At 63.1% G+C, this 112,760-nt stretch carries 106 protein-coding genes, 1 tRNA gene, 4 pseudogenes and 1 riboswitch (2 of these 112 cut by a window edge); of the genes and pseudogenes, 61 read left to right on the forward strand and 50 right to left on the reverse strand.

Features of this window, described 5'->3' with window-relative positions; all coding sequences use genetic code 11:
* On the forward strand, nt 1-143 hold the 3' portion of the coding sequence (locus tag X735_RS152715; protein WP_023811004.1) for a hypothetical protein. 61 nt of this gene lie to the left of the window's left edge; 143 of the gene's 204 nt are visible here — the last part of the coding sequence; its start codon lies off the left edge, out of view; the stop codon is at nt 141-143.
* A 29-nt stretch (nt 144-172) separates the two neighbouring features.
* On the opposite strand, the gene X735_RS152710 is transcribed toward X735_RS152715, so the two are convergent.
* On the reverse strand, nt 173-1,093 hold the full coding sequence (locus X735_RS152710) for a diacylglycerol kinase family protein (protein WP_023811005.1): 921 nt from the start codon (nt 1,091-1,093) through the stop codon (nt 173-175).
* 254 nt (nt 1,094-1,347) lie between these two features.
* Between X735_RS152710 and X735_RS152705 the strand changes: the two genes are divergently transcribed.
* A complete protein-coding gene (locus X735_RS152705; RefSeq protein ID WP_023811006.1) occupies nt 1,348-2,685 on the forward strand; it encodes a PRC-barrel domain-containing protein in 1,338 nt (445 codons plus the stop codon).
* Between the two features lie 48 nt (nt 2,686-2,733).
* Here the strand turns inward: X735_RS152705 and X735_RS152700 are convergent, their stop codons facing one another.
* Nucleotides 2,734-4,302 carry an alkaline phosphatase family protein gene (locus X735_RS152700; RefSeq protein WP_023811007.1) on the reverse strand — a complete coding sequence of 523 codons (1,569 nt, stop codon included), beginning with the start codon at nt 4,300-4,302 and terminating at the stop codon, nt 2,734-2,736.
* A gap of 227 nt (nt 4,303-4,529) precedes the next feature.
* Between X735_RS152700 and X735_RS152695 the strand changes: the two genes are divergently transcribed.
* From X735_RS152695 to X735_RS152675, 5 genes are all read left to right on the forward strand, one after another.
* Nucleotides 4,530-5,462, forward strand: coding sequence for a VOC family protein (locus tag X735_RS152695; protein ID WP_023811008.1), 933 nt, complete (start codon nt 4,530-4,532; stop codon nt 5,460-5,462).
* A 4-nt stretch (nt 5,463-5,466) separates the two neighbouring features.
* Nucleotides 5,467-6,087, forward strand: coding sequence for an alpha/beta hydrolase (locus tag X735_RS152690; RefSeq protein WP_023811009.1), 621 nt, complete (start codon nt 5,467-5,469; stop codon nt 6,085-6,087).
* Nucleotides 6,088-6,089: 2 nt separating this feature from the next.
* A complete protein-coding gene (locus tag X735_RS152685) occupies nt 6,090-6,389 on the forward strand; it encodes a GNAT family N-acetyltransferase (RefSeq protein WP_023811010.1) in 300 nt (99 codons plus the stop codon).
* Nucleotides 6,390-7,519: 1,130 nt separating this feature from the next.
* A complete protein-coding gene (locus X735_RS152680) occupies nt 7,520-8,830 on the forward strand; it encodes a flavin monoamine oxidase family protein (protein ID WP_023811011.1) in 1,311 nt (436 codons plus the stop codon).
* A 209-nt stretch (nt 8,831-9,039) separates the two neighbouring features.
* Nucleotides 9,040-9,450: a hypothetical protein gene (locus X735_RS152675; protein ID WP_023811012.1), complete on the forward strand. Its 411-nt coding sequence runs from the start codon at nt 9,040-9,042 to the stop codon at nt 9,448-9,450.
* Nucleotides 9,451-9,555: 105 nt separating this feature from the next.
* On the opposite strand, the gene X735_RS152670 is transcribed toward X735_RS152675, so the two are convergent.
* Nucleotides 9,556-11,643, reverse strand: coding sequence for an ATP-binding protein (locus tag X735_RS152670; protein WP_023811013.1), 2,088 nt, complete (start codon nt 11,641-11,643; stop codon nt 9,556-9,558).
* A gap of 84 nt (nt 11,644-11,727) precedes the next feature.
* Nucleotides 11,728-12,501 carry a response regulator transcription factor gene (locus tag X735_RS152665; RefSeq protein WP_196815325.1) on the reverse strand — a complete coding sequence of 258 codons (774 nt, stop codon included), beginning with the start codon at nt 12,499-12,501 and terminating at the stop codon, nt 11,728-11,730.
* Between the two features lie 46 nt (nt 12,502-12,547).
* Here X735_RS152665 and X735_RS152660 point away from each other — a divergent pair, with 46 nt between their 5' ends.
* Nucleotides 12,548-13,249 (forward strand): response regulator transcription factor, encoded by a 702-nt coding sequence (locus X735_RS152660; RefSeq protein ID WP_023811015.1) that lies wholly within the window; start codon nt 12,548-12,550, stop codon nt 13,247-13,249.
* Between the two features lie 72 nt (nt 13,250-13,321).
* On the opposite strand, the gene X735_RS1000000167480 is transcribed toward X735_RS152660, so the two are convergent.
* Both X735_RS1000000167480 and X735_RS152655 read right to left on the reverse strand, forming a co-directional pair.
* Nucleotides 13,322-13,489 (reverse strand): hypothetical protein, encoded by a 168-nt coding sequence (locus tag X735_RS1000000167480; protein WP_023811016.1) that lies wholly within the window; start codon nt 13,487-13,489, stop codon nt 13,322-13,324.
* Nucleotides 13,490-13,545: 56 nt separating this feature from the next.
* Entirely contained in the window at nt 13,546-13,878 is a 333-nt protein-coding gene (locus tag X735_RS152655; protein WP_023811017.1) for a hypothetical protein, read from the reverse strand.
* Nucleotides 13,879-14,233: 355 nt separating this feature from the next.
* On the opposite strand from X735_RS152655, the gene X735_RS152650 reads away from it, so the two are divergent.
* Entirely contained in the window at nt 14,234-14,695 is a 462-nt protein-coding gene (locus tag X735_RS152650; protein WP_023811018.1) for a L,D-transpeptidase, read from the forward strand.
* A gap of 226 nt (nt 14,696-14,921) precedes the next feature.
* Here X735_RS152650 and X735_RS152645 read toward each other — a convergent pair whose 3' ends face one another.
* Complete coding sequence (locus tag X735_RS152645; RefSeq protein ID WP_023811019.1) at nt 14,922-18,005, reverse strand: efflux RND transporter permease subunit; 3,084 nt, start codon at nt 18,003-18,005, stop codon at nt 14,922-14,924.
* Nucleotides 18,002-19,348, reverse strand: coding sequence for an efflux RND transporter periplasmic adaptor subunit (locus X735_RS152640; RefSeq protein ID WP_023811020.1), 1,347 nt, complete (start codon nt 19,346-19,348; stop codon nt 18,002-18,004). The genes X735_RS152645 and X735_RS152640 overlap by 4 nt, the downstream gene beginning before the upstream one ends.
* Nucleotides 19,349-19,494: 146 nt before the next feature.
* On the opposite strand from X735_RS152640, the gene X735_RS152635 reads away from it, so the two are divergent.
* Both X735_RS152635 and X735_RS152630 read left to right on the forward strand, forming a co-directional pair.
* Nucleotides 19,495-20,028 carry a TetR/AcrR family transcriptional regulator gene (locus X735_RS152635; protein ID WP_023811021.1) on the forward strand — a complete coding sequence of 178 codons (534 nt, stop codon included), beginning with the start codon at nt 19,495-19,497 and terminating at the stop codon, nt 20,026-20,028.
* A 122-nt stretch (nt 20,029-20,150) separates the two neighbouring features.
* Nucleotides 20,151-20,336, forward strand: a complete 186-nt coding sequence (locus X735_RS152630) for a hypothetical protein (RefSeq protein WP_127295204.1) — start codon at nt 20,151-20,153, stop codon at nt 20,334-20,336.
* Between the two features lie 41 nt (nt 20,337-20,377).
* On the opposite strand, the gene X735_RS152625 is transcribed toward X735_RS152630, so the two are convergent.
* From X735_RS152625 to X735_RS152600, 6 genes are all read right to left on the reverse strand, one after another.
* Nucleotides 20,378-22,057, reverse strand: coding sequence for an ABC transporter ATP-binding protein (locus X735_RS152625; protein ID WP_023811023.1), 1,680 nt, complete (start codon nt 22,055-22,057; stop codon nt 20,378-20,380).
* Nucleotide 22,058: 1 nt separating this feature from the next.
* On the reverse strand, nt 22,059-22,910 hold the full coding sequence (locus tag X735_RS152620) for an ABC transporter permease (RefSeq protein WP_245273208.1): 852 nt from the start codon (nt 22,908-22,910) through the stop codon (nt 22,059-22,061).
* A complete protein-coding gene (locus X735_RS152615) occupies nt 22,907-23,845 on the reverse strand; it encodes an ABC transporter permease (protein ID WP_023811025.1) in 939 nt (312 codons plus the stop codon). The genes X735_RS152620 and X735_RS152615 overlap by 4 nt, the downstream gene beginning before the upstream one ends.
* Nucleotides 23,846-23,919: 74 nt before the next feature.
* Nucleotides 23,920-25,452 (reverse strand): ABC transporter substrate-binding protein, encoded by a 1,533-nt coding sequence (locus X735_RS152610; RefSeq protein ID WP_050592685.1) that lies wholly within the window; start codon nt 25,450-25,452, stop codon nt 23,920-23,922.
* Nucleotides 25,453-25,526: 74 nt separating this feature from the next.
* Nucleotides 25,527-26,969 (reverse strand): amidase, encoded by a 1,443-nt coding sequence (locus X735_RS152605; RefSeq protein WP_023811027.1) that lies wholly within the window; start codon nt 26,967-26,969, stop codon nt 25,527-25,529.
* A gap of 46 nt (nt 26,970-27,015) precedes the next feature.
* Complete coding sequence (locus X735_RS152600; protein ID WP_023811028.1) at nt 27,016-27,963, reverse strand: MurR/RpiR family transcriptional regulator; 948 nt, start codon at nt 27,961-27,963, stop codon at nt 27,016-27,018.
* Between the two features lie 386 nt (nt 27,964-28,349).
* On the opposite strand from X735_RS152600, the gene X735_RS152595 reads away from it, so the two are divergent.
* The 5 genes from X735_RS152595 (at nt 28,350) to X735_RS152575 (ending at nt 33,570) form a co-directional block, all read left to right on the forward strand.
* The gene (locus tag X735_RS152595) at nt 28,350-29,678 is read left to right on the forward strand and encodes an NAD(P)H-dependent oxidoreductase (RefSeq protein ID WP_023811029.1); all 1,329 of its coding nucleotides are present in this window, start codon (nt 28,350-28,352) and stop codon (nt 29,676-29,678) included.
* 2 nt (nt 29,679-29,680) lie between these two features.
* The gene (locus tag X735_RS152590) at nt 29,681-30,709 is read left to right on the forward strand and encodes a thiamine pyrophosphate-dependent dehydrogenase E1 component subunit alpha (protein ID WP_023811030.1); all 1,029 of its coding nucleotides are present in this window, start codon (nt 29,681-29,683) and stop codon (nt 30,707-30,709) included.
* Entirely contained in the window at nt 30,709-31,707 is a 999-nt protein-coding gene (locus X735_RS152585; protein ID WP_023811031.1) for an alpha-ketoacid dehydrogenase subunit beta, read from the forward strand. The genes X735_RS152590 and X735_RS152585 overlap by 1 nt, the downstream gene beginning before the upstream one ends.
* Before the next feature lie 3 nt (nt 31,708-31,710).
* Nucleotides 31,711-33,087: a pyruvate dehydrogenase complex dihydrolipoamide acetyltransferase gene (locus tag X735_RS152580; RefSeq protein ID WP_023811032.1), complete on the forward strand. Its 1,377-nt coding sequence runs from the start codon at nt 31,711-31,713 to the stop codon at nt 33,085-33,087.
* Between the two features lie 114 nt (nt 33,088-33,201).
* Complete coding sequence (locus X735_RS152575; protein WP_013529317.1) at nt 33,202-33,570, forward strand: hypothetical protein; 369 nt, start codon at nt 33,202-33,204, stop codon at nt 33,568-33,570.
* A 45-nt stretch (nt 33,571-33,615) separates the two neighbouring features.
* Here X735_RS152575 and X735_RS152570 read toward each other — a convergent pair whose 3' ends face one another.
* Nucleotides 33,616-34,587 carry a sugar-binding domain-containing protein gene (locus tag X735_RS152570; RefSeq protein ID WP_023811033.1) on the reverse strand — a complete coding sequence of 324 codons (972 nt, stop codon included), beginning with the start codon at nt 34,585-34,587 and terminating at the stop codon, nt 33,616-33,618.
* Nucleotides 34,588-34,844: 257 nt separating this feature from the next.
* On the opposite strand from X735_RS152570, the pseudogene X735_RS01000000165810 reads away from it, so the two are divergent.
* From X735_RS01000000165810 to X735_RS152545, 6 genes and pseudogenes are all read left to right on the forward strand, one after another.
* Nucleotides 34,845-35,563 (forward strand): annotated as a pseudogene (locus tag X735_RS01000000165810) (extracellular solute-binding protein).
* A gap of 86 nt (nt 35,564-35,649) precedes the next feature.
* Entirely contained in the window at nt 35,650-37,353 is a 1,704-nt protein-coding gene (locus tag X735_RS152565; RefSeq protein ID WP_023811034.1) for an iron ABC transporter permease, read from the forward strand.
* Complete coding sequence (locus X735_RS152560) at nt 37,341-38,420, forward strand: ABC transporter ATP-binding protein (protein WP_023811035.1); 1,080 nt, start codon at nt 37,341-37,343, stop codon at nt 38,418-38,420. The genes X735_RS152565 and X735_RS152560 overlap by 13 nt, the downstream gene beginning before the upstream one ends.
* On the forward strand, nt 38,420-39,586 hold the full coding sequence (locus tag X735_RS152555; RefSeq protein ID WP_023811036.1) for an MBL fold metallo-hydrolase: 1,167 nt from the start codon (nt 38,420-38,422) through the stop codon (nt 39,584-39,586). The genes X735_RS152560 and X735_RS152555 overlap by 1 nt, the downstream gene beginning before the upstream one ends.
* The gene (locus X735_RS152550) at nt 39,583-40,341 is read left to right on the forward strand and encodes a 5'/3'-nucleotidase SurE (protein ID WP_023811037.1); all 759 of its coding nucleotides are present in this window, start codon (nt 39,583-39,585) and stop codon (nt 40,339-40,341) included. The genes X735_RS152555 and X735_RS152550 overlap by 4 nt, the downstream gene beginning before the upstream one ends.
* 108 nt (nt 40,342-40,449) lie before the next feature.
* The gene (locus X735_RS152545) at nt 40,450-41,625 is read left to right on the forward strand and encodes a DUF930 domain-containing protein (protein ID WP_023811038.1); all 1,176 of its coding nucleotides are present in this window, start codon (nt 40,450-40,452) and stop codon (nt 41,623-41,625) included.
* Here the strand turns inward: X735_RS152545 and X735_RS152540 are convergent.
* Together X735_RS152540 and X735_RS152535 are read right to left on the reverse strand one after the other, a co-directional pair.
* On the reverse strand, nt 41,622-42,296 hold the full coding sequence (locus X735_RS152540) for an HAD family phosphatase (protein ID WP_023811039.1): 675 nt from the start codon (nt 42,294-42,296) through the stop codon (nt 41,622-41,624). The genes X735_RS152545 and X735_RS152540 overlap by 4 nt on opposite strands.
* A gap of 93 nt (nt 42,297-42,389) precedes the next feature.
* Nucleotides 42,390-43,031, reverse strand: coding sequence for a hypothetical protein (locus X735_RS152535; protein ID WP_023811040.1), 642 nt, complete (start codon nt 43,029-43,031; stop codon nt 42,390-42,392).
* 195 nt (nt 43,032-43,226) lie between these two features.
* On the opposite strand from X735_RS152535, the gene X735_RS152530 reads away from it, so the two are divergent.
* The 5 genes from X735_RS152530 to ptsP all read left to right on the forward strand — a co-directional run bounded on the left by X735_RS152530 (nt 43,227) and on the right by ptsP (nt 48,056).
* The gene (locus X735_RS152530; protein WP_023811041.1) at nt 43,227-43,664 is read left to right on the forward strand and encodes a transcriptional regulator GutM; all 438 of its coding nucleotides are present in this window, start codon (nt 43,227-43,229) and stop codon (nt 43,662-43,664) included.
* Nucleotides 43,665-43,752: 88 nt separating this feature from the next.
* On the forward strand, nt 43,753-44,514 hold the full coding sequence (locus X735_RS152525; protein ID WP_013529328.1) for a PTS glucitol/sorbitol transporter subunit IIC: 762 nt from the start codon (nt 43,753-43,755) through the stop codon (nt 44,512-44,514).
* Between the two features lie 16 nt (nt 44,515-44,530).
* A complete protein-coding gene (locus X735_RS152520) occupies nt 44,531-45,532 on the forward strand; it encodes a PTS glucitol/sorbitol transporter subunit IIB (protein ID WP_023811043.1) in 1,002 nt (333 codons plus the stop codon).
* A gap of 108 nt (nt 45,533-45,640) precedes the next feature.
* A complete protein-coding gene (locus X735_RS152515) occupies nt 45,641-46,021 on the forward strand; it encodes a PTS glucitol/sorbitol transporter subunit IIA (RefSeq protein ID WP_023811044.1) in 381 nt (126 codons plus the stop codon).
* A 55-nt stretch (nt 46,022-46,076) separates the two neighbouring features.
* A complete protein-coding gene (gene ptsP / locus X735_RS152510; RefSeq protein WP_023811045.1) occupies nt 46,077-48,056 on the forward strand; it encodes a phosphoenolpyruvate--protein phosphotransferase in 1,980 nt (659 codons plus the stop codon).
* A gap of 14 nt (nt 48,057-48,070) precedes the next feature.
* On the opposite strand, the gene X735_RS152505 is transcribed toward ptsP, so the two are convergent.
* Nucleotides 48,071-48,874, reverse strand: a complete 804-nt coding sequence (locus X735_RS152505) for a hypothetical protein (RefSeq protein ID WP_023811046.1) — start codon at nt 48,872-48,874, stop codon at nt 48,071-48,073.
* 159 nt (nt 48,875-49,033) lie between these two features.
* On the opposite strand from X735_RS152505, the gene X735_RS152500 reads away from it, so the two are divergent.
* On the forward strand, nt 49,034-50,044 hold the full coding sequence (locus X735_RS152500) for a sugar-binding transcriptional regulator (protein ID WP_023811047.1): 1,011 nt from the start codon (nt 49,034-49,036) through the stop codon (nt 50,042-50,044).
* Here X735_RS152500 and X735_RS152495 read toward each other — a convergent pair.
* From X735_RS152495 to X735_RS152485, 3 genes are read right to left on the reverse strand one after another with little or no spacing between them, the layout of a single operon-like run.
* Nucleotides 50,031-50,882: a TIGR01459 family HAD-type hydrolase gene (locus X735_RS152495; RefSeq protein WP_023811048.1), complete on the reverse strand. Its 852-nt coding sequence runs from the start codon at nt 50,880-50,882 to the stop codon at nt 50,031-50,033. The genes X735_RS152500 and X735_RS152495 overlap by 14 nt on opposite strands.
* Entirely contained in the window at nt 50,879-52,153 is a 1,275-nt protein-coding gene (locus X735_RS152490) for an FGGY-family carbohydrate kinase (protein ID WP_031213187.1), read from the reverse strand. Before X735_RS152490 ends, X735_RS152495 begins: the two co-directional genes overlap by 4 nt.
* A gap of 7 nt (nt 52,154-52,160) precedes the next feature.
* Nucleotides 52,161-53,204 carry a class II aldolase/adducin family protein gene (locus tag X735_RS152485; protein WP_023811050.1) on the reverse strand — a complete coding sequence of 348 codons (1,044 nt, stop codon included), beginning with the start codon at nt 53,202-53,204 and terminating at the stop codon, nt 52,161-52,163.
* A 192-nt stretch (nt 53,205-53,396) separates the two neighbouring features.
* Between X735_RS152485 and X735_RS152480 the strand changes: the two genes are divergently transcribed.
* The 7 genes and pseudogenes from X735_RS152480 to X735_RS152455 all read left to right on the forward strand — a co-directional run bounded on the left by X735_RS152480 (nt 53,397) and on the right by X735_RS152455 (nt 60,643).
* On the forward strand, nt 53,397-54,173 hold the full coding sequence (locus tag X735_RS152480) for a DeoR/GlpR family DNA-binding transcription regulator (RefSeq protein WP_023811051.1): 777 nt from the start codon (nt 53,397-53,399) through the stop codon (nt 54,171-54,173).
* Nucleotides 54,170-55,549: a carbohydrate kinase gene (locus tag X735_RS152475; RefSeq protein ID WP_023811052.1), complete on the forward strand. Its 1,380-nt coding sequence runs from the start codon at nt 54,170-54,172 to the stop codon at nt 55,547-55,549. Before X735_RS152480 ends, X735_RS152475 begins: the two co-directional genes overlap by 4 nt.
* Nucleotides 55,546-57,090: a sugar ABC transporter ATP-binding protein gene (locus tag X735_RS152470; RefSeq protein ID WP_023811053.1), complete on the forward strand. Its 1,545-nt coding sequence runs from the start codon at nt 55,546-55,548 to the stop codon at nt 57,088-57,090. The genes X735_RS152475 and X735_RS152470 overlap by 4 nt, the downstream gene beginning before the upstream one ends.
* Nucleotides 57,091-57,144: 54 nt before the next feature.
* A pseudogene (locus X735_RS01000000165815) lies at nt 57,145-57,974 on the forward strand (ribose ABC transporter permease); the annotation flags it as partial.
* Nucleotides 57,975-58,051: 77 nt separating this feature from the next.
* Complete coding sequence (locus X735_RS152465; RefSeq protein ID WP_023811054.1) at nt 58,052-58,990, forward strand: ABC transporter substrate-binding protein; 939 nt, start codon at nt 58,052-58,054, stop codon at nt 58,988-58,990.
* Between the two features lie 65 nt (nt 58,991-59,055).
* Nucleotides 59,056-59,949 (forward strand): sugar phosphate isomerase/epimerase, encoded by an 894-nt coding sequence (locus X735_RS152460; RefSeq protein WP_023811055.1) that lies wholly within the window; start codon nt 59,056-59,058, stop codon nt 59,947-59,949.
* Between the two features lie 340 nt (nt 59,950-60,289).
* Entirely contained in the window at nt 60,290-60,643 is a 354-nt protein-coding gene (locus X735_RS152455; RefSeq protein WP_023811056.1) for a cupin domain-containing protein, read from the forward strand.
* A 214-nt stretch (nt 60,644-60,857) separates the two neighbouring features.
* On the opposite strand, the gene X735_RS152450 is transcribed toward X735_RS152455, so the two are convergent.
* From X735_RS152450 to X735_RS152440, 3 genes are all read right to left on the reverse strand, one after another.
* Nucleotides 60,858-61,418: a cytochrome b gene (locus X735_RS152450; protein WP_023811057.1), complete on the reverse strand. Its 561-nt coding sequence runs from the start codon at nt 61,416-61,418 to the stop codon at nt 60,858-60,860.
* A gap of 112 nt (nt 61,419-61,530) precedes the next feature.
* A tRNA-Arg gene (locus X735_RS152445) sits at nt 61,531-61,607 on the reverse strand.
* An 83-nt stretch (nt 61,608-61,690) separates the two neighbouring features.
* Nucleotides 61,691-62,854, reverse strand: coding sequence for a M20 aminoacylase family protein (locus tag X735_RS152440; RefSeq protein WP_023811058.1), 1,164 nt, complete (start codon nt 62,852-62,854; stop codon nt 61,691-61,693).
* 212 nt (nt 62,855-63,066) lie between these two features.
* On the opposite strand from X735_RS152440, the gene X735_RS152435 reads away from it, so the two are divergent.
* Together X735_RS152435 and X735_RS152430 are read left to right on the forward strand one after the other, a co-directional pair.
* Nucleotides 63,067-64,230 (forward strand): D-alanyl-D-alanine carboxypeptidase family protein, encoded by a 1,164-nt coding sequence (locus tag X735_RS152435; protein ID WP_023811059.1) that lies wholly within the window; start codon nt 63,067-63,069, stop codon nt 64,228-64,230.
* Between the two features lie 3 nt (nt 64,231-64,233).
* The gene (locus X735_RS152430) at nt 64,234-65,343 is read left to right on the forward strand and encodes a GTP-binding protein (RefSeq protein WP_023811060.1); all 1,110 of its coding nucleotides are present in this window, start codon (nt 64,234-64,236) and stop codon (nt 65,341-65,343) included.
* Between the two features lie 3 nt (nt 65,344-65,346).
* Here X735_RS152430 and X735_RS152425 read toward each other — a convergent pair whose 3' ends face one another.
* From X735_RS152425 to X735_RS152405, 5 genes are all read right to left on the reverse strand, one after another.
* Entirely contained in the window at nt 65,347-65,589 is a 243-nt protein-coding gene (locus tag X735_RS152425; protein WP_023811061.1) for a sulfurtransferase TusA family protein, read from the reverse strand.
* A gap of 8 nt (nt 65,590-65,597) precedes the next feature.
* Nucleotides 65,598-66,896 (reverse strand): murein L,D-transpeptidase family protein, encoded by a 1,299-nt coding sequence (locus tag X735_RS152420; RefSeq protein WP_023811062.1) that lies wholly within the window; start codon nt 66,894-66,896, stop codon nt 65,598-65,600.
* 217 nt (nt 66,897-67,113) lie between these two features.
* The gene (locus X735_RS152415) at nt 67,114-68,064 is read right to left on the reverse strand and encodes an acetyl-CoA carboxylase carboxyltransferase subunit alpha (protein ID WP_023811063.1); all 951 of its coding nucleotides are present in this window, start codon (nt 68,062-68,064) and stop codon (nt 67,114-67,116) included.
* Between the two features lie 99 nt (nt 68,065-68,163).
* Entirely contained in the window at nt 68,164-69,081 is a 918-nt protein-coding gene (locus tag X735_RS152410) for a site-specific tyrosine recombinase XerD (protein WP_023811064.1), read from the reverse strand.
* 16 nt (nt 69,082-69,097) lie between these two features.
* Nucleotides 69,098-69,250, reverse strand: coding sequence for a hypothetical protein (locus X735_RS152405; protein ID WP_013529356.1), 153 nt, complete (start codon nt 69,248-69,250; stop codon nt 69,098-69,100).
* A gap of 208 nt (nt 69,251-69,458) precedes the next feature.
* Between X735_RS152405 and X735_RS152400 the strand changes: the two genes are divergently transcribed.
* The 3 genes from X735_RS152400 to X735_RS152390 are packed head-to-tail and all read left to right on the forward strand — an operon-like array spanning nt 69,459 to nt 72,102.
* Nucleotides 69,459-70,070 (forward strand): shikimate kinase, encoded by a 612-nt coding sequence (locus X735_RS152400; RefSeq protein ID WP_023811065.1) that lies wholly within the window; start codon nt 69,459-69,461, stop codon nt 70,068-70,070.
* Nucleotides 70,067-71,209 (forward strand): 3-dehydroquinate synthase, encoded by a 1,143-nt coding sequence (gene aroB, locus X735_RS152395; protein WP_023811066.1) that lies wholly within the window; start codon nt 70,067-70,069, stop codon nt 71,207-71,209. The genes X735_RS152400 and aroB overlap by 4 nt, the downstream gene beginning before the upstream one ends.
* On the forward strand, nt 71,206-72,102 hold the full coding sequence (locus tag X735_RS152390; RefSeq protein WP_023811067.1) for an HlyC/CorC family transporter: 897 nt from the start codon (nt 71,206-71,208) through the stop codon (nt 72,100-72,102). The genes aroB and X735_RS152390 overlap by 4 nt, the downstream gene beginning before the upstream one ends.
* A 24-nt stretch (nt 72,103-72,126) precedes the next feature.
* Here the strand turns inward: X735_RS152390 and X735_RS152385 are convergent, their stop codons facing one another.
* Genes X735_RS152385 through X735_RS152375 form a run of 3 tightly spaced genes read right to left on the reverse strand, consistent with a single transcriptional unit; the run spans nt 72,127 to nt 76,955 of the window.
* Nucleotides 72,127-73,668, reverse strand: coding sequence for a SpoVR family protein (locus tag X735_RS152385; protein ID WP_023811068.1), 1,542 nt, complete (start codon nt 73,666-73,668; stop codon nt 72,127-72,129).
* A 9-nt stretch (nt 73,669-73,677) separates the two neighbouring features.
* Nucleotides 73,678-74,988 carry a YeaH/YhbH family protein gene (locus X735_RS152380; RefSeq protein ID WP_023811069.1) on the reverse strand — a complete coding sequence of 437 codons (1,311 nt, stop codon included), beginning with the start codon at nt 74,986-74,988 and terminating at the stop codon, nt 73,678-73,680.
* 17 nt (nt 74,989-75,005) lie between these two features.
* Nucleotides 75,006-76,955, reverse strand: coding sequence for a PrkA family serine protein kinase (locus X735_RS152375; protein ID WP_013529362.1), 1,950 nt, complete (start codon nt 76,953-76,955; stop codon nt 75,006-75,008).
* A 241-nt stretch (nt 76,956-77,196) separates the two neighbouring features.
* Here X735_RS152375 and X735_RS152370 point away from each other — a divergent pair, with 241 nt between their 5' ends.
* Together X735_RS152370 and X735_RS152365 are read left to right on the forward strand one after the other, a co-directional pair.
* Nucleotides 77,197-78,003, forward strand: coding sequence for an alpha/beta hydrolase (locus X735_RS152370; protein WP_023811070.1), 807 nt, complete (start codon nt 77,197-77,199; stop codon nt 78,001-78,003).
* A gap of 100 nt (nt 78,004-78,103) precedes the next feature.
* Entirely contained in the window at nt 78,104-79,657 is a 1,554-nt protein-coding gene (locus X735_RS152365) for an acetolactate synthase large subunit (RefSeq protein ID WP_023811071.1), read from the forward strand.
* A 30-nt stretch (nt 79,658-79,687) separates the two neighbouring features.
* Here the strand turns inward: X735_RS152365 and X735_RS152360 are convergent, their stop codons facing one another.
* Nucleotides 79,688-79,990 carry a BolA family transcriptional regulator gene (locus X735_RS152360; protein WP_013529365.1) on the reverse strand — a complete coding sequence of 101 codons (303 nt, stop codon included), beginning with the start codon at nt 79,988-79,990 and terminating at the stop codon, nt 79,688-79,690.
* 181 nt (nt 79,991-80,171) lie between these two features.
* On the opposite strand from X735_RS152360, the gene X735_RS152355 reads away from it, so the two are divergent.
* The 4 genes from X735_RS152355 to X735_RS152340 all read left to right on the forward strand — a co-directional run bounded on the left by X735_RS152355 (nt 80,172) and on the right by X735_RS152340 (nt 84,846).
* Nucleotides 80,172-80,801 (forward strand): J domain-containing protein, encoded by a 630-nt coding sequence (locus X735_RS152355; RefSeq protein ID WP_032909134.1) that lies wholly within the window; start codon nt 80,172-80,174, stop codon nt 80,799-80,801.
* 123 nt (nt 80,802-80,924) lie between these two features.
* A complete protein-coding gene (gene cobS, locus X735_RS152350) occupies nt 80,925-81,911 on the forward strand; it encodes a cobaltochelatase subunit CobS (RefSeq protein ID WP_023811073.1) in 987 nt (328 codons plus the stop codon).
* An 11-nt stretch (nt 81,912-81,922) separates the two neighbouring features.
* Nucleotides 81,923-83,821 carry a cobaltochelatase subunit CobT gene (gene cobT, locus X735_RS152345; protein ID WP_023811074.1) on the forward strand — a complete coding sequence of 633 codons (1,899 nt, stop codon included), beginning with the start codon at nt 81,923-81,925 and terminating at the stop codon, nt 83,819-83,821.
* Nucleotides 83,818-84,846, forward strand: a complete 1,029-nt coding sequence (locus X735_RS152340) for an esterase-like activity of phytase family protein (protein WP_023811075.1) — start codon at nt 83,818-83,820, stop codon at nt 84,844-84,846. Before cobT ends, X735_RS152340 begins: the two co-directional genes overlap by 4 nt.
* Nucleotides 84,847-84,857: 11 nt before the next feature.
* On the opposite strand, the gene X735_RS152335 is transcribed toward X735_RS152340, so the two are convergent.
* From X735_RS152335 to rpmB, 3 genes are all read right to left on the reverse strand, one after another.
* A complete protein-coding gene (locus X735_RS152335) occupies nt 84,858-85,529 on the reverse strand; it encodes a hypothetical protein (RefSeq protein WP_023811076.1) in 672 nt (223 codons plus the stop codon).
* 59 nt (nt 85,530-85,588) lie between these two features.
* Nucleotides 85,589-86,269, reverse strand: coding sequence for a queuosine precursor transporter (locus tag X735_RS152330; RefSeq protein ID WP_023811077.1), 681 nt, complete (start codon nt 86,267-86,269; stop codon nt 85,589-85,591).
* Nucleotides 86,270-86,451: 182 nt separating this feature from the next.
* Complete coding sequence (rpmB, locus tag X735_RS152325; RefSeq protein WP_013529373.1) at nt 86,452-86,748, reverse strand: 50S ribosomal protein L28; 297 nt, start codon at nt 86,746-86,748, stop codon at nt 86,452-86,454.
* Nucleotides 86,749-87,021: 273 nt separating this feature from the next.
* Between rpmB and X735_RS152320 the strand changes: the two genes are divergently transcribed.
* The 3 genes from X735_RS152320 to X735_RS152310 are packed head-to-tail and all read left to right on the forward strand — an operon-like array spanning nt 87,022 to nt 89,442.
* Complete coding sequence (locus X735_RS152320) at nt 87,022-87,810, forward strand: DUF3108 domain-containing protein (protein ID WP_023811078.1); 789 nt, start codon at nt 87,022-87,024, stop codon at nt 87,808-87,810.
* Between the two features lie 34 nt (nt 87,811-87,844).
* Complete coding sequence (locus X735_RS152315) at nt 87,845-88,759, forward strand: EamA family transporter (RefSeq protein WP_023811079.1); 915 nt, start codon at nt 87,845-87,847, stop codon at nt 88,757-88,759.
* Complete coding sequence (locus X735_RS152310) at nt 88,756-89,442, forward strand: lysoplasmalogenase (protein ID WP_023811080.1); 687 nt, start codon at nt 88,756-88,758, stop codon at nt 89,440-89,442. The genes X735_RS152315 and X735_RS152310 overlap by 4 nt, the downstream gene beginning before the upstream one ends.
* Before the next feature lies 1 nt (nt 89,443).
* Here X735_RS152310 and X735_RS152305 read toward each other — a convergent pair whose 3' ends face one another.
* Entirely contained in the window at nt 89,444-89,872 is a 429-nt protein-coding gene (locus X735_RS152305) for a cupin domain-containing protein (protein WP_023811081.1), read from the reverse strand.
* Between the two features lie 19 nt (nt 89,873-89,891).
* Nucleotides 89,892-90,659: a hydroxyacylglutathione hydrolase gene (gloB, locus tag X735_RS152300; protein WP_023811082.1), complete on the reverse strand. Its 768-nt coding sequence runs from the start codon at nt 90,657-90,659 to the stop codon at nt 89,892-89,894.
* Nucleotides 90,660-90,855: 196 nt separating this feature from the next.
* Between gloB and X735_RS152295 the strand changes: the two genes are divergently transcribed.
* The 3 genes and pseudogenes from X735_RS152295 (at nt 90,856) to X735_RS152290 (ending at nt 94,485) form a co-directional block, all read left to right on the forward strand.
* Complete coding sequence (locus X735_RS152295) at nt 90,856-91,638, forward strand: methyltransferase domain-containing protein (protein ID WP_023811083.1); 783 nt, start codon at nt 90,856-90,858, stop codon at nt 91,636-91,638.
* A gap of 132 nt (nt 91,639-91,770) precedes the next feature.
* A pseudogene (locus tag X735_RS01000000165820) lies at nt 91,771-93,596 on the forward strand (ABC transporter ATP-binding protein/permease).
* A gap of 85 nt (nt 93,597-93,681) precedes the next feature.
* The gene (locus X735_RS152290) at nt 93,682-94,485 is read left to right on the forward strand and encodes a DUF1194 domain-containing protein (RefSeq protein ID WP_023811084.1); all 804 of its coding nucleotides are present in this window, start codon (nt 93,682-93,684) and stop codon (nt 94,483-94,485) included.
* 70 nt (nt 94,486-94,555) lie between these two features.
* On the opposite strand, the gene X735_RS152285 is transcribed toward X735_RS152290, so the two are convergent.
* Complete coding sequence (locus tag X735_RS152285; protein ID WP_023811085.1) at nt 94,556-95,488, reverse strand: glycosyltransferase family 2 protein; 933 nt, start codon at nt 95,486-95,488, stop codon at nt 94,556-94,558.
* 368 nt (nt 95,489-95,856) lie between these two features.
* Here X735_RS152285 and X735_RS152280 point away from each other — a divergent pair, with 368 nt between their 5' ends.
* Nucleotides 95,857-96,207: a DUF1330 domain-containing protein gene (locus X735_RS152280; RefSeq protein WP_023811086.1), complete on the forward strand. Its 351-nt coding sequence runs from the start codon at nt 95,857-95,859 to the stop codon at nt 96,205-96,207.
* 30 nt (nt 96,208-96,237) lie between these two features.
* On the opposite strand, the gene X735_RS152275 is transcribed toward X735_RS152280, so the two are convergent.
* The 4 genes from X735_RS152275 to X735_RS152260 form a co-directional block, all read right to left on the reverse strand.
* Complete coding sequence (locus tag X735_RS152275; protein ID WP_245273210.1) at nt 96,238-97,245, reverse strand: glycosyltransferase family 2 protein; 1,008 nt, start codon at nt 97,243-97,245, stop codon at nt 96,238-96,240.
* A gap of 163 nt (nt 97,246-97,408) precedes the next feature.
* The gene (locus X735_RS152270; protein WP_196815321.1) at nt 97,409-98,263 is read right to left on the reverse strand and encodes a Stf0 family sulfotransferase; all 855 of its coding nucleotides are present in this window, start codon (nt 98,261-98,263) and stop codon (nt 97,409-97,411) included.
* Nucleotides 98,212-98,826: a methionine biosynthesis protein MetW gene (metW, locus tag X735_RS152265; RefSeq protein ID WP_023811089.1), complete on the reverse strand. Its 615-nt coding sequence runs from the start codon at nt 98,824-98,826 to the stop codon at nt 98,212-98,214. The genes X735_RS152270 and metW overlap by 52 nt, the downstream gene beginning before the upstream one ends.
* A gap of 58 nt (nt 98,827-98,884) precedes the next feature.
* Entirely contained in the window at nt 98,885-100,054 is a 1,170-nt protein-coding gene (locus tag X735_RS152260; protein WP_023811090.1) for a homoserine O-acetyltransferase, read from the reverse strand.
* 114 nt (nt 100,055-100,168) lie between these two features.
* A riboswitch (SAM riboswitch) is annotated at nt 100,169-100,246 on the reverse strand.
* Between the two features lie 136 nt (nt 100,247-100,382).
* On the opposite strand from X735_RS152260, the gene hisC reads away from it, so the two are divergent.
* Together hisC and X735_RS152250 are read left to right on the forward strand one after the other, a co-directional pair.
* The gene (hisC, locus tag X735_RS152255; RefSeq protein WP_023811091.1) at nt 100,383-101,492 is read left to right on the forward strand and encodes a histidinol-phosphate transaminase; all 1,110 of its coding nucleotides are present in this window, start codon (nt 100,383-100,385) and stop codon (nt 101,490-101,492) included.
* Nucleotides 101,493-101,498: 6 nt separating this feature from the next.
* Complete coding sequence (locus tag X735_RS152250) at nt 101,499-102,434, forward strand: prephenate/arogenate dehydrogenase family protein (protein ID WP_023811092.1); 936 nt, start codon at nt 101,499-101,501, stop codon at nt 102,432-102,434.
* Between the two features lie 7 nt (nt 102,435-102,441).
* On the opposite strand, the gene X735_RS152245 is transcribed toward X735_RS152250, so the two are convergent.
* Nucleotides 102,442-103,365, reverse strand: coding sequence for a sugar kinase (locus tag X735_RS152245; RefSeq protein WP_023811093.1), 924 nt, complete (start codon nt 103,363-103,365; stop codon nt 102,442-102,444).
* Nucleotides 103,366-103,372: 7 nt separating this feature from the next.
* Nucleotides 103,373-104,371 carry a DUF2125 domain-containing protein gene (locus X735_RS152240; RefSeq protein WP_023811094.1) on the reverse strand — a complete coding sequence of 333 codons (999 nt, stop codon included), beginning with the start codon at nt 104,369-104,371 and terminating at the stop codon, nt 103,373-103,375.
* Nucleotides 104,372-104,512: 141 nt separating this feature from the next.
* Here X735_RS152240 and X735_RS152235 point away from each other — a divergent pair, with 141 nt between their 5' ends.
* The 3 genes from X735_RS152235 to X735_RS152225 all read left to right on the forward strand — a co-directional run bounded on the left by X735_RS152235 (nt 104,513) and on the right by X735_RS152225 (nt 106,820).
* Entirely contained in the window at nt 104,513-105,034 is a 522-nt protein-coding gene (locus tag X735_RS152235; RefSeq protein ID WP_023811095.1) for a gamma-glutamylcyclotransferase, read from the forward strand.
* A gap of 121 nt (nt 105,035-105,155) precedes the next feature.
* Nucleotides 105,156-106,103 (forward strand): aldo/keto reductase, encoded by a 948-nt coding sequence (locus tag X735_RS152230; protein ID WP_023811096.1) that lies wholly within the window; start codon nt 105,156-105,158, stop codon nt 106,101-106,103.
* Between the two features lie 90 nt (nt 106,104-106,193).
* Nucleotides 106,194-106,820: a LysE family translocator gene (locus X735_RS152225; protein WP_023811097.1), complete on the forward strand. Its 627-nt coding sequence runs from the start codon at nt 106,194-106,196 to the stop codon at nt 106,818-106,820.
* 25 nt (nt 106,821-106,845) lie between these two features.
* Here X735_RS152225 and X735_RS152220 read toward each other — a convergent pair whose 3' ends face one another.
* Nucleotides 106,846-107,646, reverse strand: coding sequence for a 1-acyl-sn-glycerol-3-phosphate acyltransferase (locus tag X735_RS152220; RefSeq protein ID WP_023811098.1), 801 nt, complete (start codon nt 107,644-107,646; stop codon nt 106,846-106,848).
* 119 nt (nt 107,647-107,765) lie between these two features.
* Nucleotides 107,766-108,668 carry a LysR family transcriptional regulator gene (locus X735_RS152215; RefSeq protein WP_023811099.1) on the reverse strand — a complete coding sequence of 301 codons (903 nt, stop codon included), beginning with the start codon at nt 108,666-108,668 and terminating at the stop codon, nt 107,766-107,768.
* A 116-nt stretch (nt 108,669-108,784) separates the two neighbouring features.
* Here X735_RS152215 and X735_RS01000000165825 point away from each other — a divergent pair.
* Together X735_RS01000000165825 and X735_RS152210 are read left to right on the forward strand one after the other, a co-directional pair.
* Nucleotides 108,785-109,253 (forward strand): annotated as a pseudogene (locus X735_RS01000000165825) (DUF1348 family protein).
* Nucleotides 109,254-109,277: 24 nt separating this feature from the next.
* The gene (locus tag X735_RS152210) at nt 109,278-109,910 is read left to right on the forward strand and encodes a pyridoxamine 5'-phosphate oxidase family protein (protein WP_023811100.1); all 633 of its coding nucleotides are present in this window, start codon (nt 109,278-109,280) and stop codon (nt 109,908-109,910) included.
* On the opposite strand, the gene X735_RS152205 is transcribed toward X735_RS152210, so the two are convergent.
* The 3 genes from X735_RS152205 to ftsE all read right to left on the reverse strand — a co-directional run bounded on the left by X735_RS152205 (nt 109,911) and on the right by ftsE (nt 112,417).
* Nucleotides 109,911-110,636, reverse strand: coding sequence for a YdcF family protein (locus X735_RS152205; RefSeq protein ID WP_023811101.1), 726 nt, complete (start codon nt 110,634-110,636; stop codon nt 109,911-109,913).
* A 133-nt stretch (nt 110,637-110,769) separates the two neighbouring features.
* Nucleotides 110,770-111,765 (reverse strand): ABC transporter permease, encoded by a 996-nt coding sequence (locus X735_RS152200; protein ID WP_023811102.1) that lies wholly within the window; start codon nt 111,763-111,765, stop codon nt 110,770-110,772.
* Nucleotides 111,758-112,417 (reverse strand): cell division ATP-binding protein FtsE, encoded by a 660-nt coding sequence (gene ftsE, locus X735_RS152195; RefSeq protein ID WP_010911739.1) that lies wholly within the window; start codon nt 112,415-112,417, stop codon nt 111,758-111,760. The genes X735_RS152200 and ftsE overlap by 8 nt, the downstream gene beginning before the upstream one ends.
* 192 nt (nt 112,418-112,609) lie before the next feature.
* Between ftsE and X735_RS152190 the strand changes: the two genes are divergently transcribed.
* Nucleotides 112,610-112,760, forward strand: partial view of a hypothetical protein gene (locus X735_RS152190; RefSeq protein WP_023811103.1) — the start only. 494 nt of this gene lie beyond the right edge of the window; only the first 151 of its 645 coding nucleotides appear in the window; the start codon lies at nt 112,610-112,612; its stop codon lies beyond the right edge, outside the window.

Raw genomic sequence — 112,760 nt, forward strand, 5'->3', positions numbered from 1 at the left:
GAATCCTGATCGCCGCATTGCTTCTGGTGTTTGCCGCGTGGGGCATTGCCGAGATCTATGGAGTGTTGATCAAGACGCCAACCAGCGATGAACAGCATGTCCCCACACCGCCCAACACCACCGAAGAGGCTCCTGCTGGTTAAAGCCGGTTTGTTGGATGCAACGCACCGCATCAGGCGGCTCTCGATTGAGCCGCGCTCGCCGGCACCAGTACATTCAGCGCGCCAGGCTGGATCTCGATTACCGTTTCACGGTCAAGCCTGACCAGTTCGCCGTCCATGACGGCGCGAAACTTGCGGCTGCTCGAATGGATTCTCAGCACCGTTCTGTTCGTCTGGTGGATTTCGACATGTTCGTTGTCGCGCCATTTGCCGCGCGCCACGTTGAAGAAGAACTTGACCAGTTCGGCGCGCTGCTTCGCCACCGTGACATAGACACCAAGCACGCCGCCCGCCGGATTGTCGGTGTAGGGCAAATGGCCTTCGCCGAACAAATTGTTGGTGACGCCAATGCCGGTGATGCGGGCCGCCATTTCGGCCTCGCCGATGCTGAGTGTCACATTCATCGCAGGTGGATTGTTGATCGTCGCCCAAGCCGCCTTGGCCGAGGCGCGGATCTTTCCCAACCGCGAACCGAACTCCATCTTCTGGCGCAGTTGCACCATCTTCGCATGCATGCCGATCGAGAACTGGTGCACGAAAGGTTGGCCATTGGCCGTCGCCACGTCCACTGCGATGATTTCGCCGTCGGCGAAGGATTTCAGCGCGCCGTCGAGCGACTGCGGAATGCCCAGCCCGCGTGCGAACAGGTTCATGGTGCCGGCCGGCAATATGGCTAGCGCCTTCTTCGTGCCCATCAGCCGGGCAGCCGCGGCGGAAATGGTCCCGTCGCCGCCACCCGCCAGCACGATGTCGACCGAGCGACGCGAAGCTGCGCTGTCGAGCGTTTCCACCACGTCCTTGCCGGCGACAATTTCGATGCTGAGCGAGTGACCCGCCGCTTCCAGCGTTTGATGCATCCGGTCGGAGAATGCGGCGAGGTCGGTGGTGCGCAAAGTGCCGCCATCCCGGTTCAGCACCGCTGCGAATTTCATGCCCCGCTCCACCATGTCAGCCGAAAAGTGGCCGGGACACACCCAGCCGATGGCTGAAACGCGGCGGCGACGGAAAGGTTCCCTAGCTACGCGTGGGCTGCCCGGCGGCCCGATATTTCTGTGGTTTCGTTTCCCGGACGGCAGCGGTTTGTCGGAACAACAGACTGGTCACGACGTTGTGAACCTGTAGATGCCGCGTCCGATTTCCCCAGCGAAGACGCGGCGCATGAGATCAGGCACGAGGAGAGACTATCATGATCCGCAATCTTTTAGCCACGACCGCACTCGCAACACTGATCGCCACCGGCGCTTATGCGCAGAGTGCGACGACCCCGACGCCGGCGCAGAGCCCCGCCGTTCAGGAGTCAGGCGCTGCAGCAGTCCGCGCAGAGGGCAGCATCGTCACCAACATCATCGGTGAATCCGTCTACAACGGCACCGGCGATGATGCCGAGAACATCGGCAAGGTCAGCGACGTCGTCTTCGACAAGGATGGGCAGGCGAAATCCGTTGTCATCGACGTCGGCGGTTTTCTGGGCGTCGGCGCCAAAAGCGTTGCCTTCGACTACAGCAAGCTGCAGTGGGCCGAAAAGAATGGTGACCGCTGGCTGGTGGCCCCGACGACCAGGGACGAGCTGACGGCACAGGCAGAATTCGACAGCAAGCCCTACGCGCCGGCCCCGGCGCCTGCCGCATCGACCGACGCGACAGCACCGACGGCACCCGCTACGACGGATACGGCACAAAAGCCGGCCGACATGAACGCCGCACCGGCGGAACCGGTGAAGCGCGCGGATGGTAACCTTGCCACCAACATCATCGGTGAAAACGTCTATAACGGCACCGGCGACGACGCGCAGAATATCGGTGACGTCAATGACATCGTGCTGACTAGGGAAGGCAAGGCCGAGTCCCTTGTCATCGGTGTTGGTGGTTTCCTTGGTCTCGGCGCCAAGAACGTCACCTATGACTTCTCCAAGGCGCAGTGGGCCGAGAAGGATGGCGACCGCTGGCTGGTCGCCCAGACCACCAAGGAAGAGCTGCAGGCGCAGCCGGATTTCGACCGCAAGGCCTATGATCCGGCGCCGGCAACGACGGCTTCCAATGAGCCTGCGGCCACCGCTCCGGCAGCTGTGCCCTCTGACACCACGGCTCCTGCTGTCGCTCCGGCAGACAAGACCGCCGAAGCTCCGGCCGCGACGACCCCTGACGCCTCGGCTCCCGACCAGACACAGACTGCCGCCATCGACAAGTCGACGTTGACCGAGATGCCGGTCGGCGAGATTCGTGCCGATGACCTGAAGGGCACGACTGTCTACGGCGCCAACGACGCCAGGGTCGGCGAGATCGGCGATGTCGTGCTTGCGCCCGACAAGAAGGCCGACGCGGTGATCGTCGACGTCGGCGGCTTCCTCGGCATCGGTGAGAAGGAGGTCGCGGTCGGCATGGATAATCTCAAATTCATGACCGATAAGGACGGCAACAAATATCTTTACACGACCTTCACCAAGGAACAGCTTGAGGCTCAAACCGCCTATGACAAGGGCAGCTATGCCGAACAGCGCGATCAGCAGCGCATGATCGTAAGGTAATTCTGTTCAGCCAAATGAAGCCCGCGCTGGCAACGGCGCGGGCTTTATTTATGTGTGGCCAGGTGGCAGGCCAGCGGCATGGCCGACTAGGCCGTTCTCGGTCAATTCGGCCAGTGCCAACGACTGGTCGAGATGTTCGGCCCGCCAGGCGAGCAGCCGTTCGGCGAATTCCAGGCGCACGGTGAGATGACTGGGGTCGGCCGCGAGATTGTCCAGCTCGCCCGGATCGTTTTCCAGATCGAACAGCAGCGGCGGCAGGTTGCCGCCGAAATGCACATACTTGAAATGTTCCGTGCGGATAACGGCGAGGTTGCATTGACGTGCGGCGATGCCGAAATGGTTTTCGGCCTCGCCCGCGGCAATCGAGCGGAAGTCAAACTCCCAATGCGCGGCATCGCGCCACGCCGCAGGGGTTTCTCCGCTCAGGAACGGCTTCAGCGAGGCGCCGTCGAGATGCGGCGCGGGCTTTTCGCCGAGTAGGTCGAGAAGGGTCGGCAAAATGTCGACCGCTTCGGTGAAGCTGTCGACACGGCCGCCGGCAGCCTTGCCGTGGCGCGGATCGCGGACAATCAGCGGAATGTGGTAGCTGCCGTCGAAATAGCCGCCCTTGCCCAGCATGAAATGGTCGCCCATCATCTCGGCATGGTCCGAGGTGAGCACGATGATGGTGTCGTCCCACGCGCCCGCGGCCTTAAGTGCTTGCCAGACGCGGCCGAGCTGCGCGTCGACCTCGGAAATCATGCCGTAATAGATCGCGCGGATGCGGCGAAAATCGTCTTCGCTCCAGTCGTGCACCTTGTCTCTGGCTTCGGGCCGGAATTTTATCTGTTTCTGCCGGCCGAGATCATAGGCTAGATAGGGATGGTTTTCCGCCTCTTCCTGCCAGCTTGCCGCGCGCCGGAAGGCCGGGCCGTCAGCCGGATCGTACATTGTATTGTAGGGCTCCGGGGCAATGAAGGGCGGGTGCGGGCTGATGAAGGAAAGATGCGCGAACCACGGCGCGGCGTGCTCCTGTTCGCCAAGCCAACGCGTGAATTCGCCGGTCAGGAAGGCCGCCGGGGTTTGTTGCCCGCGGTAGACGGGCGGCGCGTTGCTGATGGTGGTCCCGGCGCCGTCGGCCACCGGACGGTGGATGTCGGGGGAGCCGGCGCTGGCGTCGACACCTTGCAGCTCCAGCCAGGATAGCCATTGCTTCTGGTGCTCCGGCAGCAACTGGCGCACCGTAAAGCCGGGCAGCACGCCTTCATAGCTTTGCAGCCGCGGATCGCCCGGGGCCAGCAGGCGCGGATCGAGCGAGACGTCGGTGTAGCCGAACAGCGTCGGATCATAGCCCAAGGCCCGAGCCGAGAGCGCGATGTTGCCGTGGCGCGCGTCGAGCGGCGTGCCGTTGCGGCAGACGCGGTTGTTCATCTGGTAGAGACCGGTGTAGAGGCAGGCGCGGGCGGGCGAGCAGGGCGCCGCGCCGCCATAGTGCCGCTTGAACAGCACACCCTCCCCGGCCAGTGCGTCGGCGTTCGGCGTCTGCACAACCGGATGACCGGCTGCGGACAGACAATCGCCACGCCACTGATCGCATGTGATCAGGAGAATGTTGGGCCGCCTGGCTTTTCCAGTCACTCACGATACCTTTGTCCCGGAATGTCGAATGCCGTTCATGGAAACGAATTCTGGCCACGGCGCAAGCCCGACTCTGCGAGCCAATTGGTGAACGAACTCTGTTCCATCGTTCACTTTTGCGACACAGTCCATTCTGTGTTTGCCGCCTTTGCGTAAACTGCTCGGGTCCTCATATTGGCATGGACAGCGGCGAGGGCCGCACAAGTACCAAGGGAAGGAGCAAGACAATGCTCGACCAGATCAAGGGCCTGCATCACGTCACGTCGATGGCCAGGGATGCCCGCCAGAACAACGATTTCTTCACCAGGAAACTCGGCCAGCGCCGGGTCAAGAAGACTGTCAATTTCGACGCGCCCGACGTCTATCATCTCTATTATGGCAATGAGACCGGCACGCCGGGTTCGGTGATGACCTATTTCCCTTTCCCCGACATCGGCAAGGGCCGGCATGGCGTCGGCGAAGTCGGAACCACCGTCTACTCGGTGCCGGAAGGCACGCTTGCCTATTGGGAAAAACGTTTTGCCGATGAGGGCGTCACCGGCCTCTCGCGCGAAGAGACCTTCGGCGAGAAGCGCCTGACTTTTGCCGGACCGGATGGTGACGGCTTCGCGCTGGTCGAGGGCAAGGGCGACGGCAGAGCGCCCTGGGCGAAAGGCGGTGTTCCGGTCGACCAGGCGATCCGCGGTTTCCATTCGGTATCGCTCAGGCTGAAGGATGGCGGCGCCACTGAGGAGCTGCTGAAGTTCATGGGCTATGAGGAAGTCGACAAGTCCGGCAATCTCAGGCGGCTGGCGGTGAAGAACGGCAATGGCGCCGATGTTATCGACATCGAATCGCTGCCGAGCACGGCCTTCGCCGATCTCGGTGCCGGCTCCGTCCATCACGTCGCCTTCGCGGTCGAGAACCGCGCCAGGCAGCTCGAGGTGCGCAAGGCGTTGATGGACACGGGCTATGGGGTGACGCCGGTGATCGATCGCGACTACTTCTGGGCGATCTATTTCCGCACACCGGGTGGCGTGCTGTTCGAAGTCGCCACCAACGAGCCGGGTTTCGATCGCGACGAGGATACCGCTCATCTGGGCGAAGCGCTGAAGCTGCCGTCGCAGCATCAGCACCTGCGGCCGTATCTTGAACAGCATCTGCAGAGCCTGGAAGGCTGAGGTCATGAGCAAGGACGCTTACATCCACAAGCTGCTGCCCGGTTCGCCGGGCGGTCCATTGCTGTTCGTCTTCCACGGCACTGGGGCCGATGAGAACCAGCTTCTGTCGCTGGGGCGCGATCTCGCGCCCCAGGCAACCATCATCTCGCCGCGCGGTGATGTGTTGGAACAGGGTGCCGCGCGCTTCTTTCGCCGCACCGGCGAGGGCGTCTACGATATGGACGATCTGGCGCGGGCGACGGATAAGATGGCGGGCTTCGTCAAGGCCCATGTAGAAGCAGCGAAGCCATCGGCCGTGCTGGGTCTCGGCTATTCCAACGGCGCCAATGTCCTGGCCTCGGTGGTGTTCGCGGTTCCGGCGCTGTTCGACGCGTCGGTGCTGATGCATCCGCTGATCCCGTTCGAGCCGCAGGTCAAGGGCAGCCTCGCCGGCCGCCATATCCTGATGACCGCCGGCAAGCGCGACCCGATCTGTCCGCCGAACCTGACCACGCGGCTCGAGGCCTATTTGCGTGCCGACGGCGCCGATGTCACAGTGGAATGGCACGATGGCGGGCACGAGGTGCGGCCAAACGAGATCGAGGCGGCACGGCGGTTCTTTGCCGATGCTGCCCAAGGAGCATAGCGATGCCTGAACAACTGCCTGAGATCGAACTTGAGGATCGCGGTTCCAAGGGCCGCTATGTCCTGCGTGGACCCGATGGCGCCGAGGCCGAGATGACCTTCACCAAGATCGGTGAGCACCAGATCATCATCGACCACACCGAAGTGCCGGACGTCTTTCGCGGCCAGGGTGCCGGGCTTCGGCTCGTCACCCGCGCCGTCGAGGATGCGCGTGCGGCAGGCAAGAAGATCATCCCGCTCTGCCCGTTCGCCAACGCCCAGTTCCGCCGCCATCAGGAATGGGCCGACGTGCTGAAGCGGTAGGGATTTCGTTGCTTGGAAACGGCGCGGCAAGCGGCTGCCATCCTGCCGGGGCGGCTTTGGCATTTGCGCGGGTGGCGCATCCTGCCTAAGTAGATAGGATATATCCTAGCCGCCGCGCCGACAAACGAACCGAATGATCCCCCAATGACCGAAACCGATCTCGTTCCCGTCTTCGACGGCCACAACGATACGTTGCTCAGACTCTATCAGTCGAAAGACACGGACGTCGAAAAACTGTTCATCGAGGGGAAATCGGGCGGCCATATCGACCTGCCACGCGCGAAAGCCGGCGGCTTCGCCGGGGGCATGTTCGCCATCTTTCCGCCGCCTGTCGAGAAATCCAGGCGCGGCGCCGTGCCCCTGGCGCCGAGCGTCGCCGAACCGCTGCCGCCCGAGGTTCCGCGCAATGAGGCGCTGACCTCGACGATCGCCATGGCCTCGATCCTGTTCAGGCTGGAACGGGCCGGAGCGCTCACCGTCTGCCGCAGCGCCGGCGATGTGCGCAATGCCATGGCGCAAGGTTCGATCGCCGCGGTGTTCCACATCGAAGGGGTCGAGGCGATCGATCCCGAGCTCACCCTGCTCGACGTGCTGCATGAAGCCGGCCTGCGCTCGCTCGGCATCGTCTGGAGCCGTCCGAACGCCTTCGGCCACGGCGTGCCGTTCCGCTTCCCGTCCTCGCCCGACACCGGACCCGGCCTGACCGATGCCGGCAAGGCGCTGGTCAAGGCATGCAACCAGTTGAAGATCATGATCGACCTGTCGCATCTCAACGAGAAGGGCTTTCGCGATGTCGCGGCGCTCAGCGATGCGCCGCTGGTCGCNGGAGTTCAGACGTGTGCTCTTCCGATCTGGATGGCGTTGGTCTTGGCTCCGATTTCGACGGCGCCATGATCCCGGCCGTCATCGGGGATGTCGCCGGCCTGCCGAAGCTGATCGATGCATTGGCGGCACGCGGTTTCGGCCGCGCACTGATCGAAAAAATCGCCTATCGCAACTGGCTCAATATGCTCGAGAAAACGATAGGTTAGAGACAAGCCTGCGGCATGGCGTGTGCGGCCCGCCGGCATATGTCGACAAGGACATACTTCGTCTGTGGAAGCCGGATGCGACTGGGTTGATAGCCGGCAATGCTGAAGACCTTCACGGATGAGGGCGGCGAATTCGAGCGAACCGATGTCGTCATCGTCGGTGCGGGTTTCACAGGCCTGTCGGCGGCGCTCGAGATGAAGAAGGCCGGCATCGATTTCATCCTGCTCGAAGCACGCGACCGCGTTGGCGGACGCGTCGAGTCCCGACTGAACGGACTTGGCGAACGGATCGATAGTGGCGGCCAGTTCCTGTGCGAGGACATGCCGGAATTGATGGCCCTGGTCGAAGCACGCGGCAAGACGCTGGTTGAAACCTATGTCGATGGCGATTTCATTACCCAGCCGACGATGTCCGTACAGAGAGCAGAGCGGATCTATGACGCGGCAATGGCAATCCGCGAGCGCATGAACGGGATCGATCCGGACGACGTCTCGATTGCCGGACTGGCCGTTGCCGACTGGCTTGCCCGCCAGCGCGATTCCGCCGATGCCAGGGCCGTCTTCCGTTCGATGATCGAAGGTCTCTGGTGCATGGCGCTGGATCGGATTCCTCTCTGGTATCTGATCGACAATGACCGACGCGTCACCAACGAGGTGCCGGAGCTGCAATATTTCGTGCGCGAAACCATGCATTCACTGGCCGACGATCTGGCCCGCGACCTTGGCGATCGGTTGCGGCTCAGCGAGCCCGTCACGCGCATCGAGCACAGTTCGCAAGGTGTTCTTGTCGTTTCGGCCGGGGGTGCCATCGAGGCGCGCGCGGTTCTGGTTGCCGTCCCCCCGGCGACGGTGACGGAGCTCGCCTTTGTCCCTGCCTTGCCGGCTGGACTACGGCGGGCGCTCGGCGCCTGGAAAAGCGGCGCGGCTATCAAGATCCTGGTGCGCTATGCCAAACCGTTTTGGCGCGGGCGGGATTTGAACGGCATGGTGATGTGGCTCGATCCGCCGGGACTGTTTGCCTGCGACGCCGGCAAGGATGTGGAGCATGCCGCGCTCGTCGTGTTCGTCGGCGGGCCGCTCGCGCTGCGCTGGCGCGACCTCGGCGAGCCGGAACTGCGTGCGGAGGTGACCGGCCGGTTGGAGGCAGCCCTTGGCCCGAGTGCCGGCGACGTCATCGATTTCAGTTTGCGTGACTGGGTAGGAGATCGCTGGAGCGGCGGCGCGTACAGCGATCTTGTTGTCGACGTGACAGCAAGAGATGCCGAGCGAACGATCCTTGCCGGCGCACCCCCGGTGTATCTCGCCTGTTCAGAACTCTCGCCGTCGTTTCCGGGGTATGTCGAGGGCGCTATTATTGCCGGGCGTATCGCCGCGCACAAGATCATTGCCGAGCTTCAAGCTCCGGCCTGAGCCTGGTCTTTTCGAAAAACTGTTTGGCAAGATCGGTCGGGTTGCGCCTCGAGCCCGAGCGCCGTCGAAGCTATGCCCGATTTTGCCCGACTTCGCCCGAATGCTGTTTCGAACTCGTTACAGTGCCAGTCCTTCGCCACCCCATCGTCGTTACAAAGTGCGGATAAGTTCATTTCACCGCCAAAAGAAACTCAGCGAAGGGGAAGGCAATGCATGCGAAAATCCAGACGATCCGCGGCGAGAGCCGCCTTCAGGCTCCAGAACGCAATGACCGCCGTCCGAAACTGGCGCTGCGCCAGCGGGCCAGCGACCACCCCATGGCGATGTTCATGGTGCTGGCTGCTTGCGCCTTCGTCGGCATGGCGTTCACGCCGACAATCGGGCCGGCCTTCGCTTCGTTGAATCCGCCGTCCAATCTCATCGACGGCGCGCAGACGACGACCAGGACCGCGCGTCTGCCGGTGCCGGTGACCGACTTCGCCTGCAAGGGCCAGGCCTGGGGTGCCGAGAGTATCGATTGCCTGCGCGCCATCGCCGAACAGTCCGGAACACACAAGAACCGCGCCATCCGCATGATCGCCTATGCCGCGCCCTTGGCCGACACGCCGAATATTTTCTGATTTTGTCGAAGCATGATCCGAAACCGTTCCCGCTTTGGGATCATGCTCCGGACTCCCCGAGCGCTCCCTCCAGTGCGCTCTTCTTCGGCCCCGGGGGCCTCTTCCTTATCCTTTCAAGACCGCCTGTTCGGCAATGGCGGACAGCACACTGCGCACATCCAGCGTGCTGAACGGCTTTTCCAGGATCTGCGGCCGCTGCTGTGCCGGCAGCGCCTCGATTTCGGCTTTCGCACCGATCAGGTCGCCTGTGACCAGCACGAAACGCCGTGCCAGATCAGGCTTTTCGGCGAGCAACTCGCGATAGATCGATATGCCGCTAACGCCGGGCATGCGCAGGTCCGAAAAGACGATGTCCGGCGGCATGTGGCCGCTCAAAGTGGCGGCGGCCGATTCCCAGACAGGAACGATCCGTGACTTGATGCCCATCAGTTCGAGAATGTCGGAGAGCGAGCCGGCGACATCCGGCTCGTCGTCGATGATCAAGGCATGCCGCAGGCCGCTCGATCGCGGCTGGTTGTCGCCGGCGATGGCGAGGCCGGCCACGATGGCCGGCAGCTGGACGACGAAGCGCGCGCCTCTCGGGAGCACTTCCTCGAACCAGACATTGCCATTGTGCCGCTCGATGATCGATTTCGAGATCGACAGGCCGATGCCGGTGCCGACGCCGACCGGCTTGGTGGTGAAATAGGATTCGAAGATGCGGCTGCGGATCGTTTCCGGCACGCCGGGCCCATTGTCCTCGACCGAGAAGCAGGGATGACCGCGGTCGCTGCGGAACGTCCGCACCTTGATCAGCCGGTCGCCGGCAATGCCGGCCAAAGCGTGCTGGCTGTTGATGAGGAAATTGGCCGCCACCTGCGTCACATGGTCGGCGTCGGCCATGGCCAGCAGCGGGCCGGCGGCGAAATCGGTGTCGATGGTGATGCCGCTCGAGCGCGCGCCATAGGCGGTCACTTCGAGTGCCGACCGGATCACCTGGTTGAGGTCGGTCTCGGCCTGTGCCGCGGGATGGAGGCGGACCATCGACAGGAAGCTCTTGACGATGCGGCCGCAGCGCTCGGCGGCCGCACGGACTTTCTCGGCGCGCACCTTGGTCTGCGGGTCGGAAGCGAATTCGTGCAGCAGCGTCGATTGCGCCACCACCACGGCCAGCGGATTGTTGAGCTCGTGCGAGACGCCGGCCAGCAACGAACCCATCGCCGCCATCTTCTCGTTCTGGTGCAGCTTCTCGCGCTGCCGGCCGATCTCCTCCTCGGCGCGCAATTTGTCGCGCAGGTCGCGGATGGAGCCGAAGATCAGGCGGCGGTCGGCAACCCGCATCTCGGTCGCCGTCAGCTCGATCGGGAACACTTCGCCGGCGGCGTTCTGGGTCACCGTCTCGAGCCGTTGGCCGACCATCGGCGCGCCGCGGCCGGACATGTATTCGGCCCCCGAAGCATAGCCCTTGCGGTAGTAGATCGGCACGATCGTATCGAGCAGGTCCTTTCCGAGGATGTCGCTGCGCTGGAAGCCGAACATCTTCTCGGCAGCCGGATTGAATTCGATGATCGAGCCGGTCTCGTCGATGACGACGATGGCATCGAGCGAGGCCTGCAGCATGGTGCGGCGAATGACCTCGCTGGCGTGGGCGTCCGAGGGCGAGCGCTCGATGGCGTCGCCGATGGCCAGCGCGATGATATGCAGCGTCGCCTCTTCCTCGTCCGTCCATGCACGCTCGTTGACGCAGTCATTGACCGCCAGCGTGCCCCAGAGATGGCCATGCGCGAAGACCGAGACCGAGAGGAACGATTTGATGTCCTGCTTCTCGAAATCGGTCCTCAGGAAGCCTTCGAGGTCGCGCGTATGGCCAGCGAAGATCTTGCCTTGCCGTTCGTCCTCGGCAAGCCGCTCCAGCAGGGGGTCGGAATTGACGATCGATTGCATGATGACGGTTGGCGACGCCAGTTCGCCGCCGAAAAGAGGGTCGATCCAATAGGCGGCGACGGATTGGGCGAAGCCCTGGCCGGGCAGTTCGCGCAAGCGAAACAGGATGCCGCGCTGGCAATCCATGGCCCGGCAGAGCGTTTCCAGTATGCCATCCATCTCGCGCTGCCAGTCGCCGGCCTCGCGAAGCCGGCGAACGACGCGCACGGCCGCCATCGCCGCGCCCTGCCTGAACCCTTGCATATCGGTGCTTGCTGCTTCAGCGATCATCTTGTGCCGTCATTCCGGAGTCGCGCCAATTCGGAGTCGTGCCAATTTCGGCTGGCGAGCAACCGAATCCTTCCGGCTCGGAGCTCAGTTCCCGTCGCCGGCCGGCAGCGAGAAGATATAGCCCTCGCCGCGCACCGTGCGCAGGAATTTCGGATTGGCGGGATCGGCCTCGATCTTCTTGCGTAGCCGCATGATGCGAATGTCGACCGCGCGTGACGATTCCGGATCTTCGGTGAAACCGATCGCCTCGGAGATGGCGGCGCGGGTCAGCAGCCGGTTGGCGCGGGTGAGGAAAATCTCCAGCACGTCGAACTCGCTCTTGGCCATGTCGATCACCGCGCCATTGGCGCCGGTGACCAGCCTGCCGTCGAGATCGGCCTGAAAGGGGCCGAAGGCAACGGAACGGCGATCCGTCCCGGCCTTGTTGTCCTGGAGCTCCTTCGGCTGGGGAACCCGGCGCAACACGCTGCGCACCCTGGCCAGCACTTCGCGCAATTCGTAGGGCTTGACGATGTAGTCGTCGGCACCGAGTTCCAGCCCGACGATGCGGTCGAGCGCAGTGCCGGCCGCGGTGGCATAGATGATGCCGATCGGCAGTTTCGAACGCAGCCAGCGGCCGAGCGAGAGGCCGTCCTCGCCGGGCATGGCGATGTCGAGAATGGCGAGATGAAACGATTGCGTTTCAACGAGGCTGCGCGCCGCGGCAGCACTTTCAGCGGTGGCCACGTCATAGCCGGATGCGCCAAGATATTCGGCGACCGCGTCCCTGAGGTCGGGCTCATCCTCGACGATGACAATTCTTGCCCGCACGATGCTTTCGCTCCCACTTTCAGTGGAAAGTAGATTGGGTATAAACATCATGTCCAGCACTCATATCCGGGTTGCCAGGGAACGGTTGGAAAACATGGCCGCACGATCCGTCATTGCGCTCGTTTCGGTAGCCGAAGTGGTGGCGACCGAACTCGCCGACCATCTCGAGCGGCGCGGCCACGATGTGCATCAGGCACGCCAGCCCTGGGAGGCCGAATCGCTGCTGTCGGGAAAGGGCATCGACGTCGTCGTCGTCGGCGACAGCCACAGCCAGGCGGAGGGGCGGGACCTGCTCAGACGGTATGGCGGCCAAGCAGGAGGCGGCGAGGGCGGACCGGATTTTATCCTCATCTGCCGGCCGGCCGATCTTGTCGACAAGGTGCTGGCGCTGGAGCTTGGTGCGGCCGACGTCGTCGAGAGCCCGCTCAATGTCCGTGAACTGGCCGCCCGTGTCGGCGGCCTGCTTTCGCGCCGCGGCAGGGGTACCCAGGAACTGATCGTGCTGGAGAACGCGACCGTCGATCTGAGATCGGCCATGGTCATGCATCGCTCCGGCTCCGAGGAACAGCTTTCGCCCGGCCAGGTGGCGCTGCTCAGGTTGTTCCTGGCCAGTCCACGCAAGGTGCTGACGCGTGACGATATCATCGCCGCGGCACCGGCCGAAAACGCCGACGCCTTCGATCGTTCGATCGATTCGCGCATCGTGCGGCTGCGCCGCAAGCTCGACACCGACACCATCACCACAATACGTGGCGCCGGCTATCGGTTCGATCCGCCGCGGCAATTCGCCGACTGACTGCCGGGTACTGGCGCAATCCCTTTTTTCGGGCATCGGATTTTCCATCTCTGGGCCCGATGCTCTTTATACTCAGCGTACCAGCAGAAGCGATGGCCCCACCGGCATGTCACTGCCCATGGTGAGTTCGCTTGCATGGGCGCGGTCCCTGAGAAGCATGGTGGCAAGACCGGCAAAGCCGAGCAGGCCTTGGGCGTAAAGCAGTGCGGACAGCACCGAAGCAGCGAATTTCGTTTTCATCGTCGCAGTTCCCCAAAAATGCCAATTCTCTAGAAATGAACCTGTTGCGGGTCGCTTCAGGATACCCCCGAAGTGCCCGCGCCGCCCACGGAGCCCCCCGTCGCGGCGCGGGCCTTCGGTCCTCTCGGCAGCAAGTTGCCGGAGGCGCCGCGCAAACCCGTCAGCCTAAGGCCGACCCGCCAGAGGGCCTTGAGCCGGGCGATGCGCAGGCTGGAAACAATCCAGACCGTGGCGAAAAACAGTGCGGCATGCAGCGTCGAAATCTCGCCTGATGTCATCGCGCCGAGGCTTGTCAGCGGGGTGCCGGCAACCGTGCCGACGCCGCCGATGACCGCTGCCGCGATGCTGATCCTGAGAAGCCAGGACAGCGCGTTCGATTTCGTTCCCATGTTCGTTACCGGCTGTTTTCGTTGCGTCAACTTTGCTCGCGGCCCGTATCCGGATCATGCCGCTAGGGGTCGCGCTTTGTTGCAGGTTGGTTTCGATACCGACGGTTGTTCTTTCACATGACGCCAATTCGCACTTTCGTTTGGGGGCGGATACTCATGTTCCCGACTCTGGGTCTTGGCTGGGCGGGCCTGCCGAGCCTGTTCTAGCTAGGCTTATAAGGAGGCGTTTGTTAACTAGTGGAAACAGATTCGAAACAGAAACGAGTGTTTTGCGAAATCTCCTCGAAACATGACGTTGGGATAAGCGGCCATCGAATTGGAGCCGGCCTAACCGGCAGAGAGAGGGGACTTCATCATGCACACCGCCATTTCCGCCAAGCTCATCAACATCACCGCCGCTGCCTTGACTGGTGCAGCACTGCTGCTCGGCGCCGGCTCGGGTGCGGCGCACGCCGCCAACAAGATCGTGGCGCGCGTTTCGCTTTCGCAGCAGATCATGGAAGTCTCCGTCGACGGCCGGCCGACCTTCGCCTGGAAAGTCTCCACCGGCGACCGGGCCCATGTGACGCCGACCGGCTCGTTCAAGCCGACCCGCATGCATGAAATGTGGTACTCGAAGAAATACGACAACGCCCCGATGCCGCACTCGGTCTTCTTCAGCGGCGGCTATGCGGTGCACGCGACCTACGCGATCAAGCGCCTCGGCCAGCCGGCTTCGCATGGCTGCGTGCGGCTGCACCCCGACAACGCCGCCGATTTCTACCAGCTCGTCGAAACCTTCGGGGCGACCAACACCAGCATCGTCATCGTCAAGTAGCAGGCTGGAAACGGTGGCGTGTCAGCATGCTGTCGCGCCTTGTTCAAGGCTCCCGCCGGAAAACGCTGCGGTATCGAGTACAGCGCAAACCGGCGGTATCGAGCAAAGCTCGAACCGGGGTATCGAGCCCAGCCAAAAAGAAAGAGGCCGGGAAATTCCCGGCCTCTTTTCTTTTGCTTCCATCGATTTGTCCTGCACATTTCCGGGCGGGACTCCCTCGACCGCCCTAGCTCGGCAGTGCCGGCATCAGCTTGGGGTCCGGCTTCTCCGCCAAATGAGGCAGATCCTTGCTGGCGATGAAGGTGTAGAACATGGGCACGACGAAGAGCGTGAACAGGGTGCCGACCAGGATGCCGGTGAAGATGACCAGGCCCATCGAATAGCGGGCCGCGGCACCAGCGCCGCTGGACGTGATCAGCGGCACAACGCCGAGCGCCATCGCCGCTGTCGTCATCAGGATCGGCCGCAGGCGCACCTTGGCCGAGGCGATGATGGCGTCGCGCCGCCGCATGCCATGTTTTTCACGCTGCTGGTTGGCGAACTCGACCAGCAGGATGCCGTGCTTGGTTATCAGACCGATCAGTGTGATCAGGCCGACCTGCGTGTAGATGTTGAGCGTGCCGAGGCCCAGATTGAGCGGCACGATCGCGCCGAAGATCGACAGTGGCACCGCCATCATGATGATCAGCGGGTCGCGGAAGCTTTCAAACTGCGCCGCCAGCACCAGATAGATGACGACCACGGCGGCCGCGAAAGCGATCAGGATGGTGTTGCCCTGTTCCTTTTCCTGCCGCGATTGACCGGAATAGTCGAGGAAGAAGGTGTCGGGCAGGCTCTCCTTGGCAATGTCCTCCAGCGCCTTCAGCCCGTCGCCGGTGGTGACGCCGGGCAGCGGGAGCGCCGAAATCGTCGACGAATTCAGCTGGTTGAACTGCTCGATTGCCGCCGGCGCCGCATTGGTCGAAATCTTGACCACCGCCGATAGCGGCACCATCTCGCCCGTCACGCTGCGCACGAAGTATTCGCCGAGCTTGTCGGGGTTGTCGCGAAACTCTTGCGGCACCTGCGGGATGATGTCGTAGCTGTTGGAGTCGCGGTCGAACTGCGCCACTTCGGCGCCGCCGACCAGCAAGGTCAGCGTGCGGCCGATATCGGCGATCGGCAGGTTCAGCGCCGCGGCGCGGTCGCGGTCGATGGTCACCGTCACCTCCGGCGCGTCATAGGCCATCGAATTCTGCACGACGATGAAGCGGCCGGAGGCCTGCGCCTTGTTCTTGATCTGCTCGGCCACCTCGTACACCTCCGAGGAAGCGCCCGTCGATCGCACCACCATGGAAATGGGCAGGCCGCCGCCGGAGCCCGGCAACGTCGGCGGTGCAAAGACGAAGGCCTCGACACCGGCCACTTTGGCGATACGGGCCGTAATGTCGGCCTGCAGTTCCTTCGAATTGCGCTTGCGTTCCGCCCAGTCCTTGAAGGCATAGCCGACGAAGGCGCTGTTTGTCGTGCCGCCGAAGGCCACGGCCGAGAACTGCGCCCGTGTTTCGGGAATATCCTTCACCAGGCCGAGGATCTGGTTGACGTATGTCTCGGTGTAATCGGAGGTCGCATAACGCGGCCCCGTCACAATCGAGAGCAGAAAGCCCTGGTCTTCTTCCGGCGCCAGTTCGCTCGAGGTCTTGGTGAACATGAAGCCGGTGACGCCGACAAGCGCAAGCACGATGATCAGCGTCAATGGGCGATAGTTCAGTGATCCGGTGACGGCCCGTTCATAGACATGCTCGACGCGCGCGAAGGTGCCGTCGACAATGCGCTGGAAACGGCCCGGCGTGCCGGACTTCAAGAGGCGTGCCGACATCATCGGGGTGATGGTGATGGCAATGACACCCGACAGCACCACCGAGCCGGCGAGCGTGACCGCGAATTCACGGAACAACGCGCCGGTCAGGCCGCCGGTGAAGGCCAGCGGCGCGAACACGGCGGCCAGCGTCATGGTCATGGCAACGATGGCCGACGATATTTCGCGCATACCGCTGAACGCGGCCTGCATCGGCGACATGTGGTCTTCTTCCATATGGCGATGGATGTTCTCCACCACCACGATGGCGTCGTCGACGACCAGGCCGATCGCCAGAACCATGGCCAGCAGCGACAGCAGGTTGATCGAGTAGCCGACCGCAAACAAAAGGAAGCAGACGCCGATCAGCGACAACGGGATGGTGATGATAGGCATCATCACCGACCGGAAGGAGCCAAGGAACAGAAGAATGACGACGATGACGATGGCAACCGCCTCGGCGATGGTCTTGAACACCTCTTCGATCGAGGCGCTGATCTGCCCGGTCGCGTCGTAGACGACCTCGATCGTCATTCCCTTCGGCAGTGTCTCCTGAATCTGTGGCACCAGCTTGGTGAGCGCCGCCGCCGTGGTCAGCGGATTGGCCGCCGGCGTCGGGAAGATGGCGAGGAAGGTGCCGGGCTTGCCGTTGAACGAGACCCTGGTGTCGGTGTTCTCGGCGGCGAGTTCGACGCGGGCCACGTCGCGCAACCGCACCACATTGCCGTCAGTCGAGCGCAGCGGCAGCTCGGCGAAGGCCTCCGGCGTCTGCAATGTCGAGCGCACGGTGATCGAGGAAACGACATACTCGTTCTGGGTGTTGCCGGGCGCCGACAGGAAGTTGGAATTGTTGATCGCCGTCAGCAGTTCTGAGGCCGTCACGCCGCGCGCGGCAAGCTTGACCGGATCGATCCAGACGCGCATCGAGTATTCCTGGGCGCCGAAGATCTGCACGTCGGCGACGCCTTCGACCGTCGACATGCGCGGCCTGATGACGCGCTCGATATACTCCGTAAGCTGCTCCTTCGTCATGTTCGGATTTTGCATCGAGATGTACATCATCGCGAACTGCTGGCCGGTGCCCTTCACGATGACAGGGTCCTTCGATGCGTCCGGCAAGGTGCCGCGCACGCCCTGGACCTTGGACAGAACTTCGGTCAGCGCGACGTCGGGGTTCGAGCCGAGCTTCATCTGCACCGTCACGGTGCTGGAGGACGGGCGGCTGGACGAGGTGACGTAGTCGATGTTTTCGGTCGAGGCGACGGCGCGCGCGATCGGGGCGGAAATGAAGCCCTGGATCAGATCGGCGCTGGCGCCCGGATAGGCCGTGGTGATGGTGATCGCCGTTTCGTCGACCTTCGGATACTGCCGGATCGACAGGTTGAAGATGCCCTGGAAACCCAGAAGCAGGATCATGCAGCCAAGGACCGTCGAAAGAACAGGCCGGCGAATGAAGAGATCGGAGATGCTCATTGCTGGCCGGCCTGCTTGTTTGCCGATTTGGTCGGGTCGATGGTGTTGTCCACAACGACGGACATGCCGTTGAAGAGGCGGTTCTGACCGGCGGTGACGACTTCGTCGCCAGCCTTCAGCCCCTCGACGATCTCGACCATGCCTTGATTGCGGCGGCCGGGCTTGACGAACACCTGCGACAGCACGAGCGCGGGCTTGTCACCTTCCGCCGCCGGCTTGGCCGCATCGGGAGCCTGGTCAGTCGGCTTTGCCGCATCGGCGGCGGGCTTGGCTGCATCAGCCGCCGGCTTCATCGCATCGGCCGGCTTGGTGTCCGCAGGCTTGGTGTTCGCAGGCTTGGCATCAGCCGATTTGTCGGCTGCCGGCGCGGCGGGTTTTTCCTCCGGCTTGGCAGCTGGCGCCGCCTCGGCGGGCTTGGCTGGCTGCACCACGAAGATGTAGTCGCCATAGAGACTTGTCGTCAGCGCCGTCTGCGGCAGGGTCAGCACGTTCTGCTCTTCGGGCAGCTCGACACGCACCTGCACGAACTGGCCGGGGGTCAGCTTGCCATCGGGATTGGCGACTTCCGCCCGGATGTTCACCAGCCGGCTGGACGAGTCGATCTTCGGGTCGATGCCGCGAATGGCGCCTGCGAATGGCCTGTCCTCACCGCCAAAGCCCAATCGAATCGTCTGGCCTATCTTGAGCAGAGCGAGTTGCTGTTCGGGAACCGAGAAATCGACCCGCATCGTGTCGAGATCCTGCAATGTCACCACGGCGGTGCCGGGCGCCAGATACTGGCCGATATCGATCCTCGGAATGCCCACCGTGCCGCCGAAAGGCGCCGTCAACTGCTTCTGCTCGAGCACGGCCTGCAGCTTGGTGACCTGAGACGCCGAGGCCGAGGCCGCCGCACGCGCCGTGTCCAGCGTCGAGTCGGAGCCAACGCCACGCCTGGTCAGTTCGATGGCGCGGGCAAGCGATGTCTGATCGAGCGCGGCCTGCGCCTTCTGTGCGTCGAGATCGGCGCGCTCGACGGCGTCATCGAGCTGCAGCAGAACCGCATTGTCCGCCACCTTCTGGTTGGCATGGAAAAGGATGTCCTTGACGATACCGGTGGTCTCGACCGTCAGGTCGACACCGCGCACGGCCTTGACCGTACCGATCGCCTCGACGCCCGGCGTCCAGGCCGAAGGCTTGGCGATGGTTGTCGAAACGGTTGCCGCCGGCGGCTTCATCGATGCGAAGTACTGCTTGATGCCGTTGTCACGCAGGAAGTTGAAGCCGACGATGCCGCCGACCACGACGACGAGCAGGGCCAGAACCAGAACGATGATAAAGATACGAAGTATGCGCTTGAACAAGGAAGTCCCCTCAGTCGAAAATCCGGCGCGAAGCGCGGATATCGGGACACATATCGACTGCGGGTCCCGATTTCAAATAATGGCGGTCTTACTGTACCGTCTGGACGGTCTTGTCAATTGGGCCTAAGCTTGCGATGGGAGGCACCATGAGAGCCCAACGACCGAATTCGCGCGAGAAGATTCTCGCCGCGGCGGCTGATGTTGCCCGGGAATCCGGACCAGGCAGCCTGTCGCTGGATGCCGTCGCCAGCCGTGCCGGCGTGTCGAAGGGAGGGCTCCTCTACAACTTCCCGACCAAGGCCAAATTGATGCAAGGTTTGGTCGAAGGCTATCTGCGTGAGTTCGAGCACGCGCTGGAAGCCGCCCGCACAAATGACAAGGACGAAAATCCCCTGGCCGTCTACATCAGGCTGTCGGCCAATGATTGCGAGGAAAAGCAGCCGTCGGCGTCCTGGATCTTCTCGGCAATCGCCGAGGATCCCGATTTCATGATGCCGATAAAGACCTTCAAGCGGCAGCTTTTCGAGCGGCTGAAGGGCGAAACGCCGGATCTCAAATCGCTGTTGATCTGCTATCTCGCCATCGAGGGATTGCGCAGCATGAACCTCTTCGATTCGGATGTCCTGTCGAAAGACGAGCGCGAGCTTTTGGTATCGTCCCTGCTCGAGATCGCCAAATAGGTCGCCCACCCGCTTTTCGGCCAGGCCTGTGCATCAACGCGGTTCGCCGGCGTCACACAGGGTTCATCGTGCGGCCATAGCGTTCTTCCCAGTTCTTTGCTGCAATGCATCTGGAGTGGGACATGGTGGATATAGTTTCCAGCGAGGCGGGCATTCCGAGACCGGATCATCCGCTGGAACAATCGGGCAGCGCGAAGTGGTTCCTGCCCGCCTTCGGCGTGCGCAGCGTCGCCCCATTGCAGCCGGAACCGTTCGCCGCCGTCGTTCCGGCAACGCCCGACGCAATTTGCTGCTTGCCTGGGTGCTGACGCTGCCGTGCTCGATCACGCTCGGCCCTGAAGGCTTTAGTCTAGCATTTGCTTCCGGCGGCCAGTAGCGGGGTGTCTCCTGGTTGGATTCCGCTGCTCGTTCGACGCGAGAGTTTCGGGATAGCGGCGATCAACTCTTGGGTATAGGCCTGCTGCGGACGATCCAGAACGTCTTCCGTATCGCCATACTCAACCAGCTTGCCGTGCTGCATGACCGCAACGTGCTCGCAGAGATAACGCACCACGCCCAGATCGTGGGAAATCAGGATCAGCGTCAGCGACAATTCGCGGCGCAGCCGCGCAAAGAGGCCGAGCACCTGGGCCTGGATGGTGACGTCCAGAGCGGAGGTGACTTCATCGGCGATCAAGATCTCGGGCTCCAGCGCCAGGGCTCTGGCGATGCCGACGCGCTGCCGCTGGCCGCCGGAAAGCTGCGTGGTGCGTCGGTCCAGCAACTGGCGTGGCAATTCCACTTTTTCCATCAGCTCACGGATCCGCTCCGGGATGTCTCTTTCCGGGCAGATGTTCTGTTGCCGCAGCGGTTCGGCCAGAGTTCGCGCAACCGTAAACGCCGGGTTGAGGGACATGAACGGGTCCTGGAACACCATCTGCAGTTTGCGAACCTGCTCCGGTCGGCGCTGCCTCAGTGCGCGATCGAGCGATTGGCCGTCCACCTCGATCTCTCCTTGTTGCGGCTGCACAAGGCCTGCAATAGCCCGGGCTATGGTGCTCTTGCCGGAACCGGACTCGCCGACGATCCCCAGCGCCCCACCGCGCCGCAATGCCAGCGAAACATTGTCGACGGCGCGCACGATTTGCGGCGGCTTGCGCGTCGCCCAGGCCGCAAGGCTCTGCCCAGGGTAGAAGTTCACGCACAGGTTCTTCACCAGGAGATGCGGCTCCGTCGCCACGGGGCAGGCATGCGTGGTCGGCTTCATCAGCGAGGGTTGGGAAGCGATCAGGCGCTTCGTGTATTCATGGGCGGGGTCACGCAGGATCTGATCGACCGAGCCGATTTCAAGCACCGCACCGTCCTTCATGACGACGACGCGGTCGCACATTTCCGCGATCACGCCAAGGTCGTGAGAGACCAGAATGACCGACAACTTGCGTTCACGCCGGATGCCGCGGAGCAGGTCGAGTATCTGAGCTTGCACCGTGACATCAAGTGCCGTCGTGGGCTCGTCGGCAATCAGCAGTTTCGGTTCGCAGGCAAGGGCCGCCGCAATCATCACCCGCTGACGCATGCCACCGGACAGCTCGTGAGGATAGGCGCCCGCGCGCCTTGACGCGTCCTTGATATGCATGTCTTCGAGCAGTCCGACCGCCCGCGCATTGGCCTGCCGCCAGGATATGCCCTGATGGACCACCATCGCCTCGCCCACCTGACGCCCGACCGTCATGATCGGATCAAGATGCGTCGACGGGTTCTGGAAGATCATCGCCGCTTGCCCGCCGCGCAGCCGGCCCAGCTCGGCATCCTTCATGGCGAGGACATCGCTGCCCTCGAACATGATCCGGCCCGACTTCACCAGTGCGTTGCCGGCAATCAGCTTGAGGATGGCTCTGCAGGCCACCGTCTTGCCCGATCCGGATTCACCGACGATCCCAAGGACTTCTCCCGCTTTTAGTGAAAAGCTGACGCCGCGCAGGGCGTGGACGTCGCCAAAATTGGTGGTGAAGTCGATGGTGAGGTTCTCGACGCTGACGAGGTCGCTCATCTCAGGATTCCGTGTTCAGGAGGCGGGCGAGACCATCAGCGGTCAAGGAGAGGCCCAGCGCCAGAAGGCAGATGGCGATGCCTGGGAAGATCGCAATCCACCATGCGGTCGTCAGGTAGGTCTGCCCATCCGCGATCATGGCGCCCCATTCGGGCGTCGGCGGTTGTACGCCGAGGCCGAGAAAACCCAATGATGATCCGAGCACGATGGCCAGCACGGCATCGGTCATGACGAAGACGATCGATGGGACGATGGCATTCGGCAGGATGTGGAACAGCATGATGCGCAAATGCCCAAAACCCATGCCACGTGCCGCCAGCACGAAATCGACGCCGCGCAGCACCAGCGCCTGGCTCCGCACAAGTCGGGCATAGCTGACCCAGTTCACCAAGGTGAGCGAGATGAAGTAGCTCTTGAGGCCGGGCCCCAGCACGGCCACGATGGCGATCACGAGGACGAAATAGGGAAATGATACGGTGACCTCGAGGATGCGCATCAGCACCGCATCGATCCTGCCGCCCAGATAGCCGGCGATGAGGCCGATGGTCGTCCCCAGGATGATCGGACCGACCACGCCGAAGAAGGCCATGGCGAGATCGTAGCGCGCGGCAAACAGTGTCCGCGCCAGGACATCGCGGCCGATGGCGTCCGTGCCAAACCAATGCTCGGCGCCAGGTGGTTTCAGCGCCTGCATCACATCGACCTTGATCGGGTCGAAACTGGTCAGCACCGGCGCCAGAATGGCCACGACGATCCAGGCCAAGGTGATGGCGCCGCCAATGGCCAAGGTTGCCGGCATCGTGCGGATCCGCGCCATGGCCAAGGAGCCGCTGCCTCGCATCACATCGCTCATAATTCCACCCTCGGGTCGAGAATGGCGGTCAAGACATCGACGGCAAAATTCGAAATGACGACACCTACGGCAAGCAGCAGGGCCACCGCCTGGACGACGAACTGGTCGTGCGTGAGAACGCCGCGGATGAGCAGGTTGCCGAGCCCTGGAATGTTGAAGACATTTTCGACAACGACCGTCCCGCCGATCAGGAAGGCGACCACGACGCCCAGCAGATTGACTGTCGGCAACAGGGAATTCCAGAACACATGCCGGGAAAAGATGTAGCTTTCCGGCAGGCCCCTGGAGCGGCAGGCGATCGCATAATCCTTGTCCAGCTGCTGAATGAAGGTCGCGCGCAGATTGCGCGCGAGGATCGGCGTCACCCCGATACCGATCGTCAGGGCCGGCAAGAACAGATGCCACAGATTGTTGATAAAGGTCGGTCCGTAACCGGATACCGGGAAAATCTTCAGCCGCAGGCAGAAGCCCATGATCAACAGCAGGCCGACAAAGTAGGACGGCACGCCGACGCCCGCGACGCAGACGAGACGGATGAGGTGATCGATCCACCGTCCGCGCTGCCGGGCAGCGGTGACCGCGAGCGCGAATGTCAACAGCAGCGAGATGACAAGGCCATAGAGGATCAAGAAAACCGTTGGCGCGATCCGTGCCGCGATGACGCCGCTGACGGGACCCCGGAAGGCGATCGACTGACCGAAATCGCCGCGCAGGCAATTCAGCACGTAATAGAAATACTGCACGGGGATGGGCTGATCGAGACCGTATCGCGCCCGCACGAATTCGATCGCCTCCTGACTGGCCTTGGGGCCAAGCATGAGGCGAACCGGATCGCCGGGTGTCATTTGCAGCAGCAGGAAGGTGATCACACTGATACCCAGCAGCACGGGGATCAACTGTATCGGCCGTCTAAGCACGAAGGAGAATCGATTCATGGTCGGGATCCTGGTGTCAAATCGATGCGAGACGGGGACGAAGTGTCTCGTCCCCGTCTCGCATCCTGTGCTGATCAATCCAGGCTGGTCCCGCCGATGGACGAGAATTGCAGGCCGACGTTCAGGACCAACCCTTTCACGCTCGGAGCGTAGGCGTTGAGCCACGTCGGGTGATAGAGCGCCACCTGCGCCACCTCGTCCACCACGGTCTTCTGGATCTGGGCATAGAGCTCGGCCCGTTTGGCATTGTCCGCCTCACCCGAGGCTTCATCGATCAGTTTGTCGACCGTTTCGTTGTTGTAGCGGGTGTAGTAGGACTTGTTGTCGCCCGCGCCCCAGACGCACCAGCGCAATGCGTTGTCGGGATCTCGCGTCTCGTTGTACCACCAGTTCATTTCCGCCTGATACTCGCCATCGGCGAGGCGGGTCCATGCCTGGGTTGAATCGATCTTGGCAATGTTGACGGTGATGCCGACTTCCGCCAACTGCGCCTGGATCAGCACCGCCGCCTTTTCCTCGTCGGCACTTCCGGCATTCTGGATGAGTTCGAAACTGGCTCCGGTCTTGCCGGATTCTGCCAGCAGGGCCTTGGCCTTTTCGACGTCTCGGGCAATGACTGGCAGCGATTTGTCGAAGAAATCGAGCGTCGGGCTCATGATGGAACTGGCCGGCGTGCCGAGACCCAGCGTCACCGCGGCATTGATGGCCGTGCGGTCGATGCCATAGCTGACGGCCTGGCGGAATTTGAGGTCGTTGAAGGGTTCTGCCGAATGGTTGATCAGCATGTCATAGGTGGTGCTCGAAGGTTCAGGGTCGGCCCGGAAGCCGGCGGCCTTCAACTCGGCCATGCGCGGGGCCGGAACTGCGAGGCAGACGTCGAGTTCGCCCGCCTGCAACATCGAGACCCTGGTGTTGTCGTCCGGGACATAGCGGAATTCGACGCCGTCGATCTTGGGCTCGCCTTGGCGGTAATAATGCTCGTTGCGGCCAAGGACCACGCGGTCTCCCGGCTTCAATTCGACGAATTTGAACGGCCCTGATGTGACCGGCGCCTTGGCGAAAGCGTCGTCGCCCATTTTCTCGACCGCTGCCTTCGGCACGATGCCGGTATTCCAGATTTCGGTCAGCGTCAGGAAGGGCGTGAATTTGCGGTCGAGCGTCATCACCACTGTCCTGGCGTCCTTTGCCTCGACCTTGGTCAGGGGCTGAAACGGCGCCGCATAGGCGGAATCCTTCTGGAAGCGCATGCGGTTCCAGCTGAACGCCACGTCCTCGGCCGTGATCGGCGACCCATCGGAAAATTTGGCCTCGCGCAGGTGGAAGGTATAGGTCTTGCCGTCATCCGCGATGTCCCAGCTCTCGGCAAGGCCCGGGCCGACTTCTGTGCGATCGGCATTGGCATGCAGCAGGCGTGCATACATCATGCCCTGGATAAGGATATCGGCTCCGTAAGTGGTTTTGATCGGGTCCAGGGTGAGAACCTCGGCCCCATAGGCCATACGCAGTATCTTGCTGCCGTCAGCATTGGCTCGAAGCAATGTGGCCGGCAACGTCGCGATGCTGAAGCCGGCAAACGCCGCACTTTTGAGGAATACTCTGCGGTCCATGACAATCTCCCATTTTCGTTGATGATGTTCCCGGGGCGGTTCCATGCTTGTTGGTTCAAGCAGTCCTTGTTGGTTCAAGCAGTCTTGGTGATGTGGGCAGGTGGTTTGCGCTGGTGCCAGGCGTAGTCGGCCTCAAGCACCGCACCTAGCCGTAGCAGCAGATCGTCGCGTCCGAATGCGGCGACAAACTGCACGCCGATCGGCAGGCCGTTTTGCGTCCAGCCGAGCGGCAGAGATATCGCCGGCGATCCAGTGCCGTTGAAGAGCGCGCTGAACGTCTCCTTCGGCGCCAGATCGGCGAACACCGTATCGATGTCGCGGCCGGGACGATCCGGGTTGTACGTGCCGAGCAACTCCGGCGAGATCGCGCAAGTCGGCGTCACCAGCACGTCATGGACGGCCAGGAATTCGCCAACCGTCCGCGTGATCTGGTCATAAACAGCGAGGGCCGCGATCAGGCTTGCCGCGTCCAGCGTTCGGCCATGGCGATAGACAGCAAGTGTCGTCTGCTGCAGGCAGGCCTCTTCGACTGGCCGTCGCAGCAAGCCCGCCAACTCGTCGAGCGACTGCGCCGTAGAAGCTGCCCAGATCACTTTCTGTGCCGCCAGATAGCGCTCATAATCGAACACAGGCCCGGCTTCGACGACCTTGTGGCCCAGTTGCTCCAGCCTCTTGCCCACTTCGAGAACTGCCGCCTTCACCTCGGCGTCGAGCGGATAGCCGGACCAGGACGTTGTACACAGGGCGATGCGCAAAGCCTTTGGTGGCGTCTTGATCGCCTGGGCATAGCTGGTGGTTGGAGGGACGATCTCATAGCTGTCGCCGGGAAGCGCACCAGACCCCAGATCAAGCAAAGCCGCCGTGTCGCGGATCGAGCGTGTCAGCATGAATGAAATGGCGAGACCCAGCATTGGCGCATTCGATTCCGGCGCACCGCTGATCCGGCCACGAGACGGCTTCAGGCCGACGACACCACAAAAGGCGGCGGGGGTGCGAATGGAGCCGCCACCGTCGGCGCCTTGCGCGAAGGGAACGATGCCGGCGGCAACGGCTGCCGCTGCGCCGCCGCTCGATCCCGAAACACCCCTGCTGGTATCCCAGGGGTTGCGTGTCGCACCATAGAGGGAGGATTCGGTTGCCGCCGCTATGCCGAATTCCGACGTGGTGGTGCGCCCGATATTGGCAAGGCCGCCGGATCGCATTTTCACCCAGAAGGCGTGATCGTCGCCGCAGATGAAACCCTTGGCAAGAACGCTGCCGAACTCTCCCGGCCGGCCGGCTTCGATGGGGAAATCCTTGGTCAATGTCGGCATGCCGTGGAAAGGTGCGGGTCCGGGATCCTCGCCGAGCGCTTCGATCGCATCGGCATAGGTTTCGATCACGGCATTGAGCTGCGGATTGACCGCGGCGATCCCTGAAAGGATGCAGTTTCCCAGTTCGCGCGGCGTAACTTCCCGCTTGCGCAGGAGATCGGCCAGACCAACGCCGTCATAGGCGGCGTATTCCGTCAACTTCATGCGCTTGCCCTGACTGTCCACGGTTTCAGCAACGGGTGATGCATCGTCATTCTTCGCCTTCTTCTTTGATGTGCCGTGCGACGCGCCGTGGCGGCTTGTGGAAGGTCCGCAGGATCCCGGCGATATCCTCCAGCTCATTCATCCGCGTCTCGGCCGATTTGCCGAGTTTCTCGGCAACGGAATGCGTGAGGAGGTTCAGAACCGAACTTATCGCGGCCGTCGAATCCCAGTACAGGTCGACGCGCGTCGATACTTCGAGCGCCAGTTTTGTGTATTCAGATGCCCAATGACTGTATTTGTCGGTAACGATGATCAGAGGAATCTTCCGGCGCTTGATCTGGGCGCAAAGCCGAAAGCTCATCGCGGCGTATTCCGCTGTGTCGATCAGCAGGACACAAGAATTTTCGCCGCTGTCGGTGAGGATTTCCGAGAACGTGCCGCCCAAACCTTCGGCAAAGCGGACATCGCTCCGCACCCAGCGCAGACGCGTCGCGAAATCGAGCCCCAATCCCTTCACTGCCTGGAAGCTGACGCAGTTCACGCGATCACAGGTGCTCAGCAGATGAACAATTTCGGACCACATCTCGCCCTGGGCAAGGCCATAGGCCGCGGTCAAGGCCTGCTGCTCCATCTCCAGGCTGCGAGCCAACCGCTCCCGCTTTTCGCCGCCGATGCGGAAACGCAACTCGGCACTGTCCAGGCCCGGGCCTCCGGCTTTCGGTGCGGAGCGCAGGCCACGCTTCATTTCCTTGAGATCGGTGTAACCGAGACGCCGTACGAAACGGGTGACGCTTGCCTCGCTTACACCGGCGCCGACGGCAATGGTGGCGCCAGTTTCAAAGGGAATGTCATGGATGTTGGCGAGCAGGTATCGCGCAATTGCCTGCTCGGTCCGGGCGAAATCCAGCCAGCCCTCACGCAACCTGGCTTCCAGCGCACTGGCCACCTCAGTCTCTCCGGACACAGCCTTCCCGCCAGGCGTTTTCGTCTTCATCGACCGCTGTCCCTTGGCAGACCTATTTGGAACAGACCGGAAAATGCCACCCCAGGAAGCGCACTCCATTTCCAGTCGTGACGCGACGCTAGCACGCGAGAACACGCCATGAAAGATAAATTTTATAGTTTTATATTCCGGTATTTTTATTTCACAGCCGTCCATAATCCCAAAAAGCGTTCCGCGCTGGCGTTGTTCCAGCGCGACTGCGAGCGAACCTGTCTTTGCGCGCCGCGCGGTTCCCAGCTTCGTTTTCCTCCGTGGTTCGGGCTGCCGGGAAAGTGGTTTTAAGCACGAGAATCTGGACATTAGTCTTGACAGAAATACAGATGTTCAATACCCGTCAGGCAATCGAACAAGCCTGCATTATGGGAGGAACGAGCGGTATGGCTTCCAATGTTTCGTTGACGGGCCTTGCCCGCGATCTCGAGGAACGCGCCAAGTCGGGCAAGCCTATCCGTATCGGCCTGATCGGCTCGGGCGAGATGGGAACCGACATCGTCACTCGTGTCGCCCATATGTCGGGCATCGAGATCGGCGCCATTTCCGAACTGAACCTGCCTGCCGCCAGCAAGGCCGTCGATATCGCCTTTCAGGAAACCGGGCACGCGCGCGAAGTCTCGAGCGCGTCCGCGATGACGGCGGCGATGGAAGCCGGCAAGGTCGCGGTGACCAACGACGCCAATCTGGTCATCAACAACGATCTGATCGACGTCGTCATCGACGCCACCGGGGTTCCCGCCGTCGGCGCCGAGATCGGGCTGCGCGCCATGGAACATGGCAAGCATCTGGTGATGATGAATGTCGAGGCCGACGTCACCATCGGCGCCTATCTGAAGAGCGAGGCCGACCGGCTCGGCGTCACCTATTCGCTGGGCGCCGGCGACGAGCCGTCCTCCTGCATGGAACTCATCGAATTCGTTTCGGCCATGGGCCATCCGATCGTTGCCGCAGGCAAGGGCAAGAACAATCCGCTCAACATCGACGCCATTCCCCCCGACTATGAGGAGGAAGCCAAGCGCCGGCACATGAATGTGCGGATGCTGGTCGAATTCGTCGACGGCTCCAAGACCATGGTCGAGATGGCGACAATCGCCAATGCCACCGGCCTGATTCCAGACAAGGCCGGCATGCATGGCCCGGCGGCGACGCTTGGCGAACTGTCCAAGGTGCTGGTGCCGCAGAAGGATGGCGGCGTGCTGTCGAGGGTCGGCGTCGTCGACTATTCGATCGGCAAGGGTGTCGCGCCCGGCGTCTTCGTCGTTGCCGATATGTCGCATCCGCGCATCTCCGAGCGCATGGAAGATTTGAAGATGGGCAAGGGCCCGTATTTCACTTTCCATCGTCCCTATCACCTGACCTCGCTCGAAGTGCCGCTGACCTGCGCGCGCGTCGTGCTCTACGGCAAGGCCGACATGGTGCCGCTGGCCAAACCGGTGGCCGAAGTCGCCGCCGTGGCCAAGAAGGACATGAAGCCCGGCGAGAAGCTCGATGCGATCGGCGAATATTGCTATCGTGCCTGGATCATGACGACGCCTGAGGCGCGCGCCGCCAAGGCCATTCCCTGCGGCCTGCTGCAGGGCGGCTCGGTCACCGCGCCGATCAAGAAGGGCGAGCTCATAACCTACGCGAATGCAGCGCCCGCGGCGGGCTCCAAGATCGCCGAACTGCGCGCCCGCCAGGACAAGCTCGTCTATGGGTCCGTGGGAGCGTGATCATGGCCACAGCCAGCAAAGCCGTCACTGACAGTCGCGCCAATCTGCCCTTCGTCTACCGCCACTACAGCGCCGAGCAGCTCAGGGAGGTGCTCCATAAGATGTACCTGATCCGCCGCTTCGAAGAGGGCGCGGAGGAGTGCTACACGCGCGGTCTCATCCACGGCACCATGCATTTGTCGATCGGCCAGGAAGCCAGCGCCATGGGCATCTGCATGCCGCTTGCCGAGGATGACCAGATCACCTCGACGCATCGCGGTCATGGCCACTGCATAGCCAAGGGTGCCGAGGTCAAGCGCATGTTCGCCGAGTTCTTCGGCAAGACCACAGGCTATTGCAAGGGCCGTGGCGGCTCGATGCACATCGCCGATGTCGGCAAGGGCAATCTCGGCGCCAATGGCATCGTCGGTGGCGGCATCCCGATCGCCGTCGGGGCGGCATTGTCCTCCAAGATGATGAAGACCGGCAAGGTCGTGGTCTCCTTCTTCGGCGATGGCGCCAACAATGAAGGCGCTTTCCACGAGGCGCTCAACATGGCGGCGGTCTGGAAGCTGCCTGTCATTTTCGTCTGCGAGAACAATGGCTATGGCATGTCGACATCGACGGCCCGCTCGACCGCGGTCAAGAACATCGCCGAGCGCGCCGCCGCCTATTCGATGCCGGGTGTCATCGTCAACGGCAACATCTTCTCCGAGGTCGCTGAGGCGTCTCATCAGGCTATCGCCCGAGCCCGCGCCGGCGAGGGGCCGACGCTGATCGAGTCCAAGACCTACCGCCATCGCGGCCATTCCAAGAGCGACCGCAACCGCTATCGCACCAAGGAAGAGATCGAGGACTGGATGTCGAACCGCGATCCGATCACTCTGTTCGAAAGCGAGCTCAGGGAATTCGGCTTCATCGACGACAAGGGCATCGAGGCCATTCGCGATGCCGTGGCGCAAGAGATCGCCGAGGGCATCGAGTTCGCCAATGCGAGCCCATCGCCCGATATCAGCGAGACCGGAAATTACGTGTATACGGAGCAGGCGTGATGGACGCGATGGTGCGTGAACTGAGCTACGCCCAAGCGATCCAGGAAGCCATGGCGATCGCCATGGACATGGACGAACGCGTTTTCCTGATGGGCGAGGATATCGGTGTCTATGGCGGCGCCTTCCAGGTCACCGGCGACCTGGTCGAACGTTACGGCGCTGACCGCGTCATCGACACACCGATTTCGGAACTGGGTGGCGCGGGCGTTGCGGTGGGCGCTGCTCTCACCGGCATGCGGCCGATCTTCGAGTTCCAGTTTTCCGATTTCGCCACGCTTGCCATGGAGCAGATCGTCAACCAGGCGGCCAAGATGCGCTTCATGCTGGGCGGCGAGGTTTCGGTTCCCGTGGTGATGCGCTTTCCCGCCGGTTCCGGGACTGGTGCGGCGGCTCAGCACAGCCAGAGCCTCGAGGCCTGGCTCGGCCATGTGCCGGGTCTGAAAGTCATCCAGCCGGCGACGCCCTATGATGCCAAGGGTATGCTTTTGGCGGCGGTCGCCGATCCCGATCCAGTCATGATCTTCGAGCACAAGCTGCTCTACAAGATGAAGGGACCGGTGCCCGAAGGCTATTACACCGTGCCGATCGGCAAGGCCGATATCCGCCGCGAGGGCCGGGATCTGACCATCGTCGCCACCTCGATCATGGTGCAGAAGGCGCTCGACGCAGCTGCCGCGCTGGAGAACGAAGGCATCGACGTCGAAGTCGTCGATCTCCGGACCATCCGGCCGATGGACAAGCAGACCGTCATCGACAGCGTCAAGAAGACGTCGCGGCTGCTATGCGTCTACGAAGCGGTCAAGACGCTGGGCATCGGCGCCGAAGTCAGTGCCATGATCGCCGAGAGCGAGGCTTTCGATTATCTCGATGCGCCGATCGTGCGGCTGGGCGGCGCCGAAACGCCGATCCCCTACAATCCGGAACTTGAGAAAGCGACGGTGCCGCAGGTTCCCGACATCATCACCGCCGCGCGCGACCTCGTGAAAGGGGTTCGCTGAGAAATGCCGACCGAAGTCATTCTTCCCAAGGTCGACATGGACATGGCGACCGGACAGATCTCGCGCTGGTTCGCCGAGGAGGGCGCGCACGTCAAGAAGGGCGATGTGCTGTTCGAGATCGAGACCGACAAGGCGGCGATGGAGATCGACGCGCCGGCCAGCGGCGTCCTGCGCGATGTCAGCGGCAAGGAAGGTGTCGATATTGCGGTCGGCGCTGCCGTCGCGTGGATTTATGCTGACGATGAGGCTTATGGGGCTGATGTCGCTGCGACAAAGCAGGACAAAGCGCCAATCTCCCCACCCGTGGGGGAGATGTCGGCGAAGCCGACAGAGGGGGGCACTGCCCCGCCAACGTCGCATGCTGTCACGCCCCCCTCTGCCCTGCCCTCTTTGCCGCCACTTGGCATCTCCCCCACAAGGGGGGAGATTGGCCAATCGCCATCGGCCGGCCGTGCAACACCGCTTGCCCGACGCTTGGCCCGCGAGGCGGGTCTTGCCCTTGCCAGCATTGCCGGCACCGGCCCGCATGGCCGGGTGGTGAAGGCGGATGTCGACGCGGCGATTGCCGGTGGAGGTGCTGCCCAGGCGGCGCCTGCCGCCAAGGCTCCTGCTGGCGCTCCTGCGCCTGCGGTGAAGGCAATGTCGGACGAACAGGTGCTGAAACTGTTCGAACAGGGCTCCTACGACCTCGTCCCGCATGACAATATGCGCAAGACCATTGCGCGGCGGCTGGTCGAGGCCAAGACCACCATCCCGCATTTCTACCTGACGCTCGACTGCGAGCTCGATGCGCTGCTGGCGCTGCGCACGCAGATCAACACCGCAGCCCCGGTGAAGAAGACCGATAAGGGCGATGCGCCCGCCTACAAGCTGTCGGTCAACGACATGGTCATCAAGGCGATGGCCATGGCGCTGAAGGCAGTGCCGGATGCCAATGCCTCATGGACCGAAAGCGCCATGGTCAAGCACAAGCATGCCGATGTCGGCGTCGCCGTGTCGATCCCGGGCGGNCCGATCATTCGGCATGCCGACGAAAAGACGCTGTCCACCATCTCCAACGAGATGAAGGATCTGGCCAGCCGGGCGCGCAGCCGCAAGCTGAAGCCGGAAGAGTATCAGGGCGGCACCACGGCGGTGTCCAACCTCGGCATGTTCGGCATCAAGGACTTTGCCGCCGTCATCAACCCGCCGCATGCGACCATCCTGGCCGTTGGTGTCGGCGAGGAGCGGGCAGTGGTCAAGAACGGCGAGATCAGAATAGCCACCGTGATGTCGGTGACGCTGTCGACCGACCATCGCGCCGTCGACGGCGCGCTGGGTGCCGAACTGCTGGTCGCCTTCAAGAACCTCCTTGAAAATCCGATGGGCCTGCTGGTCTGATCCACCAAGCAGAAGCCGGCGCCGAATGATGCGCCGGCTTAAAACAGAAACGACTTGTCAGGCGCCGACCCTTGACCCATGTTCTATCTGGATTGCGATCCAGGGAGGCCAAATATGCCTGCATTCGACCCATCTGACGTCAAAACCCTGTTCGGCAAGGTCATGGGCGCGTCGCCATCCGATATCAAGCTGGTGGCGCAGCGCCTGCACGACCACGCCTTCGAGCCGCGCATGTCGGCGGAGGAGACCAGGCAGCTTGTCGCCAGCCTCGGCTATGACAGCCTGGACGCGTTCTGCGCCGATATCGGCCTGCCCACGCATATCGCCGAGCGCTGGAGCCGTTTTGGTGTTTCCGGCGAGATGAAGCAGGTTTTCACGCTGTTGGCGGCGCAGCGCAAGCGGGTGGCCGAGGCGATCGCCGAATTCGAATCCATGACCCATGTCGGTGTCGAGGATTTTTTGCGCGAGCGCGGGCTCATTTAGCGGGAAACACGGGTAGCGGGAAACACCGGGGCCAGTCGAACCGGCTCAGCCGCCCTTGGCAAGCAGCGCCGTGGCGGTATCGCTGTCGGTGATCAGCACGTTGGTGTCGACGGCTTTCAGCGCGGCGAGGATCGCCGCGACCTTGCGCTTGCCGCCCGCGGCGAGAACCACATTCGGCACGTTGCTGACCACATCGAGATCGATGGCCATGACGCGGCTGTTGACCTCGTGGTCGACCAGCCCGCCGGCGGCATCGACAAAATAGCACAGCATGTTGGCGACCGCGCCCTTCGCTTTCAGCGGAGCGATCAGCGATGAGGGCACGATGCCGTGCCGGAAGATGGTGGCGTCCGGCGACATGTCGCCGACGGTGAGCAGCGCGATGTCGGCGGCGGCCGCGCGTTGGCGTACATCCTGCAGGGTCGGCTGCGCCCAGAGGAGATCGCGCAGCGAGGAATTGTCGACCGTCACCGGCGCGGTGATCTGATAGCTGTCGACCTCGAAGACGTCTGCGACCTTGGCAGCAACGATGGATGGATTGATCCATTGCGAGTGCGGCAGGCTGCCGACAAGCGCCACCACGCAGGCACGCTTCAATTGCCGGCGGGCAAGGAAGCCGAGGCTGGCATGCAGGGTCGCGCCGCCACCGATCGCCAGCGTCATGCCGTCCTGCATCTGCTCGCCGAGATAGGCCGCGACGGCATGGCCGATGGCCTTCTCCAGATGGTCATGCGCCGAAGGTGTCGGGATGACGACGGCGGCGTTCAGACCCCAGCGCTTTTCCAGTTCCCGCTCGAGCGCCACCTGCCCGGCGGTCGGTGCGTTGATCATGGTGACGACAATGCCCTCGGCGGTGCAGGAGGCCAGCGTACGCATGACCTTCACCCTGGAGACATCGAGCTTTTCGGCGATCTGTTCCTGGGTAAAACCTTCGACATAGTAGAGCCATGCCGTCTTGACGGTAAGGTCCGACGAGACCATCGGCAGGCGAGCCTGTCTGGGTTTTTCCGTGGTCATCGGTTCCTGTCCCTCATGAGCCGTGGCCTGATCGGTGCTCATCAAGGAAACACCGGCCGGATGTCAATTGATGCCGATCGCAGGCGCGTCGATTGTCGCACAGTTTTGTTCATTTGTAATTGACATCGTACATATGAACATATTTTGTGGGTTTCACGCGCTGTGTCATCCACCAGTCATATGCGCCGTGCAGGGAGGAAGAGACGGGGAGCCGGCCAGAGCCGGACCGGTCATGCACAGAAAGACAGGAGGTCTCATTGAAGACGCACTTCATCAAGCTGCTGGCCAGCCAGCTGGCGCTCGCGGCAACTTTGTTTGCCGGCGTGGCAAACGCCGAAACACTGACTCTCTACACGTCCCAGCCGGAAGCCGACGCGGCCAAGACCGTGGATGCCTTCAAGAAGGCGCAGCCGGGTATCGATGTGAATATCTATCGCTCGGGAACGAGCGACATCCTGACCAAGATGGCAGCCGAGTTTGCCGCCGGCAGCCCGCAGCCCGATGTGCTTTTGATCGCTGACGCGGTCAGCATGGAGCTGTTGAAGAAGGACGACCGGCTGCTGCCCTATCCCGAGGCAAAGCTCGACGGCATCGAAGCGGATGCCTATGATGCCGACAAGACCTATTTCGGCAGCAAGCTGATCACCACCGGCATCGTCTACAACACCGCGGCGAAGGTTCCCCGGTCGAATTCGTGTTCCCCTCGGAAGGTGTGCCGGCAGTGACCGAACCGGTCGCCATCATGAAGACCGCCAGGAATGTCGATGGCGCCAAGAAGTTCGTCGACTTCATTCTTTCCGATGACGGCCAGAAGCTGGCGCTTTCGATGGGCTATCTGCCGGCGCGTGCCTCGGTCGGCCGCCCCGAATGGCTGCCGGAAGGCGTCAAGGTCAAGGTGATGTCGTTCGACACCAAGGCAATCGTCGCCAAGACCGACGCCGACAAGGCGAAGTTCTCGGAACTGTTCGGCGGCTGAGCCGGCAATCCAGTCGGCGTGCCCCTAGCGGCATGCCGACTGCGAAATCCGAGCGCATCGGCTGATCAATCCCAGGAAAAGCAATCATGTCAACACGGATCAGGGAAAGCCGGGGCCAGGAAATGGTCCTGACGGCGGCGGTGGCCATCGTCATCGTCCTGCTTTCGCTGCTGCCGATGCTGCGCCTGATCAAGGAAATCGTGGCACCCGGCGGCACGCTGTCGACCGTCGCGATAAAGGCGGGGCTCGCCAGTCCGGCGACCTGGATCGCCACCTGGCACACACTGGTCGTCGGTATCGGCGGCACCCTGCTTGCGGTGCTGTCGGGAACGCTGGTGGCAGTGCTCGTTACGCTGACCGATATCCGCGCTCGCAGCGCCATGGTGCTCTGTTACGTCATGCCCCTGATGATCGCGCCGCAGGTGACGGCGCTGGCCTGGCTGCAATTGTTCGGCCCGGCAAGCCCGTTCCTCAAGCTGTTCGGGGCGGCACCGCCGCTCGGGACCAGGAACCCGCTCTATTCGACATCGGGCATCATCCTGCTGCTCGGCGTGCAGTATGGCCCGCTGGTCTTCCTGCTGGTGCGCGCCGGCCTGCGCAAGCTGCCGCGCGAACTGATCGAAGCGGCGCGGGCGGGCGGTGCCGGCTGGTTCACCATGCTGGTCACCATCGTGCTGCCGTTGATGACGCCCTCGATCATGGCCGCCGCCGCACTCGCCTTCGTCTCCTGCGTCGGCAATTTCGGCATTCCGGCCTTTCTAGGCATTCCCGCCAACTATCTCGTGCTGCCGACGCTGATCTATCAGAAGCTGGCCGGCGGCGGCCCCGCCGTGCTCGGCGAAACCGCATTCCTGTCGGTGCTGATCGGTATCATCGCCATGGCGGGCATCCTTGCCCAGGAGATCATGAGCCGCCGCCGGGACTATCGCATCAGCTCCACGTCGCTGGCGGCTGAGCCATACGAACTCGGCCGATGGCGGCCGGCCGTGCAGGCCGGCATGTGGCTGCTGATCATCGTGGTGCTGTTCCTGCCGCTGTTCGGGCTGGTTCTGACATCGCTGGTGCCGGGCTACGGCATCGCGCTCACCGCCAAGACGGCAACCTTCGACAATTATCGCTTCGTGCTGTTCGAGCATGATGCCGCCAGCCGTGCCTTCTTCAACAGCTTCTGGCTGTCGATCGCGGCTGCGTTCTTCGCGGTCCTGGTCGCCGTGCCGATCGGCTATCTGATCGCCTGGGGCAAGCAGCGCTGGGTGCGGCTGCTCAATCTGTCGGTGGAACTGCCCTATGCTCTGCCCGGTGTGGTGCTGGCGATCGCCTCGCTGCTCATGTTCCTGCGGCCGATCCCGCTGACCGGCATCCAGCTCTACAACACGGTCTGGATCATCCTCTACGCCTATCTCGCCCGCTTCCTGGTGCTGGCGCTGCGGCCAACCATCAGCGGCTATCACCAGATCGACCGGGCGCTGGAGGAAGCGGCGCAAGTGGCAGGCGCCGGGCTGTTCACCCGCATGCGCACGATCATCTTTCCCTTGGTGGCACCGGCGGCGATCGCCGGTGGCCTGCTGATCTTCATGACGGCCTTAAGCGAACTTACCGTTTCGGCACTGCTGTGGTCGTCGGGCTCAGAAACGATCGGCGTGGTGATGTTCTCCTTCGAGCAGGGCGGCGATTCCAACTATGCGGCGGCGATGTCCGTCATCACCGTGGCGGTCACTTTCGTGCTAATGCTGGTGACCAATCTGCTTGCCCCCTACCTTCCGACCGGAGTGCTGCCATGGCGCGATTGAGCCTGGACAATGTGACCAAGAGCTTCGCCAATTTCGATGCCGTCAAGGACGTGTCGATCGACGTCGCCGACGGCGAGTTCCTGGCAGTGCTCGGCCCTTCCGGCTGCGGCAAGACGACGTTGCTGAGGCTCGTCGCCGGATTCGAGAAAGTGACGTCGGGCGAAATCCGCATCGGCAGCGAGGTCGTGTCGGGCAAGGGCGGCAGCGTCGCGCCGGAAAAGCGGCGCGTCGGCATCGTCTTCCAGAACTATGCGCTGTGGCCGCATATGACGGTGGCCGAGAACATCGGCTATTCGCTGAAGGTGGCGAAGCTCGACAAGGCCGTCGCCCGCCGGAAGGTTGAAGACGCACTGGCCCTTGTCAATCTGCAAGGGCTGGGCGAGCGTCGGCCGGCCAATCTTTCCGGCGGCCAGCGCCAGCGCGTGGCGCTGGCGCGCTGCCTTGTCGCCGCGCCCTCGCTAGTGCTGTTCGATGAGCCGCTCGCCAATCTCGACGTGCATCTGAGGGCATCGATGGAGGACGAGTTCGCATCCTTCCACAAGCGCACCGGCACCACTATCGTCTACATCACCCATGATCAGGCCGAGGCGATGGCATTGGCCGACCGCATCGCGGTGATGGATGGCGGGCGCCTTGCCCAGCTGGCGACGCCGCGCGAGCTCTATCATGAGCCGGCAAATGAAATGGTCGCATCCTTCATTTCGCAAGGCATTTTGCTGCCCGCCGACGTGCTGAGCGCGGAGCAGGCGGGCCACTGCAAGGTCCGGGTTCTCGGGACTGAACTGATTGTCCGCTGCCGGCCAGGCGAGCGGCCGCGCGCTGGCGCCAAGATCTGCTGCCGGTCAGCCGATCTCGACGTTTCGCCGGATGGCCCCGGCTTCGATGGCCTGGTCAAGCGGGTGATCTATCAGGGTGGCTCGGCGCGTATCGAATTCACGCCTTCGACCAGTCCCGACATCACCTTGCACTTCGAACAGCCCGACCCAGTCATGCTGGAAAGCGGGTCCCGGGCGCGTCTGCGCATAAGGTCCGGCTGGCTGATCCCGGCGGTGGGGGCGGCATCGTGATGATGCTCGACCTACTCGGCGGCTTTGGCGAAAAGGGCCGCACCAGTCTTGCTGTCAGCAGCGGCAAGGATCGCATCCTGCTCGACGTCGGCATCAAGGTCGGCGCCTCGGGGGCGGACTACTATCCGGCGCTGAACGGGTCGGCCGCCGACATCGATGCGCTGTTCGTCTCGCATGCCCATGAGGATCATGTCGGCGCGCTGAGCTGGCTGCTGTCGCGCGGCTATGCCGGCCCGATCTTCATGACGGCGGAGACCCGCAATGAGGCGCCCGCCACGCTCGCCGGCTATGCTGAGCCCGAGGATTTCAGACGGTTCCCTTTTCCCGAAGACCGCATCGAATTGTTCGAACCCGGCGATACGCTGAAGAGCGGAAATCTCACGATCCGGACGGGACGCTCCGGGCATGTGGTGGGCGGCGTCTGGTTTGCCGTGGACGATGGCGAGAGCCGCGTCGCCTATTCGGCCGATGTGGTGCCGGACAGCAATGTCTTCGTCATGGACGCGATCCCGCACTGCGACCTGCTTGTCCTCGATGCTTCCTATGGCGCCGATCCGGTGCCGGGGGCGGCGCGGGCGCTCGAAATATCGCAGTGGGTTGCGACGCATTCGGGCGGGTGTCTTTTGCCGACGCCGCTCTCGGGTCGGTCGCTGGAGCTGATCGCGGCCTTGCCGGGGCCGTTCGCCATCCATGCCGGCATGCGTTCGTCGCTGGAAGCGCAGATCGGCGCCACCGCATCCCTGTTGCCAGGTGTCTCAGAACTCTTGCTTCGCCGCCTGCAAGACGCAGCCGACTGGACCGATGCCGATCCCCTGCCGCCAATGCCGTTGCTGGCGGATGACGGTATGGGTGAGGCCGGCCCGTCGTCGCGCCTCTTGCCGCGTGCCGACCATTCCGGTTTTCCGGTGCTGCTTACCGGCCATCTGCCGTCAGGTTCGCCGGGCGATCTGTTGCACAAGGCCGGCCGGGCGGACTGGGTGCGCATGCCGACCCATCCGACGCTGTCGGGCAATGTCGACATCTGGGAGAAGGCCGGGCGTCCCGCAGCACTCGGTCATTCCTGCACGCCGGACCTTCTCGGCGATCTGCAAACCCACATCCCGTCGTTGCGCACGCAATGCCGCACCGGCCAGCGCATAGTGGTGTCGGAGGCGAAAAAACGATGAGAATTCTGATCTGCAACGACGACGGCATCGAAGCGCCGGGGCTTGCCCGTCTGGTCAATGCGGCCGGCGGGTTGAGCGACGATGTCTGGGTGGTCGCGCCCGACGGCAAGCGCACTGCTGCCGGCTCGTCATTGACGATTGCCAGGCCGTTGACCATGGGGCGCGTCAAGCCGAACTGGTACTCCTGTTCCGGCACCCCGGCCGATTGCGTGGTAAGCGCCATGACCTGGCTGTTCGCCGATTCCGACAAACCGGGCCTTGTGCTGTCGGGCGTCAACGATGGCCGCAACGTTGCCGAGGACCTTGCCTATTCCGGCACGCTCGGCATTGCGCGGGAGGCGACGTTTTGGGGCGTTCCAGCCATCGGCTTCTCACGCGTGAAAAATCCTGATTTCACCGATGGCGACGACCAATGGCTTGGCGCGCTGATCGCTTCATTGTGGCAATCGCGCGCCGACTGGGCCGCTGAGGGGCATTGGCTGAGCATCAACCTGCCGACCTTGCTGCCGGCCGAAATCCGGCAGCCGCGCATCGGCCGCGACAAGATCGCCCGCAAGGCCGAGATCGTGGAAAGCGACGGCGAACGCACGGTCATCACCGTGCCGCGCGGGCGCGCTCATGCAAGTGAGCCGGGTGACGAAAACGAGGCGATCGATGCCGGCTTTATCAGCATCAACCGGCTGAACTGGTTTGGCGAGACACGGCTGGACGAACGGTTTCTGGACAGGATCCCGCGCCAGCGGCAAACTGGCTGACCTGGGGTCTGCGCGTCGTCATCCGATCACCAACCTGTCAGCGGTTAAATCAAGCCAATCCACTACCTATGCTTGAAGCCGCCGCCATTTCATTCCACATCGGTGCGGATGAAGGGCGAAACAGGAGAACGGCGGCGGCATCTGCTGTGGGCTTTGCCCGCATCGCTGATCCTGCATGCACTCATCGCGGCGTTTCTGGTCTATGGCCTGCCGAGACCCGAGCAGCAGCCGGCTCAGCAGGAACAGCCCGTCAATGTCGCGATCGTGCCCCCGCCCGAAAAGCCCAAGCCGAAACCTGCTCCAAAGCCACCGGAGCCGACACCTGAAAAGAAGGCTGAAAAGCCGCCTGAACAAAAGCCGCCTCCGGAACCGCCGAAACCGCCAGACGACCAGGTTTTGAAGCGCGTTTTCCAGTACGGCCAGAAAGATACCGGGCCGGAGAAATCGCTCGACGGAAGCAGCGCTAAACCCAACACGCCGTCGCCGGCCAAGGATGAGGCGCCGAAGCCGCCTGTAGCACCGACACCCGCGCCGACCCAGCCCGCCCCGGCTGCAACGCCACAGCAGAAGGCAGAGCCCAGCAAGTCTGACGAGAAGCCAGCCACCGTTGCGCCGGACGAAAAGCCCGCGCAAAGCGAGGAGAAGCAGGCGACCGAGGACACCGACAAACAGCAGCCGGACAAACAGGAACCCGCACCGCAACCCGACGAAAAGCAAGCCGTCGTGACGCCAAAGCCATTGACGGCTGAGACCGGTGACAAGCCGGCGCCTCCAGCCTCGACCGAAAAGGCAAAGCCCAAAGCCAAACCTGCCAAGACAATGACGTTCAAACCCGCAAAAGCTTTCAAAGCGCCGAGCGGGAATGCTGGAAGGTCAAATCCCACCAACAACGCCCTTGCGGGATCACCGATCTATTCCGGCCTTCCTGGCGTCAGAAAGCTTTACTCGCAAGGGGCAACCGGCAATGCGTTCGCTACAAGCTCCATGGAGAATGTGCCGCGCGGTCAGCGCGTGGCCACCCTTTGCGGCAACGTTCTGAGCCGGGAATTGCAAACTGCCGACTATACGGTCAAATGGGTGCCAACCATCACGCTGGACAAAGGCAATGTTCTCAATCCTCCGCAGGCCGCCTTCAGCACCAGAAACGCCTGGTATAACCTAAATTTCCGATGCGAAGTCGACGCCGATGCGACCAAGGTCCTGTCCTTCAACTTCCGTGTGGGCTCATTGGTGCCGCCTGGCGAATGGGCCAGCCGTGGATTCACAAAGTATCGCCTAAACTAGGCCGGCACACCAAACCTAGCCAATTGCCGGCTAACTTCTTGCCAGTCGGCGCAGACGAAATCGGCACCGGCAGCTGTCAGCCGCGCGGCGTGCTCGGCATAGGTATGGCCGCCGCCGGTGTAGCCGATCGCCGTCATGCCGGCGGCGACAGCGCCCTGGATGCCGAAGGGCGAGTCCTCGATGACGATGCAGTCAACGGGATTGGCGCCGATCTTGTCCGCCGCGAAGAGGAAGATGTCCGGCGCGGGCTTGCCGTTCTTGACCATCGAGGAGCTGTAGATCGCGTCGCCGAAGAAACGCGCCAGCCCGGTCACGGCAAGGCTGTGGTTTATGCGCTCGACGGAGGAGGACGAGGCGACACAGCGGTCGCCCGCAAGCGTCGCGAGAAACGCAGTGATTCCCGGTGTCGGCTTCAATTCCTGCGAGAACAGCACCTTGGTCTCGGCCCAGATGTCGCCGTCCGCCGCCGCCGGAAATTGGTGCCCGGTCAATTCCTTGATCCTGGCGATGATATCGGACTGCTTCATGCCGACGCATTGGGCGATGATGCTGGTGTTGACACCGGGCATGCCGTGCTTTTCGTAGACGCGCTCATAGGCGCGGGCGGCCAGCGGCTCGCTGTCGACAAGAACGCCGTCGCAATCGAAAATAATAGGCCTTGGTCGCGCCACGCGTTTCCCTCTCGAGTCAATTTTCGCACATCGCTATCGGCAAAAAGTCAAATGTTCAATAGCGCGTGCGTTTTGGGGGCGCGAAGAGCGGGCTCAAAGCTGGCGCAACGCATCGCTCGCACGGGAAGACCCGAGCGCCCGTTGCATGGCTTGCCGGGACTGCGCGCGATCTGGGGTGATCCAGTTCGGTTCGGCGCCGAGAAAGCGGTCGAGGAAAGCCACCGCATAGGCCGGCATCTCGGTCACATTCTCGCGATAGGACCACCATGTGCGCAAATCGTCGGCGCATTTGTCGATGCCGGGTGCCGTGCCGAATTCCTGCTCGTGGATCGCCGAAATCACCGAGACGCAGTAGTTGGTGTAGAGGAAACCCTCCGGCCAGAAGCGGACGATTTCCAGCGTGCCGGCGTTCGTTTCCGTCTCGATCAGTTGGGTGAGGCCGGATATTTCTTTTGCCGGCGCCTGTTTTATCAACTCGCGCAGCACGAGGCCGGCGGCAAAGACGATGAAGTCGGCGCGGTCGATCGCGGCGAAGCGCTTCTGCGCTTCCATGATCTCGACCCAGTCGAGAAAGGCTCTGGTGAGCTTGGCCTCGTCGATCTCGAAGCGCACGCCGAACGTGTCCGAGACCACCTTGGCGCTGCCGCGAAAGGTGGCGCGGAACCAGCGCAGCTGCCGCAGCCGATGGCGAAGATCCGGCATCAAGGCCAGCTCGTCCCTGAAGGGCAGCTCCATGTTCCTCGTATCCTGTTTCCCGGTCAGCCTAGCACAACAGCGCCACGGCCGAAATCGGTCAGCGCCCTTGTAGATGACCGCAGCCGAGGCCAATATCATACATATTGACATTCTCGGAAACAAATGTTCTCACTTTGCTGTTGTCACGCGCCGGTCCAAGGTGCGGTTCAACTGAGGCTTCGGGAGGAGAACCGAATGGCGATTTGGCAGTGGGGACTGCTTCTGCTGGTTATCGTGTGGGCGCTGCAGTCGCTCGGCGTCTGGCTGCAGATGCGGCACTATTCGGATGTCTTCAGGGGCGTCACCGACCAGTACAAGGATGGCTTCGTCGGAGCCGGCAATTTTCGCGGCCGGTTGGCCAAGGGCACCATCGCGCTCGTCGTGGTGACGCCTGATCTGGTCGTGCGCCGCCTGATGGTGATGAGCGGCCGTTCCGTCTTCACCAAATTCAAAAGACATGAAGAATTCGAGGGTGTTCCCCTCGATAAACTCCGGTCCAACCCTGCAATCATGGGGGAGGGGGAACCCGGTGTGGCCGAGGCCGTGAAACGGGCGATCGAGCAGATCGACAAGACACGGTCGGAGCCGGGGAAGAAGCCGGGCCTGTCCGGCTTGAACATAGCAAGGGCTTAGGGCCGCAGGATTTCGGGCTCTAAATCAAAGGGATAGAGGACGCCGCGCACCGACTGGGATCAACCGGCGGGTGGCATAAGGAGGAGAAATGTCTGTATTTTCGTTGTTGGCGCAGCATGCCGACATGGCCGTGCACAATCTGCATGTCGCAGGTGCCATGGTCTCGGATGCCGCATTGCATGGCAAGCTCGCAGTCGAGCATGCCTCCGACCATCTCGTTGTCCTCGCACAAGCGGACAGCGGACCGATCACCGTCGATCAGTTCAAGGAAAAGCTGAAGGACGTCCAGCAGGAAGAGCAGCTCGGCTGGCTGACCGCCATCGGCAAGTACTTCATCGGCATCTTCCAGAAGGGCGGCGAGGTCTTCGCCGGCTTCGTCACCGGCATCATCCCGACGCTGGTGGTGCTGATGACGGCCTTCTACGCCGTCACCGAACTGGTCGGCGAAGAGCGCGTGCATGGCCTGGCGCGCGGCGCCGGCCGGATCGCGCTGACGCGCTACACGCTGTTGCCGCTGCTGGCGGTGTTCTTCCTCACCAATCCGATGGCCTATACGTTCGGATCGTTCCTGGAAGAAAAGCACAAGCCGGCCTTCTATGACGCGGCCGTGTCCTATGTGCACCCGCCGCTCGGCCTGTTCCCGCACATCAATCCCGGCGAGTATTTCGTCTGGGGCGGCATTCTCGTTGCGCTGCTGGAGCTGGAAAAGAAGGGCGTCGTCGTTGCCGGTTACCACGTCAAGGTGGCGATCTGGTACGCAATCGTCGGTCTCGTCGTCATCCTGCTCAAGGGCATGCTGACCGAACGCATCACCGCCATCATGGCACGCCGCCAGGGCGTCGAGCTGTAAGGGCGGGGAGGACATCATGGCCAAGACATATAAAGCCGTACGCATCTCCCGGGGCAAGACCGGTTGGGGTGGCCCGCTCGTGATCGAGCCGACCGAACAGCGCAGCAAGGTTGTTTCCGTCACCGGTGGTGGCATCCACCCGGTGGCACAGCTTATTGCCGACATGACCGGTGGCGAAGCCGTCGACGGCTTCAGGGCGCCGCCGATCGAAAGCGAGATGGCGGTGGTGGTCGTCGATTGCGGCGGCACCGCACGATGCGGCGTCTATCCGCGCAAGCGCATCCCGACCGTCAATCTGACGCCGGTCGGTCAATCGGGGCCGCTGGCCCAGTTCATCACCGAGGACATCTACGTTTCGGGCGTGAAGCCGGCCAACATCACAATGGCGGACGGATCCGAAACGGTCACGACTGCAGGGGGAGCAGCAGCGATGAGTTCAAGCAACAATGCGGCCGCGGCACCACAGCCGCTGCCGAGCGAGGGTGGGCTGATCGGCCTCATCAGCACGATCGGCCGGGTCATGGGACGTATCGTCGGCATCTTCTTCAATGCCGGCCGCCGCACCATCGACCAGGTCATCCGCAACGTGCTGCCGTTCATGGCCTTCGTGACCATGCTCATCGGTCTGATCCTGTATACCGGCATCGGCGATGTGCTGGCGCAGCCGATGGGTCCGCTGGCCAACAACATCGTCGGCCTGCTGATCATCTCGGCGATCTGCGGCCTGCCGTTCCTGTCGCCCATTCTCGGGCCAGGCGCTGTCATCGCGCAGGTCATCGGCGTCGCCATCATCGGCCCGCAGATCGCCAACGGCACGATTTCGCCGGCAATGGCACTGCCGGCGCTGTTTGCCTACAATACCCAGGTGGGCTGCGACTTCGTCCCCGTCGGCCTGGCGCTCGGTGAGGCCAAGCCGAAGACGATCGAAATCGGCGTTCCGGCGGTGCTCATCAGCCGCCAGATCATGGGGCCGGTCTCGGTGCTGATCGCCTGGGTCGTCAGCCTGATCGTGTTCTAAGGCAACTCTGGGAAAAGCGCATAATGCTTTCCCTTGGAAATTGCGTCAAAACAAAGAGTTAGAGCGGTTCACCGCTCTAGGGAAAGTTGAGAAAATGAGGTTCGCCATATGACGGTTCTGTTGAGAACACGGGTCACTGCCATCGGCCCCGAAGTGGCGGACCTTGCCGAAGGGGGCGTGGTCATCCTGTTTGCGGATGGCTCGCCGCCGGAGCTTGCCGAGGTTTCGGTGCTCCACAAGGCGGAGCAGGGACCAAGTGACGGAGCGCCCGCCAAGGGCGCTTCGATCACCCTCGGCCCGGTTGTCGCTGTTATCACAGCGGTCGGCTCCAGCGCGTGGAGCAAGGTGCTGGAAATGGGCCATGTCGTCATCTCGTTCAACGGCGCTACCGAGGCCGAGAGGCCGGGCGAGATCTGTGCGTCGCAAGTCGACCCGCAAGCGCTGGTGGCCGCCCTGAAGACCGGCGCAATCATCACCATCGCCGCCTGACAGCATTCGCGCCGTGGCCTATGTTGGGAGCGGCGCCCAAAACCAGAGTATTGCCATGGAACGCTCGACCATCGTCAGAGTGCATGAAGGTTTGCACGCCCGTCCCGCGACGCGGTTCGTGAAGCTCGCCAAGGGCTTCGAATCCGACGTCGAACTGGTCAAGGACGGCAAGGCGGTCAGCGCCAAGAGTTCGGTCAAGCTGATGCTGCTGGCGGTCAAGGAGAACCAGGAAGTCACGGTGCGGGCGAATGGCGCCGATGCCATCGAGGCACTCGAGGCGCTGATCGGCTATCTCGAGAATCCGCGGGCCGGCCTCGATGATGAAGCGGAGGCGCAGAGCCCGGCGAACGATGCCGGGCAGGAAGCGGCACCCGCGCCCGGATCCGTGCCGGCGGCACCTGACGGGGCAAACCGCCTGCGTGGCGTGGCCGCCAGCGAAGGTTTCGCCATCGGCCCGGCCTTTGCGCATTTTCCACCCGATATCGCCGGACAGGGCCGCGTGTTGCGGGCCGAGGAGATAGAAGGCGAGATCGACAGGTTCCGCACGGCCGTCGGCGCGGTCCAGGCCCGTATGGATAATGCGTTGGCGCAGGACAGCCTGTCGGCTGGAGACCGCGGCATCGTCGCCGCGCTCAGGGATATCGCCGCCGACGATAGCCTGACTGGTGAGGCCGAGGGCCTGATCAAGGGCGGCAATGACGCGGTCTCCGCCGTCATCACCGCTGCCTCCACCATTGCCGCCGAATTCAGCGCGGTCGACGATCACTATCTCAACGCGCGGGCGGATGACGTTCATGCGGTCGGGCGGCAGATCTGCCTCGTGTTGCTGGGCCAAGACGATGTCAGCCTCGAAAACATACCCGAAGGGGCTATCCTGATTGCCGATGACATCGGCGCCTGGGATCTGGCACGCGCGCCGCTGAAGCGTATCGGCGGCGTGGTGTGCGGCCATGGCGGCGCCACCTCGCACATCGCCATCATCGCGCGCTCGCACGGCATTCCGGCAGTGCTCGGCCTCGGCGGCCAGGTCAATGCCTTGCGCACCGCGCGAGACGTCGCGCTCGACGGCAATGCCGGCCATGTGATCATCGACCCCGACGAGGCGACCCGTGCCGATTTCGCCGGCCGCGTCGAAGCGGCGGCAAAGGAGCGCGCCGGCCTGACCATCTTCAAGACGGTGACGCCGAAGCTCGCCGACGGCAGGATCATCGAGGTCGCGGCCAATATCGGCTCACTCGAGGAAATCGAAGCGGCGCAAGAGGCTGGTGCCATGGGCATCGGCCTGTTCCGCACCGAGCTTTTGTTCATGCGCCATATGCATCTGCCCTCGGAAGACATGCAGGCCGAGACCTATGCGGCGCTGGCCAAGGCTTTTGCGCCTTATCCGGTCATTGTACGCACGCTCGACATCGGCGGTGACAAGCCGATTGCCGGCATCGAATTTCCCGACGAGGAAAACCCCTTCCTCGGCTGGCGCGGCATCCGCATGTGTCTCGACCGGCCCGACATCTTCAAGCGCCAACTGCGGGCGCTGCTGCGCGCAGCCGTGCACGGCAACATCAAGGTGATGCTGCCGATGGTGTCCGACCTCTCGGAGGTCAGGCAGACGCGCGTGCTGGTTGACGAATGCACGGCCGAGCTGAAAGCCGAAGGCGTGCCGCATGCGACCTTCGATCTCGGCGTAATGATCGAAACCCCGGCCGCCGTGCTGATCGCCCCGACGCTGGCCAAGGAGGTCGCTTTCTTCTCGATCGGCACCAACGATCTGACCCAGTACATCATGGCCGCGGACCGGCTCAATCCGACCGTCGCCAAGCTCAACGATGTCACCAATCCAGCCGTCATGTCGGCGATCGAAATGACGGCAAAAGCCGGCGTCGCCGCCGGTATCATGGTCGGCATGTGCGGTGAGGCGGCCGGCCGTCCGGATCTCATTGCGACATTTGTGAAGATGGGGCTGACCGAACTCTCGATGAGCCCGGCTTCCATCCAGCGCGCCAAGAAAGCGATCATGGCCATGGCCGCTGAAGGCTAGCCCAGGCCGGCCAACTACGGCAGATGGGCAAGCAAGGTGGCGAACACCGGTGTCAGTTCAGCGATCGGGTTTGCCTTGGCGCAGGCCTGAACGATGCGGTCGTGGCGAATATCCGCCGCCAGTATCGCGATCTCCAGCATATCCGGCTCCGGCGCGCCGTCCCTGCCGGCGGTCGCCAGGCCGCAGGCCAAAGCGAGCGGTGCCAGGCAGCTTACGTCAAGCGCGCTGCTGCCCACCACCGCCGGCGTTTCGGACATCGTTTCGGCAAAGCGGACCGGACGCTGGCCGAGGCACTCGACCAGCAGCGCCGAACAGGTGGCCGCGATTGCCTGCAGTCCGGCACCTGGCGCGGCCAACGCGGCCAGCAGATCGCCATGCCGCTTGCGCATCGTGGCATGGACGGCCGCGAAATCGGCTTCGTGGATGCGGGCATTGTCGATGTTCAGGCCGGCAAGAACCGCCTTGGTCAGATAATACATATCGCGCCGGAACAGGCGTTCGGCGTCCAGTTGGCGATCCTCGTTGCCGACCGGGAAATAGGTGCCGAGGCCCTTCACCGTCGTGCCGTCCACCTTGATCGGGCGCTCATGCGGGACGAAAGCTTCAGCGATCGACAGCGCTTCGTCGACGGCACTCGCGGCATGGCTGAGCAGGCCTTCGATGCCCTTGCCTGGAAACGGCGGCAGATGGCTGGTTGCTTCGCGCAGGATGCTGGCATCGCCGCTGCCGTCATGGCGGCTCTGGCGGATGATTTCGCGGACTTCCCGCAGCCGGTCCTTCAGATTGACGCGGACATCTTCGGAGATTTGTCGGAGCATCGCGGATCGCCTTGAAATTTGCTGCGGATAGCCGCCAACCGGGGCAGCCGCCACTCTCTACATTGTTCCTATCGATTGGTAGATCAATAGGCGATACTAGACCAGCATGCAGAATCGGCGGCAGCGCGCTCGTCCGTCGCCGCAGGGGGAGAGACAGACTTGGGCAGACGACGACAGGGCGAAAGCGAAGACGGTCGAGGCGAGGCAACCGAGCAGGTCGCCAGCGAAAGCCGGACGGATCGCCTCAGGATTCGCGCCGCCTGGATGTATTTCGTCGAACAGATGACGCAGAACGAGATCGCCGACGTGCTCGGCGTCGGTCGCGTCACCATCGTGCGCATGCTGGCGGATGCCCGGGCGCGCAACGAAGTGAAGATCACCATCGAGAGCGAATTGTCGGAAATCGTGCGGCTTGAGCGCGCGCTGGAGAAGACGTTCGGGCTGCAGCAGGCGCTGGTGGCGCCGCTTTCGGCACCCGATGCCGATCCGATACCAGCGATCAGCGCCAAGACCGGCAGTTTCCTGTCGGACACGATGAAGTCCGGGATGCGGGTCGGCGTCGGCTGGGGGCAGACGCTGTTCTCGAGCCTGCCCTTCATCAGCGCCAAGTCGCTCACCGATTTCAAGGTGATTTCGCTGCTTGGCGGTGTCGGCGTCGTGCGCCGGGTCAACCCAGCCGAGTTCGCCTGGCGCTTCGCTCAGATATTCCAGGGCGACGGCTATCTGATGCCGACACCAGCCGTCGTCGACAGCGTCGAGACCAAGATCGCACTGATCGAGCGCTGCGGCCTGCAGGAGATTTTCGAGATGGCCGACGTGCTCGATGCCGTTCTGCTGAGCGTCGGCGGGATCGCCTCGGCCACCACCTTCTCTCGTGGCGGCTTCCTCAAGGAGGCGGATCGGGAGGCCCTGCTTGCGCGTGGCGCCGTGGGTGACCTCCTGTTCCATTTCTTCGACCGCAACGGCGATCTGGTCGACCATCCCGTCAACAGCCACGTGATGTCGGTGGATGTCGACCGTCTGCGCAAGGCACCGATCCGTATCCTCACTTCCGGTGGCGAGGAGAAAACCGAAGCGCTGCTCGGCGCCATGACCCTCATTGCCCCAACCATCCTGATCACCGACGAGGAGAGCGCGCGGCGCATGCTGGAAGCGGTCAGCGGAAGCTGAAGCTGTCCGTGATGTAGTCCGGCCAGGCCTGCTGTTCGTCGAAAACAGCGGCGAGATCCGGTGTGTCCGCCAGTATTCCGCTCAGCACCAGCGCGGTGGCGATGCCGGTGCTGTTTCCGCCCGATATATCGTGTTCGACGCTGTCGCCGACACAGACCACGGTGCCACGGTCCGGCTCGCCGGCCAGCGCCAGCGCGGCGTCGAAAATCGCCTTGTCGGGCTTGCCGATTCGGGTAACGCTGCCGCCCAGGCTTTCATAGAGATCGGCCAGACGGCCGGCGCCGAAGCGAGGGCCAACGGCCGTCAGCATGATGATGTCGGGATTGGTGCAGAAACACGGCACCCGCCGCTCTGCGGCCGGCGCGAACAGCCTGCGATAATGGTCGAGGTCAAAGCGGTCACCCTCGCTGGCCGCGATCAGCACCAGTTCGGCCTCATCGCCGGACCCGGTCAGCACAAAAGGCAGGCCCTCGATCGCGGAGCGGTCAGCTTCACGGCTGATCAGCAGGCATTTTGTCCCTGGGCGCAGCTTCCCCGACGTCGCCATCTCCCTAAAGGATCGCCACGCCACCTCGCCGGAAGAAACGAAATGATCCCAGCTTCCCGCTTCGAAGCCGAGTTTTATGAGCCGGCTTTCATTGGGTCGTGCCCGCCTGCCGGAGTTCGAAACCAGCACCACGGTCTTGCCGGCGCGCTTCAGCGCCGACAGCGCTGCCACCGCGCCCGGATAGGGCCGTGTGCCGTCATGCAGCACGCCGAACTGGTCGAGCAGGAACACGTCGTAGCGCTCCGCCAGCGGCCCGATGCCGTCGAGACGTTCGATCGTTTTCGCGCTCATAGGAGTCCTGCCCGGCTTGCACCCATCAGCGCCAGCCGCGCCGTGCCGGCGGCGGCCTCGTCGGAAAGCGCGGGCAGGAAATCGACGCCGAGCCTGCGCCGCCGGATTGCCGTCCAGGCTGGGTTCGCCGCCCCGCCTCCGACGCTCCTGACCGATATCAGCGCGGGCGCGCCGAGTTCGGCAAGCCTGTCATAGCCGAGCGCTTCGATCGCGGCGATGCCTTCGAACATCGCTTTCAGATAATCGGCGTCGTCCGCCGGCCGGGGTGCAAGGCGAGGCGGCAGCGCCGGATCGGCGATCGGAAATCGTTCGCCCGTGGCGGGAAGCGGATAGTAATCGAGGCCGGTGTCGGTCTCCGGGTCGATTTTTGCGCTGAGTTCGATGATACGGGCGAGCGGAAAATGCTGAGCCAGCACCTTGCCGCCGGAATTCGACGCACCGCCTGCCAGCCAGGCGTTGCCGAGCCGGTGGCTGTAGATGCCGAAGCGCGGCGCCGAAATCGGCCGGTCGGACAGGATCTTGATGGTCAGCGAGGATCCCAGCGCGGTGACGCCGTCGCCGATCGCGGCAGCACCGGTCGCCAGGAACGAGGCGCAGCCATCCGTGGTTCCGGCGACGACGGCCACATCGCGCGGCAAGCCGAACAGTTCCCCGGCTTCCGCGGTGAGGGCGCCGGTGACTTCGCCCGGCTCGACCACGCGCGGCAGCAACTCCACGCGCATTCCGGTCGCGGCGATCCATTCCGGCCAGCGGCGGGCCTCGACATCATAGCCTGTCTTCAGGGCATTGTTCTCGTCGCTGACGTCGAAGCGGCCGGAGAAGTTTCCGGCAATCCAGTCGGCCTGATGCAGCACCGCCGCAATGCCCGGCAGATGCTGGAAGCGCAGGGCCTTGGCGAGGCCGGATGTCGCTCCGTGCGCTGCACTTGCAGCCGGCGCGGTGCGGTCGATCGCGGCCAGAATGTCGTCGTCATCGACCTTGTCGTTGTACATCAGCGGTTCGGCCAGCGGCCGCCCGGCGACGTCGACCGGCAGCAGCGTGCCGGAGGTGCCGTCGATGGCGATGGCGCGGACCGCCGTGCGGTCGATGCCGGAAAGCAGGTCCGTCAGCACCGCCTTGACCGCTTGCCACCATGCCGTGGGGGCTCGGTCATCGCGGCCAAACCTGTCGAGTGGAACGGCCGAATGCCCGGCTATGGAAAAATCCGGGCGCATGGCGACGGCGCGCGCACCTGATGTGCCTAGGTCGATGCCGATGACAAGTGGCATCATGTCCATGCTAGCCGCCAGCCGCGTTGAGCTTCTGGCGATATTGCTCGGCGTCCCAGTTGACCAGCTCGTCATTCTCGGAAGCGGTGAGATAGTTCAGCCGTGCGGCGACGTCGATGCGCGCCGTCACGTCGGCGAGGCAGCGTTGCATGGCATCGGCGCCGGCACTGGCGTCGCCGCGCATCAGCACGCCTGCGCCGGGAAACAGGATCGCCGCAGGCGACGTGTCCAGTCGTGCAATGACATCGGCCACCGCCTCGCCTGGTTTCGCCACGATGGAGCCCTGGCCGAGGAAGATGACGTGGTCCGGATAGAGGCTGCCGGCCTGCGCCATGCGGCGGCTCTCAGGGTCGAGCGCAACCGCATGCGCTTCGACATCGGCCGGCAATCTGTAGAAGCTGCCGCCGGCAAGCGCCGCCAAGGCATCGAGGTCGGGTGCGGCGGTCGCGCGCGCCGGCCGGGCCAGCAATGACCTGATACGGCGCAGCAGAAGCTCCGCCTCGGCGACGGTTTCGGCGGCGACGACCAGCCCGTGATTGCCAAGGATCAGCACGTCGACACCAGGCCGCAGTTTCTCGGCAATGCCGCGTGCAAGCGGCAGGCCCGGCCGGAAATAAGGCACATAGGCCCATTCGATGCCATCGAGCCGCCTGGCGACCTCGGCCTCGCCATCGGCCTGCACGGCAAGCGAGATGGTGTCGACGCAATGGACGTGAAGAACCACGCGCTGCGGCATCAGGGCGTGCACCGTGGTCTCGATCGACGGCCGCAGGCCGCGCGGGTTGAGCGCTGCAATGGTGAAACCCTGCGGCTGGTCGGCGGCGCGATCGCGCTGTTCGACGGCTCTCAGCAACGGCGCCATCGCCACCGGCACCATGATGTCATCGACCAGCGCGTCCTTCAGCCAGGTGCCGGAGGCCTTGATCCACAGCGTGTCGCCGGCTTTCAGCGAGGTGTTGCCGCCTGCCGCCTGGGTCAGATGCGGGCTCTGCCCGATGCTGGCCGAAAGCGCCCGTAAGGCCGCCAGCTCCTGCGCATCAGCTTGGGTCGCCATGGCGCTTTTCCTCCAACGGCTCGGCCGTGTCCTGCGCGAAATCCCGTTGCCGGGGTCGAATTGGCGCTGATATCGCAGATACGAGTGATCTACGTCAACAGTGATCTAGTATCATCAAAACCCGCTTGCAATCCGGCTAATGTTGAGTAAGTTGCGCCAACTGCCATGGAAATGGCATCCGGGAGGAAAGAATTGAGCGACTCCGGCCGCCAGCGTCAGATCGTCGAACTGCTGCGGGATCGTCCGTTCGCTTCGGTGCGCGAGCTGCAGGAACGGCTTGGCGTTTCGGCCGCGACGGTCAGGCGCGATATCGACAGGATCGACGAAGCCGGCGAAGCGCGGAAGGTCTATGGCGGCATCTCGGCGCTCGACGGCGCTTCCCAGGCCGGTGTCGCCTACGCCCGGCCCTATGACGAGAACCGCGACCTTGCGGTCGAGGCCAAGCGGCAGATCGCCGCTCTCGCGGCGACCATGGTGCGTGACGGCGACGCCGTCATCGTGCATGGCGGCTCGACCTGCTTCCATCTCGGGGTCAAGCTCGCCGAGCGCAACATCCGCCTCTACACCAACTCGATGCCGCTGGCGGCCTATCTCAGCGACCACGGCCATTGCAGCCTGACGGTTGCGGGCGGTGATCTGCATCGCGAACCCGGCATCATCCATTCGCTCACCCAGGCCGTGCCCTTCTACGCCTCCAAATTCTTTCTCGGCGCGCAAGGCCTTGGCCAGGAAGGCGTGATGGAATCGCACCCGCTGCTGGTACGCTCGATCTTCGATCTCAGCCTCTGCGCCGACCAGATCGTGGTGCTGGCCGATAGCCGCAAACTGTCGATCCACGCGCGCAATGTTGCGCTGCCGCTTTCCCGCATCGGCACGCTGGTCACCGACGACGGTCTCTCCGACGCCGATGCGCGCATGCTGGAGGACGCCGGCGTCATGGTGCGGATAGCCTCGGGAGCCATCCAGTGAAGGTGGCTGTCCTCGATTTCGGCAAGACCAATTCGAAGCTGTTCGTCTTCGGCCAGGACGGGCGCATTGTCGACGAGCGCCGGACCCAGCCGAAATGGGTGCGCCAAGGCGGCTTCAGCGTGCTCGACGAGGCGGCGCTCCACCATTGGGCGCTCAGCGCCGTTGCCGATGCGGTCGATGGTCATGGAGTGGAAGGGGTCATGGTCTCGGGCCATGGCTGCACCTTTGCCTTGGTCGACGAGGCGGCGCTGACGCATCCGATCCTCGATTACGAGCAAGAGCCGCCGGCCGAGATTGCCGCGCGGATCGATCGCCGCATTCCGGGCTTTGCCGAGACCTTCTCGCCGCGGTTGCCGCTGGGCTTCAACTACGGCCGCCACATGCTGTGGCTGCAGGAGGTCGAGCCCGACGCGTTCGCCGCGTCGAAATCGATCCTCGGCTATCCGCAATATTGGAGCTGGCGCCTTGGCGGACGGGCGGTCTCGGAAGTATCCTATCTCGGCTGCCATTCGCATTTGTGGGCGCCGCGCCGCCAAGATTTTTCCTCGCTGGTCGACGCGCAGGGCTGGCGTGACCGGATGCCTGCCTTCGAGCGCGCCGGCACCGTTATCGGCGAGCAGCGCCTCGGCGCTGCGGCAAGCCCGATCGCCATCCACAACGGCGTCCATGACTCGAATGCGGCGCTGCATGCCTATCGCCGGCAGGAGCTTGGCCCGGTCACCGTCGTTTCTACCGGCACCTGGGTCGTCGTGCTCAATCCGTCCTGTCCCCTCGACGCGCTCGACCGGGATCGCGACATGCTGGTCAATGTCGATGTCGGCGGCGGCCCAGTGCCGACCATCCGCTTCATGGGCGGGCGTGAATTCGCAACCATCAGCGCCGGCTGGCAAGGCGAGATCGCCGGCCCGGCGGTGCAGCGGGTGATCGATGCCGGCATCATGGCGCTGCCGAGCTTCGCGCCGGGCGGGCCGATGGCGGGGCATTCCGGCCGACTGGCGGGGCGCGCGCCCAATGTCGAGGAACGCGCGGCTACGGCGCTGCTCTACGTCGCGCTGATGGTCGATCTCTGCCTCGACCTCATCCATTCGAACAACACGGTGATCGTCGATGGCGGGCTGAATACGGGCGGTCTGCTCGCCGGACTGCTGGCGCAATTGCGTCCCGACCAGGCTTTCCTGCAGGGCGCCACGCTGGAGGGCAGTGCCACCGGTGCAGCGGCGCTCGCCTTCGAGAGCGTTGGGCGCGAATTCGCCGCCGAAGTTCCGGAGCCGGTGCGCGCGTCGCGTTTCACCGGGTTGGCAGGCTATCGCGGCAATTGGCGTGACGCCACCATGGACCGGGGCGTCGCTGGTGCGGCAGTGGGAGGCGCGCGATGAGTGCGATTGCCAAGGCCGAGACGGCGCGCCAGCCGGTGCTGGAGATGCGGCACATCTCCAAGACGTTCGGCGCGATCCGTGCCTTGCACGATGTCTCGCTCAGCGTCCATGCCGGCGAGCTGCACGCCTTGATGGGCGAGAACGGCGCCGGTAAGTCGACATTGATGAAAGTGCTTTCAGGCGCCTATCGGCCGGATGCCGGTGGCGAGATCCTGATCGACGGCATGCCGGCCGCGACCGGCGATCCGATCAAGGCGCGCGCCAGCGGCGTCGCGGTGATTTATCAGGAGCTGTCGCTGGCGCCCAATCTGACGGTGGCGCAGAACATCTTCCTCGGCAACGAGCCGCGACGCTTCGGCATCGTCGATCGTGACCAGTGCACCCGGCGCGCCAGGGAGATCATCGCGCGTCTGGGCGTCTCCTTTTCGGCCCGCGACATGGTCTCCAGCCTGTCGCTCGGCGAGCGACAATTGGTCGAGATCGCCCGCGCGCTGTCGACCAATGCGCGCATCATCGTCATGGACGAGCCGACGACGTCGCTGACCTCGCGCGAGACCGACCGGCTGTTCGAGGTCATCGCGACGCTGAAATCGCAAGGCATCGCCATCATCTACATCAGTCACCGCATGGAAGAGGTCTACCAGCTTGCCGATCGCGTCAGCGTGCTGCGCGACAGCGGTTATGTCGGTACGCTCGAACGTGCCGACCTCAGCGCCTCGCGCCTCGTCTCGATGATGGTCGGCCGCGATCTGTCGGCTTTCTACAAGAAGGATCATCGGCCGCCGGACGAAAAGCGCGCGGTGGCGCTCTCGGTGCGTGGCATGTCCGACGGCCGTCTCCTGAAAGACTGTTCGTTCGACCTGCACAAGGGCGAGGTGCTGGCGCTGGCGGGTCTGGTCGGTTCCGGCCGTACCGAGCTTGCGCGGCTGATCTTCGGCGCCGACAGGCGCGTGTCAGGCACGCTGGAACTCGACGGCAAACCTGTAACCATCGGCTCGCCGCGCGAGGCGCTCGATGCCGGCATCGCCTATCTGACCGAGGACCGCAAGGAACTCGGCCTGTTCCTCGACATGTCGATTTCCGACAACATCAGCATGGGCGTGCTGGCGCGGGATTCGCGCGCCGGCGGCTTGCGCGACTTCGCGGCCGCCGAAAGGCGCGCTTCCAAGGCCGTTGCCGGTCTCTCCATCCGCACCAGTTCGGTGCAGGCCAATGCCGGCTCGCTGTCGGGCGGCAACCAGCAGAAGGTGCTGCTCGCCCGCCTGCTCGAAACCGAGCCGAAGGTCGTCATCCTCGACGAGCCGACCCGCGGCGTCGATGTCGGGGCGAAATCGGAAATCTACCGGCTGATCGACAATCTCGCCAAACAGGGCATCGCCATCCTGATGATCTCCAGCGAACTGCCCGAGGTGATCGGCGTCGCCGACCGCGTGCTGGTGATGCGCGACGGCACGATATCGGGCGAGGTGACGGCATCGCAAGGCGAACCGCTAAGCCAGGAAAAAATCATGGAACTTGCAACGGGAGCGGCTCAGCAATGACCGACAAGGCGACCGAGATNTTTCCCTACACGACGCTCTTCCGATCTCAGCACGATGTTGATCGTCACCCAGCAGTCGTCGATCAACATCGTGCTGGCGGCCGGCATGACCTTCGTCATCCTGACCGGCGGTATCGACCTGTCCGTCGGCGCCATCCTGGCCGCATCGGCGATGGTGGCGGTGATGGTGTCGCTGGTGCCCGACTGGGGTTTGCTCGGTGTGCCGGCGGCCATTCTGGTCGGCCTCGGCTTCGGCCTCATCAACGGGCTGCTCATCGCCTATATCAAGCTGCCGCCCTTCATCGTCACGCTGGGTTCGCTGACCGCGGTGCGCGGCGTCGCCCGCCTGCTCGGCCAGGACACCACGGTGTTCAATTCGGACCTGCCGTTCGATTTCATCGGCAACGGTTCGCTGTTCGGCATTCCGTGGCTGGTCATCATCGCGCTGTCGGTGGTGGTGCTGTCCTGGCTGGTGCTCAAGCGCACCGTGCTCGGCACCTGGATCTATGCCGTCGGCGGCAATGCCGAAGCGGCGCGGCTGACCGGCATCAAGGTGCCGCTGGTGCTGCTCTTNTTTCCGGCCTGCTGGCCGGCCTTGGCGGCGCCATGTCGGCGGCCCGGCTCTATGCCGCCAACGGGCTGCAGCTCGGGCAGTCCTATGAACTCGACGCCATTGCCGCTGTCATCCTCGGCGGCACCAGCTTCGTCGGTGGCGTCGGCTCGATCTGGGGTACGCTGATCGGCGGCCTGATCATCGCGGTGCTCTCCAACGGGCTCATCTTGGCCGGTGTCTCCGACATCTGGCAGTACATCATCAAGGGATTGGTCATCATCGTGGCGGTCGCCCTCGACCGCTACAGGCTCCAGGCAGGAGCAAGAACGTGATTGACCTTAGTCGCCGGCGTCAACGACCGGTTTCATGTAACGCACCGTGAGAGGCGCGGGGCAATCGGAGGAAAGCAATGAAGACCATCGCCAAACTGCTCTGCGGCGTCGCACTCGCGTCGCTCGCCATCGCGCCTGCTTCGGCCAAGGACCTCAATAAGGTCGGCATCTCGGTCGGCCTGCTCGGCAATCCCTTCTTCGTCGCCACCATCAAGGGCATCGAGGACGCGGCCAAGAAGATCAACCCAAAGGTCGAGGTGACCTCGGTGTCGGCCGACTATGACCTCAACAAGCAGGTCTCGCAGGTCGATTCATTCATCGCCGCCGGTGTCGACGTGATCATGCTCAATGCCGTCGACGCCAAGGCGATCGCGCCGGCGGTGAAGAAGGCACAGGCTGTGGGTATCGTCGTTGCCGCCTTCGACGTTTCGGCGCCGGGCGCCGACGTGACCGTGATGACCAACAACGTCAAGGCCGGCGAAGAGGCCTGCCAATACCTGGTCGACCACACCGGCGGCAAGGGCGACTACGTCATCCTCAACGGACCGGCATCGTCGTCGATTCTGGAGCGGGTGAAGGGCTGCAAGAACGTGCTGGCGCAGCATCCCGACATCAAGATCCTCTCCGACGACCAGAATGCCGAAGGCTCGCGCGACGGCGGCCTGAAGGTGTTCCAGTCGCTGCTCACCCGCTTCGACAAGATCGATGCGGTGTTTGCCATCAACGATCCGACGGCGATCGGCGCCCAGCTTGCCGCCAAGCAGCTCAACCGCTCGGAGTTCATCTTCACCGCCGTCGACGGCGCGCCCGATATCGAGAAGGAACTCTCCTCCGGCACCTCGATGATCAAGGCCTCGGCCTCGCAGGATCCCTATGTGATGGCCGGCCAGTCGCTGACGATGGCGGCCGAACTGTTGGCCGGCAAGAAGCCGGCGGAGCCGACCGTCCTGCTCGACCCGAAGCTCATCACGGCCGAGAACCTGAAGGACTACAAGGGCTGGACCGCAGCCCGCTAAATCCTCCCAAGGCCGGTGCGGCCGGGGTGACCCGGCCGCACCTCTTGTCAGCACCGGAGACGATGATGTCGCGTATTGGAATCCATTCTTTCGTCTGGTCGGCGAGCTCGGCTCAGGCAGATCTCGAGCGCACGCTGACCAACACCAGGGAGGCCGGCTTCGACCTCATCGAATTCTCCTATCTCGACCCCGCCAATGTCGACATCGGCGGGCTTGCCAGGCGCATCGCCGATCTTGGCCTCGGCGTGGCGATCAGCATCGGATTGCCTGTTGATGGCGACATTTCGAGCGCCGACAAGGCGATTGCCGCGCGCGGCGTCGAAATCCTCAACGACACCATCGCGCTGACGCGCGATCTCGGCGGCCGGAAGGTCGCCGGCATTCTCTCCACCAGCCACGGATTGCAGGTCGAGGCGCCGACGCGCGATCAATGGCAGCGCAGTGCCGGCACGCTGGCCAAGGTTGCCGAGACAGCCAAGGCGGCCGGCGTCACGCTCAACCTCGAGATCGTCAACCGCTTCGAAAGCAATCTGCTCAACACCGCCGCGCAAGGGCTGGCCTTCATCGAGGACACCGGCTCGGACAACATCTTCCTGCATCTCGACACCTTCCACATGAACATCGAGGAGGCCGATGTCGGGCTGGCCATCCGTCATGCCGCCGATAAGATCGGCTATGTCCATATCGGCGAGAGCCATCGCGGTTTCCTCGGCACCGGCAATATCGATTTCGCCGCGATCTTCGATGCGCTGACGGCCATCGGCTACAGCGACGACCTCAGCTTCGAATCCTTCTCTTCGGAAATCGTCGATGAGAACCTGTCGAAGAAGACCGCGATCTGGCGCAATCTCTGGACGGACAACATGGCGCTGGCCAAGCACGCGCGTGCTTTCATCGGTCTGGGAATGGAGACGGCAAGGCGCAAGGCGGAACTCGTCTCGGCGCGGCACAAACCCTGACCCGCCCGTCGAGAGCCGAAGGACGCCGCGTGCGCCGCAGGGCTGGGTTTCGAACTCAGATTAACAAAAGGCCTCGTGGTAGCCGTTTTGGCAGCTTTTGTGCCGCCGGTTTTTTCCGAGATAGGAATTTTTTCTTGACCCGGTGACCTCAGCTATGGTACATATTTGCCTATGGTGCTGATTTGCGCCAGTGACCCGCCGCACAGGCGGGTTTTTTGTTCGATGCACCGTCAGCCAAGGTGCCGGCCGTATGGCGCCGGCATTGCCCGCGGCAGGTGCATCGGTTATCTGACCGGCTAGGCAAACAACGCCACGCAATCCACCAAACGGAGCCCAGCACATGACACGCGAGACAATCCTCAAATTCGGCACCGTCGAACACGCGGACGCCGGCGATCTGGCTGGCTGGATCGTCGTCGGGGGCAAGCCGACCATGCAAACCGCCGTCCAGCACACGACCGAGGACGGCAAGGTGTTGTCGGGCACCTGGCGCGCGACGCCCGGCACCTATCACGCGACCTATACCCACTACGAGTTCGTGCACATGATCGCCGGCCGCATCATCATCACGCCGGACGGCGGCACGCCGGTCGAGGTCGGCCCCGGCGATGCCTTCGTGGTGGAAGCCGATTTCAAGGGAACCTGGAAGATCATCGAGCCGGTGACGAAGCATTTTGTCGTCAGGGTTGGCTGAGGCGGATCGGCGACCCCGCGTGCGGAAAAACGGTGCGGTTGCTGTCACGGCAGGACCGTATCACTGCCGCATCCCGGAGCCGGCGCGGCACGCCTGAACCTTGGCGTGTTCGTTGCTCTTGTCGCGTAGGCCAGGCCGCGCGCTATGCGGTTATCGTGGCGGGAGGTTTGTGGCGATGGCATGAGCAGCCGTCCTCATCCGCAAGCGGCATTTTCTATTCCCGCGATGCGGTGTTCGACCGGCTGAAGAACATGCTTCGCATGACGCCATCGCGCAGCAGCACGAAATGCACCAGGGCAGCCAGGATGTGAACACCGGCAAGTCCAAGCAATACCCAGACCAGCTTTGCATGGATGAGTGCGAATCCCCTTGCCGAAAGCGCGCTGACGGACGGCGCCAACGGCACAGGCAAGTTTCCGAAAAGCCGCGCGGGAGGCATGAAAGGCATTGGCCGGTAGCCCAGCCATCCCGTTATCAGGACGGCGAGAATCGCAACGTAGAGAAACATATGGAAGAAAGCCGTCGCAAAGCGCATGGGCCGTGAGGCTTGCCTGACAGGGGCGCGGGTAAAGATGCGCCAGCAAAGTCTGAGGACGATGATGGCAAGGATCGTCACGCCGATCGACATGTGAAGCGGAAGCCAGTTCATCGTCGCCATACCCGGCCCGTTCATCGGCCCAAAGGCAATGGCGATTTGCGCCGCGAGCGCGATCACGGTCAGCCAATGCAACAGACGAATGCCGAAATGCCAGCGCAGGCGAGGGTTCTCCTTCACATCCGAAGCTCGACTGTTGTCAAGTGCAAGAAGGAGGGCGTGATGGTTTCATCCGCTCCAGCGGGCCAGTTTCGCGAAGAAGTATGGCGGCTCACCAAGTCTTTGAAAAGCGTGGTGATCCCGACAGGAATCGAACCTGTGACCTACAGATTAGGAATCTGCCGCTCTATCCTACTGAGCTACGGGACCATGCGGCCAGACACATAGCCGCTTCGGATCGTTTCGCCAAGAGGCCGGCCGAAGGCAATTCGGCCGGCTTTGCGCTGCCGCCGTCAGGCGGCCAGCGCGGTTTCCGCCAGTTTCACCCAGTAGCTCATGCCGTGCGGGATGACCTCGTCATTGAAGTCGTAGGCCGGGTTGTGGAGACCGGCGGTGTCGCCATTGCCGATGAAGATGAAGGCGCCGGGGCGGGCTTCGAGCATGTAGGAGAAATCCTCGCCGCCCATCACGGGCTGGATGCCGCGGTGGACATGGGCGTCGCCGGCGACACTCATCGCGACATCACCGGCAAACACCGTCTCTTCCGCGTGGTTGAAGGTCACGGGGTAATTTGCCTGGTAGTCGACCTCGATCTTTGCCCCGAACGCGGTCGCCAGCCCGTCGCAGATGCTGCGGATGCGCTCTTCGGACTTCTTGGCGATCTCCTTGCGCAAGGTGCGCACGGTGCCGGCGATTTCGGCGGTTTCCGGGATGATGTTGTAGGCGTCGCCGGCGTGGAACTTGGTCACCGACACCACCACGGCCTCGACGGGGTCGGTGCTGCGCGAGGCGATCGTCTGCAAGGCGCCGACCAGCTGGCTGGTGATGACGATCGGGTCGATCGTGCCGTGCGGCATCGCCGCGTGGCCGCCCTTGCCGTGCACGGTGATGGTGAACTCGGCGGTCGCCGCCATGATCGGGCCCGGGCGAATGGCGAACTGCCCGACAGGCAGACCCGGCATGTTGTGCATGCCGAACACCCTGGAGATGTCGAAACGCTCCATCATGCCGTCCTTGACCATCTCGTTGCCGCCGCCGCCGCCCTCTTCGGCCGGCTGGAAGATCACCGCCACGGAACCGGTGAAGTTGCGCGTCTCGGCGAGGTATTTGGCCGCGCCCAGCAGCATCGCCGTGTGGCCGTCATGGCCGCAGGCGTGCATCTTGCCGGGGATGGTCGAGGCGTAGGGCTTGCCTGATATCTCGTTGAGCGGCAGCGCGTCCATGTCGGCGCGCAGGCCGATTGTGGGGCCTTCGCCCTGGCGGCCGCGGATGATGCCGACCACGCCGGTCTTGCCGAGGCCGGTGACCACATCGTCGCAACCGAAGGCCTTCAGCTTCTCGGTGACGAAGGCGGCGGTCTTGAAGACGTCGAAGTTCAGTTCTGGCGTCTGGTGCAGATGCTGGCGCCAGCCGGCAACTTCGTCCTGCATTTCGGCGGCACGGTTCAGGATTGGCATGATGGTTCCATCTCGCTGTTGGGACGGCGGGTGTTGGCCGCTGCCTTGCAATTGTGATCGCCAGGCACTTTGCCATCTTGGCGTCACATAGAGTAAATAGCACCGCAACAATGGGTCCGGTTTTTGAGGGTCGGACCATATGCTGGCGATCGCGTAACGAAATCTTACGGAGCCAGGGGCGACTACGGCAAGAGGCGATTTCGGATTTGATCATGCGGTACAGGCATTTCCTCAAACTATTCTCGGCTGGCACAATCGCGCTGTCGGTCCTGGCCGGGCCGGCGCTGGCCAATCCGGTGGTCGTGTTCGATCTCGGCAGCGGCAAGATCCTGCAGCATCAGGACGCGTTCAAGCGCTGGTATCCGGCGTCGCTGAGCAAGCTGATGACCGCTTATGTCACCTTTCGGGCGATCGCCGCCGGCGAGGTTCAGCTTGATTCGCCGATCAAGGTGACCAAGCACTCCGCCGGGGAGCCGCCAAGCAAGATGGGCTTCAAGCCGGGCTCGGTGATGCGGCTCGACAACGCACTGAAGATGATGCTGGTCAAATCGGCCAACGACATCGCCATGGCGGTGGGCGAAAATGTCGGCGGTTCGCAGGCGGCCTTTGCCGAACGGATGAATGCGGAGGCCGCCCGGCTCGGCATGAACGGCACGCATTTCGTCAATCCGAATGGGCTTTTTTCGCCTGACCAGTACACGACGGCGCGCGACCTCGCCGTGCTGGTGATGGCGATCCGCCGCGAATTTCCGCAATATGTGCCGTGGTTCTCGATCGAAGGCCTTGCCGTCGGCAAGAAGGCTATTCCCAACTACAATCTCTTGATTGGCCGTTATCCCGGCGCCGATGGCATGAAGACAGGCTTTGTTTGCCCCTCCGGCTTCAACATGATCGGTTCGGCGACCCGCAACGGGCGCACGCTGGTGGCGGTCGTGCTTGGCGAGAAATCGGCCGTCACACGTGCCGAGACCGCGGCAAAACTGCTCGATCAAGGTTTTGACGCGCCTGCCGCCGGCTCGGCCACCGTCACCACGCTGGCGCCCTATGGCGACACCGTCTCGCCCAACGACATGCAGGACGAGGTCTGCAAGAAGAAGACGCCGCAGGAGCAGTCCGAGGCACCGCCGGTCGTCGCCAAGAACGTGCCGAAATCGCCCTATCAGGAAAAGCTCGACCATGTGCCGACACTGGTTGCCGTCGGCCTTGGCGGCGCCACCGGTCCGGCGCCGAAGGCTATCCTCGATCAGGGCGGCCAGGAATATGCTGACGTGCCGATCCCGAGCTGGCGGCCCGACAGGCCGGCACCGGCCGGCACCGGCCCGAAGATTGCCGGCTCCGCCGCACAGGGCGACCAGCCGGCCAAGGTTGCGAACTAGCCAATGGCGAGCGGCTTCCCGATCCCCGTCTCGGTGCTGACCGGTTTCCTCGGCGCCGGCAAGACGACGCTGCTCAACCGGCTGCTCAAGGATCCGGCGCTGGCTGACACGGCGGTGATCATCAACGAGTTCGGCGAGGTGGCAATCGACCATTTGCTGGTCGAGCGGTCTTCCGACGGCATCATCCAGCTGTCGGACGGCTGCCTGTGCTGCACGGTGCGCGGCGAACTGGTCGATACGCTGGCCGATCTGGTCGACCGGCTGCAGACCGGCCGCATCGCCCGTCTGGCCCGCGTCATCGTCGAAACCACCGGCCTTGCCGACCCGGCGCCGGTGCTGCAGTCGATCATGGCGCATCCGGCGCTGATCCAGGCCTTCCGGCTCGACGGCGTCATCACTCTGGTCGATGCCGTCAACGGCAACGCCACGCTCGACGCCCATGTCGAGGCGGTGAAGCAGGCTGCCGTCGCCGATCGCATCGTGCTCAGCAAAGCCGATCTGGTCGCCGATCCCAATGAGTTGGAAATGCTTCGGGCGCGCCTGCGGCAGATCAATCCGGGCGCCGAACTGCTCGATGCCGGCGACACGGAGACAGGCGTGGCGGCGCTGTTCGACTGCGGCCTCTACAACCCTGCAACCAAATCCGCCGATGTGCGGCGCTGGCTTGGCGAGGAAGCCGCGCACGATCATCATCATCATGATGGCCAGGATCACGAGCATGGCCATGACCACGACCATCGTCACGATCAGCGCGTGCGCTCCTATTCGCTGGTGCATGACGGCCCGGTGCCGTTTTCGGCGATCGAGATGTTCCTCGACCTGCTGCGCTCGACGCATGGCGAGCGCCTGCTGCGCATGAAGGGCGTCATCGAGCTCAGGGAAGACCCGTCGCGGCCGCTGGTGATCCATGGCGTGCAGAAGATCCTGCATCCGCCGGTGCAATTGCCGTCCTGGCCCGATGGCCAGCGCGGCACGCGGCTGGTGCTGATCACGCTCGATATGCCCGAAGATTATATCCGCAGGCTGTTCGCCGCCTTCACCAACCGGCCGTCGATCGACACGCCCGACCGCGCCGCGCTGGAAAACAACCCGCTGGCGATTGCCGGGCGTTGAACTCTACGATTGCTGTTCGCCGCGCTCGATCAGAAAGCGATGGCCGCCGGAGACCGCCGCCGTTTCAATCAACTGGTGGCCACTCTCGGAGCAGAATGCCGGAATATCTATGACGGCGAGCGGGTCGGTGGTTTCGAGCCACAGCCGGCTGCCCGGTTGCATCCCGGCCAAGCGCTTCTTGGCCTTGAGCACGGGCAAGGGGCAGTTCAGCCCCTTGAGGTCATAAATAGCGGCGCGATCATCCACGGGCGAAATCAACCGCCGAACATGCCGAGCAGCTTGTTCTTCAGCTTCGTCACGCGGCTCTCGTCGGCACTCGCCGCTTGCGTCTCAGCCATCGGTGCCGCTTCCGAAGGGGCCGCGATGGTCGCGGTGGCGACAGGGGCTTCCTTGGCGGCCTTTTCGGCCTCCTTTTCGGCCAGAGCCTGAGCCTTGGCGGCTTCCCTGGCTTGCTTGGCCGCCTCTATGGCAGCGAGCCTCTGCTCCTCGGCCTTCTGCTTGGCCGCCTTTTCGGCGTCGAGGGCCGCCATCTTGCGGCCAGCGGGCGAATCGATGCGGCCCATGCGTGCCGTCTCGGTGACCGAGCCGTCATTGTTGAGCGACGGCGGATCGATCGGCACGCGTTCGCCGCGTGCGCGGCGCTTGGACCAGTCGGAGACGATGCTGGCTTCCTTGATACCGGCGATGGTCGGCTTGGGCGCCGGCACGCTGGCCTTGACCGCGCCGCTGAATGCCGCGTCGTAGGTGCTCATGTAGGAATTGTAGGCGCTCTTCAGCGAATCAGGCTGAGTGGTCGCCGGGCAAGCGCCGGTCGGGTCGAATGTCTGACCGTCGGCGGCAACCTGGTTGAAGACGTAGCGCTTCTCGCAGACATCGACCTTCGGCGGCACCTTGGTGATCTCGAAATTGTCGTAGCCGACCTTCAGCATCTTCCAGAAATCGTAATTCGGGTCGTTGCGGTAGCGCGCCATGTTGGCGGCAGTCATGCGGAACGGAAACGCCTGGATCTGGAACTCGGTCTGGCCGCCCTGGAAAGCATCGCGGCCGAAGGCATAGATCTGCTCGATCTGCGCATCGGTCATCGAATAGCAGCCCGACGACGAACAGGCGCCGTGCACCATCAAATTGGAGCCGGTACGGCCATTGGCGCGGTCATAGGCGTTGGGATAGCCGATGTTGAAGGACAAATGGTAGTTCGAGCGCGGATTCATCTGCGCCGGGCGCACCGTGTAGAAGCCTTCCGGCGCCTGGCGGTCGCCTTCTGTGTATTTCGGCCCGAGCTTGCCCGACCATTTGCAGATGTCGTAGCTGGCGACCATGTCGTAGCGGCCGTTGGTCTTGGCCTTCCAGATCTCGAGCTTGCCTTCTTCCTTGAAGATACGAGCCATCACCGACGAGGTGCGGACCATGCCCTTGGCTCTCATGTCGGCGAGGATCTTGTCGGGCAGCGGCTTGTTGGCCTCCGGCGCGAAATCCTTCATCGACGAATTGTTGCAGCCGGCAACGCCGAGGGCGGCGATCAGGATTCCGGTGCGGGCAAGCTTGATAAACATGGCTGCGGATATCGTCTTTTCTCTGGCGCCAGGACGTTTCCTGCCCCGGCTGCTGCACTGCGCATCGACGGACCCTAAGCCCGTTAACCCTAACAAATTCCTTACCGCAAGTGCCGACGCATCCCCCTGCGGCAGTCTCATTGAGCCGAATGCAGCGGCATTTTTGTGGCAAAAATGCTCCGCTCCGCCACATTGTGGCCGCCAAGGCTGCATGCGGTCAAAGACTGCGGCCCATGGCCAGGTATTTTTCGCGGCGCTGCTCGCGGAAATCGGTGTTGGCGCCGGCAAAGTCCTTCATCGTCCTGGCGATGAGGTCTCCGGTCGCGCCGATCACGGTTTCGGCGCCGCGATGCGCGCCGCCGAGCGGCTCGGGGATAATGGCGTCGATGATCTTCAGCTCCAGAAGGTCCTGCGCGGTGATCTTCATGTTGGTTGCCGCATCCTTCGATCGCGTCGTGTCGCGCCACAGGATAGAGGCGGCGCCTTCCGGCGAAATCACCGAATAGATGGCGTGTTCGAGCATGTAGACGCGGTTGGCGGTGGCGATGGCAATGGCTCCGCCCGAACCACCTTCGCCGATGACCACCGAAATCGACGGTACTTTCAGGCCGAGACAGGTCGAGGTTGAACGGGCGATAGCCTCCGCCTGGCCGCGCTCTTCAGCGTTGACACCGGGATAGGCGCCGGCCGTGTCGACCAGCGTCAGCAGCGGGATCTTGAAGCGGTCGGCCAGTTCCATCAGCCGTACCGCCTTGCGGTAGCCCTCCGGGCGAACCGATCCGAAATTGTGCTTCAGGCGGCTGGCTGTGTCGGAACCTTTTTCCTGGCCGATGATGGCAATGGGTTCGCCACGGAAACGGGCGAAACCGCCGACGATCGCCTGGTCCTCACCGAAATTGCGGTCGCCGGCCAGCGGCGTGAAATCGGTGAACAGGCCCTTGATATAGTCGACGCAATGCGGCCTGTCGGGATGGCGCGCCACCTGCACCTTCTGCCACGGCGTCAGCGCCTTGTAGGCGTCGCGCAGCGCGTCGCGGGAGCGCTTCTCGAGACGGCTGATCTCGTCGCCGACATCGACCGCCTCGCCGTTCTCGGCAAGCTTCTTCAGCTCGAGGATCTTGCCCTCGAGGTCCTGCACCGGCTTTTCGAAATCGAGGTAGTTGTACATGCGTGAGCGGACCGATACGTCGGAAGGCAATGGCTGACGGAACCCTTGAATCCAAGGCTCCGGGCGGTGAAATGTCGTCCTCACATAGCGATATGAGGCCTAGTCGGCAAGCGGATGATGATCGTTGACCAACCGCACCAGCCGCTCTTCCAGCACATGGGTGTAAATCTGTGTGGTCGATATGTCGGCATGGCCAAGCAATTGCTGCACGGCCCGGAGATCGGCGCCGTTCTGCAGGAGATGGCTGGCGAAAGCATGGCGCAGCACGTGCGGCGAGATCTTCGCCGAGGCGATGCCGGCCCTTGCCGCCAGCCCTTTCAGGTCACGCGCGAAGACCTGGCGCGAGAGATAGCCGCTGTCGGAGGCGGCCGGAAACAGGAACGGACTGTCGGCAAAGGCGGGCACCTTGGCACGGGCGGCAAGCCAGCTCTTCATCGCCGCGCGTGCCTTGGCGGACAGCGGCACCATGCGCTCCTTGTCGCCCTTGCCGCGCACCATGAAGAAACGGTCGTCGCGCTGCGCCACCGTCACCGGCAGGCCGACCAGCTCGGAAACGCGCAGGCCGGTGGCGTAAAGCACCTCGACCAGCGCATGCAGGCGCAGTGATGCCAGGCTGTCCCCATCGCCCGACGAGACATCGCCGGCTTCAAGCGCCGCACGGTCGATCAGCCGGCCGGTGTCGGCCTCGCTCATCGTCTTGGGCAGCGGGCGGCCCTTTTTCGGACTGTCCAGCGTGCCGGTCGGGTCATCGCCGCGCAGGCCTTCGGCGTAGAGGAATTTGAAGAACTGGCGGATCGCCGACAGTTTGCGCGCCTGCGAGGTGGCTGCAAAGCCGCGGGCGGCAATGTCGTCGAGATAGGCGCGGATATCGGCGGCGGCGGCAGTGGCCAGCCCGCCATCGATCGCGCCAGAAGCGTCCTCGAGGTCGCGGCGGTAGGAGGAAAGCGTGTTTTCGGCCGCGCCCCGCTCGGCGCTCATCATTTCCAGAAAGGCTTCGATGCGGGCGGCGCTATTCATTCAATTTTCTTCGGGTTCAGCTTTTCTTGGGGTTCAGCTTTTCCGGAGGGATGCGCACGCTCATTTCCCCCTTCTTTGGCTCGACGAACATCACCAGTGCGAACATCGTACCATAGGCAATGCCAGCCAGAATCGCTGTTACCACGACAAAGCGAAACAGTGTCGGCATCAATTTTCGCCCGTCTTCTTGTTCTGCGTTTCCAAACCCTGTCCCCTTATGGGACGCCAATCCGGCCAATTCAAGGAAGAAGCTGGGGCCTGTTAGCAACTTCTCATGCAGACCCTGCCGGTCCATATCGGGTTCAAGGCACTTGCCACGCTTGACGCAAACGGGCTTTTCATGTCGATACGCCGGCAAAGGGCCTTCGAAACATTCAATGAACGCGCTGCCAGCAAATCCTCCAGACGAGACCCACGCCGCGTTGCTTGGCCGGCTGGGCAGCCGTTCCGTCGTCTTCGTCGGACTGATGGGCGCCGGCAAGACGGCGATCGGCCGCAAGGTGGCGACGATGCTGGCGCTGCCTTTCATCGACAGCGACCAGGAGATCGAAAGCGTCTCGCGCATGACCGTTCCGGAGCTGTTCGAGCGCTATGGCGAGACCGAATTCCGGGCGCTGGAGCAGCGCGTCATCCTGCGCGTGCTGGAAAACGGCCCGCAGGTGCTGTCGACCGGCGGCGGCGCCTTCATGAATGCGCAGACGCGCGAGGCGATTGCAGCGCAGGGCGTGTCGGTATGGCTGAAGGCCGAGCTCGATCTTCTGATGGACCGCGTCTCCAAGAAGCAGAACCGGCCGCTCCTGAAAAGCGCCGACCCCCGCGCCGTGCTGGAGCGGCTGATGGGCGAGCGCTATCCGGTCTACGCGACATCGGACGTCACCGTGCCGACCCGCGACGACCGCAAGGAAGTCATCGCGACCGAGGTGGTGGACGCGCTGTGCCGGCATTTCGGCATCGATGAGACGACGGCGGCGGGCGAGGTGGAATCGTGAGCATCGATGCACCCGTTGTCGTCGAAGTAGGCCTTGGCGATCGGACCTATGACATTCTGATCGGCTCGGGGTTGTTGGCCCGCGCGGGCGCGGAGATTGCGCGCCGGCTGCCGGGCATGCGCGCCGCGGTCGTCACCGACGCCAATGTCGCGGCAGCGCATCTCGCTGCCCTTCAGGCCAGCCTCGAAACGGGCGGCATCCAGACCGCCGTGATCACGTTGCCGCCCGGCGAGAAGACCAAGAGTTTTGCCCGTCTCGAAGAGGTGGTCGACGGTGTGCTGGCTGCGAAACTGGAGCGCGGCGACATCGTCATCGCCTTCGGCGGCGGCGTTATTGGCGACCTTGCCGGCTTTGCCGCCGGCATTGTGCGGCGCGGGATGAATTTCGTGCAGATCCCGACCTCGCTGCTGGCTCAGGTCGATTCCTCGGTCGGCGGCAAGACCGGCATCAACAGCCCACGCGGCAAGAACCTTGTCGGCGTCTTCCATCAGCCGAAACTGGTGTTGGCCGACACCGGGGTGCTCGACACGCTGCCGATCCGCGAATTCCGCGCCGGCTATGCCGAACTCGCCAAATACGGGCTCATCAACCGGCCGGAATTTTTCGCCTGGCTGGAAGAGAACTGGGCAAAGGTGTTCGCCGGCGGGCCGGAGAGGACGCAGGCGATTGCCGAAGCCTGCCGCGCCAAGGCGGACGTGGTTGCGCGCGACGAATTCGAGACCGGCGACCGCGCGTTGCTCAATCTCGGCCACACATTCGGCCACGCGCTGGAAGCCGCCACCCAATATGACGGAAGCCGCCTCGTCCATGGCGAAGGCGTCGCAATCGGCATGGCGCTGGCCTACCGGTTCTCGTCACGGCTCAATCTGGCCAGCCCCGACGATGCCGCGCGCGTCGAGTCGCATCTGCGCGCCGTCGGCCTGCCTTGGCGGATAGCCGACATCCCGGGCGAATTGCCTGACGCCGAGGCTCTGCTGGCCTTCATCACCCAGGACAAGAAGGTGTCACGCGGCGCGCTGACCTTCATCCTGACGCGCGGCATCGGCCAGGCTTTCATTGCCAAAGATGTTCCGGCATCGGAAGTGCTGTCGTTTCTGACAGAAAACCATCCTGACCAGCAGAAGATGCGGCCGAGATGACCAACGAGCCCGGCTGGATCGTCGTTGCCGTCCTTGCCATCCTCATCGCGCTGCTCGTTGCCGTGCGCACGCGCCTGCTTGCCATGTTCGGATACGAGCTTTCGCGCATCGAGCCGCAGCGTTCCAGCCAGGACGAATTGCGCGGTGCGGTCGACGATTTCCGCCGCGACGGCCAGGTGGTGCGCGAGGATCGCGACCGCGTCGGCGGGCTGTTCGATCTCGCCGAGCTGGAAGTCTCCGACGTCATGGTCCACCGCACCAACATGCGCTCGGTCAATGCCGACAATGCGCCGGAAGCGGTGGTGCGCGAGATTTTGCAAAGCCCGCACACCCGCATGCCGCTGTGGAAAGGCTCGCTCGACAACATCGTCGGCGTGCTGCATGCAAAGGATCTGCTGCGCGCCTTGAACGAAGTCGGCAACGATTTCTCCCGGATCGACGTGATGAAGATCGCCTCGAAACCCTGGTTCGTGCCCGACACCACGACCTTGCAGGAACAGCTCAACGCCTTCCTTCGCCGCAAGGCGCATTTCGCCGTCGTGGTCGACGAATATGGCGAGGTCGAAGGGCTGGTGACGCTGGAGGACATTATCGAGGAGATCGTCGGCGAGATCGCCGACGAGCATGATGTCGACATACAGGGCGTCAAGCAGGAGGCCGACGGCTCCGTCGTCGTCGACGGTACGGTGCCCATCCGTGACCTCAACCGGGCTCTCGACTGGAACCTGCCGGATGAGGAGGCCACCACCATTGCCGGCCTCGTCATCCACGAGACGCAATCGATCCCCGAGGAGAAGCAGGCTTTTACGTTCCACGGCAAGCGCTTCGTCGTCATGAAACGCGACAAGAACCGGATCGCAAGGCTGAGGATCAGGCCAGCCGGCGACACCTGATACGCGCAGGGAGGCCGGGGCACGTCATCCGGCGATCTGGCTGGTCGAGCGTTCGTGGATCGTCGCGCCGGTCTCGGCATCTATGGCCGCCAAGCTGACTTCATAGCCCCAAAGCCTGCGAATGTGACGAAGCGTGGCGTCGCGGCTGGCATCCTCGAGAAGGATGCCGTCATTGACCTTGTGCTGCAGCCGCAAATGGCGGTCGCCGAGCAGATCGACATCCACCACCTGAATGTCCGGCCGGTTCGCGCCGAGATCGTAACTGTTGGCGAGCGCGTCGCGTATCTTGCGGTAGCCGCGCTCGTCGTGGATCGAGGTGACCTGACAATGCGGTTGGTCGGCAGCGTCGCCGAGCACAAAAAACCGCCATTTCCGGATCATGGCCGGACTGAGGTACTGGCGGATAAACGATTCGTCGCGATGATCGGCCCATGCGTCAAGCAGGACCTCGCGCCAGTTGCCCTGGCCGGCGATGTCGGGAAACCAATCGCGGTCCTCGGCCGTGGGTTTGGTCGAGATGCGCTGAATGTCCTGCATCATGTCGAGGCCGAGAGCATAGGGGTTGATGCCTGAAAAGCGCGGATCGTCGAAGGCCGGCTGAAAGACCACGTTGGAATGATTGCGCAGGATTTCGAGCATGGCGCCTTCGCTGATCTGGCCGCGGTCGAACAGCATGTTCATCAGCGTATAGTGCACGAAAGTGGCACAGCCTTCGTTCATCACCTGTGTTTGCCGTTGCGGGTAAAAATATTGCGCGATGACGCGGACGATCCTGATGATCTCACGCTGCCAGGGCTCCAGGACCGGGCTGTTCTTTTCCAGGAAATAGAGCAGGTTTTCCTCAGGCAGGTTGAGCGATTTCTTCCGCTCCGGGTCCTGGCCCTTTTCGTTGGTCGCTTGCTGGGAAGGCGGCAGCGTACGCCACAAGTCGTTGTAGGAGCGCTCCTCGTATTCGAGACGCTCGCGAATTCCTTCGCGTTGCCGTTCGGACGACAGCCTCGGCGGCCGGTGATAGCGAAACACGCCCTGATCCATCAGCGCGTGAGCGGAATCGAGAACAGCCTCGACGGCGGCGAGGCCGTGCCGCTCCTCGCAACGGACTATGTAGCCCTTGGCGAAGTCCAGGTAGCCGAGGATCGCACCCGCATCCGTCCACTGTTTGAACAGCTGATTGTTCTTGAAGAAATGATTGTGCCCGAGCGCTGCATGGGCCGTCACCAAGGCCTGCAGGGCCATGGTGTTTTCCTCCATCAGATAGACGATGCAGGGATTGGAATTGATGACCAGTTCATAGGCAAGCCCTCGCCCGCCTTTGCGATAGAGCAGATCCTGGTGGAGGAAATGTTTGCCGAAAGACCAGTGACGGTACATCAATGGCATGCCGATGGACGAATAGGCGTCGAGCATTTGTTGCGACGAGATGATCTCCATCTGAACGGGATAGGTGTCCAGATGAAGCTCTTCGACCGCAAGTGCCTCGATCGCGTCATAGGCCCGCGACAATGTTTTGAAATCCCAGTCTGACCCTGAGAAAAGCAGACTGGATTTGCTCGCTTGTCTGGCCATCGGGAACCCTCACGCTCTCTTGAGGGAGGCCGGCTGCCTGCCGAAGAGCTGGCGAAAGACCGGGTAGATATCGGCGGGTGTGGCGATGCGGCTCATCTGGAAGTTCGGCCACTTCTGGTCGATGGCGTTATAGGCACGCCACAGCGACGTCCCGTTTTCGGTCGAGCCGAAAATATGGGCTTCACGCTCGTCGATGATCTCGACATAGGCAAAATATTGGCACAGCCGCATGAGTTCGCCGTTGAGCAGCGAAATGCATCGCTCTGAATCGCCGGCGAAATTGTCGCCGTCCGAGGCCTGGGCGGCATAGATGTTCCAGTCGTGGGCCGGGTAACGGCTGGCGATAATACGGTGCATTTCCTCCAGCGCGGTGGAAACGACGGTGCCGCCGCTTTGGGTGTTGTAGAAAAATGTCTCCTCGTCGACCTCCTGAGCCAGGTGCGTGTGGCGGATGAAGACAATCTCGATGCGGTCGTAGCGTCGTTTCAAGAACAGGTGCAGCAGCACGAAGAAACGCTTGGCCAGATCCTTCTCGCGCTCGCCCATGGACCCGGACACGTCCATCAGACAGAACATGACGGCATTGGCGTTCGGCACCGGCCGGGAATCGAAGCGGTTGAAGCGGATGTCGACCGGATCGACATAGGCAATCCGGCGGCGGCGTCGTTCCAGCCGGTCAAGCTCTTCGCGCAATGCCGCGATACGCTGGCGCGCGTCGACGCTGGATGGCGCCGACTCGAGCGAGGCGATTTCCTCGAGGAGGACATCCAGTTCGACCTGCTTGGGGCGCCTCAGCGCAATGCGGCGGCCGTGGCTGTTGCGCATCGTGCGGCCGACATTGATGTTGGTCGGCGAACCGGTGGCGGCGAAGCCGGCTCTGCGCGGCTTGAAGGCAAGGATCTCCTTGAGGTTGAGCTTGACCATGTCCGGGAGCTCGAGATCCTCGAAGAACAGATCGAGCACTTCCTCGCGCGACAGTACGAAACGAAAGTCGTCCTCTGATGCCTTGTTTCCCGGGGACGATGCTCCCCCGCCGCCTCCGCCGGGCTTGGGGATCAGGTCTCCGGCGGAGAAATGCCTGTTGCCCGGCAAGATGTGCTGACGCCTGCCGGTGTCGCCGGCGTTGTTGAAGCTCGGCTCGCTTGTGCCTCTTTCGGGCATGCGCACGGCGTGCTCGGAATCCGCGTCGGCAATCCTGCCGGTGCGGATCTGGTCGCGTATGCTCCGCTTCAATTCCTCGCGCGCGCGTCGGAGGAAGCGCTGGCGATTGCCGAAACTCTTGTCTTTCGGGTTCAGGCGGCGGTCGATGAAGATCGGCATGGAACCATCCGGGTTCTCTAACCCGCCCTGTTCACCCGCATGTACCAGTCCACAAGGCGACGAACCTGCCGCTCGGTGTAGCCGCGCTCGACCATCCGCTGCACGAATTCATTGTGCCGCTTTTCCGTGACGCTGTCCTGCTTGGAGCCGAAACTGATCACCGGCAGGAGGTCCTCGACCTGGCCGAACATGCGTTTCTCGATGACTTCCCGCAGCTTTTCGTAACTTGTCCACGCCGGGTTGCGGCCATGGTTTCTTGCACGGGCGCGCAGCGTGAATTTCACCACCTCGTTGCGGAAGTCCTTGGGATTGGCGATGCCGGCCGGTTTTTCGACCTGCGAAAGCTCGTTGTCCAAAACCTCGCGGTTGAGGATCTGGCCGGTGTCGGGATCCTTGTAGTCCTGGTCTTCGATCCAGGCGTCGGCATAGGCGATGTAGCGGTCGAAAAGATTCTGGCCGTACTCGCTGTACGATTCCAGATAGGCTTTCTGGATCTCATGGCCGATGAATTCGGCATACCGCGCGGCCAGCTCGGACTTGATGAACTCCAGATAGGCGGCTTCCGTCTCCTTCGGAAACTGTTCGCGCTTGATTGCCTCCTCCAGGATGTACATGAGATGCACGGGGTCGGCGGCCACCTCTTCGGTGTCATAGTTGAAGGTCTGCGACAGGATCTTGAAGGCAAAGCGCGTGCTGACGCCGGCCATGCCCTCGTCGACGCCCGCGGCGTCCCGATATTCCTGAACCGACTTGGCCTTGGGGTCGACTTCCTTGAGGTTCTCGCCATCATAGGCGCGCATCTTGGTGTAGAGCGGCGAATTGTCGTGCTCGGCCAACCGGGTCGAGACGGTAAACCGGCTGAGGATGTCCAGCACCTCTGGAGCGCAGGGACTGGCGGCCAATTCGCTCTCCCGCAGCAGTTTCTCGTAGATCTGCCGCTCTTCGGTTATCCGCAGGCAATACGGCACCTTGACCACGAGGATGCGATCGAGAAAAGCCTCATTGTTCTTGTTGTTCTTGAACTGCAGCCATTCCGACTCGTTGGAATGAGCCACGATGATCCCCTGATAGGGAAAGGCGCCGAAATTTTCGGTGCCGTTGTAGCTGCCTTCCTGGGTGGCGGTCAGCAGCGGATGCAGGACCTTGATAGGCGCCTTGAACATTTCGACGAATTCAAGCAGGCCCTGGGTGGTCCGGTTCAGTCCGCCACTATAGGAATAGGCGTCCGGATCGGATTGGCTGAAATTTTCCAATTGCCGGATATCTACCTTGCCAACCAGGGCCGAAACGTCCTGATTGTTCTCGTCGCCGGGCTCGGTCTTGGCGATGCCGATCTGGCGCAGTCGCGAAGGCATCAGCTTGACGACGCTGAACTTGGAAATGTCGCCGGAGAGTTCATCGAGGCGCTTGGCCGCCCATGGCGAAATGAGCCCATTCAACCGGCGTCGGGCAATGCCGTATTTATCCTCCAGCAGGTCGCCCATGCGATCGGGATGGAAAAGGCCCAGCGGCGATTCGAAAACCGGGCTGACCTGGTTGCCGACCTTCAGCGTGTAGATCGGGCGCTGCTCCATCAACTTCTTCAGCCGCTCGGCAAGGGACGATTTGCCGCCGCCGACCGGGCCGAGCAAATAGAGGATTTGCTTGCGTTCCTCGAGCCCCTGCGACGCGTAGCGAAAATAGCCGGCGATGCGCTCGATTGTGTCCTCCATGCCATAGAAATCGGCAAAGGAGGGGTACACTTTCAGGGTTCGATTGGAGAATATGCGGCCGAGCCGCTCATCCTTGCTGGTGTCGACCAGGTTCGGCTCGCCGATCGCCTCGACCATCCGTTCAGGCGCTGAGGCATACATCGACTTGTCCTCGCGGCAGGCAAGGAGATATTGCTGGATGCTGATCTCTTCCTGTGCCGCGTTGGTGTAAATTTCCGAAAACAGATCGAAGACGTCAGACTGGTTCTCTCGCATGATGCTTTTGCCCTCGGAGCCGCTGTGGCTTCCATTCGGCTCACCTCGCATTCAACTGTCGGGGGGTACCGTTTGTTCCCTTCATGTGAAGAGGTGGCTACGATCATGAGGTTTTGAGGCCACTCCGGGATCAAGGCGCTCGGTGCGGAGCGGTATTCAGCGCGGGTAGCGGGTGTGTGGCGAATCCCTGACTGGACGGCTGGGGCCGCCGCGTGCAGTCTTGCCTCGTCAGGAGACAGTGATGATCGATCGACGAAGCCTGATCATGGCCTCGGTGGCGGCGATGCTGCCATTGGAAGCATCGGCCGCGTCGGAAACACGCCGACCCACGCCAAAAACCTTGGACTACGGGCCGGCCAAGCTCGACATCTATGCGCCCGATGGTGCAATGGGCCTGCCGGTCGTGTTTTTCGTTCATGGCGGCACCTGGCAGTTTGGCAAACGCAGTCAGGTCGACGCCAAACCGGCCTTCCTGCTCGCCAACGGCTTCTGCTTCGTCTCCATCGATTACCGCATGTTGCCGCAGGCCGATGTCGCCACCCAGGCCGGTGACGTCGAAAAGGCCTACGCCTACATCAGAGCCAACATCGCCCGGCATGGCGGCGATCCCAACCGCATCGTCGGCATGGGCCATTCGGCCGGCTGCCATCTGATTGCGCTGACCGGCATGCGCGGCGGGTTGCCCGGCATAGCTGCGCTCATTCTCGACGATACCAGGGCCTATGATCTTGCAGCACTTGCCAAGAAGGGCGGCATGGTGCGGGCCTATGCCCGCGTCTTTTCCGATCCCGCGCAATGGGCGGCACTGTCGCCGGCCAGCCATGTCGACGGCCGCAGGCACCCGCCGACTTTCATTGCCTATTCGCGCGCCCCTGGCCGCGGCGAGGACTCCAAGGCCTTTGCCGAGCGCCTGCGCGCGACGGGCACCAAGGTTACGCTGTTCGACGGCAGCGCCTACATGCATATGTCGATCAATCGGGATTTCGGCGAGGATGGCGACGCGCTGACCGCGGCCGCGCTGGCATTCCTGAAATCGACGGTTGGCTGATCTTTACGGCACTGGATCAGATCAAAAGTGGCGGCGGGACATTGCTGTGCGGGCGCGCCTGGGTGCAAGTGCTCTTCGATCGTGAGCGGGAGGGAATTGCATGAACGGCGCCGATGTCCTGTGTGACGTGCTTCTGGCCAATGATGTGACAGTCTGCTTCGCCAATCCCGGCACCTCCGAAATGCACTTCGTTGCAGCACTTGACCGCAAGCCGAAAATGCGTTGCGTGCTCGGGCTGTTCGAGGGGGTGGTGACCGGGGCCGCCGATGGCTATGCGCGGATGACCGATCGGCCGGCCGCGACGCTGCTGCATACCGGTCCCGGCCTGGCCAACGGTCTCGCCAACATGCACAATGCCCGGCGTGCCTTCAGCCCGATGATCAACATCGTCGGCGACCACGCCTCTTACCATCTGCCGCTCGATGCCCCGCTCACCAGCGATATCGAAAGCCTTGCGGCGCCGATGTCCAACTGGGTCGGCCGCGTCAAGGGCCCGGCCGATATCGCGCCGGCAGCTGAAGCAGCCTTTCGCGCCTCGCTGACACCACCCGGCGTCGCGACGATGATCCTGCCGGCGGATGCCGCCTGGGGCGAAGTCGACGCGGTTTCGGTCGGCAAGGTGACGCTGGTGCCAGCGCCGGCCGTCGATATGGACGCCGTGCGCAAGGTCGCCGCGGCGATCCGTGCCGCTCCGGGCCGGGCAGGCATGATCGTTCGCGGAAAGGCCGCACGCGCCGATGCGCTCGCCATCGCCGGGCAAATCTCGACGGGCAGCGACGTCCGGCTGTTCGGCGAGGTTCTGATCGCACGGATGCAACGCGGGCGCGGGCGTGTCGCGCCGGCCCGCATCCCCTATCCGGTCGACGCGGCGATGGCTGTGCTCAGGGATGTCGATGTTCTGATCCTGGTCGGCGCGAAGGAGCCGGTTGCCTTCTTCGCCTATCCGGGAAAACCGGGACGGCTCGTTCGGGAAGGCTGCGAGGTGCTGACACTGGCCGCCCATGGCGAAGATCTGCATGCGGCGCTGGAGGCGCTTCGCGACGAACTTGGCATCAAGCCGCCGAAACGACAGGTCGTCGCGGCCGCTTTTCCCGACGAGGCAACGCCGAGCGGCAAGCTGACGGAAGATGCGATCGCGCTGTCGGTGGCGCGCAAACTGCCGGCCGATGCGATCATTTGCGATGAAGCGGTCACCTCGGCCAGGCGTTTCTTCGCGCTGTCGGCCTTTGCAGCGCCGCACGACTACATGATGGGCACGGGCGGATCGATCGGCGGCGGCATCCCGATGGCGACCGGGGCGGCAATCGCCTGTCCGGACCGCAAGGTGATCAATCTCGAGGCCGATGGCAGCGGGATGTACACGGTGCAGGGATTGTGGACGCAGGCGCGGGAAAAGCTCGACGTGGTGACGATCGTGTTTTCCAACCGAACCTATGCGATCCTGCATGGCGAGATGAAGAATGTCGGCGTCGGCGCCATCGGCGAGAACGCCAGGCGCATGCTCGACCTCGACTATCCCTCGCTCGACTGGGTGTCGCTGGCCAAAGGCATGGGCGTGGAGGCGGCCCGCGCCGATACGTGCGAGCGCTTCGAGGCGCTGCTGGACAGCGCGCTGTCACGGCGCGGGCCGTTCCTCATCGAAGCGGTGCTCTGAGCGCGGCGAAAAACGATAGGCGGAACCGAGCTACCAGCGGGTCTTTTCGCCGGGAGCCGCCGGTTCGATCGCCAGCGCGTGCACGCCGGCCTTCAATTCATCGGCAAGCAGTTCATTGACGGCGCGGTGACGGTCGATGCGGCTCATGCCGGCAAAGGCGGAAGCGACGACGCGGACGCGAAAATGCGTCTCGCCGGTGCCGTCGTAAGTGCCGTGATGGTCGGAGCCGTGATGGTGGTGGCCGGCATGGAGATGGCTCTCGTTGATGATGACCAGCCTGTCCGGCGAAAATGCCTTATTGAGCTTGTCTTCCATGGTCGCCTGTATGGACATCGCCATCTCCCTTCACCAAATATCGCTGGCATCTCAGCCTGGAAACCGAAAATCGGTTTCGCGAGGGGCCGCCGCCGTGCAACAAAATCCGCCATTCGCCTGCTTTATGCCGCGATTCAGCGGTTAGGGCGATGATCGCGAAAATGTCAATTCTTGTTTCGCATCTGCGAACGCCCCATAAATGGGTAAGATGAAGCCGTACCCCAAATATTTCGAGAAGATTCGCGTCCGCCCCGACAAGGACGCGGAGCTGAAGTCGCACTCGCCGATCTGCCAGTGGGACGGCTGCAAGGAAGCGGGCACCCATCGTGCGCCGGTCGGGCGCATGAAGGAGGGCGAGTATTTCCATTTCTGCTTCGATCATGTGCGCGAGTACAACAAGGGCTTCAACTACTTTTCCGGCGTGCCGGACACCGAGGTCGCGCGCTTCCAGAAGGAAGCCATGACCGGGCACCGGCCGACCTGGAAGATGGGCGCCAACGGGGCCTCGACGCGGTCGTCGCCCGATATGGCCCAGATGCGTTCCGGCCGGGCCGGCTACTATAACCGCATGCGCGACCCGTTCGACCTGTTCAAGGGACCGAAGGATCCGCGCGAGGCGCGCGAGCGCAAGGCCAAGCCGCTTGAGGCCAAGGCGCTGGAAACGCTTGGCCTTGATACAAAGGCGACTGGCAAGGAGATCAAGGCGCGCTATAAGGAACTGGTGAAACAGCACCATCCGGATGCGAATGGTGGCGACAGAGGTTCGGAAGACCGGTTCCGCGATGTGCTGCAGGCCTATCGCGTGCTCAAACAGGCGGGCCTGTGCTGAGCGGCCATACGGTTCGTGTCGTTTTCCAACTTTCATAAGGTTGGAAAAGGCTCTAAGACCGCCCCCGGACAAAATCGATTGCCGGCGAAATCAGACGTTTCGCCCGTGGAGACGTTGAGAGATATGAACAAGGTCGATCGTGACATCGCCAACCTGCCCGACACGACGGTGTCGGTGAAGGAGAAATTCGGCTTCGAGTCCAAGATGGTGGTACCGGCCTATTCGGTGACATCGGAGCATGTGCCCGACATCGACCCGGACTATCTCTTCGACAAGAACACGACGATGGCGATCCTTGCGGGCTTTGCCTACAACCGCCGCGTCATGGTGTCGGGCTATCACGGCACCGGCAAGTCGACCCATATCGAACAGGTTGCCGCCCGGCTTAACTGGCCTTGTGTGCGCGTCAACCTCGACAGTCATGTCAGCCGTATCGATCTCGTCGGCAAGGACGCGATCGTCGTCAAGGATGGCCTGCAGATCACCGAATTCCGCGACGGCATCCTGCCCTGGGCCTACCAGCACAATGTCGCTCTGTGCTTCGACGAGTACGATGCCGGCCGTCCGGATGTGATGTTCGTCATCCAGCGCGTGCTGGAATCGTCGGGCCGGCTGACGCTGCTCGACCAGAGCCGGGTCATCCGCCCGCATCCGGCCTTCCGGTTGTTCTCGACCGCCAACACGGTCGGCCTCGGCGACACCACTGGCCTCTATCACGGCACCCAGCAGATCAACCAGGCGCAGATGGACCGCTGGTCGATCGTCACCACGCTGAACTATTTGCCGCACGACAATGAAGTCGCCATCGTGCTGGCCAAGGCCAAGCACTATCGCGACAGCAAGGGCAAGGACATCGTCAACAAGATGGTGCGCGTCGCCGACATGACGCGTTCGGCCTTCATCAACGGCGATCTGTCGACCGTGATGAGCCCGCGCACCGTGATCACCTGGGCCGAGAATGCCGAGATATTCGGCAATATCGGCATGGCGTTCCGGCTGACCTTCCTCAACAAGTGTGATGAACTGGAACGCTCGGTGGTGGCCGAGTTCTACCAGCGCGCCTTTGGCGAGGATCTGCCCGAGAGCGCCGCCAACGTGGTGCTGGGCTAAGCAGAGTCTCGATGGCGGGTCCGGGCGACAACACGCGCAACAAGTCGAAGACGGGTTCTGAAGCCGACAGCTTCAAGCGCGCCGTCACCGTCTGCATGCGCGCCATCGCCGGCGACAAGGAGCTGGAGGTCGGCTTCGCCAAGGACCGGCCGGCGCTCGCCGGCAGCCGTGCGCGTCTGCCAGAATTGCCGAAGAAGGCGTCGAAGACCGATATCGCGATCACCCGCGGCCTCGGCGATTCCATGGCGCTGAAGCGCGCCTGCCACGATGTGCGCATCCACACCAAGCTGGCGCCGGAAGGCAAGGCGGCCCGCGCCATCTATGACGCGGTCGAACAGGCCCGCGTCGAGGCGATAGGCTCACGCGCCATGCAGGGCGTCGCCGACAATATCGGCTCGATGCTGGAGGACAAATACGCCAAGGCCAACCTCGTCGACATCAAGGACAAGGCCGACGCGCCGATCGAGGAAGCTCTTGCCCTGATAGTGCGCGAGAAGCTGACCGGCCGCCCGGTCCCGAAAAGCGGCGAGCGGCTGGTCGAACTCTGGCGCCCCTGGGTCGAGGAGAAGGCCAAGGCCGACCTCGACGGATTGTCGGCCAAGCTCGGCGACCAGCAGGCTTTCGCCCGGGTCGTGCGCGAGATGCTCGCCTCCATGGAAATGGCCGAGGAGCTTGGCGACGACCAGGAGACGGAAGACTCCGAGGACAATGACGACAACCAGCCGCAAGGCGAGGAGCAGAGCGAGGAGGGCGGCGAAGAGGATTCCGGCTCCGAGCAGTCGCAGTCCGAGGATGCCGAGGCTTCGGCCGATGACGAGCAGTCGGCCGAGACGGAAGCGTCCGACGCCACCGCCGACGACCTCTCCGACGATGACGATGCGGACGCCGAGACACCCGGTGAGGCGCGCCGCAACGACAATCCCTTCACCAATCTGCCGAAGGAAATCGACTACAAGGTCTTCACCACCGCTTTCGACGAAACGGTGGGCGCCGAGGAACTGTGCGAAGAGGAAGAGCTCGACCGGCTGCGCGCCTTCCTCGATAAGCAGCTGGCCAATCTGTCAGGCGTCGTCGGGCGGCTCGCCAACCGGCTGCAGCGCCGGCTGATGGCACAACAGAACCGCTCGTGGGATTTCGACCTGGAAGAGGGCTATCTCGACCCGGCACGGCTGGTGCGGGTTGTCATCGACCCGATGCAGCCGCTGTCGTTCAAGCAGGAGCGCGACACCAAATTCCGCGACACGGTGGTGACGCTGGTGCTCGACAATTCCGGCTCGATGCGCGGTCGGCCGATCACCGTCGCCGCCACCTGCGCCGACATTCTGGCGCGCACGCTGGAGCGTTGTGGCGTCTCGGTCGAGATCCTCGGCTTCACCACCCGTGCCTGGAAGGGCGGGCAGGCGCGCGAGAAATGGCTGAAGGACGGCAAGCCGCCGAACCCAGGCCGGCTCAACGATTTGCGTCACATCATCTATAAGTCGGCCGACCATCCGTGGCGGCGGGCACGGCGCAATCTCGGGCTGATGATGCGCGAAGGCCTGCTCAAGGAAAACATCGACGGCGAGGCGCTGCTGTGGGCGCACAACCGGCTGATTGCCCGGCCGGAGCAGCGCAAGATCCTGATGATGATCTCGGACGGGGCGCCGGTCGACGATTCGACGCTGTCGGTCAATCCGGGCAATTATCTCGAGCGCCATCTGCGCGCCGTCATCGAGCTGATCGAGACGCGTTCGCCGGTGGAACTGCTGGCCATCGGCATCGGCCACGACGTCACGCGCTACTACCGCCGGGCTGTCACCATCGTCGATGCCGAGGAACTGGCCGGCGCCATGACCGAGCAGTTGGCTTCGCTGTTCGCCGAGGAAAGCGCGAAGGATACGCGACGCGGCGGCATGCGGCGCGCCGGATGATCTTCTCGAGCGGCGGCTTTCGGCAGACGCTTTTCGCCGCCATCGCCCTGCTTACCGGCGTGGTTGCGGCGGCAGCCGGTTCAGCTGATTCCACCTCGGTTGAGCCGGTCGAAGTCTCGGCCCGACCGATCGCCGAATTCCACATTGGCCGTGCCGGCAAGCAGTTCGGCCCGTTCGAATTCGTCGGCGGGCTGGAGATGACCTCGCCGACACGCGATTTCGGCGCGCTGTCGGCCTTCCGCTTCCTGAAAGCCGGCGGTGACTTCATCGGCGTTGCCGACACCGGCTTCTGGTTCTTCGGCACGGTGATCCGCGACGCGGAAAAGCGACCCTCCGGCATCCAGAATTTCCGCATGCAGCAGATGGTCGACCAGACCGGCCGGCCGATCGACAGGAAATGGGAGGTCGATGCGGAAGGTCTCGCGGTCAAGGACGGCATCGCCACCGTCGGCTTCGAGCGCAGCCACCGCGTCGCCCAGTTCAAGATCGACTCCAACGACATGAAGGCACCCTTCAAGCCGCTGGATTTCGCCGTTCCGGCCCGCGAGCTGCGTCAGAATCGCGGCTTCGAGACCGTCACCCACGCCAATGCCAACGGCCAGCATGAGGGCGGCCTAGTCGTGGTCTCCGAGAAGAGCCTGGACAAGGCCGGCAACATCTATGCCGCCATCATCGAAGGACCGCACAAGGGCATCTTCACCGTCAAACGCAATGGCGATTTCGACATCACCGACGGGGCCTTCCTGCCGGATGGCGATCTGTTGCTTCTGGAGCGCAGTTTCTCGATGGCCAGCGGCGTCAAGATGCGGCTGCGGCGCATCTATGGCGAAAGCGTCGAGAAGGGCGCGGTCGCCGACGGGCCGGTGCTGCTGGAGGCCGACATGGGCTACCAGATTGACAATATGGAAGGGCTCGACGTCTGGACCCGCGGCGACGGCGCGCTGATGGTGTCGCTGATCTCCGACGACAACCACTCGATCCTGCAGCGCAACCTCTATCTGGAATTCATTCTCCACCAGGATTGAGCCCGCCGGCTTTACGTCCTGGTGGCGATCCAGATGACATGGCGCGCGCCGCGCTTACCGTTGGCGCGCGTACTGACCTCTTCGACCCCGAAGCCTGCCTGCTTCAGGCGCCGCGTGAAGCCGCCGTCCGGGCCTTGCGACCACACCGCCAGCACGCCGCCCGGCTTGAGGGCGCTGCGCGCAGCGCCCAGGCCCTGCAGGCTGTAAAGCGCATCGTTGGATTTGCGGACGATGCCTTCCGGGCCGTTGTCGACATCGAGCAGGATGGCGTCCCAGGCCGCCGGCCGCAACCGGATCAGCTGCCCGACATCGGCTTCCTGGATTGTGACGCGAGGATCGTCGAGACAGCCGCCAAAGATTTCGGCCATCGGACCGCGCGCCCAGGCGACGACGGCCGGCACCAGTTCGGCGACGACGATTCCGGCATCATTGGCCAATTCTGTGAGTGCGGCGCGCAAGGTAAAACCCATGCCAAGCCCACCGATCAGGATTGTGGGCCGGCTCTGGCCGGCAATCCGCTCGCAGGACAGTTTTGCCAGCGCTTCCTCGGAACCGCTGAGGCGGCTATTCATCAGTTCGTTGGTGCCCAGCATGATCGAGAATTCGGTGCCGCGCCGCTTGAGGCGCAGTTCTTGTCCGCCGTCGGGAGTCTTCGCCGAATCGAGCTGGACCCACGGGATCATGATCTTTGTCCGACCATGATCTTTTCCGAAAACCGGGTCCCACTTTTCGGGATCATGGCTTAAGCCGCAACCGCCGGCTGGCTCCAGCGGGCGGCGAGCAGACGGTAGGGGATCAACGCCACGACGGCGATGATCAGTTTCACCGAGAGATCACCAAGCGCCCAGGAAATCCAGCGCATCGCCTCGACATGGAAGACGCCCATCAAAGGTGCGCTTTCCAACGCAAAGCCGTCGTTTGGTCCGGCGAAGGCAAAGGCAGCCGAGAACGCGACGGTGAAGAACACGGCGGTGTCGAACACCGACCCGACCAGCGTGCCGATGATCGGCGCGCGCCACCAGCTCTGCTGGCGCAGCCGGTTGAACACGGTGACATCGAGCAGTTGCGCGCTGAGGAACGCCGCTCCGGACGCGGCCGCGATACGCACCAGCCGGTCGGCGGCGGTCTCGAATTCGATCAGGCCATGGCGGAACAGGAAGGGCGGTACAAGGATCGAGCAGATCACCGCCGTCATGAAGCCGACAAAGACGATCCGGCGCGCCACAGTGGGTCCGTAGCGGCGGTTGGCGAGGTCGGTGACCAGGAACGAGAAAGGATAGGTGAAGGCGCCCCAGGTCAGCACGTCGGCCAGCGAGAGGCCGCCGATCTGGCCCTGCATCGGGAATTGCACGAGAATGTTCGATGCCACGACGACGAGCGCCATGGCGGCCACGAATGGCAAATACCGTGAGAAGGAAGTCATTTTTTTATCCTGGGTAATGGAACCAGCCAAGCACCATGCCCATGCGGGCGATGCTTGCCTTCGTATGTGGGCACCGGATTGCCAAAACCTTGCGGCTTCGATCCGATGCTCAGGCCAACAAGTGTTGGCCAGAGGCCAACAAGAGGTTGGCCAGGGCGGTCGTCCCCCGCCTTTGAACTGTTTTAAGCGGCAGCCTGTTCGGCGGTCTTCTTGGCGATCTGCTTTTTCAGCAAACGGGCGCGCTGCGACAATTCCTTGACGTCTGCCTTGGCCAGGAAGGCGTCGAGGCCGCCGCGATGTTCTACCGAACGCAGCGCGTTGGCCGAAATGCGCAGGCGCACGTTCTGGTTCAGCGCTTCCGAAATCAGCGTCACATTGACGAGGTTCGGCAGGAAGCGACGCTTGGTCTTGTTGTTGGCGTGGCTCACATTGTTGCCGGACATGACTGCCTTGGCAGTGAGTTCGCAGGTGCGGGACATGGTTCTAACCTTCAGTTCTCGGGGTCTGCCAAACACTCAAGTCCACGCCGGGTGGCGCGCGGTTCTGGTCAGGCGGCCTTATGGAAAAAGTTGGCGTTCCATAGTTGCATTTCGCCGAGGCGTCAAGCTCCGGCTTGCCCAGCCCCTGCATTGCCCACGGCGCGCCCGGCATTTTCATATTAAGGCCGGAATTCATCCTATAAGCGGTTCCATAGGGACATGCCAGACCGGAGTTGCCCGCCTCCGGCCGAAAATCAAGGACCCGATCCCGCCATGCTTCGTTCGCCACATGCCCTTGTTGCCATGCTTGCCATAGCTTTGCCGTCCGCCGCGTCTGCTGCCTCGCCGCAGTCGTTCAAGGGCGAGTACACGGTGTCGTTTCTTGGTCTTTCGATAGCGAAATCAACGTTTTCCAGCCGCTATGAGAACGGCGCCTACGCGATCCAAGGCAGTGTCACCGCGGCCGGTCTCGCCAAGCTGTTCGACGACACGCGCGGCACGATCTCGTCCAAAGGCACGATTGCGGGCAAAAAGATGGTGCCGCAGGCATTCCGCGCCGACTACACCTCCGGCAAGAAGGCATCGGTGGTCGATATCCGCTTTGCCAATGGCAGGGTCACTTCGACGAAGGTCGTACCGGCACCAGGCAAACGCGACCCCAAGAACTGGGTACCGCTCGGTGCCGGCGACCTGGCATCGGTGCTCGATCCTATGGCCGCCACCGTCATTCATGCCGACAGTCTCGACCAGGTCTGCGGCCGCACGGTGAAGTTCTATGACGGCGAGATGCGTGCCGACCTGACGTTGACCTACGCGTCGAAAGGCACGATCTCGGTCCCGGGCTACAAGGGCGACACCGTCACCTGCCAGATGGGCTTCGAGCCGGTGGCGGGTTATCGCAAGGGCCGCAAGGCGCTCAACTATCTCAAGAACAAAAGCCGCATGATGGTGACGTTTGCACCGCTCGGCCAAACCGGCGTATATGCGCCGATCCGTGCCACGGTTGGCACGCAGATCGGCACCTTGACCATCAGCGCCGGGCGTTTCGAAGCCGTACAATAGCCAGGCGCGGAATTGGCGCGCCACTGGAGACAGAATGGGGCGCGCAACACTGATCGGCTTTTCGGCGGTCGCCATGTGGGCGTTGCTCGCACTGCTCACCGATGCGTCGGGCCAGGTGCCGCCGTTCTTGCTATCGGCGATCACCTTCTCGATCGGCACCGGCGTCGGGCTGGTCGCGCGGCTGTTCATGCCGGCACCCGACAAGAGCCAGAAGATACCGCCGCAGGTGTGGCTGATCGGCATTGCCGGCCTGTTCGGCTACCACTTTTTCTATTTCACCGCACTGCGCAATGCGCCGGCGGTGGAGGCGAGCCTGATCGCCTATCTGTGGCCGCTGCTGATAGTGCTCGGCTCGGCGTTGATGCCGGGCGAAAAACTTGCCTGGAACCATATCGTCGGCGCGCTGCTCGGCCTTGCCGGCACCGTGCTGATCGTCACCAAGGGTGGCGGGCTGGCCTTCGACGCCCGCTATTCCTTCGGCTATGCCATGGCTGCCGTCTGCGCCGTCTTGTGGTCGTCCTATTCGTTGTTGTCGCGGCGCTTCCCATCGGTGCCGACCAGCATCGTCACCTGGTTCTGTGCTGCCACCGCGGTGCTGTCGCTCGCCTGCCACCTGGCGCTGGAACAGACGATTCTGCCCGTCGGCGCCGGCCAGTGGCTGGCGGTGCTTGGTCTTGGCCTGATGCCGGTGGGCGCTGCCTTCTACGCCTGGGACATCGGCGTCAAGCGCGGCAACATCCAGGTGTTGGGTGCCGCAAGCTATGCCGCACCGCTGTTGTCGACGCTGGTGTTGATCGCGGCCGGCGTCGCCGAGCCGTCGCTGCGCATCCTCGCCGCCTGCGTGCTCATCACCAGCGGTGCGGTGCTCGCCGCAAAATCCCTGTTCCTGCGCAAGCCGGCTGCGGTCGAGAGCAGAGCCGGGGCATCCGAAGGCGGAGCCCAGGCATGACGATGCCGTTTGCGGGCGGCATCGACGCCAATGCCAATGCGACACTGATTTTTTCGCTGGCGGCGGCGGTGATCTATGCCTTCACGCTTGGCATGCCGCCAACGCTGGCCCGCTCGGCCGCAAAGACGCTCGCCGTGGCGATGCTCGCCGTGCTGGCGGCGCTGCAAGGCGGCCCGCTGCTGCTGGTCGCCGCGCTCGCACTCAGCGCCGTTGGCGACGCCTTCCTGTCACGCGACGGCGAAAAGGCCTTTCTCGGCGGGCTGGCCAGTTTTCTTGTCGCTCACATCGTCTATGTCGCGCTGTTCCTGCGCAGCGGTGGCGGGTTGGGAGTGCTTGGCGCCGAGCCGTGGCGCGGAGCGATCGCGCTCGCCATGGCGGTGTTCGTGGTCATCGTGCTGGCGGCGCTGTGGCGTCGTGTCGGTCCCAGCCTGCGTATCCCGATCACCGTCTATATCGCGGCGATCCTGGCAATGGCCATCTCGGCGCTGACAACAAGCAATATGTGGGTGATCGGGGGCGCCGTGCTGTTCATGGCGTCGGACGGGCTGCTCGCCACGGAGAAATTCCTTGTGGCCGCCATCTCGCCGCATCGTGCCTGGATGCGTTTCGCCGTCTGGGCGCTGTACTACGCCGCCCAACTCGCGATCACGCTAGGCTTCCTGCTAAATCAGGCTTCTTATTGAGTTAGGACTGTCCAGGCTGCCAGCCGGGTGCCGCCAGCTCAAAAGCTGCAAACTCGAAGCCCGGCGCGACGGTGCAGCCGACCAGTGTCCATTCGCCCAGGCTGCGCGCCGATTGCCACCATTCCGCCGGCACGACGATCTGCGGCCGCTCACCGGCTGCGAGATCGATGCCGAGCACCTGTTCCACAACGGTGCTGCCTTCTTCCCACATCGACAGCGCCAGCGGGGCGCCGGCATGGAAATGCCAGACCTCGGCGGCGTCCTTGACCCGGTGCCAGGCCGAAACCTGATGCTCCTCAAGCAGGAAATAAATGGCGGTCGAATGGCCACGCGCGCCGCCGGTGCCATCGCGAAAGGTCTCGGCATACCAGCCGCCTTCCGGATGCGGCTTCAGCCCGAGCGTCGCGATAATTTCTGCGGAGCTGGTCATGGCGACGATACCACCGGGCCTAGAAATTGTCCTTGCGCTTGCGGATTTCGGCAAAGACCTCGGCGTCCGAAGCTCTCTCCAGCCCCAGATGCTTGCGGATCGCCGGATCGTGCCAGCGCAGGAAGGGATTGGTCGACAGCTCCTCGCCGATCGTCGTCGGCAGCGTCGGCTTATTGTCGGCGCGCAGCTTTTCGATCTTGGCGGCGCGTTCCTTCAATGCCGAATTCGTCGGGTCGACGGTCAGCGCGAAACGGGCGTTGGCGAGCGTATACTCGTGGCCGCAATAGATGGCCGTTTCAGCCGGAAGTGCAGCCAGCTTCTTTAGCGATTCATACATCACCGGCGGCTTGCATTCGAACAGCCGTCCGCAACCCAGCGCAAACAGCGTGTCGGCGGTGAACGCCACACCCGAAGCCGGCAAATAGTAGGAAACGTGGCCGGCGGTGTGGCCGGGCGTGGCGATGACTTCGATCTTTTCATCGCCAAGATGGAGAACCGAGCCGTCTTCGACGGTCTCGTCGATGCCGGGGATCTTGGCCTTTTCCGCTTCCGGGCCGACGACGCGCAGCTTGAAGCGCTCCTTCAATGCAAGATTGGCCTCGACGTGATCCATGTGATGATGCGTGGTCAGGATCATCGTCGGCGTCCAGCCGGTGCGCTTTATCGCGGCCAGGATAGGCGCTTCCTCGGGCGCGTCGATGATCGCGGTCTGGCCGCTTTTGGGATCATGCACCAGCACGCCGAAATTGTCGCTGCGGCACATGAACTGTTCGATTTCGACCGGCATCGCATCTCTCCGTTTATGGCCGCAGACATAGGGCGCCGGCGCGTGGATGTCATCCTGGATGTTGAAGACATGCTGGATGTTGAGCAACATTCCGGGACGTTGAACAACATCCCGCAATGTCTAGTGACATTCCCGGAATGGCAGGTCGTCGCGGCCTGTTGTTGAAACCCGCCGATATCGCGGCTACATCCCTGCCATGCATTCCGACATCGTCGATCTTCGCTCCTTCTATTCGACAACACTCGGCCGTTTCGCCGAGCGTTCGATCACCATGGCGTTGTCGTCGATATGGGCGGTCGTGCCCAACGAGCGGCTGGTTGGTCTGGGCTACACCTTGCCGTGGCTGGAGAGGTTCGGCTGCGACGCCGAGCGGGTCTTCGCCTTCATGCCGGCGACGCAGGGCGCGGTGGTGTGGCCGGCGACAGGGCCGACGGCGACGGCACTGGTCTTCGACGAGGAACTGCCGCTGGTCGATTCCTGCATCGACCGCATGCTGCTCGTCCATTCGCTCGAACATGTCGAGAACCCACGTGAGACGCTGAACGAGATCTGGCGCGTGCTGTCGCCGGCTGGCCGGGTCGTCATCGTCGTGCCCAACCGGCGCGGTGTCTGGGCGCGCTTCGAGCACACCCCATTCGGCAATGGCCGGCCCTTTTCGCGCGGCCAGCTAACCGAATTGCTGCGCGAGGCGAATTTTACGCCCGCCGCCTGGTCCGATGCGCTGTTCTTTCCGCCGTCGAGGCGCCGTTTCATGATGCGCTTCCACAATGTGCTGGAGCGCGCCGGCCGGCGGCTGTGGCCGATCTTTTCCGGCGTCATCGTCGTCGAGGCGCAGAAACGGCTCTATCAAGGCGTGCCCGTCGTCCAGCGCGCCTCGCGCCGCGTCTTCGTGCCGGTGCTGTCGCCGCATGGCGCCACCCGGCTTGGCCGTCACAAAGCCGGTGCCGAGCCCTCGGCTGCGCGGGTGACGGCTTCGTGATCACGGCAAGCGTGCCTGACGTCGTTTCCCTGCCTATCTGTCGCAAGCGGACCGACAGTTTATCCGGCAGCCCATACGAACGCCTGTCAAGTTTCTCCATCCGGTTTCAGCACTGACGCAAGGACCTCGGCCATGGCTGATCAACCGGACAATGCCGCCGCCGTTCAGCCGGTTGCCGTGGCGGTCGAAGCCAGCAGCCTGCGCGATCAGCTGATGACGATCCGGCGGGCGCTGGCGGGATCGCCGGTTCGCAAATGGTTGCAGTGGACATCGGTCGGCATCATGGCCGTGATCATCGCAACGTCGATCGGCCAGGTTCTGCTCAACCGCTGGAACCAGCCTTTCTACGATGCGCTTGCGCGCCGCGACATGGCGGCCTTCCTGCACCAGCTCCTCGTCTTCGCGATGATCGCCGGCGGGCTGCTGGTGCTCAATATCGGCCAGACCTGGCTCAACCAGATGATCAGGCTCAAACTGCGCGAGGCGCTGACGCTGGATCTGATCGATCAGTGGATGCGGCCGGCGCGCGCCTTCCGGTTGGCCAATGCCGGCGCCATCGGCGTCAATCCCGACCAGCGCATGCAGCAGGACGCCGCGCATCTGTCCGACCTGTCAACCGATCTCGGCGTCGGCCTGCTGCAGTCGTGCATCCTGCTGGTGTCCTTCGTCGGGGTGCTGTGGGAGCTGTCCTCGGGCTTCGTGTTCCACATCGGCGGGACCTCGCTGGCCATACCGGGCTACATGGTCTGGGCCGCCATCCTTTACGCCGGCATCGCCTCCTGGCTGAGCTGGCTGGTCGGGCGCCCGCTCATCCGCCTGAACAGCGACCGCTATACACGCGAAGCCGAGCTGCGCTCCTCGATGGTGCGCGTCAACGAGAATGTCGATGCCATTGCGTTGTATCATGGCGAGGCCGACGCCAGGCGGCGGCTCGAACTCGATCTCGGCACGGTGCTGGGCGCCATGCGGCGCATCTACGCCGCCCAGATCAACCTGTCCTGGGTGACCGACACCTATGGCTGGATCACCGTCGTGGCGCCCATACTGGTCGCTTCGCCGGTCTATTTCTCAGGTGATATCAGCTTTGGCGGGCTGATGATGGCGGTCGGCGCCTTCAACCAGGTCCACTCCTCCTTGCGCTGGTTCATCAACAACATCGGCAGTATCGCCGATTGGCGCGCCACGCTGATGCGCGTGGCCGATTTCCGCATCGCGCTCGATGAAACCGATGCGCTGCACGACACGGAAAAGCGCATCGCCTTCGGCCAAAACGTCAATGGCAGCCTGACTTTCGAGAAGCTCGAAGTGACCTCGCCGGAGGGTTGCACCAGACTCGCCGACTCGCATGTCGAAATCCGCCCCGGCGAGCGCGTCATGATCACCGGCGACCCCGGTGCGGGCAAGACGCTGTTCTTTCGTGCCATTGCCGGCCTGTGGCCATGGGGAAGCGGCCAGATCGGCCTGCCGGCGGGAGAAACCCCCATATTCGTGCCGCGCGTGCCTTATTTTCCGGTCGGCACGTTGCGCGAAGTCCTCGATCACCCGAACGGGCCCGCGCCGGCGAACGATGCCGACATTTCGGCGGTGCTGGCCGAGGTCGGTCTGGGACGGCTATCCTCGTCGCTCGACCGCGCCGGGCGTTGGGACCATGAGTTGGGCGATGACGAACAACGCTCGCTGGCCTTCGCCAGGCTCGCGTTGCGGCAGCCGAAATGGTGATCATCGATGAGGCGCTGGATGCGTTCGACGGCCCATCGCTAAGACGCGTGCTGTCGATGCTCGATAAGCGTTTGCCGGGGACAGCGATCCTCAACATCGGGCGCGGCCAGCACAACAACCACTTCTTCCCGCGCGCGTTGACGATCATCAAGGATTCTGGTGCGCCAGCCCTGAAGCCCGCCCGCGTCAGAGCCGGCGCGATCGAACCGCCGCCAGCCGCCGCTCGTCGCAAGAAATGAGCTGATTTCCGGGCGGGGGAAGCAAAGCTTTATTTTGCCGTGATCGCGAGGGAAGCTCCTTGGGAGAAACATCTTGGCGACGGCCATGCTTGATGCTCTGCGCCTGCTTGCCTGTCTTGCCTGCGCCCAGGCTGCCCCGGCCGCCTCGCCGCCGGATGCGCTCGCCGTCGACGTCGAGCTGGTGCTGGCGGTCGACATCTCGCTGTCGATGGACGAGAAGGAGTTCGCCCTGCAGCGGGCCGGTTATGTCGAGGCGCTGCGGCATCCCGACTTCATCAAGGCTGTCCGCGCCGGCGCCAAGGGCCGCATAGCGCTGACCTATTTCGAATGGGCCGGCACGGTGCGCGACGACGCGGTCATCAGCTGGCAGATTATCGATAGTGCCGAGAGCGCGAACAGCTTTGCCGACAAGGTCGCGGCTCGTCCGTTCCGCAGCTTTCGCGGCACTTCGATTTCCGGCGCGCTGGCCTTCGGCACCGAGCTTTTCGACCGCACGTCTTTCCAGGGCGAACGCAGCGTCATCGACATTTCGGGCGACGGACCGAACAATATCGGGCCGCCGGTCACCGCAACGCGTGATGCGGCGACTGCCAAAGGCATCGTCGTCAACGGCCTGCCGATCCTGATCAGCCCGTCGCCCACCTTCAGCCATCTCGACCAGTATTATGCGCAGTGCGTGATCGGCGGACCCGGTTCCTTCGTGCTGCCTATCTATGCCGCCGCGGAGTTTTCGACAGCCATCCGGCGCAAGCTGCTCCTGGAAGTGAGCGGCATTCAGGACGAGGTGGGAAGCATCCCCGTCGACGCGGCGACGCCGATAGACTGCCTGCAAGGCGAACGGGACAGGCGGTTTCTATCGGATCCGTATTTTCCCGAACTTGACCGTTGAGCTCTCGACAGAGGGGTTAACGCGATCCGGAGGAAAAACCGTTCCACAATTTCCCGGAATCCCTCTCGGTTTAAGCGGGCCGGGCACCAAATTGATTGCGAAACTCGTTGGACAGATCGCGGCGCCAGCGCCGGCCGTGGACATAGCCTTGCATCAATTCCGGCAGCGAATAGCCAAGCGTTTTGGATGAACGGTTGGCCATGTAGCCCTGAAATGCCTCCGGTATCCTGCCTCGCAGGATGTCGGCGATGAGCTGCCGCGAGATCATGTAAGGCGGAATGTGCGGGTAGGCATGGGCAATATGCGGATGTTTGCCCATCAGGTTCGCATAGGCCTCGACATAGCCGTCACGGCGGCCGGAAATCGAGTTCTCCGAATTGTATTTCGTCCAGTCCAGATCCCTGGACAACTGCGCACCGAAGCGCCGGGCAAGGCGCAGCAGCAATTCGCGATCCTGCATGCGGGTGATGTCGCTGTCGTAGCCGCCGATGGCCAGCAAGGCTTCGCGGCGAGCGGTGATCGCGGAGCCGGCAATGAAGATGGTCTGCCCAACCAGCGTCCGCTCCAGCATTGCGGGGCTCACGAACGCCTCGGGGTTGACGCAGTTTGTGATGCGATTGCCTTTCAGGGACACGAACGAACTGATCAGCACTTGCAGTGCAGGATTCTCATCGAACCAGGTCAGGGTTCGTTCAAGCCGGTGCGGCATGTAGATGTCGTCGGAATCGAGGAACGTCACCAACGGTGCCCGCGCGCGCTCGATGCCGGCATTCCTGGCAGCGTTGGCGCCTCGCCATTTCGCCCCGACATAGATCAGCCGCGGGTCCTGGATACGGGCCAGCGCCGCTTCGGTTCCATCGGTCGAACCATCGTCGACGACAATGTGCTCAAGCCTCGACATGCTCTGGGAGAGTACGCTTTCCACGGCGCGCAACACCGTTTCGCGTCGGTTGTGGGTCGGCGTAATGACCGTGATGAGAGGTGTCGGTTGGATCCCGGCCATGTCTGTCAGCTGTTTCCTGCGCAGGGTTGCGCGTCTGTCCAGGACTTTTCGATTTTCAGAACGGTCGAATGGATTGGACTTCCCTTCCTCTACACCGCATCACAGTCGGCGCGACGCTACAAAAAACGACTGCCCCTGTCACCCACCGTGCCGGTACTCAATCCGCGCGAGACAACGAATCCCCGCTGCTAGCGTTCCAATTGCAACAGCACCGCCGCACATAGCATTGCGAATCACCATGGAAGCAACCCATCATGACAGGTAGCATACATCTCATTACCTCAGACGTAATCGCTTAGCGCTCGGCGTTTGGTCAGATTGCCCATGCGAGGCCGGCAACTCGGCTTCGATGACAAGGGAGTCCAGTCATGGCCGCTTACGCCGTCGCCCATATGCGCCAAGCCGCAATGGGTCCGCAGATCGTCGAATATCTGCACAAGATCGATGCCACGCTGGAACCTTTCGGCGGCCGTTTTCTGGTTCATGGCGGCGATGTGGAGGTGATCGAGAACGACTGGCCTGGCCATCTGATCATCATAGAATTTCCCGACAGGCAGCATGTGCGTGGCTGGTACAATTCGCCCGCCTACCGGGCGATACTGGCGCTGCGCACGGACAATTCGGAGGCCGATGTCGTGTTCGTCGACGGCGTCGAACATCCGCACAAGGCCACGGATGTTCTGGAACAATCGACGGGTCAAGGATCAATTGGACGCTGAACCGCGGTTCAAGGAATGGCGGTAAAGCGTCTAGCTGTGCCCAACATAGTCGGGCACAGTTTCAATTTTGTCACGAACCATGCCAGTCGCAAAACTGAACTGGCCCCAAAACGCCAAACCATAAAATGCCTGACCGACAATCAGAGAAAAGGGAACCTGCCAAAGCGGCATCCCCGTTTCCCGGGCATGGCCTACGATCCGTCGTGTCGTGCGCCATGACATGGTGAGCCACCGGCTGAAAGACTTGACTATCCGTCGCGCGCGGCTCGGCGAATTGAGCGCAACGAACTTCCGGTCGGCGTCGCGACCTGTAACCAGGGCGCGCCAGTAAAAGAACCGCCAGCCCCGCGGCGAATAGTGATAAACGCGTGCGTCGACATTATGAATTTTGTGGCCCTCCCGCAGCAGTTCGCGCATCAGCAAAGTGCAGGAAACCTTGAAGCCGTTATGTTTTGGAAAAGGATGGCTGACGATCCACTCGCGTCGAAACGCTACATTGTTAGCGTTGATCGCTCGCTTCGAGGCAAATCGCCCGTCTCCACGGGCCATCGGGAAAAACCAGATCAACGCAAACGTTCTTGAAAAGAAATCGTCGTATGAGAGGTATGTATATCCGTTTGCGCAGATAACTTCAGAGTTTTCAAAGGGCTCAAGCAGTCCTGGTAGCCATCCTGGTTCCGCGACCACGTCGGAATCCATAAAGATGACGATATCTCCGTCCGATGCCAGCATGCCGTTGTTCTTCAGGTCGTAATATCGGCCGCCAGGGAAAGCCGTGAAGACGAGTTCGGCAACCTGACCGAGCTGCGGGGCCTCATTCGAAATCTCACGACGCAACGCATCCTCGTCCGACTCTGCTCCCCCGTGAGAAATAACGATCCTTGGTCGCACTAAACCGGTTGCTGAAACCGATGTGATTTCCCGAGCCAAGGCCTTCATCCCAACGCCGATCTCGTCCCAGTCGATCGATTTTGCATTCTCCATTTCGACGACGAGTGAATACGTTGGACGCTCTTGAGCCATATCTGAACCGATCAAGTTATTAGTGCCGATGTGGCTATAACGCTCTCGGCGGGCTGTCAAACCAGCGTGCAATAAGAATTTGTGCTCGTGATCGCCATGGACGGCGATGCGCTTTGATCAATAACATCGCATCTCTGGCGCCCCTGGATGCTTCGTGTTCTCGTACAATGCCGTTCGATCAGATCGAGAACCTTGAGCTCCTCTTTTTAAGAAAACCGCGACGGCAATTGTTGGCATGGAAGTTCGACGTGTCAGAATATTCCGCCAAGAACCGCTCTCTCCACTCCTCATTGATGGTGTCTCGTTGAATATCGAGGCCCGAATCGAGATCAGACCCGGGTTTCAAGACAAGCTTGGCGTCGACCAGAGATGCAGCCCTTTCAAGGCAGGTCCGTGGATGTTCAAGGAGTTCTTCGTATGTCAGTGATAGGAAGGACAATCCGTTTTTTGCAAACCAGACATCCCAGGCCAGATTTTCCAGGATGATTTTTTCAAGCGAGTCCGCGATTGCTTTGCCGTCGTAGCATGGTCTCTTCTGATCGGCCTCGGTAGAGCGGAACCGACCACTCTGACGAGCGCGGGTCCACGAAACTGCTTGACCAACGAGGTCCCCACGCGTCAACCGCATATAGCGCAGCTTTGGAAGGCTTGCGGGGAGATCCACGGTTTTGGCAACCTGTGAAAACTGGCTGGCAAACAGTTTGACCGCGTAAATCCCGGAGGGAGACCGCCCGTCCTTCAGTGCATGCAAAACCTGGGCACGGGGGTCGCGGGGATAGTTCGGCATTTCTAGAACACGACGGCCCCCGAACCACTCGAGTGGGTTGCCAAGCCCGGTGGCTGCCATCAATCCGGCTAGGTGGTTGCTGCCACTGCGCGGTGAGGTGCAGATGAGAATTCCGGCTTTCAACCCAGCCCGCATGTCCGGTGGGATTTCAATTGGCAGAGGGCGCCTACGAAAGAGATACATGGCGATCAATATTACCGTTTCAGCAAGAACACTGCCTGCTGGCCGAAGAAGTTCCAGAACCACCACGGCATCGACAGGCCGATCTTCTGGCCGGCGGCGTCGAGAGCGGTTGCCTTCTCGACGGTCGCGCCGAGCTCGTCGCACAGATTGACGAAGTCGCGGATGGTGCAGAAATGGATGTTGGGCGTGTCGTACCAGGAATAGGGCAGGTCCTTGGTCACCGGCATGCGGCCCTGGATGAACAGCGACAGGCGCACCCGCCAGTGGCCGAAATTGGGGAAGGACACGATGGCGCGGTTGCCGATCCTGAGCAGTTCGTCGAGCACCAGCTTCGGGTTGCGGGTGGCCTGCAGGGTCTGCGACAGGACGACGAAGTCAAAGCCCTTGTCGGGATAGAATTCGAGATCCTTGTCGGCATCGCCCTGGATGACCGAGAGGCCTCGCGCCACGCATTCATTGACGCCGCGCTGCGACAGCTCAAGTCCACGGCCGTCGACCTGCTTGGTGTCCTGCAGCAATTCGAGCAGCGAGCCGTCGCCCGAACCGACATCGAGCACGCGCGACTGTGGCGGGATGAGGTTGGCGACGACTTCTAGGTCGACGCGCTGGTCGCGGTTGACGCTCATGGCTTCGCCTCCTGCCTGGCGCATGATCTCGATCCGAAAAGCCTGCAATTTTTCGGGGTCATGCGCTGAGCCCTCTCGCCCGGGCCGCCGAGCCGATGAAGCCGTTTATGGCGGCAAACAGTTCCGGCTCGTCGAGCAGGAATGCGTCGTGGCCGCGGTCGGTTTCGATCTCGACGAAGGATACCGATGCGCCGGCGGCGTTGAGCGCATGCACGATCGAGCGGCTCTCCTCGGTCGGAAACAGCCAGTCCGAGGTGAAAGACACCAGGCAGAAGCGGGTTTTCGTTCCGGCGAAGGCATCGGCCAACCGGCCGCCATGGTCGGCGGCAAGGTCGAAATAGTCCATCGACCGCGTCATGTAGAGGTAGGAGTTGGCGTCGAAGCGATCGACGAAGGTCATGCCCTGATGGCGCAGATAGCTTTCGATCTGGAAGTCGGCGTCGAAGCCGAAGGTCAGCGCTTCGCGATCCTGCAAATTGCGGCCGAATTTCCGGTGCAGCGCGGCTTCCGACAGATAGGTGATGTGGGCGGCCATGCGTGCCACCGCCAAGCCCTTTTCCGGGCGTTTGCCGTGCTCGAAATATTTGCCGCCATGCCAGTCCGGATCGGCCATGACAGCCTGCCGGCCGACCTCATGAAAGGCGATGTTCTGCGAGGAATGGCGCGCGCCGGTGGCGATCGGCAGCGCCGAGAAGACGCGCTCCGGATAGCTCGATGCCCATTCCAGCACCTGCATGCCGCCCATAGAGCCGCCGAGCACGCAGAACAGCTTTTCGATGCCGAAATGGTCAATCAGCATCTGCTGCGCCCGCACCATGTCGCGGATGGTGATAATGGGCAGGTCAAGCCCATAGGGCTTGTCGGTGGCGGGATTGGTCGAGGCCGGACCGGTGGACCCAAGGCAACCACCGATGACGTTGGAGCAGATGACGAAGAAGCGATTGGTGTCGATGATCTTGCCGGGGCCGATCAACACTTCCCACCAGCCAGGCTTGCCGGTCACCGGATTGGTGCTGGCGACGTGCTGGTCTCCGGTCAGTGCATGGCAGACGAGGATGGCGTTGGAGCGGGCATCGTTCAGCGTGCCGTAGGTCTGGTAGGCGATCTGGAACGGTGACAGCAGCGTGCCGGCGTCCAGCTTGAGCGGCTTGTCGGATCCAAAACGCAAAACCGGGCTCGACGGTTGGTCGACCTCGTTGTTGGTTTTGCGGGCACGCAGAACGGCCATGACATCCATCTCACACTTTGAGCCCACGCATCGCGCTTGTCGAAAGTCGATGCCGATCCGGGTGTCCGGCCGGCGCGGACAACAAAAAACCGGCATTGCGGTTGCAAAGCCGGTTACAGGATGCAAACGGCCCTTTAGCAAGTTGTTTAACGTGGCTGCAAGCCGACCGGCCAAATCACCACGGAAGTCCGCTCCCCTTCTAGGGCTGTGGCGCGCCGGCGTCAACGGCCAGCCTTGGGCGGTGGCTGTCGCCTCTCGACATTGCAGGCCACGGCTTGTATTTCCGCTGCGGCTTCCCTCAGGAAGCGTTCTCGACGGATTTTGCGACATGAGCCAGACACCGGACCAGGCACGTCCAACCCCGCGCGCGGGCATCATGGACATAGACGCCTATGTGCCGGGCAAGAGCACGGCGCCCGCGGGCGTCGCCAAGGTTCACAAGCTGTCCTCGAACGAGAATCCGCTAGGGCCCTCGCCGAAAGCGATCGAAGCCGCGCGCGAGATTGCCGGAAAGCTCGACGTCTATCCAGATGGCACCGCCAGGCGGCTGCGCGAAGCGATCGCCGAGGTGCATGGTCTCAACCCGCAGAACATCATTTGCTCCAACGGCTCCGACGAGATCCTCGGCCTGCTGGCGCAGACTTATCTGGCGCCCGGCGACGAGGCTGTCATCACCGAACACGCCTTCATGGTCTACAAGATCTACATCCAGTCGGCAGGTGCCGTTCCGGTGACGATCAAGGAAAGAGACGAGCGCGCCGATATCGACGCCATCCTCGCAGCCGTCACGCCGCGCACCAAGATCGTGTTCCTGGCCAATCCCAACAATCCGACCGGCACCTATGTGCCTTTCCAGGAGGTGCGCCGCCTGCATGCCGGCCTGCCCAGGCACGTGCTTCTGGTGCTAGACGCGGCCTATGCCGAATATGTCCGCCGCAACGACTATGAGGCCGGCATCGAGCTGGTCGGTGCTGCCCAGAACGTGGTGATGACCCGTACCTTCTCCAAGATCGGCCTCGGCGGAGCGCGGATCGGCTGGATGTATGCGCCGATGCATATCGTCGACGCCATCAACCGCGTGCGGGGTCCCTTCAACGTCAATGCGACGGCGATCGAGGCCGGTATCGCAGCCATCCGCGACCGCGCCCATGTCGAGCGCAGCGTGGCGCACAACGAGACCTGGCTGGCCTGGCTGAGCGAGGAATTCACAAAGCTCGGGCTGCGGGTAACGCCGAGCGTCGGCAATTTCGTCCTCGTTCATTTTCCTGACGATCAGAAGCATTCGGCGGCGGCGGCGGACGACTATCTGACGGCGCGCGGCTATATATTGCGGCGCGTTTCGGGCTATGGCTTTCCCAACGCGTTGCGCATGACCGTCGGCACCGAAGAAGCCAATCGCGGCGTTGTCGCCGCTCTCACGACATTTCTGAAAAGCTAGAACGCCATGACATCACCGATGTTTGAAAAGATCGCGCTGGTCGGCATCGGCCTGATCGGCTCGTCGCTGGCCCGCGTCATCCGCCGCGAGGGGCTGGCCCGTCACGTGGCCATATCAACGCGCAGTGCGGCGACGCTGGCGCGAGCCGAGGAACTCGGGCTCGGCGATAGCTATACCACCGATGCGAAAGAGGCGGTCCGCGATGCCGACCTAGTCGTCATTTCGGTGCCGGTCGGCTCATCCGGCGCGGTGGCCGAGGAAATCGCGCCGGCGCTGAAGAAGGGCGCGATCCTCACCGATGTCGGCTCGACCAAGGCGTCTGTCATCGCGCAGATGCAGCCTTATGTCCCTGAAGGCGTCCATTTCATTCCCGGCCACCCGCTGGCGGGCACGGAAAAATCCGGCCCCGACGCCGGCTTCGCCGACCTGTTCGACAATCGCTGGTGCATCTTCACGCCGCTGCCCGATACCGACGCGGACGCGCTGGAGCGGCTGTCGGAGTTCTGGCGCCGCTGCGGCGCCAACATCGATACCATGGACCCGCAGCATCACGACATGACGCTGGCCATCGTCTCGCACCTGCCGCACATCATCGCCTACAACATCGTCGGCACCGCCGACGATCTGCAGTCGGTGACCAAGTCCGAAGTGATCAAATATTCGGCTTCCGGCTTCCGCGACTTCACGCGTCTTGCCGCTTCCGATCCGACCATGTGGCGGGATGTGTGCCTGCACAACAAGGACGCCATCCTCGAAATGCTGGCGCGGTTCTCGGAAGATCTGGCGTCCCTGCAACGCGCGATCCGCTGGGGGGACGGCGAAAAACTCTTCGACCTGTTCACCCGCACCCGCGCTGTGCGCCGCTCGATCATCGAGGCCGGCCAGGACATCGACGTGCCCGATTTCGGTCGCCAGGCCGTCGAGCATCCCGCGAAGGGCTAAGTCAGTTTCAGGCTGGCCAGGTCTGCGCAACCATGGCCAGCGTCTCGGCCCGGTTCGGCGCACCAAGCCTGCCGCCGAAGCGCAGGCATTTGAGCGCGGCGGCCGCACTGGCAAAGCGCAAAGCCTGCTCGACCGGCATGGCTTCCGCCAGCCCGACGGCGAAGGCGCCGTGAAAGACATCGCCGGCGGCCAATGTGTCGATCGCCTTGATCTTCGGTGCCGCGACATGGCGCACGCAGCCTGCGCGACGGTCGTGCCACCAACTGCCCGCCGCGCCGCCTGTCACTGCGACAAAAGCGTCGGTGCGGCTGGCGAGATCGGCGCAAGCCGTTTCTGGATCGAGCGCCTGGCCGCAGACAATGCGCGCCGCCGTTTCCGAAGCGACGATGTGCGTGGCGAGCGGCAACAGCTGTTCCAGGATCTGCAACGGTGCGGTATCGGCATCGAGGATTGCCGGCCGGCCGAGGGCGCGCGCCGCTCTCAGGGCAAGGGCTGCCGCACCTGGCCAGCGGACATCGACCAGTACGGCGTCGAATGCCGTGAGGTCGGCGACCGGCAAGGCTTCGGGATCGGCCTGGGCAAGCCCGTCATAGAACGGCACGATGATGCGCTCGCCATACGCGTCGACCAGGATCGAGGCCAGCGCCGAGCGGGCGCCTCTGACGCGGCGCACAAAGGTGCAATCGACGCCTTCGGCCTCGATGCCGGCGATGAGCTGGTCGGCGACGGCATCGTCACCCGCGCTCGCCCACAGCGATACCTCGGCCCCCAGGCGATGCGCGGCGCAGGCAGCACTCGTGGCCATGCCCGAGGCGATCTGGACGCCGTCGGAGGCAATGAACTTGCCTTGATGCACGGGCAGCGTCTCGACGCGCAGGATGGTGTCCAGCGTCAAAGCGCCAACGCTCAGCAGCTTCACGGGTCTTGCCATCGCAGCGCTATTCCACCGGCTTGATCTTGCCCAGCGGAATGAAGCCGAGCGAGGCCTTGCCCCTGACCACCTTCAGCGGCATCGACGGTTCGTTGCCGAGCACCGCCAGGGCAGCAAAGCCCTGCTCGATCTGGCTTTTCTGCTCGGGTATGGCGGCGCCGAGAATGGCCGCCACCGCCTTCGGGTCCTTCAGCCTGATCATCAGATCGGCGTTGATCAGGCCCTCGGCATCGACCGAGAGCGGTCCCGAAACGGTGACGCGCGCCGTCCCCGACGACAGGTCGAGGTTGCGGATTTCGATCGCCTGGCCACGAAGGCTCTTCACCTGCGTGCCGATCAACGCGACACCGTTCTTCAGCGTGACGTCGCCACTGGCATCGAGCGCCGGAAGCACGCGCCCGCCAATTGCGTCGGGGTCGATCTCGAGATCGCCGAAACTGCCGAGATAGTCGATATCCTCACCGTTGGGCTGCAACTGACCCGATGCCTTGCCGGCGCTGAACAGTTGCACCGGATCGGTGTCGTCGGCCGGGTCGGTCTGGCCGGAAAGGCCCTCTGCCTCCAGCGAAATCCGCTGCGGCAGCGGCCACCACAATTTGAAATTGGCCTGCAGATTGTCCCAGTCTATCCACAGCGGCACCATGTCCGGAACGGAGGTCCTGAGCGGGCCGCGCAGATTGGCAACCGGCGACAGAGGCTGGATGATCTGGGCGGCTGCGTTGAAACTGCCGGCTGAAGCCGCAATGTTCTTGGCATCGTCCTCATAGGCGAGGTTGTCGCAGGAGACGGTAAAGCTCAAGGGATAGCCGCTGACCTGGAGATTGCCGCAGCCGGCCTCGACGCCATTCTTGTTGAGCGTGGCAACCGCCTTGTCGGCTTCGCTCCTGACGCGGTCAGCCAGATAGAACCAGCCGCCGCTGTAGAGGGCGAACAGCACGACGATGAATGCTGCAAGCCAGACCACACGGCGACGTTTGTTCGGCTGGCGTTCGTCACTTGACGTCATGCTTTGGCTCTCGTTAACGCATGGGTGTTGCGGACGGGTAGGCGATTCCGCCAGGTAGACAGACGAATAGTTAGACGGGACGGGCGGAAAAAACACCGGTCCGGTTCGGTGTTGGCATCTTTTGCAATCAGGCGCGGCGATATGGGCGATTTTTGGGTGTTTGGCTATGGCTCGCTGATCTGGCGGCCGGGATTCGCGCATGTCGAAACACAGCGTGCCCGCCTGCATGGCTACCGGCGCTCGCTCTGCGTCTATTCCTTCGTGCATCGCGGAACGCGCGAGCGGCCGGGGCTGGTGCTCGGCCTCGACCGTGGCGGGTCCTGCGTCGGCCTCGCATTCCGCGTTCCCGGCGACTTGCACGACGAGGTCATGGCCTATCTTCGCGAGCGCGAACTGGTCACCAATGTCTATCTGGAGCGCATGCTCAAGATTCGCCTCGACGGGGGCGGTACGGTCGACGCGGTGGTCTACATTGTCGACCGCCACCACGAGCAATATGCCGGAGCGCTCGACGCGGCGGATGCGGCGGCCATGGTGCGCGGCGCGGTCGGCCAGTCCGGCAACAACGAGGACTATGTGCTGAGCACGCTTGAGCATCTCGAGGCGTTGGGCATCCGCGACCACTGGCTGGAGGATGTCGCCAGGCAGGTCGCGCCTTTGTGAAGCTGGCTCTGCGGAAAAAGGCGGCCAGGCCTTTGACCTCGTTCAGGCAAGACTTAGGTTAGGCTCCGACTCTCAGCCCGCGGGCGCCATTTGCCCGCCCCAATCATCCCGGAGATACGCCTTGCAGAAACGTCGTCTCGGTCGCACCGACCTGTCCATCGCGCCGCTGGTTCTGGGCGGCAACGTCTTCGGCTGGACCGCCGACGAGAAAACCTCGTTCGACCTGCTCGACCGCTTCGTCGGCGCCGGCCTCAACGCCATCGATACGGCGGATGCCTATTCGCGCTGGGTTCCCGGCCACAAAGGCGGTGAATCGGAAAACATCATCGGCAAATGGATGAAAGACCGTGGCAATCGCGACAAAGTCGTGGTGATCACCAAGGTCGGTTCGGATATGGGGCAGGGGCACAAGGACCTGTCCGCCGCATACATCGAAAAGGCCGTCGATGCATCGCTGAAGCGGCTGCAGACCGAGTTTATCGATCTCTATCTGTCGCATTGGCCGGACCCTGCAACGCCCTATGAAGAAACGCTTGGCGCCTACGAGAAGCTGCTCGCCAAGGGCAAAATCCGCTATGCCGGCTGTTCGAATCTCGACGCCGGCCAGTTGCGTGCCGCACTCGATGTGGCGAGCTTGCGCAGCCTGCCGCGCTACGAGGTGCTGCAGCCGGAATACAATCTTTACGATCGCTCGTCCTTCGACGGGCCGTTGCGCGATCTATGCGTGGCCGAGGACATCGGCGTCATCACCTATTTCAGCCTGGCCAAGGGTTTCCTCAGCGGCAAATACCGCAGCGAGGCCGATCTCGGTCAAAGCCCGCGTGGCGGCGGGGTGAAGGACTATCTCAATGCGCGCGGCATGCGCATCCTTGCGGCACTCGACGCGGTTTCATCAAGGCATTCGGCCAAGCAGGCGGAAGTGGCGCTTGCCTGGGTTATCGCTCGGCCGGGCGTCACCGCGCCGATCGCCAGCGCCACCAAGCCTGAACAGATGGACAGCCTGATCAGGGCGGCGTCGCTGAAACTGACCGCCGCCGACATGACCGAACTCGACAAGGCGAGCGGCTGAAGCTCAGTCGCGACGCCTCGCACGAACGTCCAAGACGCCCCTCTGGTCCTGCCATACCGTCTCTTCGCGCAAGGCAGGACAGAGGATAAAATGGCTGAGCCGCTTCTTTCGCAGCCGGATTTTTGGGGACAACTTCTCGCGCTGATGCTTGCCGCCCTGGTGATCATGGGCAGCCCGGGACCGGCGACGATAAGCGTTACCGCCGTTGGCGCTGCCTTCGGTTTGCGCCGCTCGCTGGGTTATGCCTGGGGAATCATACTGGGCACGATCGCCGTGCTTCTGGTTGTCGCGACCGGGGTCGTGGCGGTGCTCACCGCGATGCCGAGGCTGGCGCCGTTGCTGGCTTTCGCTTCCGCGGCCTACATCCTCTATCTCGCCTTCAAGGTCGCCACGGCGGCGCCCATGGCAGCACGCGGCGCCGAGGCTTCGTGTCCAACATGGCTGGCTGGATTCCTTCTCGCGGTCGCCAATCCAAAGGCCTATGTGGCGATCGCCGCCGTGTTCGCCGGTGCTTCGTCCGAACAGGGCGCCACTGAGCTTGGTCCATGGCTGAAGCTGACGGCTCTCGCCCTGATGATCGTTGCCATCCATGCTCTGTGGCTTGTCGTGGGAGCATCGTTCGCGCGCTTCCTGCGCCGGCCGGCGGCCTCGCGGATCATCAATCTGGTCTTTGCCGCGACGCTGGTGTTGACCACCACGCCGGCCGTGTTCGGTTGAGAACTGTCGGCCGGAGACTTCCGATTCAGGCTTTGGTTCTTTCAGCCGCGTCCAGCTCTTGCAGCCTTTTCACCGCTGTCGGAGGCAAGGCAGGCGGGCTCGGACCGCGCGCCACATCAATCAGGAATTGGTCGCAGGCAGCCTCGGTCTCGCCGATCAGCCGGGCCATGAATTCGTCCTTGCTCAAGCCGGGCGGGATCGGCGGCAGGAAGCGTGCCTTGATGGTGCCGGGGTAGCGCAGGAATTTCCGGCGCGGCCAGTACAGGCCGGCGACATGGGCAACCGGCACCACCGGAACGCCAAGCTGCGCATAGATTTCGACGATGCCGTATTTGTAGGCCGGTTCGTCGCCCGGTGCCCGGCGTGTGCCCTCGGGATAGATGATCAGCTGGCGAGGGTTGCGCGCCATCTCCTCCTTGGTCGCGGCGACCACGGCCTTCAGCGCCTTCGAGCGGCTGCCGCGGTGAACCGGGATCATCCGCATCTTCATGATGTACCAGCCGAAGAACGGGATCCAGGTCAGCTCTCGTTTCAAGATGTAGAGCGGGTCCTGGAGGAAGGGGAAGAAGGCGATCGCGTCCCAGAACGACTGGTGCTTGGGCGCCAGGATGAACGAGCCTGCTGGCAGGTTTTCCTGGCCAGTGATGTCGCTCTTCGTTCCAGCGATCTTGTCGAAGAGCCACATCGAGGTGCGCGACCAGAATTTCGGCACGAACCAGGCGCGGTGACGGGGCGACAGGAAATAATAGGGGGTCCAGAGGATCATCTGGACGATCAGGTTGACGTAGAAGACGAAATTGAACGTCAGCGATCTGGCATAGAGCATGGGGGAGGCCCGGTGAGGAGGTGAGCGTTGGTTACACCAAGCGCGGGGAAAAAGGAAATGGCCGCAGGGCGCCTTGACCGACGAAGAAAGCGGTCGCCGATTGGGGAGACCCGGTTCCGCTACTTCAGCCGCGCCAGCCGCTCCTTCAGGCGCGGGCCGGCAAAATCGAGGAAGGCACGCAGCTTCACCGGCAGCAGGCCATGGCCCGCATGCACCAGGCTTACCGGCCATGGCTTTGGCTCGAACTCCTCCAGCAGGACGCGCAGCATGCCGGACCGCAGCGCGGCCTCGATCTGGTAGGAGAGCACTTTTGTGAGCCCGACGCCGGCAATCGCCGCATCGATGGCCGCTTCGGCGGTGTTGACCTGAAGCCGTGAATGGACCTGAACCGGGATTTCTGCCTTGCCCTTGATGAAGCTCCAGGTGGCGGCGGAAGCAAGTCCCTCAAAGGTGATGCAATCGTGTGTTTCCAGATCTTCCGGGGTGATCGGCGTGCCGTGTTCAGCCAGATAGGCGGGGCTGGCGCAAACGACGCGGCGGATCGCGCCGACGCCCATGGCGACCAGGCTCGAATCGGGCAACCGGCCGATGCGGATGGCGAGGTCGAAATGGTCCTCGACCAGCTGGGTTATGCGGTCTGCCAATATCAGGCGGATGTCCACGTCGGGATAGGCTGCGAGAAAGCCGGTGACGACCGGCAGCACGTGCAGGCGGCCAAAGACGACCGGCGCGGTGATGGCCAGTTCGCCGGTTGGAGCGCTGTACTCTCCGGCAGCCGTGCGTTCGGCCTCACCGACGTCGTCGAGGATGCGGCGGCAGGCGGCAAGATAGGCCTGGCCGGCATCGGTCGGCGTCAGCCTGCGCGTGGAGCGGTTCAAAAGGCGTGTGTTCAGATGGCGTTCCAGATCGGAAACCTTGCGGCTGACCGTCGCCAGCGGAATGCCGAAACGGCGGCTGGCTGCGGAAAGGCTGCCGGCCTCCACCGCGGCGACAAAGAGCGACATGGCTTCGAGACGATCCATAGCTTCTTCCGGAAAATGGAAGGATGAGTTGCAAATATGCCATCTGCATTGGAAGGATGGAAGGCTTTATATTGGGTGTCGGCCTGCCTGCAGCATGGCCTCGCAAAGGAGTTGCCATGTCCGAAGCCCGGCCGCCACTGCCGCCCTTCACCGCAGAGACATCAGCGCAAAAGGCGCGCATGGCCGAGGACGCCTGGAACTCCCGTGATCCGGCACGGGTCGCGCTTGCCTACAATGGACAGTCGCTGGCGCAACCGGGCCGAATTCCTGCAAGGGCGCGATGCCATCCAGGCGTTCCTGACACGCAAATGGAGCCGCGAGCTTGACTATCGTCTGATCAAGGACGTCTGGGCCTTCCACGGCAACCGCATCGCCGTGCGCTTCGCCTATGAATGGCACGACGACAGCGGTTCATGGTTCCGCAGCTACGGCAACGAGAACTGGGAATTCGACGAACATGGACTGATGCGCCTGCGCATCGCCAGCATCAACGACCTGCCGATCGGCGAGGCCGATCGCAAGTATCACTGGCCGCTCGGCCGGCGGCCGGACGACCACCCGACACTGTCGGAGCTCGGACTTTAGCATCTTGCCGCAAGGAAGCTTTCAATGAACGCGCATGCTTTCACCAGCGACGTTGCCTTCACGCCGACCGTCAAGGCGATCCAGGCCCGCAAGGGCTCACGTCAGTCCTATGCCCGCGTCGAGGAGCGTGGCGGCTGGCAGGCCGGCATCACCCCGGACCTTGCCGCCTTCGTCGAGATGCAGACCAGCGTTTTCCTGTCGACGGCCAATGGCGATGGCCAGCCCTACATCCAGCATCGCGGCGGGCCCGCCGGCTTCCTCAAGGTGCTGGATGAACACACGATCGGCTTCGCGGATTTTGCCGGCAACCGGCAGTTCATCACGCAGGGCAATCTGGCCGACAATCCAAGGGCGTTCCTGTTCCTGATCGACTATATGCACCGCCAGCGCATCAAGATCTGGGGCACGGCGCGGGTCGTCGAGAGTGACGCCGAGTTGATGGCGAAACTGATGCCGCAAGACTACAAGGCGCGCCCCGAGCAGGTCATCCTGTTCACGGTCTCGGCCTGGGATGCCAATTGCCCGCAGCATATCCCGCAACGGTTCGAGGCGGCCGACGTGGCGGCGGCACTCGAAGAGCGGGACAAGCGTATCGAACGCCTTGAGCAGGAGATCGCACGGCTCAGGGGAAATTCGGGCGCGGCCGCAGGGGAATAATCAGCCGCCGGCCGCGGTTTCGGCCAGTGCGATGCCGTTAGGCGTCGGCTTGACCGGCACGATGCCGCGCGCCAGCGCCAGCAGATATTTGTTGTATTCGGTGAACAGCACGCGCAATGCCCGCGGCTTGGTCAGCCAGCCGCCATTGTCGAGGTTGGAATTGACCACCGGATAGGGCTCGAGCTTGGCGCCATGCAGCAGCCTGCCCATTTCCAGCAGGCTGCGCGGCATATGATAATTGTTGGTGACAAGGATCACCGTGCCATAGGCGTGGCTCTCGACCCATTTGGCGCTTTCCTCGGCGTTGCCGATCGTGTCGAGCGCGGCGCGGTCGATGTCGACGCAACAGGAAAACAGATTCTTGTCGCCGCCGGTCGCCGCCTGCAACTGGCGGCGGCTGGCCGAAGGATGGACGCCGCTGATCAGCAGCCGTTCGCCCTTGCCGGACGCCAGCAGATCCATCGCCGCATCGAGGCGGGACTGGCCGCCGGTCAAGACAATGATCGCGTCCGCCCTGGCCGGATTGGCGGGCGTCGTCAGATGGCTGACCTTATTGGCGAACCAGCCGAAACCGCCGGCAAACAACGTAGCGAGGATGAGCAGAGACAGAGCCGAAAGGCGCAACGCGGCTCTTAGACGGCTCACAGCGCGGCGGTCATGCGAACGGGCAACCACCACTGGCATCTGCCCAGCCGTACCGGTCGAATCCCGCGCGTCCATCGCCATATGGTTAATCCTGAAATGCGGCTTTGGGTAGGTAAAAGACGCACTTTGCGTTACGTGAATTCTCCATCCGTGATCACCCTGTTTTATCCATGTCGTTGTCCCCCAACCGGTTCCCACTTTTGGGCGACATGAATTAGCCTGCATCCGGCTGGCGGACATCGATGTCGCTGAGATAGGCAACGACGGTGACGTGGGACGTGGCAGCTGTCAGTCCGCCGATCACCAGCACCATCAACACGACACCGAGATAGCCTGCCGAACCGATGGCGAAATTGCCGAACAGGGCGGTCGCCTGGTCGGCCTGCGGCGTCGCCATATTGCGCGACGACCACCAGGAAAAGACGATGAACACGAGCACTGCGGCGGCACCGCCAGCCGCTGCTCCCTTCATGCCGGTGACCAGGAAATGCCGGCGGAATTCGCGCGCGATGAAGCGTGCTTCGGCGCCGACGAAATGCAGCACCTCGATGATGTGACCGTTGCCGGCCATGGCGCCGCGCGTCGCGAACACCACGGTCAGCACGGTCGCCGACAGCATCAGCGCCAGCACGGCGATGCCGATGGTCACCGTCGTGCGGGCCATGGCTACCAGCCGGTCGACCCAGGTGCGGTGATCGTCGAGCGATGCGCTCGGCAGTTTCGGCGTGATCGCGGCGCGCATGGCAGCGAAATCGGGCGGGCTGTTCTCGTCGATGGTGACGATAATCAGGCGCGGCACGGGTAATTCGTCGATGTTGAGCCCCGAGCCCAGCCAGGGCTCAAGGAGCCTCGCGGTCGCCTCGCGGTCGATGATCCGGGTCGTCTTGACGCCAGGGAATTCACCGGCGATCTGGGAGGCCTGGGTAAGGGCTGCTTCCATGTCGAGCCCGTCGACCGGCTTGATCTGGATGGTCGCCTCGCGCGAAATCTGGTTCTCCCAGACGGACGCTGTGTCGCGCACCAGCGTCACCGCGCCGAAAGTCAGGCAGGACAGGAAGGTCATGATGGCGATGACCAGGACCAGTGCCCGGCCAGCGATGTTCTGCGCCGGCACGATCGGCGCCATCCTGCGCTGGGCGCGGGGCTTTGCCTCGGTCGCCTCGGCGTCCTGCTCCCGTTCCACAAAATGTTCGGCGGACAGTTCAGTCATAGATGTCCAGCCTTCCGCCGGCCAGGATCATGCGGCGCGCGTCGACCTGTTCCATCAGGCCAAGGTCGTGGGTGGCGATCACCACCGCGGTGCCGAGCCGGTTGAGCTCGATGAACAGCCGCAGCAGGCGTCGCGCCAGCGGCGGATCGACATTGCCGGTCGGTTCGTCGGCGAGCAGGATTTCCGGCTGCTCGATCAGCGCCCGCGCGATCGCCGCGCGCTGCTTCTCGCCGCCGGACAGAACCGGCGGCAGCACGTGCATGCGCTCGCCCAGCCCGACCCACTTCAACAACTCGGTGACATCGGTGCGGTAGCTCGCCTCCTCGCGCCCGCGCACGCGCAGCGGCAGCGCGACGTTCTCGTAGGTGGTCATGTGGTCGAGCAGGCGAAAATCCTGGAACACCACGCCGATGCGGCGGCGCAGATGCGGCAATTCGGTGCGCGAGATGCGCGAACGGTCCTTGCCAAAGATGGTGATCAGCCCGCGCGTCGGCTTCAGCGACATGAACAGCAGGCGCAGCAAGGTCGTCTTGCCGGCGCCCGAAGGCCCGCTCAGGAACTGGAAGGAGCGCTCCGGGATGTGCAGGGAGATGTCGCGGAGGATTTCCGGACCCATGCCATAGCGGAGGCCGACATTTTCGAAACGAATCAATTTCGACGACCTGAATTTCGGCACGGCGGCGAGCCGGCCTGTTTTAGATAAAGACCATCGGCCGGCATGGTTAACCGGCGGTTAATTTCTGGGCTGTTTCGGCTCGTCACGAGGGCTCCGGTGGGGAAGCGTTAACCATTTGTGTTTACGCAAAAGAAACGAAAAGCGAACACGTGCTGCAATGCTGGGGCCATGATGGCTGACGATCGAACCGCGCGCCCGGTTTCCGGCGAAATCATGACCGATCCGGCGGCAATCGCCGCAGCGGACCGGTTCATGCGCGGTTCGGCTGCCGACATCGTCGATGCCGACTACGTGGTGATGCCGCGCCTTGCGCCTGCCG

Source organism: Mesorhizobium sp. L2C084A000 (genome assembly GCF_000502875.1).
Taxonomy (GTDB): domain Bacteria; phylum Pseudomonadota; class Alphaproteobacteria; order Rhizobiales; family Rhizobiaceae; genus Mesorhizobium.

Excerpts from the sequence above, each read along its gene's own strand:
- X735_RS152710 (WP_023811005.1), bottom strand. The coding sequence starts at position 1,093 with ATGAAATTCGCAGCGGTGCTGAACCGGGATGGCGGCACTTTGCGCACC.
- X735_RS152705 (WP_023811006.1), top strand. The coding sequence starts at position 1,348 with ATGATCCGCAATCTTTTAGCCACGACCGCACTCGCAACACTGATCGCC.
- X735_RS152695 (WP_023811008.1), top strand. The coding sequence starts at position 4,530 with ATGCTCGACCAGATCAAGGGCCTGCATCACGTCACGTCGATGGCCAGG.
- X735_RS152690 (WP_023811009.1), top strand. The coding sequence starts at position 5,467 with ATGAGCAAGGACGCTTACATCCACAAGCTGCTGCCCGGTTCGCCGGGC.
- X735_RS152685 (WP_023811010.1), top strand. The coding sequence starts at position 6,090 with ATGCCTGAACAACTGCCTGAGATCGAACTTGAGGATCGCGGTTCCAAG.
- X735_RS152680 (WP_023811011.1), top strand. The coding sequence starts at position 7,520 with ATGCTGAAGACCTTCACGGATGAGGGCGGCGAATTCGAGCGAACCGAT.
- X735_RS152675 (WP_023811012.1), top strand. The coding sequence starts at position 9,040 with ATGCATGCGAAAATCCAGACGATCCGCGGCGAGAGCCGCCTTCAGGCT.
- X735_RS152670 (WP_023811013.1), bottom strand. The coding sequence starts at position 11,643 with ATGATCGCTGAAGCAGCAAGCACCGATATGCAAGGGTTCAGGCAGGGC.
- X735_RS152665 (WP_196815325.1), bottom strand. The coding sequence starts at position 12,501 with ATGTTTATACCCAATCTACTTTCCACTGAAAGTGGGAGCGAAAGCATC.
- X735_RS152660 (WP_023811015.1), top strand. The coding sequence starts at position 12,548 with ATGGCCGCACGATCCGTCATTGCGCTCGTTTCGGTAGCCGAAGTGGTG.
- X735_RS1000000167480 (WP_023811016.1), bottom strand. The coding sequence starts at position 13,489 with ATGAAAACGAAATTCGCTGCTTCGGTGCTGTCCGCACTGCTTTACGCC.
- X735_RS152655 (WP_023811017.1), bottom strand. The coding sequence starts at position 13,878 with ATGGGAACGAAATCGAACGCGCTGTCCTGGCTTCTCAGGATCAGCATC.
- X735_RS152650 (WP_023811018.1), top strand. The coding sequence starts at position 14,234 with ATGCACACCGCCATTTCCGCCAAGCTCATCAACATCACCGCCGCTGCC.
- X735_RS152645 (WP_023811019.1), bottom strand. The coding sequence starts at position 18,005 with ATGAGCATCTCCGATCTCTTCATTCGCCGGCCTGTTCTTTCGACGGTC.
- X735_RS152635 (WP_023811021.1), top strand. The coding sequence starts at position 19,495 with ATGAGAGCCCAACGACCGAATTCGCGCGAGAAGATTCTCGCCGCGGCG.
- X735_RS152630 (WP_127295204.1), top strand. The coding sequence starts at position 20,151 with ATGGTGGATATAGTTTCCAGCGAGGCGGGCATTCCGAGACCGGATCAT.
- X735_RS152625 (WP_023811023.1), bottom strand. The coding sequence starts at position 22,057 with ATGAGCGACCTCGTCAGCGTCGAGAACCTCACCATCGACTTCACCACC.
- X735_RS152620 (WP_245273208.1), bottom strand. The coding sequence starts at position 22,910 with ATGAGCGATGTGATGCGAGGCAGCGGCTCCTTGGCCATGGCGCGGATC.
- X735_RS152615 (WP_023811025.1), bottom strand. The coding sequence starts at position 23,845 with ATGAATCGATTCTCCTTCGTGCTTAGACGGCCGATACAGTTGATCCCC.
- X735_RS152610 (WP_050592685.1), bottom strand. The coding sequence starts at position 25,452 with ATGGACCGCAGAGTATTCCTCAAAAGTGCGGCGTTTGCCGGCTTCAGC.
- X735_RS152605 (WP_023811027.1), bottom strand. The coding sequence starts at position 26,969 with ATGAAGTTGACGGAATACGCCGCCTATGACGGCGTTGGTCTGGCCGAT.
- X735_RS152600 (WP_023811028.1), bottom strand. The coding sequence starts at position 27,963 with ATGAAGACGAAAACGCCTGGCGGGAAGGCTGTGTCCGGAGAGACTGAG.
- X735_RS152595 (WP_023811029.1), top strand. The coding sequence starts at position 28,350 with ATGGCTTCCAATGTTTCGTTGACGGGCCTTGCCCGCGATCTCGAGGAA.
- X735_RS152590 (WP_023811030.1), top strand. The coding sequence starts at position 29,681 with ATGGCCACAGCCAGCAAAGCCGTCACTGACAGTCGCGCCAATCTGCCC.
- X735_RS152585 (WP_023811031.1), top strand. The coding sequence starts at position 30,709 with ATGGACGCGATGGTGCGTGAACTGAGCTACGCCCAAGCGATCCAGGAA.
- X735_RS152575 (WP_013529317.1), top strand. The coding sequence starts at position 33,202 with ATGCCTGCATTCGACCCATCTGACGTCAAAACCCTGTTCGGCAAGGTC.
- X735_RS152570 (WP_023811033.1), bottom strand. The coding sequence starts at position 34,587 with ATGACCACGGAAAAACCCAGACAGGCTCGCCTGCCGATGGTCTCGTCG.
- X735_RS152565 (WP_023811034.1), top strand. The coding sequence starts at position 35,650 with ATGTCAACACGGATCAGGGAAAGCCGGGGCCAGGAAATGGTCCTGACG.
- X735_RS152560 (WP_023811035.1), top strand. The coding sequence starts at position 37,341 with ATGGCGCGATTGAGCCTGGACAATGTGACCAAGAGCTTCGCCAATTTC.
- X735_RS152555 (WP_023811036.1), top strand. The coding sequence starts at position 38,420 with ATGATGCTCGACCTACTCGGCGGCTTTGGCGAAAAGGGCCGCACCAGT.
- X735_RS152550 (WP_023811037.1), top strand. The coding sequence starts at position 39,583 with ATGAGAATTCTGATCTGCAACGACGACGGCATCGAAGCGCCGGGGCTT.
- X735_RS152545 (WP_023811038.1), top strand. The coding sequence starts at position 40,450 with ATGAAGGGCGAAACAGGAGAACGGCGGCGGCATCTGCTGTGGGCTTTG.
- X735_RS152535 (WP_023811040.1), bottom strand. The coding sequence starts at position 43,031 with ATGGAGCTGCCCTTCAGGGACGAGCTGGCCTTGATGCCGGATCTTCGC.
- X735_RS152530 (WP_023811041.1), top strand. The coding sequence starts at position 43,227 with ATGGCGATTTGGCAGTGGGGACTGCTTCTGCTGGTTATCGTGTGGGCG.
- X735_RS152525 (WP_013529328.1), top strand. The coding sequence starts at position 43,753 with ATGTCTGTATTTTCGTTGTTGGCGCAGCATGCCGACATGGCCGTGCAC.
- X735_RS152520 (WP_023811043.1), top strand. The coding sequence starts at position 44,531 with ATGGCCAAGACATATAAAGCCGTACGCATCTCCCGGGGCAAGACCGGT.
- X735_RS152515 (WP_023811044.1), top strand. The coding sequence starts at position 45,641 with ATGACGGTTCTGTTGAGAACACGGGTCACTGCCATCGGCCCCGAAGTG.
- ptsP (WP_023811045.1), top strand. The coding sequence starts at position 46,077 with ATGGAACGCTCGACCATCGTCAGAGTGCATGAAGGTTTGCACGCCCGT.
- X735_RS152505 (WP_023811046.1), bottom strand. The coding sequence starts at position 48,874 with ATGCTCCGACAAATCTCCGAAGATGTCCGCGTCAATCTGAAGGACCGG.
- X735_RS152495 (WP_023811048.1), bottom strand. The coding sequence starts at position 50,882 with ATGAGCGCGAAAACGATCGAACGTCTCGACGGCATCGGGCCGCTGGCG.
- X735_RS152490 (WP_031213187.1), bottom strand. The coding sequence starts at position 52,153 with ATGATGCCACTTGTCATCGGCATCGACCTAGGCACATCAGGTGCGCGC.
- X735_RS152485 (WP_023811050.1), bottom strand. The coding sequence starts at position 53,204 with ATGGCGACCCAAGCTGATGCGCAGGAGCTGGCGGCCTTACGGGCGCTT.
- X735_RS152470 (WP_023811053.1), top strand. The coding sequence starts at position 55,546 with ATGAGTGCGATTGCCAAGGCCGAGACGGCGCGCCAGCCGGTGCTGGAG.
- X735_RS152465 (WP_023811054.1), top strand. The coding sequence starts at position 58,052 with ATGAAGACCATCGCCAAACTGCTCTGCGGCGTCGCACTCGCGTCGCTC.
- X735_RS152460 (WP_023811055.1), top strand. The coding sequence starts at position 59,056 with ATGTCGCGTATTGGAATCCATTCTTTCGTCTGGTCGGCGAGCTCGGCT.
- X735_RS152455 (WP_023811056.1), top strand. The coding sequence starts at position 60,290 with ATGACACGCGAGACAATCCTCAAATTCGGCACCGTCGAACACGCGGAC.
- X735_RS152440 (WP_023811058.1), bottom strand. The coding sequence starts at position 62,854 with ATGCCAATCCTGAACCGTGCCGCCGAAATGCAGGACGAAGTTGCCGGC.
- X735_RS152435 (WP_023811059.1), top strand. The coding sequence starts at position 63,067 with ATGCGGTACAGGCATTTCCTCAAACTATTCTCGGCTGGCACAATCGCG.
- X735_RS152430 (WP_023811060.1), top strand. The coding sequence starts at position 64,234 with ATGGCGAGCGGCTTCCCGATCCCCGTCTCGGTGCTGACCGGTTTCCTC.
- X735_RS152420 (WP_023811062.1), bottom strand. The coding sequence starts at position 66,896 with ATGTTTATCAAGCTTGCCCGCACCGGAATCCTGATCGCCGCCCTCGGC.
- X735_RS152415 (WP_023811063.1), bottom strand. The coding sequence starts at position 68,064 with ATGTACAACTACCTCGATTTCGAAAAGCCGGTGCAGGACCTCGAGGGC.
- X735_RS152410 (WP_023811064.1), bottom strand. The coding sequence starts at position 69,081 with ATGAATAGCGCCGCCCGCATCGAAGCCTTTCTGGAAATGATGAGCGCC.
- X735_RS152405 (WP_013529356.1), bottom strand. The coding sequence starts at position 69,250 with ATGCCGACACTGTTTCGCTTTGTCGTGGTAACAGCGATTCTGGCTGGC.
- X735_RS152400 (WP_023811065.1), top strand. The coding sequence starts at position 69,459 with ATGAACGCGCTGCCAGCAAATCCTCCAGACGAGACCCACGCCGCGTTG.
- X735_RS152390 (WP_023811067.1), top strand. The coding sequence starts at position 71,206 with ATGACCAACGAGCCCGGCTGGATCGTCGTTGCCGTCCTTGCCATCCTC.
- X735_RS152385 (WP_023811068.1), bottom strand. The coding sequence starts at position 73,668 with ATGGCCAGACAAGCGAGCAAATCCAGTCTGCTTTTCTCAGGGTCAGAC.
- X735_RS152380 (WP_023811069.1), bottom strand. The coding sequence starts at position 74,988 with ATGCCGATCTTCATCGACCGCCGCCTGAACCCGAAAGACAAGAGTTTC.
- X735_RS152375 (WP_013529362.1), bottom strand. The coding sequence starts at position 76,955 with ATGCGAGAGAACCAGTCTGACGTCTTCGATCTGTTTTCGGAAATTTAC.
- X735_RS152370 (WP_023811070.1), top strand. The coding sequence starts at position 77,197 with ATGATCGATCGACGAAGCCTGATCATGGCCTCGGTGGCGGCGATGCTG.
- X735_RS152365 (WP_023811071.1), top strand. The coding sequence starts at position 78,104 with ATGAACGGCGCCGATGTCCTGTGTGACGTGCTTCTGGCCAATGATGTG.
- X735_RS152360 (WP_013529365.1), bottom strand. The coding sequence starts at position 79,990 with ATGTCCATACAGGCGACCATGGAAGACAAGCTCAATAAGGCATTTTCG.
- X735_RS152355 (WP_032909134.1), top strand. The coding sequence starts at position 80,172 with ATGGGTAAGATGAAGCCGTACCCCAAATATTTCGAGAAGATTCGCGTC.
- cobS (WP_023811073.1), top strand. The coding sequence starts at position 80,925 with ATGAACAAGGTCGATCGTGACATCGCCAACCTGCCCGACACGACGGTG.
- cobT (WP_023811074.1), top strand. The coding sequence starts at position 81,923 with ATGGCGGGTCCGGGCGACAACACGCGCAACAAGTCGAAGACGGGTTCT.
- X735_RS152340 (WP_023811075.1), top strand. The coding sequence starts at position 83,818 with ATGATCTTCTCGAGCGGCGGCTTTCGGCAGACGCTTTTCGCCGCCATC.
- X735_RS152335 (WP_023811076.1), bottom strand. The coding sequence starts at position 85,529 with ATGATCCCGTGGGTCCAGCTCGATTCGGCGAAGACTCCCGACGGCGGA.
- X735_RS152330 (WP_023811077.1), bottom strand. The coding sequence starts at position 86,269 with ATGACTTCCTTCTCACGGTATTTGCCATTCGTGGCCGCCATGGCGCTC.
- rpmB (WP_013529373.1), bottom strand. The coding sequence starts at position 86,748 with ATGTCCCGCACCTGCGAACTCACTGCCAAGGCAGTCATGTCCGGCAAC.
- X735_RS152320 (WP_023811078.1), top strand. The coding sequence starts at position 87,022 with ATGCTTCGTTCGCCACATGCCCTTGTTGCCATGCTTGCCATAGCTTTG.
- X735_RS152315 (WP_023811079.1), top strand. The coding sequence starts at position 87,845 with ATGGGGCGCGCAACACTGATCGGCTTTTCGGCGGTCGCCATGTGGGCG.
- X735_RS152310 (WP_023811080.1), top strand. The coding sequence starts at position 88,756 with ATGACGATGCCGTTTGCGGGCGGCATCGACGCCAATGCCAATGCGACA.
- X735_RS152305 (WP_023811081.1), bottom strand. The coding sequence starts at position 89,872 with ATGACCAGCTCCGCAGAAATTATCGCGACGCTCGGGCTGAAGCCGCAT.
- gloB (WP_023811082.1), bottom strand. The coding sequence starts at position 90,659 with ATGCCGGTCGAAATCGAACAGTTCATGTGCCGCAGCGACAATTTCGGC.
- X735_RS152295 (WP_023811083.1), top strand. The coding sequence starts at position 90,856 with ATGCATTCCGACATCGTCGATCTTCGCTCCTTCTATTCGACAACACTC.
- X735_RS152290 (WP_023811084.1), top strand. The coding sequence starts at position 93,682 with ATGCTTGATGCTCTGCGCCTGCTTGCCTGTCTTGCCTGCGCCCAGGCT.
- X735_RS152285 (WP_023811085.1), bottom strand. The coding sequence starts at position 95,488 with ATGGCCGGGATCCAACCGACACCTCTCATCACGGTCATTACGCCGACC.
- X735_RS152280 (WP_023811086.1), top strand. The coding sequence starts at position 95,857 with ATGGCCGCTTACGCCGTCGCCCATATGCGCCAAGCCGCAATGGGTCCG.
- metW (WP_023811089.1), bottom strand. The coding sequence starts at position 98,826 with ATGAGCGTCAACCGCGACCAGCGCGTCGACCTAGAAGTCGTCGCCAAC.
- X735_RS152260 (WP_023811090.1), bottom strand. The coding sequence starts at position 100,054 with ATGGCCGTTCTGCGTGCCCGCAAAACCAACAACGAGGTCGACCAACCG.
- hisC (WP_023811091.1), top strand. The coding sequence starts at position 100,383 with ATGAGCCAGACACCGGACCAGGCACGTCCAACCCCGCGCGCGGGCATC.
- X735_RS152250 (WP_023811092.1), top strand. The coding sequence starts at position 101,499 with ATGACATCACCGATGTTTGAAAAGATCGCGCTGGTCGGCATCGGCCTG.
- X735_RS152245 (WP_023811093.1), bottom strand. The coding sequence starts at position 103,365 with ATGGCAAGACCCGTGAAGCTGCTGAGCGTTGGCGCTTTGACGCTGGAC.
- X735_RS152240 (WP_023811094.1), bottom strand. The coding sequence starts at position 104,371 with ATGACGTCAAGTGACGAACGCCAGCCGAACAAACGTCGCCGTGTGGTC.
- X735_RS152235 (WP_023811095.1), top strand. The coding sequence starts at position 104,513 with ATGGGCGATTTTTGGGTGTTTGGCTATGGCTCGCTGATCTGGCGGCCG.
- X735_RS152225 (WP_023811097.1), top strand. The coding sequence starts at position 106,194 with ATGGCTGAGCCGCTTCTTTCGCAGCCGGATTTTTGGGGACAACTTCTC.
- X735_RS152220 (WP_023811098.1), bottom strand. The coding sequence starts at position 107,646 with ATGCTCTATGCCAGATCGCTGACGTTCAATTTCGTCTTCTACGTCAAC.
- X735_RS152215 (WP_023811099.1), bottom strand. The coding sequence starts at position 108,668 with ATGGATCGTCTCGAAGCCATGTCGCTCTTTGTCGCCGCGGTGGAGGCC.
- X735_RS152210 (WP_023811100.1), top strand. The coding sequence starts at position 109,278 with ATGAACGCGCATGCTTTCACCAGCGACGTTGCCTTCACGCCGACCGTC.
- X735_RS152205 (WP_023811101.1), bottom strand. The coding sequence starts at position 110,636 with ATGGCGATGGACGCGCGGGATTCGACCGGTACGGCTGGGCAGATGCCA.
- X735_RS152200 (WP_023811102.1), bottom strand. The coding sequence starts at position 111,765 with ATGACTGAACTGTCCGCCGAACATTTTGTGGAACGGGAGCAGGACGCC.